General features: G+C 43.2%; 108 protein-coding genes, 1 rRNA gene, 2 pseudogenes and 2 riboswitches (1 of these 113 only partly in view). Of the genes and pseudogenes, 34 read left to right on the top strand and 77 right to left on the bottom strand.

Annotated features, from left to right (window positions below; translation table 11 throughout):
- Together AB1K89_RS06840 and AB1K89_RS06835 are read right to left on the bottom strand one after the other, a co-directional pair.
- A 16S ribosomal RNA gene (locus AB1K89_RS06840) occupies positions 1-80 on the bottom strand; the annotation flags it as partial.
- Positions 81-375: 295 nt separating this feature from the next.
- Complete coding sequence (locus tag AB1K89_RS06835; protein ID WP_413054014.1) at positions 376-1278, bottom strand: DMT family transporter; 903 nt, start codon at positions 1276-1278, stop codon at positions 376-378.
- Between the two features lie 117 nt (positions 1279-1395).
- Between AB1K89_RS06835 and AB1K89_RS06830 the strand changes: the two genes are divergently transcribed.
- The gene (locus AB1K89_RS06830; protein WP_413054013.1) at positions 1396-2118 is read left to right on the top strand and encodes an MgtC/SapB family protein; all 723 of its coding nucleotides are present in this window, start codon (positions 1396-1398) and stop codon (positions 2116-2118) included.
- 15 nt (positions 2119-2133) lie between these two features.
- Positions 2134-3144: a cation diffusion facilitator family transporter gene (locus AB1K89_RS06825; RefSeq protein ID WP_413054012.1), complete on the top strand. Its 1011-nt coding sequence runs from the start codon at positions 2134-2136 to the stop codon at positions 3142-3144.
- Positions 3145-3181: 37 nt separating this feature from the next.
- Here AB1K89_RS06825 and AB1K89_RS06820 read toward each other — a convergent pair whose 3' ends face one another.
- Complete coding sequence (locus AB1K89_RS06820; protein ID WP_413054011.1) at positions 3182-4348, bottom strand: iron-containing alcohol dehydrogenase; 1167 nt, start codon at positions 4346-4348, stop codon at positions 3182-3184.
- A gap of 105 nt (positions 4349-4453) precedes the next feature.
- Here AB1K89_RS06820 and AB1K89_RS06815 point away from each other — a divergent pair, with 105 nt between their 5' ends.
- On the top strand, positions 4454-4690 hold the full coding sequence (locus AB1K89_RS06815; RefSeq protein WP_413054010.1) for a DUF378 domain-containing protein: 237 nt from the start codon (positions 4454-4456) through the stop codon (positions 4688-4690).
- Positions 4691-4859: 169 nt separating this feature from the next.
- On the opposite strand, the gene AB1K89_RS06810 is transcribed toward AB1K89_RS06815, so the two are convergent.
- The 3 genes from AB1K89_RS06810 to pruA (AB1K89_RS06800) all read right to left on the bottom strand — a co-directional run bounded on the left by AB1K89_RS06810 (position 4860) and on the right by pruA (AB1K89_RS06800) (position 8997).
- Entirely contained in the window at positions 4860-6104 is a 1245-nt protein-coding gene (locus AB1K89_RS06810) for a Glu/Leu/Phe/Val family dehydrogenase (protein ID WP_413054009.1), read from the bottom strand.
- 86 nt (positions 6105-6190) lie between these two features.
- Positions 6191-7384: an ornithine--oxo-acid transaminase gene (locus tag AB1K89_RS06805; RefSeq protein WP_413054008.1), complete on the bottom strand. Its 1194-nt coding sequence runs from the start codon at positions 7382-7384 to the stop codon at positions 6191-6193.
- A gap of 68 nt (positions 7385-7452) precedes the next feature.
- Positions 7453-8997: an L-glutamate gamma-semialdehyde dehydrogenase gene (gene pruA / locus AB1K89_RS06800; RefSeq protein ID WP_413054007.1), complete on the bottom strand. Its 1545-nt coding sequence runs from the start codon at positions 8995-8997 to the stop codon at positions 7453-7455.
- Between the two features lie 141 nt (positions 8998-9138).
- On the opposite strand from pruA (AB1K89_RS06800), the gene AB1K89_RS06795 reads away from it, so the two are divergent.
- On the top strand, positions 9139-10452 hold the full coding sequence (locus AB1K89_RS06795) for a sigma 54-interacting transcriptional regulator (protein ID WP_413054006.1): 1314 nt from the start codon (positions 9139-9141) through the stop codon (positions 10450-10452).
- A 155-nt stretch (positions 10453-10607) separates the two neighbouring features.
- On the opposite strand, the gene yugI is transcribed toward AB1K89_RS06795, so the two are convergent.
- From yugI to AB1K89_RS06760, 7 genes are all read right to left on the bottom strand, one after another.
- Positions 10608-10982: a S1 domain-containing post-transcriptional regulator GSP13 gene (yugI, locus tag AB1K89_RS06790; RefSeq protein ID WP_413054005.1), complete on the bottom strand. Its 375-nt coding sequence runs from the start codon at positions 10980-10982 to the stop codon at positions 10608-10610.
- Positions 10983-11102: 120 nt separating this feature from the next.
- Complete coding sequence (locus tag AB1K89_RS06785) at positions 11103-11555, bottom strand: hypothetical protein (protein ID WP_413054004.1); 453 nt, start codon at positions 11553-11555, stop codon at positions 11103-11105.
- Positions 11556-11567: 12 nt separating this feature from the next.
- The gene (locus tag AB1K89_RS06780) at positions 11568-12842 is read right to left on the bottom strand and encodes an RNA polymerase sigma factor (protein ID WP_413054003.1); all 1275 of its coding nucleotides are present in this window, start codon (positions 12840-12842) and stop codon (positions 11568-11570) included.
- Positions 12843-12870: 28 nt separating this feature from the next.
- Positions 12871-14580, bottom strand: a complete 1710-nt coding sequence (locus AB1K89_RS06775) for an RNA polymerase sigma factor (protein ID WP_413054002.1) — start codon at positions 14578-14580, stop codon at positions 12871-12873.
- A gap of 88 nt (positions 14581-14668) precedes the next feature.
- Entirely contained in the window at positions 14669-16852 is a 2184-nt protein-coding gene (locus AB1K89_RS06770; protein ID WP_413054001.1) for a hypothetical protein, read from the bottom strand.
- Positions 16842-17396, bottom strand: coding sequence for an RNA polymerase sigma factor (locus AB1K89_RS06765; protein WP_413054000.1), 555 nt, complete (start codon positions 17394-17396; stop codon positions 16842-16844). The genes AB1K89_RS06770 and AB1K89_RS06765 overlap by 11 nt, the downstream gene beginning before the upstream one ends.
- A gap of 103 nt (positions 17397-17499) precedes the next feature.
- Positions 17500-17760, bottom strand: a complete 261-nt coding sequence (locus tag AB1K89_RS06760) for a DUF1871 family protein (protein WP_252503916.1) — start codon at positions 17758-17760, stop codon at positions 17500-17502.
- Between the two features lie 83 nt (positions 17761-17843).
- Here AB1K89_RS06760 and AB1K89_RS06755 point away from each other — a divergent pair, with 83 nt between their 5' ends.
- Positions 17844-19016 (top strand): MalY/PatB family protein, encoded by a 1173-nt coding sequence (locus tag AB1K89_RS06755; RefSeq protein ID WP_413053999.1) that lies wholly within the window; start codon positions 17844-17846, stop codon positions 19014-19016.
- A gap of 141 nt (positions 19017-19157) precedes the next feature.
- Here AB1K89_RS06755 and AB1K89_RS06750 read toward each other — a convergent pair.
- The 3 genes and pseudogenes from AB1K89_RS06750 to AB1K89_RS06740 all read right to left on the bottom strand — a co-directional run.
- Positions 19158-19475 (bottom strand): annotated as a pseudogene (locus tag AB1K89_RS06750) (DUF6944 family repetitive protein); the annotation flags it as partial.
- Between the two features lie 30 nt (positions 19476-19505).
- Positions 19506-19718, bottom strand: coding sequence for a hypothetical protein (locus AB1K89_RS06745; protein WP_413053998.1), 213 nt, complete (start codon positions 19716-19718; stop codon positions 19506-19508).
- Positions 19719-19741: 23 nt separating this feature from the next.
- On the bottom strand, positions 19742-20521 hold the full coding sequence (locus tag AB1K89_RS06740; protein ID WP_413053997.1) for a peptidylprolyl isomerase: 780 nt from the start codon (positions 20519-20521) through the stop codon (positions 19742-19744).
- 252 nt (positions 20522-20773) lie between these two features.
- On the opposite strand from AB1K89_RS06740, the gene AB1K89_RS06735 reads away from it, so the two are divergent.
- Positions 20774-22006 carry an MFS transporter gene (locus tag AB1K89_RS06735; protein WP_413053996.1) on the top strand — a complete coding sequence of 411 codons (1233 nt, stop codon included), beginning with the start codon at positions 20774-20776 and terminating at the stop codon, positions 22004-22006.
- A 60-nt stretch (positions 22007-22066) separates the two neighbouring features.
- The gene (locus AB1K89_RS06730) at positions 22067-23926 is read left to right on the top strand and encodes a transglycosylase domain-containing protein (RefSeq protein WP_413053995.1); all 1860 of its coding nucleotides are present in this window, start codon (positions 22067-22069) and stop codon (positions 23924-23926) included.
- A gap of 189 nt (positions 23927-24115) precedes the next feature.
- Here the strand turns inward: AB1K89_RS06730 and AB1K89_RS06725 are convergent, their stop codons facing one another.
- Positions 24116-24676, bottom strand: a complete 561-nt coding sequence (locus AB1K89_RS06725) for a DUF5366 family protein (protein WP_413053994.1) — start codon at positions 24674-24676, stop codon at positions 24116-24118.
- Between the two features lie 163 nt (positions 24677-24839).
- Here AB1K89_RS06725 and AB1K89_RS06720 point away from each other — a divergent pair, with 163 nt between their 5' ends.
- From AB1K89_RS06720 to mnhG, 7 genes are read left to right on the top strand one after another with little or no spacing between them, the layout of a single operon-like run.
- On the top strand, positions 24840-27248 hold the full coding sequence (locus AB1K89_RS06720) for a Na+/H+ antiporter subunit A (RefSeq protein ID WP_413053993.1): 2409 nt from the start codon (positions 24840-24842) through the stop codon (positions 27246-27248).
- Positions 27235-27657, top strand: a complete 423-nt coding sequence (locus tag AB1K89_RS06715) for a Na(+)/H(+) antiporter subunit B (protein ID WP_252503923.1) — start codon at positions 27235-27237, stop codon at positions 27655-27657. Before AB1K89_RS06720 ends, AB1K89_RS06715 begins: the two co-directional genes overlap by 14 nt.
- A complete protein-coding gene (locus tag AB1K89_RS06710) occupies positions 27657-27998 on the top strand; it encodes a Na(+)/H(+) antiporter subunit C (RefSeq protein WP_413053992.1) in 342 nt (113 codons plus the stop codon). The genes AB1K89_RS06715 and AB1K89_RS06710 overlap by 1 nt, the downstream gene beginning before the upstream one ends.
- Complete coding sequence (locus tag AB1K89_RS06705) at positions 27991-29472, top strand: Na+/H+ antiporter subunit D (RefSeq protein ID WP_413053991.1); 1482 nt, start codon at positions 27991-27993, stop codon at positions 29470-29472. The genes AB1K89_RS06710 and AB1K89_RS06705 overlap by 8 nt, the downstream gene beginning before the upstream one ends.
- Positions 29473-29478: 6 nt before the next feature.
- Positions 29479-29958 carry a Na+/H+ antiporter subunit E gene (locus tag AB1K89_RS06700; RefSeq protein WP_413053990.1) on the top strand — a complete coding sequence of 160 codons (480 nt, stop codon included), beginning with the start codon at positions 29479-29481 and terminating at the stop codon, positions 29956-29958.
- On the top strand, positions 29955-30236 hold the full coding sequence (locus tag AB1K89_RS06695) for a Na(+)/H(+) antiporter subunit F1 (RefSeq protein ID WP_413053989.1): 282 nt from the start codon (positions 29955-29957) through the stop codon (positions 30234-30236). Before AB1K89_RS06700 ends, AB1K89_RS06695 begins: the two co-directional genes overlap by 4 nt.
- Positions 30220-30597 carry a monovalent cation/H(+) antiporter subunit G gene (gene mnhG / locus AB1K89_RS06690; RefSeq protein WP_413054026.1) on the top strand — a complete coding sequence of 126 codons (378 nt, stop codon included), beginning with the start codon at positions 30220-30222 and terminating at the stop codon, positions 30595-30597. The genes AB1K89_RS06695 and mnhG overlap by 17 nt, the downstream gene beginning before the upstream one ends.
- A 73-nt stretch (positions 30598-30670) precedes the next feature.
- Here mnhG and AB1K89_RS06685 read toward each other — a convergent pair whose 3' ends face one another.
- Both AB1K89_RS06685 and AB1K89_RS06680 read right to left on the bottom strand, forming a co-directional pair.
- Complete coding sequence (locus AB1K89_RS06685) at positions 30671-30901, bottom strand: hypothetical protein (RefSeq protein ID WP_413053988.1); 231 nt, start codon at positions 30899-30901, stop codon at positions 30671-30673.
- A 124-nt stretch (positions 30902-31025) separates the two neighbouring features.
- On the bottom strand, positions 31026-32534 hold the full coding sequence (locus AB1K89_RS06680) for a leucyl aminopeptidase (RefSeq protein WP_413053987.1): 1509 nt from the start codon (positions 32532-32534) through the stop codon (positions 31026-31028).
- A gap of 153 nt (positions 32535-32687) precedes the next feature.
- On the opposite strand from AB1K89_RS06680, the gene AB1K89_RS06675 reads away from it, so the two are divergent.
- Positions 32688-33167 (top strand): divergent PAP2 family protein, encoded by a 480-nt coding sequence (locus AB1K89_RS06675; protein WP_413053986.1) that lies wholly within the window; start codon positions 32688-32690, stop codon positions 33165-33167.
- Positions 33168-33218: 51 nt separating this feature from the next.
- Here the strand turns inward: AB1K89_RS06675 and AB1K89_RS06670 are convergent, their stop codons facing one another.
- From AB1K89_RS06670 to AB1K89_RS06655, 4 genes are all read right to left on the bottom strand, one after another.
- Positions 33219-33545, bottom strand: coding sequence for a YuiB family protein (locus AB1K89_RS06670; RefSeq protein ID WP_256470615.1), 327 nt, complete (start codon positions 33543-33545; stop codon positions 33219-33221).
- Between the two features lie 105 nt (positions 33546-33650).
- On the bottom strand, positions 33651-34148 hold the full coding sequence (locus AB1K89_RS06665) for an NUDIX domain-containing protein (protein WP_413053985.1): 498 nt from the start codon (positions 34146-34148) through the stop codon (positions 33651-33653).
- A 72-nt stretch (positions 34149-34220) separates the two neighbouring features.
- A complete protein-coding gene (locus AB1K89_RS06660) occupies positions 34221-35438 on the bottom strand; it encodes an NAD(P)/FAD-dependent oxidoreductase (RefSeq protein WP_413053984.1) in 1218 nt (405 codons plus the stop codon).
- 282 nt (positions 35439-35720) lie between these two features.
- Positions 35721-36086, bottom strand: coding sequence for a HesB/IscA family protein (locus AB1K89_RS06655; RefSeq protein WP_413053983.1), 366 nt, complete (start codon positions 36084-36086; stop codon positions 35721-35723).
- Between the two features lie 124 nt (positions 36087-36210).
- Between AB1K89_RS06655 and AB1K89_RS06650 the strand changes: the two genes are divergently transcribed.
- Entirely contained in the window at positions 36211-36906 is a 696-nt protein-coding gene (locus tag AB1K89_RS06650) for a DUF2225 domain-containing protein (protein ID WP_413053982.1), read from the top strand.
- Positions 36861-37394, top strand: coding sequence for a hypothetical protein (locus tag AB1K89_RS06645; RefSeq protein ID WP_413053981.1), 534 nt, complete (start codon positions 36861-36863; stop codon positions 37392-37394). Before AB1K89_RS06650 ends, AB1K89_RS06645 begins: the two co-directional genes overlap by 46 nt.
- On the opposite strand, the gene AB1K89_RS06640 is transcribed toward AB1K89_RS06645, so the two are convergent.
- Positions 37311-37547 (bottom strand): NifU family protein, encoded by a 237-nt coding sequence (locus tag AB1K89_RS06640; RefSeq protein ID WP_060210554.1) that lies wholly within the window; start codon positions 37545-37547, stop codon positions 37311-37313. The two genes, AB1K89_RS06645 and AB1K89_RS06640, sit on opposite strands and share 84 nt — an antisense overlap.
- Before the next feature lie 84 nt (positions 37548-37631).
- Between AB1K89_RS06640 and AB1K89_RS06635 the strand changes: the two genes are divergently transcribed.
- Positions 37632-37958 (top strand): YuzD family protein, encoded by a 327-nt coding sequence (locus tag AB1K89_RS06635; protein ID WP_413053980.1) that lies wholly within the window; start codon positions 37632-37634, stop codon positions 37956-37958.
- A gap of 78 nt (positions 37959-38036) precedes the next feature.
- On the opposite strand, the gene AB1K89_RS06630 is transcribed toward AB1K89_RS06635, so the two are convergent.
- Positions 38037-39101: an NAD(P)/FAD-dependent oxidoreductase gene (locus tag AB1K89_RS06630; protein ID WP_413053979.1), complete on the bottom strand. Its 1065-nt coding sequence runs from the start codon at positions 39099-39101 to the stop codon at positions 38037-38039.
- Positions 39102-39239: 138 nt separating this feature from the next.
- Between AB1K89_RS06630 and AB1K89_RS06625 the strand changes: the two genes are divergently transcribed.
- The gene (locus tag AB1K89_RS06625; protein ID WP_413053978.1) at positions 39240-39476 is read left to right on the top strand and encodes a YuzB family protein; all 237 of its coding nucleotides are present in this window, start codon (positions 39240-39242) and stop codon (positions 39474-39476) included.
- 144 nt (positions 39477-39620) lie between these two features.
- Here the strand turns inward: AB1K89_RS06625 and AB1K89_RS06620 are convergent, their stop codons facing one another.
- From AB1K89_RS06620 to AB1K89_RS06570, 11 genes are all read right to left on the bottom strand, one after another.
- Complete coding sequence (locus AB1K89_RS06620; RefSeq protein ID WP_413053977.1) at positions 39621-40394, bottom strand: TIGR01457 family HAD-type hydrolase; 774 nt, start codon at positions 40392-40394, stop codon at positions 39621-39623.
- 2 nt (positions 40395-40396) lie between these two features.
- Positions 40397-40846 carry a DUF86 domain-containing protein gene (locus tag AB1K89_RS06615; protein WP_413053976.1) on the bottom strand — a complete coding sequence of 150 codons (450 nt, stop codon included), beginning with the start codon at positions 40844-40846 and terminating at the stop codon, positions 40397-40399.
- A 106-nt stretch (positions 40847-40952) separates the two neighbouring features.
- Positions 40953-41255 (bottom strand): YutD family protein, encoded by a 303-nt coding sequence (locus AB1K89_RS06610; RefSeq protein WP_413053975.1) that lies wholly within the window; start codon positions 41253-41255, stop codon positions 40953-40955.
- A 16-nt stretch (positions 41256-41271) separates the two neighbouring features.
- Complete coding sequence (lipA, locus tag AB1K89_RS06605; protein WP_413053974.1) at positions 41272-42234, bottom strand: lipoyl synthase; 963 nt, start codon at positions 42232-42234, stop codon at positions 41272-41274.
- Between the two features lie 166 nt (positions 42235-42400).
- Positions 42401-42508, bottom strand: coding sequence for a methionine/alanine import family NSS transporter small subunit (locus tag AB1K89_RS06600; protein WP_252503941.1), 108 nt, complete (start codon positions 42506-42508; stop codon positions 42401-42403).
- Between the two features lie 12 nt (positions 42509-42520).
- Entirely contained in the window at positions 42521-44062 is a 1542-nt protein-coding gene (locus AB1K89_RS06595) for a sodium-dependent transporter (RefSeq protein WP_413053973.1), read from the bottom strand.
- A 278-nt stretch (positions 44063-44340) separates the two neighbouring features.
- Positions 44341-45918, bottom strand: coding sequence for a Na+/H+ antiporter NhaC family protein (locus AB1K89_RS06590; protein WP_413053972.1), 1578 nt, complete (start codon positions 45916-45918; stop codon positions 44341-44343).
- A gap of 138 nt (positions 45919-46056) precedes the next feature.
- A riboswitch (Lysine riboswitch) is annotated at positions 46057-46231 on the bottom strand.
- A 55-nt stretch (positions 46232-46286) separates the two neighbouring features.
- A complete protein-coding gene (yunB, locus tag AB1K89_RS06585; protein ID WP_413053971.1) occupies positions 46287-47102 on the bottom strand; it encodes a sporulation protein YunB in 816 nt (271 codons plus the stop codon).
- 21 nt (positions 47103-47123) lie between these two features.
- Positions 47124-48560: a bifunctional metallophosphatase/5'-nucleotidase gene (locus tag AB1K89_RS06580; protein WP_413053970.1), complete on the bottom strand. Its 1437-nt coding sequence runs from the start codon at positions 48558-48560 to the stop codon at positions 47124-47126.
- Positions 48561-48563: 3 nt separating this feature from the next.
- Complete coding sequence (locus tag AB1K89_RS06575; RefSeq protein WP_413053969.1) at positions 48564-49388, bottom strand: sulfite exporter TauE/SafE family protein; 825 nt, start codon at positions 49386-49388, stop codon at positions 48564-48566.
- 2 nt (positions 49389-49390) lie between these two features.
- Positions 49391-50251 (bottom strand): DUF72 domain-containing protein, encoded by an 861-nt coding sequence (locus AB1K89_RS06570; protein ID WP_413053968.1) that lies wholly within the window; start codon positions 50249-50251, stop codon positions 49391-49393.
- A 125-nt stretch (positions 50252-50376) separates the two neighbouring features.
- Between AB1K89_RS06570 and AB1K89_RS06565 the strand changes: the two genes are divergently transcribed.
- Positions 50377-50871 (top strand): hypothetical protein, encoded by a 495-nt coding sequence (locus tag AB1K89_RS06565; protein WP_413053967.1) that lies wholly within the window; start codon positions 50377-50379, stop codon positions 50869-50871.
- Here the strand turns inward: AB1K89_RS06565 and sufB are convergent.
- From sufB to AB1K89_RS06480, 17 genes are all read right to left on the bottom strand, one after another.
- Positions 50860-52257 carry a Fe-S cluster assembly protein SufB gene (gene sufB / locus AB1K89_RS06560; RefSeq protein ID WP_413053966.1) on the bottom strand — a complete coding sequence of 466 codons (1398 nt, stop codon included), beginning with the start codon at positions 52255-52257 and terminating at the stop codon, positions 50860-50862. The genes AB1K89_RS06565 and sufB overlap by 12 nt on opposite strands.
- Before the next feature lie 80 nt (positions 52258-52337).
- Complete coding sequence (gene sufU / locus AB1K89_RS06555) at positions 52338-52778, bottom strand: Fe-S cluster assembly sulfur transfer protein SufU (protein ID WP_413053965.1); 441 nt, start codon at positions 52776-52778, stop codon at positions 52338-52340.
- Positions 52778-53998, bottom strand: coding sequence for a cysteine desulfurase (locus tag AB1K89_RS06550; RefSeq protein WP_413053964.1), 1221 nt, complete (start codon positions 53996-53998; stop codon positions 52778-52780). Before AB1K89_RS06550 ends, sufU begins: the two co-directional genes overlap by 1 nt.
- Complete coding sequence (gene sufD / locus AB1K89_RS06545; RefSeq protein ID WP_413053963.1) at positions 53998-55302, bottom strand: Fe-S cluster assembly protein SufD; 1305 nt, start codon at positions 55300-55302, stop codon at positions 53998-54000. Before sufD ends, AB1K89_RS06550 begins: the two co-directional genes overlap by 1 nt.
- 18 nt (positions 55303-55320) lie before the next feature.
- A complete protein-coding gene (gene sufC / locus AB1K89_RS06540; protein WP_413053962.1) occupies positions 55321-56100 on the bottom strand; it encodes a Fe-S cluster assembly ATPase SufC in 780 nt (259 codons plus the stop codon).
- Between the two features lie 235 nt (positions 56101-56335).
- The gene (locus tag AB1K89_RS06535) at positions 56336-56482 is read right to left on the bottom strand and encodes a hypothetical protein (RefSeq protein ID WP_413053961.1); all 147 of its coding nucleotides are present in this window, start codon (positions 56480-56482) and stop codon (positions 56336-56338) included.
- 90 nt (positions 56483-56572) lie between these two features.
- Positions 56573-57772 carry a dicarboxylate/amino acid:cation symporter gene (locus tag AB1K89_RS06530; protein ID WP_413053960.1) on the bottom strand — a complete coding sequence of 400 codons (1200 nt, stop codon included), beginning with the start codon at positions 57770-57772 and terminating at the stop codon, positions 56573-56575.
- Between the two features lie 157 nt (positions 57773-57929).
- Positions 57930-58775, bottom strand: coding sequence for a MetQ/NlpA family ABC transporter substrate-binding protein (locus AB1K89_RS06525; RefSeq protein ID WP_413053959.1), 846 nt, complete (start codon positions 58773-58775; stop codon positions 57930-57932).
- A 62-nt stretch (positions 58776-58837) separates the two neighbouring features.
- On the bottom strand, positions 58838-59506 hold the full coding sequence (locus AB1K89_RS06520; RefSeq protein WP_252503955.1) for a methionine ABC transporter permease: 669 nt from the start codon (positions 59504-59506) through the stop codon (positions 58838-58840).
- Entirely contained in the window at positions 59499-60512 is a 1014-nt protein-coding gene (locus AB1K89_RS06515; protein WP_413053958.1) for a methionine ABC transporter ATP-binding protein, read from the bottom strand. Before AB1K89_RS06515 ends, AB1K89_RS06520 begins: the two co-directional genes overlap by 8 nt.
- 96 nt (positions 60513-60608) lie before the next feature.
- Positions 60609-60713: riboswitch (SAM riboswitch) on the bottom strand.
- Positions 60714-60774: 61 nt separating this feature from the next.
- Positions 60775-61083 carry a thioredoxin family protein gene (locus AB1K89_RS06510; protein WP_413053957.1) on the bottom strand — a complete coding sequence of 103 codons (309 nt, stop codon included), beginning with the start codon at positions 61081-61083 and terminating at the stop codon, positions 60775-60777.
- A gap of 12 nt (positions 61084-61095) precedes the next feature.
- Positions 61096-61443 carry a toprim domain-containing protein gene (locus AB1K89_RS06505; protein WP_413053956.1) on the bottom strand — a complete coding sequence of 116 codons (348 nt, stop codon included), beginning with the start codon at positions 61441-61443 and terminating at the stop codon, positions 61096-61098.
- Between the two features lie 120 nt (positions 61444-61563).
- Positions 61564-61947 carry a glycine cleavage system protein GcvH gene (gene gcvH / locus AB1K89_RS06500; protein ID WP_413053955.1) on the bottom strand — a complete coding sequence of 128 codons (384 nt, stop codon included), beginning with the start codon at positions 61945-61947 and terminating at the stop codon, positions 61564-61566.
- An 81-nt stretch (positions 61948-62028) separates the two neighbouring features.
- A complete protein-coding gene (locus AB1K89_RS06495) occupies positions 62029-62388 on the bottom strand; it encodes an arsenate reductase family protein (RefSeq protein WP_413053954.1) in 360 nt (119 codons plus the stop codon).
- 72 nt (positions 62389-62460) lie between these two features.
- A complete protein-coding gene (locus AB1K89_RS06490) occupies positions 62461-64248 on the bottom strand; it encodes an acyl-CoA dehydrogenase FadE (protein ID WP_413053953.1) in 1788 nt (595 codons plus the stop codon).
- A 322-nt stretch (positions 64249-64570) separates the two neighbouring features.
- On the bottom strand, positions 64571-65746 hold the full coding sequence (locus AB1K89_RS06485) for an acetyl-CoA C-acetyltransferase (RefSeq protein WP_413053952.1): 1176 nt from the start codon (positions 65744-65746) through the stop codon (positions 64571-64573).
- A 30-nt stretch (positions 65747-65776) separates the two neighbouring features.
- The gene (locus AB1K89_RS06480) at positions 65777-68161 is read right to left on the bottom strand and encodes a 3-hydroxyacyl-CoA dehydrogenase/enoyl-CoA hydratase family protein (RefSeq protein ID WP_413053951.1); all 2385 of its coding nucleotides are present in this window, start codon (positions 68159-68161) and stop codon (positions 65777-65779) included.
- A 208-nt stretch (positions 68162-68369) separates the two neighbouring features.
- Between AB1K89_RS06480 and AB1K89_RS06475 the strand changes: the two genes are divergently transcribed.
- The 3 genes from AB1K89_RS06475 to AB1K89_RS06465 all read left to right on the top strand — a co-directional run bounded on the left by AB1K89_RS06475 (position 68370) and on the right by AB1K89_RS06465 (position 69797).
- A complete protein-coding gene (locus AB1K89_RS06475) occupies positions 68370-68690 on the top strand; it encodes a thioredoxin family protein (RefSeq protein ID WP_252503963.1) in 321 nt (106 codons plus the stop codon).
- Positions 68691-68798: 108 nt separating this feature from the next.
- Positions 68799-69254 carry an STAS domain-containing protein gene (locus tag AB1K89_RS06470; RefSeq protein ID WP_413053950.1) on the top strand — a complete coding sequence of 152 codons (456 nt, stop codon included), beginning with the start codon at positions 68799-68801 and terminating at the stop codon, positions 69252-69254.
- A gap of 24 nt (positions 69255-69278) precedes the next feature.
- Positions 69279-69797 (top strand): cysteine peptidase family C39 domain-containing protein, encoded by a 519-nt coding sequence (locus AB1K89_RS06465; protein ID WP_413053949.1) that lies wholly within the window; start codon positions 69279-69281, stop codon positions 69795-69797.
- 164 nt (positions 69798-69961) lie between these two features.
- Here the strand turns inward: AB1K89_RS06465 and AB1K89_RS06460 are convergent, their stop codons facing one another.
- Complete coding sequence (locus tag AB1K89_RS06460; protein ID WP_413053948.1) at positions 69962-70852, bottom strand: 5'-3' exonuclease; 891 nt, start codon at positions 70850-70852, stop codon at positions 69962-69964.
- A 347-nt stretch (positions 70853-71199) separates the two neighbouring features.
- On the opposite strand from AB1K89_RS06460, the gene AB1K89_RS06455 reads away from it, so the two are divergent.
- The gene (locus tag AB1K89_RS06455) at positions 71200-71709 is read left to right on the top strand and encodes a hypothetical protein (RefSeq protein WP_413053947.1); all 510 of its coding nucleotides are present in this window, start codon (positions 71200-71202) and stop codon (positions 71707-71709) included.
- Between the two features lie 60 nt (positions 71710-71769).
- Here AB1K89_RS06455 and hutH read toward each other — a convergent pair whose 3' ends face one another.
- The gene (hutH, locus tag AB1K89_RS06450; RefSeq protein WP_413053946.1) at positions 71770-73248 is read right to left on the bottom strand and encodes a histidine ammonia-lyase; all 1479 of its coding nucleotides are present in this window, start codon (positions 73246-73248) and stop codon (positions 71770-71772) included.
- A gap of 218 nt (positions 73249-73466) precedes the next feature.
- On the opposite strand from hutH, the gene AB1K89_RS06445 reads away from it, so the two are divergent.
- A complete protein-coding gene (locus AB1K89_RS06445) occupies positions 73467-74078 on the top strand; it encodes a hypothetical protein (protein ID WP_413053945.1) in 612 nt (203 codons plus the stop codon).
- Between the two features lie 260 nt (positions 74079-74338).
- On the opposite strand, the gene brnQ is transcribed toward AB1K89_RS06445, so the two are convergent.
- Together brnQ and AB1K89_RS06435 are read right to left on the bottom strand one after the other, a co-directional pair.
- Positions 74339-75688: a branched-chain amino acid transport system II carrier protein gene (brnQ, locus tag AB1K89_RS06440; protein ID WP_413053944.1), complete on the bottom strand. Its 1350-nt coding sequence runs from the start codon at positions 75686-75688 to the stop codon at positions 74339-74341.
- A 29-nt stretch (positions 75689-75717) separates the two neighbouring features.
- Positions 75718-76698, bottom strand: coding sequence for a proline racemase family protein (locus tag AB1K89_RS06435; RefSeq protein WP_413053943.1), 981 nt, complete (start codon positions 76696-76698; stop codon positions 75718-75720).
- Between the two features lie 342 nt (positions 76699-77040).
- On the opposite strand from AB1K89_RS06435, the gene AB1K89_RS06430 reads away from it, so the two are divergent.
- Positions 77041-78015 carry a proline dehydrogenase family protein gene (locus tag AB1K89_RS06430; protein WP_413053942.1) on the top strand — a complete coding sequence of 325 codons (975 nt, stop codon included), beginning with the start codon at positions 77041-77043 and terminating at the stop codon, positions 78013-78015.
- Between the two features lie 34 nt (positions 78016-78049).
- On the opposite strand, the gene AB1K89_RS06425 is transcribed toward AB1K89_RS06430, so the two are convergent.
- Positions 78050-79384, bottom strand: coding sequence for an AAA-type ATPase lid domain-containing protein (locus AB1K89_RS06425; protein ID WP_413053941.1), 1335 nt, complete (start codon positions 79382-79384; stop codon positions 78050-78052).
- A gap of 188 nt (positions 79385-79572) precedes the next feature.
- On the opposite strand from AB1K89_RS06425, the gene pruA (AB1K89_RS06420) reads away from it, so the two are divergent.
- Positions 79573-81117, top strand: coding sequence for an L-glutamate gamma-semialdehyde dehydrogenase (pruA, locus tag AB1K89_RS06420; RefSeq protein ID WP_413053940.1), 1545 nt, complete (start codon positions 79573-79575; stop codon positions 81115-81117).
- Positions 81118-81293: 176 nt separating this feature from the next.
- Here pruA (AB1K89_RS06420) and AB1K89_RS06415 read toward each other — a convergent pair whose 3' ends face one another.
- The 15 genes and pseudogenes from AB1K89_RS06415 to AB1K89_RS06345 all read right to left on the bottom strand — a co-directional run bounded on the left by AB1K89_RS06415 (position 81294) and on the right by AB1K89_RS06345 (position 99469).
- Positions 81294-82280, bottom strand: a complete 987-nt coding sequence (locus AB1K89_RS06415; protein WP_413053939.1) for a polysaccharide deacetylase family protein — start codon at positions 82278-82280, stop codon at positions 81294-81296.
- On the bottom strand, positions 82277-83041 hold the full coding sequence (locus AB1K89_RS06410) for a hypothetical protein (RefSeq protein WP_413053938.1): 765 nt from the start codon (positions 83039-83041) through the stop codon (positions 82277-82279). The genes AB1K89_RS06415 and AB1K89_RS06410 overlap by 4 nt, the downstream gene beginning before the upstream one ends.
- Before the next feature lie 21 nt (positions 83042-83062).
- Positions 83063-84736, bottom strand: a complete 1674-nt coding sequence (locus tag AB1K89_RS06405) for a GNAT family N-acetyltransferase (protein ID WP_413053937.1) — start codon at positions 84734-84736, stop codon at positions 83063-83065.
- 42 nt (positions 84737-84778) lie between these two features.
- Positions 84779-86302, bottom strand: coding sequence for a GNAT family N-acetyltransferase (locus AB1K89_RS06400; protein ID WP_413053936.1), 1524 nt, complete (start codon positions 86300-86302; stop codon positions 84779-84781).
- Between the two features lie 173 nt (positions 86303-86475).
- Positions 86476-87942 carry a lipopolysaccharide biosynthesis protein gene (locus tag AB1K89_RS06395; protein ID WP_413053935.1) on the bottom strand — a complete coding sequence of 489 codons (1467 nt, stop codon included), beginning with the start codon at positions 87940-87942 and terminating at the stop codon, positions 86476-86478.
- Between the two features lie 71 nt (positions 87943-88013).
- The gene (locus tag AB1K89_RS06390; RefSeq protein WP_413054025.1) at positions 88014-89120 is read right to left on the bottom strand and encodes an aminotransferase class I/II-fold pyridoxal phosphate-dependent enzyme; all 1107 of its coding nucleotides are present in this window, start codon (positions 89118-89120) and stop codon (positions 88014-88016) included.
- Positions 89121-89186: 66 nt separating this feature from the next.
- A pseudogene (locus AB1K89_RS06385) lies at positions 89187-90950 on the bottom strand (sugar transferase); the annotation flags it as partial.
- A complete protein-coding gene (locus AB1K89_RS06380) occupies positions 90950-92230 on the bottom strand; it encodes a nucleotide sugar dehydrogenase (RefSeq protein ID WP_413053934.1) in 1281 nt (426 codons plus the stop codon). The gene AB1K89_RS06380 and the pseudogene AB1K89_RS06385, both read right to left, overlap by 1 nt.
- An 11-nt stretch (positions 92231-92241) precedes the next feature.
- On the bottom strand, positions 92242-93255 hold the full coding sequence (locus AB1K89_RS06375) for an NAD-dependent epimerase (RefSeq protein WP_413053933.1): 1014 nt from the start codon (positions 93253-93255) through the stop codon (positions 92242-92244).
- Entirely contained in the window at positions 93252-94046 is a 795-nt protein-coding gene (locus AB1K89_RS06370; RefSeq protein ID WP_413053932.1) for an asparagine synthase-related protein, read from the bottom strand. The genes AB1K89_RS06375 and AB1K89_RS06370 overlap by 4 nt, the downstream gene beginning before the upstream one ends.
- Positions 94047-94079: 33 nt before the next feature.
- Positions 94080-95276, bottom strand: coding sequence for a hypothetical protein (locus AB1K89_RS06365; protein ID WP_413053931.1), 1197 nt, complete (start codon positions 95274-95276; stop codon positions 94080-94082).
- An 86-nt stretch (positions 95277-95362) separates the two neighbouring features.
- Positions 95363-97171 (bottom strand): polysaccharide biosynthesis protein, encoded by a 1809-nt coding sequence (locus AB1K89_RS06360; protein WP_413054024.1) that lies wholly within the window; start codon positions 97169-97171, stop codon positions 95363-95365.
- Between the two features lie 38 nt (positions 97172-97209).
- Positions 97210-97977 (bottom strand): tyrosine-protein phosphatase, encoded by a 768-nt coding sequence (locus tag AB1K89_RS06355; protein ID WP_413053930.1) that lies wholly within the window; start codon positions 97975-97977, stop codon positions 97210-97212.
- Positions 97978-98025: 48 nt separating this feature from the next.
- Positions 98026-98730: a CpsD/CapB family tyrosine-protein kinase gene (locus AB1K89_RS06350; protein WP_413053929.1), complete on the bottom strand. Its 705-nt coding sequence runs from the start codon at positions 98728-98730 to the stop codon at positions 98026-98028.
- On the bottom strand, positions 98723-99469 hold the full coding sequence (locus AB1K89_RS06345) for a YveK family protein (RefSeq protein ID WP_413053928.1): 747 nt from the start codon (positions 99467-99469) through the stop codon (positions 98723-98725). Before AB1K89_RS06345 ends, AB1K89_RS06350 begins: the two co-directional genes overlap by 8 nt.
- 620 nt (positions 99470-100089) lie before the next feature.
- On the opposite strand from AB1K89_RS06345, the gene AB1K89_RS06340 reads away from it, so the two are divergent.
- Entirely contained in the window at positions 100090-101061 is a 972-nt protein-coding gene (locus tag AB1K89_RS06340; protein ID WP_413053927.1) for an arsenic resistance protein, read from the top strand.
- A 52-nt stretch (positions 101062-101113) separates the two neighbouring features.
- Here AB1K89_RS06340 and AB1K89_RS06335 read toward each other — a convergent pair whose 3' ends face one another.
- Complete coding sequence (locus AB1K89_RS06335; RefSeq protein WP_413053926.1) at positions 101114-102160, bottom strand: C40 family peptidase; 1047 nt, start codon at positions 102158-102160, stop codon at positions 101114-101116.
- A gap of 292 nt (positions 102161-102452) precedes the next feature.
- On the opposite strand from AB1K89_RS06335, the gene AB1K89_RS06330 reads away from it, so the two are divergent.
- The gene (locus tag AB1K89_RS06330) at positions 102453-103832 is read left to right on the top strand and encodes a M20/M25/M40 family metallo-hydrolase (RefSeq protein WP_413053925.1); all 1380 of its coding nucleotides are present in this window, start codon (positions 102453-102455) and stop codon (positions 103830-103832) included.
- Entirely contained in the window at positions 103829-105235 is a 1407-nt protein-coding gene (locus tag AB1K89_RS06325) for a YfcC family protein (protein WP_413053924.1), read from the top strand. The genes AB1K89_RS06330 and AB1K89_RS06325 overlap by 4 nt, the downstream gene beginning before the upstream one ends.
- 88 nt (positions 105236-105323) lie before the next feature.
- On the opposite strand, the gene AB1K89_RS06320 is transcribed toward AB1K89_RS06325, so the two are convergent.
- Positions 105324-106142, bottom strand: a complete 819-nt coding sequence (locus AB1K89_RS06320; protein ID WP_413053923.1) for a ZIP family metal transporter — start codon at positions 106140-106142, stop codon at positions 105324-105326.
- A 200-nt stretch (positions 106143-106342) separates the two neighbouring features.
- Between AB1K89_RS06320 and AB1K89_RS06315 the strand changes: the two genes are divergently transcribed.
- Positions 106343-106987 carry a hypothetical protein gene (locus tag AB1K89_RS06315; protein ID WP_413053922.1) on the top strand — a complete coding sequence of 215 codons (645 nt, stop codon included), beginning with the start codon at positions 106343-106345 and terminating at the stop codon, positions 106985-106987.
- A gap of 182 nt (positions 106988-107169) precedes the next feature.
- Here AB1K89_RS06315 and AB1K89_RS06310 read toward each other — a convergent pair whose 3' ends face one another.
- A complete protein-coding gene (locus AB1K89_RS06310) occupies positions 107170-107394 on the bottom strand; it encodes a hypothetical protein (RefSeq protein WP_413053921.1) in 225 nt (74 codons plus the stop codon).
- 232 nt (positions 107395-107626) lie between these two features.
- On the opposite strand from AB1K89_RS06310, the gene AB1K89_RS06305 reads away from it, so the two are divergent.
- From AB1K89_RS06305 to AB1K89_RS06295, 3 genes are all read left to right on the top strand, one after another.
- A complete protein-coding gene (locus AB1K89_RS06305) occupies positions 107627-108574 on the top strand; it encodes an agmatinase family protein (protein ID WP_413053920.1) in 948 nt (315 codons plus the stop codon).
- 137 nt (positions 108575-108711) lie between these two features.
- Positions 108712-109329: a helix-turn-helix transcriptional regulator gene (locus tag AB1K89_RS06300; protein ID WP_413053919.1), complete on the top strand. Its 618-nt coding sequence runs from the start codon at positions 108712-108714 to the stop codon at positions 109327-109329.
- 103 nt (positions 109330-109432) lie between these two features.
- Positions 109433-110692 (top strand): Nramp family divalent metal transporter, encoded by a 1260-nt coding sequence (locus AB1K89_RS06295; RefSeq protein ID WP_413053918.1) that lies wholly within the window; start codon positions 109433-109435, stop codon positions 110690-110692.
- A gap of 81 nt (positions 110693-110773) precedes the next feature.
- On the opposite strand, the gene AB1K89_RS06290 is transcribed toward AB1K89_RS06295, so the two are convergent.
- Positions 110774-111628 carry the 3' portion of a Bcr/CflA family multidrug efflux MFS transporter gene (locus AB1K89_RS06290; RefSeq protein ID WP_413053917.1) on the bottom strand. 345 nt of this gene lie beyond the right edge of the window, so 855 of the gene's 1200 nt are visible here — the last part of the coding sequence; its start codon lies off the right edge, out of view; its stop codon occupies positions 110774-110776.

Raw genomic sequence — 111628 nt, 5'->3', positions numbered from 1 at the left:
CTCCCATCAATTCGCTCGACTTGCATGTATTAGGCACGCCGCCAGCGTTCGTCCTGAGCCAGGATCAAACTCTCCATAATAGAGAAATTCGAGTAGCTCGAGTTTCTTGCTGGCATCATTTAAGATGTCAATTTTGAATCCGAAGATTCGTTTTGTCTTTTCACCGACAGGGTCGGTTGCAAGACTTTATTTGTTGACGTTTTGCTGTTCAGTTTTCAAGGTTCATTGTCTGCCGCTTTTTGCGGCGACTTCTTAATCATAACACTTTGTCTCTCTCGAGTCAACAACTTTTTTTAATTTGTTTTCTTCATTTTGTTGAAGTTGTTGTTGCCTCTTAAGGACAAGTAATACTATACCTCATAACTGAATCTGAAATCAAGCCTTTTTTAAAAATAATTTCCCGCGAAGCTTTTTTATATCGACAATGAACAAGAGAATGCCCGCTATGACAACGATTCCGCCTGTTATTTGCGCAGCAGAGAGTTTTTCGTGAAGGATATAGAATGCAAGAACTGACGCGCCTACAGGTTCAAAAAGTATAGCAATGGAAATGACATTTGTACTTACCCACTTCACCGCCCAATTGAATAGCGAGTGCCCCAACAGGTTTGGTATGAGTGCAAGTAAGAAGAACCAGAACCAATTTGATGTTGAATAAGGACCGAATGACTCTCCTTTAATAAGGACATAAAAAAAGAGCGTAACTGTACTGATTGAGTATAGAAGAAACGTATAAGTAATAAGAGACAATCGTTTACGGACTTCTTGTCCGAATAGCAAGTATGCGGTAATTAACGCGCAAGCAGCCAAAGCAAGCATATCTCCGAAAAAGGCGGTTCCGCTTAACTGGAAGTCGCTCCAACTGATAATGACGCTTCCCGCAATTGCAATAACTGCCGATAAAATCGTTTTAACTGAAAGCTTCTCTTTAAAGAAGAAATACGTACCGACAAACGCAAAGATCGGCTGCAATGTAACGAGGACGGTTGAACTTGCGACAGAAGTGTAGTTCAACGACTCAAACCATAGAATGAAATGAAAGGCTAGGAAAACACCGGCAACCGCCGAAAAGATCCAGTCTTTCTTCGTTAACATAAAAACTTCCTTCCTATATTTAGCGAGGAATAACGGAAGCATGAGAATAACAGTGAACAACATACGGTAAAAAGCGATGACGCCGGAATCGGCTGTCGTCAGTTTTACGAATATTGCTGAGAGCGCCACTGATATGACGCCTATGATAATCGGGATATAAGGATGAATTGTAGGCTTTTCCATGATGCACACTTCTCTTTCAAAAGGAATACAGGTTAGTTCGTAACCATTTTAGGCTAAAGACAATATAAAGAGTATAGCACATCTTCATCAAGATGATGATAGTGGGGGGAAATTCAAATGGAGTGGATCATGAATAACTCAATGTATCCCGAAGTATTAATTAAAATTGCAATCGCTTTAGGTTTAAGTTTAATAATCGGGGTAGAAAGGGAAATTAAGAAGAAGCCAATCGGACTGAAGACGAGCGCAGTCATTTCCACCTTCAGTTGTCTATTGACCATCGTCTCAATAGAAGCCGCATATCTAGTCCCAGCCAGGAACGATATTAATGTAACGATGGATCCGTTGCGTCTAGCCGCCCAAATAGTGAGCGGCATCGGTTTCCTCGGTGCGGGTGCCATTTTGAGAAGAGAAAATGATAACATTACCGGCTTAACGACAGCCGCAATGATTTGGGGCGCCGCAAGTATTGGAATTGCGGTTGGTGCCGGGTTTTACATTGAAGCAGCTTTTGCTGTATTAAGCATCCTTTTTGTCATCGAGGTCATCGCGCCCCTCCTTAGCAAGTTTGGGCCGAAAAGAATCCGTTCAAAGGAGGCTGCGTGTATTGTCGTCATTTCGGATAAGAGAAAGATTGATGATTTGATTCAAATCTTGAATTCCGAAAATATGAAAGTCGAAAACTTGCGCATCCGTCAAGTGCATTTTGATGATAAGCCATCAGTGCATGAAGTTGATTTCCGTCTGGATGCGTTGCCAAAAAAAGAAACTACACAATTATACACTGAGCTGACTGAACTACCTTATATTGAATCAGTCGAAATTGAAATCTTTCCTTAATGGAGGTTAAATGAAATGAAAGATATTTTACGCTTGCTTAAGGATGGCAATAAGCCGTCATTACTGGCGGCAATAGTCAACGCCGCCATTGCCATCCTTAAAGCAGTCGCCTATATGTTGACTGGAAACGTAGCAATGTTTGCGGAAACGTTGCACTCCTTGGGAGACGCGGCGAACCAATTTTTTGTGTACATAGGTTCTGCCCTTTCCAAGAAGGCGCCAACCCCTAGTTTTCCAAACGGGTTTGGGAGGGTTGTCAACCTTGTATGTTTAGGTGCTGTGATCATCGTCGGTATCATGTCGTACGAGGCGGTAAAGGAAGGTTGGCATCATGTATTGAATCCAACCGAGACAAAAGGGCTCCTCATCAATTTAAGCGTTCTAGGTCTTGCCACCGCACTGGAATTTTTCGTTTTACTGAAGGCTTCGAAAGAAGTTGCACATGAGTCAGGACAAGCCTATTCAGGGCTGAAAGCATTTAGCTACAGTTTGAAGCACCTAAACAAAGCGAAGCCCGCTACTAAATTGGTCTTTATGGAAGACATGGTTGCAACTATCGGGGGGTTATTGGCTTTTGCCGCGGTCTTGGTTGCCCATTTCACCGGATTCCTTCAGGCGGAAGGTATTGCATCCATGTTGATCGGCTTTATGATGTTCTATGTCGTTGGTAAGGTGTTCCTCGAAAATGCCAGAGGAGCGATTGGCGAAACCGATGAAGAGATGCTGAACCATATTTCGCAAATTATCGCAGAAGATCCCGATATAAAGGACATCCAAAAAGTAGAAGTGATCAAAGAAGGCGAATACCTTCACGTCGAAGTGATCGCTGAAGTGGATCCGACACAAACCGTCGCATATATCGATGATGTCAGGGACAGGCTAATGGCTTTGGTGTTGAAGCAAAAAGGCGTCCGTGAAGCGTTGATTTCATTTGATGAAGATGATGGCATCAAAACTTGGCAAGGAGTAAAAGAACCTACAATATCTGAAGAAGCACGGAAGAAATTGCCGGAAGGAAAAAAGTAGAGGGTGGAATTTTCAATTCCCCCTCTACTTTCTTTCATTATAATGAAGCTTCCAATATGGTTTTGACTTCCTCTTCACTCAGTTGAGCAAATCTGCCGAGCGGCCCATTGATTGCCGCCTTCTTTGCCATAATGTCAATTTTCGAGTCATCGATGCCGTATTCCGCTAGCCTTTCAGGCGCACCGATAGCAGTCCAATACGCTCTCAGTTTGTCAATTCCTTCATTTGCAATATCCTCATCCGATTTTCCTTCGGGATCTACTCCGAATACGTTGACGGCCAACCTTGCATAGCGCGGTGGGTTCAACTTCAGCGTATATCTCATCCAATGCGGGAAAAGAATTGCTAATCCCCCAGCATGCGGAATATCGTAAACTGCAGATACGGCATGTTCAATGTCATGCGTCCCCCAGTCACCACCCGCATTCCCCATGCCTAAAAATCCATTCAATCCCCAAGTTCCGCCTAATAGGATTGTTTCACGCAACTCATAGTTCTGCAAATCATCTACGAGCTTTTCACCCGCTGCCATGATCGCCCGCAATGCCCCTTCGCATAACTCATCCTGTAGCGGAGTATTTGTCGCACTATGGAAGTACTGCTCAAAAATATGCGACATCATATCGACGATGCCGTAAACGGTTTGATCCTTTGGCAAGGATAGCGTATAAGTTGGGTCGAGTATAGAGAATTTAGGATAGTTGAATGGACTTCCCCATCCGTATTTTTCTTCAGTTTCCTCATTTGTAATAACGGACCCTGCATTCATTTCAGAACCAGTCGCCGCTAGCGTCAAAATTGTCCCGAAAGGAATCACGTCTTTGGGAGAGTCTTTCTTAATGACAAAATTCCATGGGTCGCCGTCATATTTTGCAGCTGTCGCAATTAACTTCGTACAGTCAATGACTGAACCACCGCCAACCGCCAGAATGAAATCGATGTCATGCTTTTTACAAAGTGCAGCCCCTCTTCTCGCCGTGCTGATACGCGGGTTCGGCTCGACACCTGCAAGCTCGAACACTTCCTTTTGTTCCTCTTTCAAGATTTCCATCAATTCATCATAAAGACCATTCTTTTTAATGCTTCCCCCTCCATATACTACGAGGATCTTGTTTCCATAAGCCGATAGTTCCTTTGCCAGCTGAGCTATAGAGTTTTTCCCAAAAATCAACTTTGTCGGGTTGTGAAAAATAAATTCCTTCAATTATATGACCTCCTTTTTCTACTGTTCATTATCCAAGAACGAATTAAGCGATGCAAGTATGGAACGTCGCGGATTGGGAATGCTACCAATAGGAGGTGAACCGCTTTGGTTCGAAAACTAGCACTGGCCATTACAATTATCGGTGCTCTGAATTGGGGAGTCGTCGGGCTTTTTAGCTTCGATGTCGTAGCCCAATTTTCAAATGGTCATGAACAACCACTTGCACGCTTCTTTTATAGTATCGTCGGGGTTTCCGGTCTCATTTCGCTAGGGCTGCTATTCGACACATGGCGCGAGAATAATGTGGAACATGTTACTGTCGCAGAGCCGGAAGAAGTGTAAAAAAGCATCTCCCGTTATCCAGGAGATGCTTTGTTATATTGCTTTTGTTATCATCCAGCTTCGGTTGGCAACTGCTCGGGTCATAAGCCAGCTCCGCTACACGGCAAAGAACGCCGTTTCGCAGATCCGTCTTATGCCTGTCGCAGTTAACCGCCAACCTCCGCTTTTGTTATGCCCAGCCACGGAAACGGGATGCTTCCGCTGTTTTGCGGATTCCGATCATGTATGCAGCAAGACGCATATCAATATTTCTTGTTGTCGCAACGTTATATACGTTTTCGAATGCGTCAACCATTTTAGTTGTCATTTTTTCGCGAACTTCGTCTTCTGTCCAGTAATAACCCATGTTGTTCTGAACCCATTCGAAGTAGGATACTGTTACGCCGCCGGCACTTGCAAGGACGTCAGGCACAAGGAGGATTCCTCGCTCCGTAAGTATTTTCGTAGCTTCAGAAGTTGTTGGACCATTTGCTGCTTCCACAACGATAGTCGCTTTAATGTTATTAGCATTTTTCTCTGTAATTTGATTTTCGATTGCAGCTGGAACTAGAATATCACAGTCCAATTCTAGTAGTTCACTATTCGTGATCGTGTTATCGAAAAGTGTTGTTACCGTTCCAAAGCTGTCACGACGATCCAATAGATAGTCGATGTCCAAACCATTCGGATCATGAAGTGCGCCATAAGCATCGGAAATACCGATAACTTTCGCTCCTGCATCATGAAGGAATTTAGATAGGAAACTTCCTGCGTTTCCGAATCCTTGGATGACAACACGTGCACCCTTCATATCAATTCCACGTTTTTTCGCCGCTTCATTAATAATGATTGTGACACCTTCTGCCGTTGCACGGTCGCGCCCTTGTGAGCCGCCGAGTACAATCGGTTTTCCTGTAATGAAACCAGGGGAGTTGAATTCATCAATTCTACTATATTCATCCATCATCCAAGCCATAATTTGGGCATTTGTGAAAACGTCTGGTGCAGGGATATCCTTAGTCGGTCCCATTACCTGACTCAACGCACGTACATATCCACGGCTCAAACGCTCTAGTTCACCCATCGACATTTCTCTCGGGTCGCAGATAATTCCGCCTTTACCGCCGCCATACGGCAGATCGACAATTCCCGCTTTCAATGTCATCCACATTGACAACGCGCGTACTTCATCAGCAGTTACTCCAGGATGGAAGCGAACGCCGCCTTTCGTTGGACCGACAGCATCGTTATGTTGTCCGCGGAAACCAGTGAATACCTTCACTTTTCCATCATCCATGCGGACAGGAATTCTTACTTCCACCATACGGATTGGTTCTTTCAGAAGATCGTACATTCCTTCATCATAGCCTAGTTTGTCAAGAGCATCCTTAATGACAACTTGTGTAGACGTAAACAGATTCAGGTTTTCAGTCATGTAAAAGTTCGCCTCTTTGATTTCATAATGTTTTTTCTACCGCACATATTGTACCATACACCAGATAGATTTTGGGTACTATTATTTTAACTTGCAAAAACTTTATTGATTTTCTCTAAAGCCCAATCCAATTCTTCCTTTGTGATAATTAAAGGCGGTGCGAAACGGATGACTGTGTCATGCGTCTCTTTACAGAGCAACCCAAGTTCTTTCAGCTTTTCGCAATAAGGACGTGCTGCTTCTGTAAGTTCGACACCGATGAACAGACCGCGCCCACGCACTTCTTTAATCGATGGATGGTTGATGTTCTGTAATTGTTCAATGAAGTAATTTCCTAGTTCAAGTGATTTATCTGCAAGTTTCTCATCCTGTAAAACTTCCAAAGAAGCGATTGAGACAGCACACGCCATTGGATTTCCTCCGAATGTGGATCCGTGGGAACCCGGATTGAAAACTCCGAGAATATCTTTATTTGCTACGACGCAAGAAATCGGGAACACGCCGCCGCCTAAAGCTTTACCTAAAATGTACATGTCGGGCTCGAAGCCTTCCCATTCACAAGCAAACATTTTCCCCGTACGGCAAAGACCTGCCTGGATTTCATCCGCAATGAATAGGACGTTATGTTTCTTACAAAGTTCGTAAGCTGCCTTCATATAACCAGCAGGCGGAATGAGAATTCCCGCTTCCCCTTGGATCGGCTCGATGATGAATGCAGCTGTGTTCGGAGTAATCGCTTCTTCCAATGCCTTCAAATCACCGAAGTCAACTAGCTTGATGCCTGGAAGCATCGGCCCAAAACCGCGTTTATATTCTGCTTCCGATGAAAGGGAGACGGCAGTCATCGTCCGACCGTGGAAGTTCCCGTTGCAACCGATAATCTCAGCTTTATTCTCCTCCACGCCTTTGACGTCATAAGCCCAGCGACGAGCTGCTTTAATAGCTGTTTCCACAGCTTCCGCCCCTGTATTCATCGGCAATGTCATGTCTTTGCCGGATAGTTTACATATCAATTCATACCATGGACCAAGTTGGTCGTTGTGGAATGCTCGTGATGTTAATGTCACTTTGTCTGCCTGGTCCTTCAATGCCTTGATGATTCTCGGATGGCGGTGTCCTTGGTTCACAGCTGAATACGCAGATAGCATATCCATATACTTATTCCCCTCAGGATCCTTGACCCAAACACCTTCCGCTTTAGAAATGACAATTGGCAGTGGATGGTAGTTGTTCGCCCCGTATTTATTCGTTTGTGAAATGATCTTTTCAGAAACCGACATGTATTTCCCCTCCCCATTTTTATGTATAGCAGGAAGCAGTTCTCAGAACTGCTTCCTTCATCATTAAATTAGAATGTCTCAGAAGTCGTTTTGCCTTGCATGTGTAGTTGTAAGTAGTCTGGACCGCCTGCTTTGGAATCCGTTCCGGACATGTTGAATCCGCCGAATGGCTGGTAACCTACGATAGCACCTGTGCAGCCGCGGTTGAAGTACAAGTTTCCAACGTGGAAATCTTGACGAGCCTGTTCAATATGCTCACGGTTGTTCGTAATCACAGCGCCTGTTAGGCCATAGTCCGTATTGTTTGCGATTTCGATCGCTTCGTCGAAGTTTTTCGCTTTCGTAATTGCAACGACCGGTCCGAAAATCTCTTCCTGCATAATGCGTGCTTTCGGGTCGACATCCGCAAATACAGTCGGTGCGACGAAGAAGCCTTTCGAGCTGTCCCCTTCTCCACCTGCAACGAGACGTCCTTCTTCTTTACCGATTTCGATATAGCTCATGATCTTATCAAATGAAGCTTGGTCAATAACCGGTCCTGCAAAGTTGGATTGTTTCGTAGGATCTCCGTACGTCAATTCTTTCGTCAATTCTTCAACACGCGCAACGACTTGATCGTATACTTCTTCGTGGATGACAGCGCGTGAACATGCTGAACATTTTTGTCCACTGAATCCGAAAGCGGACTTGACGATAGATTGAGCTGCCAATTCAAGATCTGCATCATTATCTACAACGATCGTATCTTTACCGCCCATTTCAGCAATGACGCGTTTCAACCAAATTTGGCCTTCGTTCACTTTTGCAGCACGCTCGTAAATGCGAGTTCCGATTTCACGTGAACCAGTGAAAGAAACGAAACGTGTTCTTGGATGGTCAACGAGGTAGTCGCCAACTTCCGCTCCTGAACCCGGGATGTAGTTGACTACTCCTGCAGGCATTCCCGCTTCTTCAAGCACTTCCATGAATTTATAAGCAACGACAGTCGTTGTAGATGCAGGTTTCAATAATACTGTATTTCCTGTTACTAATGCAGCTACAGTCGTGCCTGCCATGATCGCCAATGCGAAGTTCCAAGGCGAGATGACTACGCCAACTCCGAGAGGGATGTAATCGAATCGGTTGAATTCGCCAGGACGGCTTTCCACCGGCATGCCGTTTTTCAATGTAAGCATTTGGCGTCCGTAGTATTCCAAGAAGTCGATCGCTTCTGCTGTATCTGCATCCGCTTCGTTCCATGGCTTGCCCGCTTCCTTTGTCAAAAGAGCTGAAAACTCATGTTTGCGACGACGAATAATCGCTGCAGCTTTGAACAATACATCCGCACGGAATTCCGGCTTCACTTTGCTCCAGGTTTTGAAAGTTTCATCCGCGACGTTCATCGCTTTTTCAGCAAGATCTCTGCTCGCTTTGGAAACTCGGCCGATTACTTCCTCTTTATTAGCTGGATTTGTCGAAACAAGTTTATCTTCTGTCATAATACGCTCGCCGCCGATGATCAACGGATAGTCTTGCCCAAGATAGCCCTCGACGGTTTTTAATGCTTGCTCATATGCTTTTCTGTTTTCATCTTGTGTAAAATCTGTAAATGGTTCGTGTTTGTATGGGATCATGTTACTCCTCCTCAGTTAGTTAGACGCAAAATTAATTTGCATTTAATCTATAGTTCCATATATAATAATGCAAGAGATTGTTGCACATTTCAAGTGTTTTTGTTTATTTTGCAAAAAAACATAAACGGACGGTGTTGATTCGTGAATAAAATCGAAAAGAACCTTTTTCCCTTATATGAATTCGCGGTGAATCGAGCCGGCGTCGGTATCCATGCAGTGGATCATTCCGGCAGAACCGTTATATATAACGATAAGATGAAAGCGATAGAAGGGTTGGAACTTGAAGAAGTCGGAGACCGCTCCATTCTGGAGTTATTCAACTTCGATCAGGAAGAGAGCACTTTATTGAAAGTGCTTCAAAGCGGCACAGAACAGTTGAATGTCAAACAGACGTATTGGAATCGGAAAGGGCATGAAATTACGACAATCAATGATACATACCCTGTATTCCATGAAGGTGAGCTCGTAGGCGCAGTTGAAATTGCAAGGGATGTTACTGCACTTGAAAGGTTTGTCCTGCACCCATTACGTAAAAATAGCGATCCGGTCACGTTCAATCAGATTGTCGCTGCTTCGGATGAAATGAAGACAGTCATATCGACAGCCCGCAAAGCATCCAATGCTAAATTGCCTGTGCTCCTCATCGGCGAGTCAGGAACAGGAAAAGATTTAATAGCTGAAAGTATTCATAACGAATCGTCACCTGCCAATGTTCGCTTTCTTACGCTTCATTGTCACCAATCGGATGCGGAGCTGATCGATCGGCTGGACGAAGACTTGAATATGTCGGAACCGTTCACGTTATTCTGTGAGCGTATCGATTTATTATCCATTTCCCTTCAGCAAAAGCTCTTTGTGTTCTTAAAAAAGTCGGCTCAAGCTGACCGACAATTCATCGCAAGCATCGGCGACGACCCTGTCGAATTGATTGCAAAAGGAAGTTTATTGAAGGAACTCTATTATTTCTTCGCTTCTTTTACGATACGAGTGTCTCCATTAAGGAAACGGAAAGAGGATATAGTGTCGTTCGTCAAAACCTATTTTGCAAAACGCAAGGAACGGTTTGGAACTTCCCTCATCGGATTCACGAAGGAAGTAGAGGAACTATTCCTCCGCTACGATTGGCCCGGGAATATGCGGGAGCTTGAATTTTTGCTCGATGAAATCTCTTCCCTTGCCACTACCGAGACGGTGATCACATATGAGATGCTGCCTCTCCACTTCCGACTAAAAAGTGGCGGAATGGGCGATACACCTACACAGGCAGTCGATTTCATTGTAAATCCTGAAAAGGAGCTTATGCCGCTCGACCGGTATTTAAAGGAAGCGGAAGAATATTATTTGCAGAAGGCAATGAAGCTTCATGACGACAATATTACGAAAACTGCTAATGCACTTGGCATGAGCAGGCAAAACCTTCAGTATCGATTGAGGAAATTAAAAAACGGGAGATAGGCTTATGCGGCCTTCTCCCGTTTTTCATGTTTTTCACGTCTAGCTCCGAGTGGCAGACTCTCGGGTCATAAGCCAAAGTTGCTGTGTGGCAAAAACCGCCACTTCGCATCTTCGTCTTATGCCTGTCGAGTCTAACCGCCACTCTCCACTTTTGTTTAGTAACCGGAACGATCGATCCAGTCTTTCAGTTTGTCTTTTAAAGAATTGAAGCCTTCCGCATCGTGCTCTTTTACTTTATCTTGCAGCGATTTGCGGGGGCGGCCTGTTTTTTGGTGGTTGTTCGGCGCTTCTTGGAGTGCACGGATGGAAAGGCTAATTTTGCCCGCGTCATAATCGACCTCCAACACTTTCACTTTCACTTCTTCGCCAACAGCTAGATAGTCATTGATGTCCCTAACGAAACCATATGTGATCTCCGAAATATGGACGAGACCTTGCGTCTCTTCATCAAGTGCGACAAATGCTCCATATGGCTGGATGCCCGTCACCTTGCCGGTCAACTCTTCCCCCACTTCATATTTTTTACCCATGTGAAACAGCTCCCAATCTTTTTGGTATCGAATCTGCCTATACGGCCATCCGCAATTATACCATAGAGAGCCCTTTCTAATCAAAGAATGTGACAGGTAAATTGTAAAGATTCAATTATTTTATCTCGCACTAATTTCGTTCATTTTCTTTTTAAGCTCACTCCAAACACCATACTCAATCAACTGTTCATAATAAGAAGAGGTGGTCCAGTTAGAGTCTTCCATTTCATTAATAAGTTGCCGTATAATTTGACCCGATGGTGAACTTTTTCCAGTTGATACAAGTTGCTTCCACCTATCCCTTATTTCATTCCTGACAACTCCCGATTCATCGAAAATCCCCTTTTCATTATTAAACCCCGTAGCAGTAAGGAACATCAAAATATAATGAGAGTTGAAAAGATCAATCAGCTGATCAGTTTCCTTTATTTTCGGTAACGCATCTTCCAGAACAAGCAGAGCTTTCACATGCTCTTCAAATGTCCCTGTATAGATAATATGTAAATCACCTGTCAACAAGGTTATATATATTTGCATGTCTGGATGGAGGTTCCTGCGTAATACGTCTTCCAATTCAGGAGATCCTTATTTCGTAGTTAAAGGGGAAATATCTTTTATACTTGTTAAGGAATAATATTGAGTAGTCATTCCATCAATCGCATTTTGCAGCTCGATCGGGAATGATGACTTTTGCTCCAACAGTTTATCGATATCTACCAAACCATCGTTAACTAGATCCGAGGTCAGAATCATTTCTGCATTCTCACTCACAATCTTATAATAAGCATTTCCAAGGAAATCATTTTTCTTGTACAATTCATCCAAAAAAGCCAAGCTTTGCTCACGTTCCTTGGTTAGTGGATCTTTTTGTAGCTGTTCCACCATCTCTGAAGGCAATCGTAATTCGAATACCAAATTGTCGTATTTTTGCTTCGCTTCTATTCTATTGAGTCTTCCGCCATCATTCATTTGCCCATTCAATTCACGGATTGCCCTTCGATACTTGTATTTCGTATCATAACCGTATGTTCCAGGCGATACATTATGTGAATAGCCTTGGAAAACGAAGGAGTAGCCTCCATATGCTTTTTCAGGTTCAGACAATCCAATTAATTCGAACCGGCTATCCATCTCTTGTTGAAAGGAAATGTTCAGTTTCTCAATGAAACGCTCATCAGATGATTTCTGATAAGCATCACTTCTAATAACTAAAATGAATAGAAGGGCTATTATCATAACCGTTCCTGCACCCCAGAGGAGAAAAGGCTTTCTCCGTTTCACTATAGTTTTTGGTTCCCCCACAGGTGGGACGCCTTTACTTCTCAGACTAAAAATGTTCGACTCCTTAAAATAAGTTGGCAGTCTTTGATAAGACATATTCAAAAACTCGAGTTTCTTCTCTAAATTTGGCTCATCCAGTAAAAGTAGCGCCTCTTGTAACGATCGTTCCACTTGCTGGTCAGTCATGCAGACTATAGCTGCAATGTCGGATACGGATTTATTTTGGAATTTGGCGAGGATAAATGGGTTCTTTACCTCTTGCGGCAACCTGATTATTTTGCGATGCAGTTCATTATCTTCATCGAACGGAAACAAACCTTCCGAAGAGTTTTCAGGTAGTAGAACATCCAACTCTTGAATAGCAGTTTTTAATAGGTTCATTTCCTCCAACTGTTCCTCTGGGAGTTGGTCAATCTTTCTAAAAAATTCTCTAAAGATATTCTCAGTCACTTTCCCTGCTTCTTTTGGTGTAACCCCATATTGGATAGCGAAGCGTTCAATCTCCCGGATGTGCAGGTCCATCCATTCTTTATACGCCTCTCGCTCCCCGTTAATCACTCTGTTTTTTAAACTCCCCATTCTCATCCCTACTTCCCTTTGATAATGCTTAATTATTACCTTCTCTCGCTTGTTTGATTTTTGTATCCAACTTTTCTGACAAACTTTTTTCTACTTCATATTCCATTAATGCCATCCAATTTTGCTCTTCCAATTTCTTGACCATCTCTCGCATTATTTGAACGACTATATTATCCTCGTCCCTTGACGCAATACGCTTCCAACGCTCTCTAATTTCGGGCTTTATCGACAGATTTTGATCGTAGATGCCTCCTTGCTCATAAACGCCCGTTACGGTAAAGAATAACCACATATATCCACTGTCCAGATAATGATGTAATTCATCACTTTTCTTTGTCTTCGGCAACTCCTGTTCAATATAAGAAAGTGCGTCCATTTTCTCCTCAATCGTACCGCCATAGCTGACTCGAGCACTCTCCCCTGATAACATATACACATATATTTTCATATCCGGATGTAAATTTTGTTGGAGCATTTCCAGCACTTCTGGCGTACCGTATTGAGGGAATAGCGGGGCAACATCCTTTAATCCCGTCAAATAAAACGATTGAGTCGCCATGCCATCGATTGCCTTTTGAAGTTCAATTGGATAATTAGACTTTTTAGCAAGGAAACTTTCCAAGTCCACAATCCCGTCTTCATTCAATTCGGATGACCAGATGACCTCCTCATTGACAGCTAACACCTCAATATAGAAGGTCATCAAGTAATTAATTTTCATATACAGTTCATCCAAAAACCTGATGCTCTCTTCCCGGTTTTCTGTTTTCGGGTTATCTAGTAAGTCCTCCATCATTTCCGAAGGCAACCTTAATTGTTGAATTAATGTTTCATACTTTTGAGTTGCTGCTTTCCTATCGATTTTCGTATCTTTCGCTATTTGCTCCTCAAGCTTTACAATGAACCTGTGAAATGCCTCTTTAGGCTCGTTTGCATAAATTTCAAGAAAACGGTACCCTTCATTTTCATCCGGTTGAGTTAATCCAATTAACGCAAACCGGTCATCCAATTCCTGTTGAAAAGAAGTTTTCAGGTTCCCGATAAATTTCTCCGAAGAGGACCTTTGGTAGGCATCGCTTCTAATGACTGAAATGAACAAAAGGGCGATGAGAATAACCCCCCCTATACTCCAAAGGATAATAGGCTTTCTTTTAACTACCTTTGTTCTATCTTCTTGAACTGGAGGCGTTTCTTGATGATCCTGTTTAAAAATATTCGATTCTTCAAAGGTCGGCATTAATCTTTCGTATGATATATTCAAAAACTTGAGTTTCTTTTCCAAATTGGACTCATCAATTGTCATCAGTGCCTCTTCGATCGAATGGGCTGCCTGTTGTTCGGTTTGGTCCATTATGGTGGCAATTTCCGATATGGATTTATGATGGAATTGAGCAAGAATGAAAGGAACTTTCACCTCATACGGCAAACTGATTATTTTGCGATGCAATTCGTTATCCTCTTCAAATGGAAATAAAGCTTCAGGAGAGTCAGCAAGCGTCAACCCAGTCAACTCGTGGAGAACACTTTTAATAAGGTTCCTTTCCTCCAACTGTTCTTGTGTTAGTTCACCAAGACTGTGGAATATGTCCCTAAAAACAGTTTCTGTAACCTTCCCCGCTTCTTTTGGCGAAAGTCCGCATTGAATAGCAAAGCTCTCTATCTTCCGGATATGCATGTCCATCCATTCCTTGAAAGCTTCTTGGTCCCCTAGAAGAATTCTTTTCTCTAAAACTTCCAATCAAATCCCCACTTCCCGTTGCAAAACAAAATCTACTTTAACTATACCAAATAGACAGAAAAAAGACCGCCGAATTTGGCAGTCTTTGTTATTTTTCAAACGGATTGAACTTAACTCTCCAGCCGTCTTCCGTCCAGTACATATGAAATTTCCTTTCAGACGGAAGATCAGGATAGAGCTCTGTGTCGACTGTAAGCGTTGCGATGCCTGGCCAGTTTCCGTTTTTGTCTTGCTCTAGGCCTTGGAAGGAAACTTTCTTATACATTTTGTCATCATAGGGTAGGAAGTATTTTTCCGGATTTTGCAAATAGGTTTCCTTGTCGACCACTTCTGAACCTCCACCTTGGTAAAACAGTTCATATTGCATTTCATAAAAGCCTTTATCGCCGGCATAGAAATACATGGCAAGTATATCCAATGGTTGGACCCATCTTAAATAACCCGCAGTATCATCAACACTGACTATTCCCTCATAGTAGAAAGCACTCATACTCATTAGTTCTTCCTGAAAATCCAATTCTGGACTCAGATGATGGGAGGGAAGCACTTTAATATTCTTGGTTCCGACTTCCCAAATGCCTTCCTCGTTAAAGGTCATCGGGACTTCCCCAACTGACCCCGGAAATGTTACTGAGCTATAGAATGTATGCTGATCTCGATAGACTGCTTGCCCGTCAAACCGTACTTCGCCGGGTTTGTGGAAGTATGAAAGACCTTTCCTCCAGTTTTCCACGTACATTTCCAGTGTATATTCTAAACCTGTTTCATCATACTTCAAATGGTTTTCATTCGTTAAATAATACATAGTTTCGGGATCATCCAATTCATTCGCAAGATCAAACATGGCAAGCACATGAACGGGTGATACCCCTTTCAGCAAGGATTTATCATATGTCTTCTTAAAATCCTCGTACAAGTCTTGAACTTCACTCTTAAATGAAGCATCTGGCAACTGGATGGTGACGTCCCGGAAATCCGGTCTTTCCCCATACATATACTCCTCAAGCACTCCTCCCCTGTACAGGACAAGCGCTTTCTCCAACTCATAATTGTCTAAAGCATCCCAGCTCGCCGATTTCCTCCAGCCCGACGCCTCCATTTCTTTGATAATCGGGTCCAGGATGTAACGCATTGGGGTTGCCTGCCCACCTCCAGCCATATTTCTCCACGCCTCTTGGTATTCGGGAAGCAATACGCCATCCGCATCAAAGATCTTTGTTTGATCGCTTCCTTTTAGGAGTTGGTTGAACAATCTGCTATAGTACCTTTTTAAGATCGGATATAAAGTGGAATCCTGTTCCACATTCATGAGGGTATACTCCATATCCCGCATCATTGAGCTCGATTGAAGCGGCGGATGATCAAGAATGCCTCCAAACATATACGGCTCATAAATGAGCATTTCTCGATATCCAAACGTATGTGTATGAAGATTTGAATTAAGCTCTTGATGCAAGTGTGACTCATAATACCGCGGGCCGATTTCACCCAAATACTTGTCTGTTTCCAAACGGAAAGATTGCTCCCTCATTGTGTTGATCATGTTTTGCAGCTGTTCTGGGAAACTCTTGCTCGTAAGCATGATTATTTCCACCTTGTCAACAGATGGGCTGACTTCAAATTCTTTAATGGCATCATAATTTTGGGAATTGATCGTTCCGTAAACGAAGAGCAGGTTTTTCACCTTCTCGCGGTATGTTGCAATAAAATCGATGCTTCCTGCTTCATTGTCGGTTAACGGATTTCGCTTCAAATCTTCAATCATCTCAGAGGGTAATTTTAATTCTTCAATCGCTTGAGTATATTGATTTAATAGGATCTCTTTTGCGTTTTCATATTGTTTAACATTCTTTACATAACTTTCAATTGAAAGCAATGCCATTGTAGTCGACCCTACATACTGCTCGAAATGCTCTTCATCCATTTTGAGCATTTCCCTGCGCTTTTCCTTTTCCACTTCGTACTTTGCTTTCAATTCCTCAATATAGTCGTCCAGCTCCGCTGAGTCGACGATATTCTCCTCAGTTTTCTGTTTCTGATCAAAAATATACCCAGTTCCAATGAGCCCGAGAATGAATATACTTGCAAAGCCCATGGCCCAAATGGTGAACGTCTGTCTGATTCCACCTTTTGAAGGTTTTTGCTCCTTCGGTTGTGGAGCTTTCTCCTGATCAATCATCCGAAAAACTTCATCCTGATCAAATGAGGAAGGCACATGTTCATACGACTTTTTCAAAAACTCCATCCGCTTTTCAAAATTGTCATTGGCCATGTGTTACCCCTCCGTTCATGTCCATCTCTTTTTTCAAGCCGTCCTTCGCTCTGAAAATCCGGGTTTTCACTGTTGCCAACGTTATATTCATGACATCCGCGATTTGCTGGTACGTCAAATCTTGAAAATAAAATAGGATCAGCGGAATTCTATATTTCTCCTCCAGCCGAATGATCGCTTCATGCAATGCCCGATCTTCTTCAAACAGCAGAACTTTCGCTTCGGATGATTGATGGTGCACCAAGTCACCTTCCGCTTTCATTCGCTCCTCCTTTGCAGTCTCCCTGCCCTCTTTTCGATAATAGTCGCGCGCCGTATTAAGCGTAATTTTATATAACCAAGTCGTGAATCTTTGCTGGTTGAATTGCGGCAGAAACCTGTATAGCTTTATGAACACTTCCTGTGTCACATCCGGTATATCATCAAGCCGCACGCCGCATTGGTATGAGAACTTCTCGACTGTTCGAAAGTGCATTTGCATCAGTTGCGAAAATGCTTCCCTTTCCCCATTTTGCGCACGTGTGATCAAATCAGATTCTTCCATTGTACCCCCCACTCTCCATCCCCTCTGATGATGATACGACAGTTATCCCATTATTGTTTCAAATTAAAAAACCGCATCTACATTTTCGTAGATGCGGACATTATTACACTATACATTTTGCTTCATATTTTATCGCCAATAACTTATACGCTATTTGCATGCACTTCTCTAGTGGAATCCAAAGCTCATAAGAATGCTCATAGATCTCACGGATACGTTTCGCAAGGTCGGTCGGGTGATCAAGAACTTGGAGTTCCGCAACAACATCGGCAATTTCAAGTTCATATGCTTTTCTGCCGACATTGAAGGGATCCCAATCTTCAAGCAGCAAGATTGCTTTTTTATTCATCTCAATAGTTTGCACGACAAGTCACCTTATTTTTTTCTTTTCTTTCATTTATGATAGCATAGTAATTGAAAAGAAAAAAGGAAATGAGGGATATTGGCATGAAAGAATTCGAACTAGTCATTGATCGAAAAAATACCCGTTCGGTGAAATGGGGCAATATGGAAGCCGTTTACGGAGTGGAAGACGCTTCGGAAGTTTTACCGATGTGGATAGCAGATATGGATTTCAAGGCACCGCAACCCGTCATCGCAGCCATGCAGGAACGGTTGGACCATGGTGTTTTCGGATATTCTTACATATGCACCAAATGTAAAGACGCTGTCCGGACATGGCTTTCAAAGAGACACGGATGGGAGACCGAAAATGATTGGATGCTTTTCCATCACGGCGTTGTTCCTGCAATTGCTACGGTTGTCGAGACATTCACAAATGTCGGCGATAATATTTTAATCACCCCGCCTGTCTATCATCCGTTCACCATTGTACCGAGCAATCAAAAACGTAACATTGTTGAGTGTAAACTGCGTGAAGAGAACGGCAACTACTCAATTGATTTCGAGGCTTTCGAGAAATCTTTGCAGCAAGACGTTAAATTATTCATCTTATGCCATCCACATAACCCCGGGGGCATTGTTTGGACAGAGGACGAGTTGCGAAACATCCTCCGTCTATGTAAGAAATATGATGTGCTGATCCTTTCTGATGAAATTCACGCGGACCTTGTACTCCCTGGGTTCAAGCATATTCCACTTGCTAAACTTGCCGAAGAAGAAGGCGGACAAGTCATCACGTGTATCGCTCCGACAAAGACATTTAACTTGGCAGGTGTACAGGCTGCAGTGATGATTACAGAAGACGAGGATCTCAAGCAGGCGCTCCAACAAAATGCAATGGCCCATGGTCAAATGGAATTGAATGCATTTGCCACTTCAGCCCTTATTTCTGCATTCACGGAGTGTGAAGAGTGGCTCGATAATTTGCTTCAAATTATTTCATCCAATATGGATTATGTCATCAGCACATTAACAGAGGCAGTTCCAGGAATTCAAATTCAAAAACCGCAAGCAACGTACTTATTATGGATTGATTACCGCGGAACAGGGCTATCTGAAAAAGAGATGATGGACAGATTATTGAATAAAGGAAAGTTGGCGCTGGAGCCTGGTACGAAGTATGGTGAAGCCGGCAAAGGATTCCTCCGCATGAATGTCGCTACTCCACGTTCGATTGTTGAAGATGGAGTAAAGAGATTCATTATGGCAATGGAATAAATTGATGTAAGGACGGATTCCAAGTGGATTCCGTCCTTTTTTAACGGTATTCTCTTTGGACGGGGAACGAGCGTCTTTGTGCGCAGAACCATTCGCTTTGAGCGCGGAACCATTCGCTTTGAGCGCGGAATCACTCGCTTTGAGCGCGGAACCATTCGCTTTGAGCGCAGAACCGACCGCTTTGAGCGCCGAACCACTCGCTTTGAGCACGGAACCGACCGCTTTGAGCGCCGAACCACTCGCTTTGAGCACGGAACCGACCGCTTTGAGCGCCGAACCGACCGCTTTGAGCGCGGAACCGCTCGCTTTGAGCGCAGAACCGCTCGCTTTGAGCGCAGAACCGCCTGCTTTGAGCGCAGAACCGACCGCTTTGAGCGCAGAACCGACCGCTTTGAGCGCAGAACCGACCGCTTTGAGCGCAGAACCGACCGCTTTGAGCGCGTCCCATAAAAAAGGCATGATCCTGTAAATCGGATCATGCCTTTTGCATTAAAATTCTTGTTTTTCTCTTGCCTCGCGGCGTTCGCGTAGTATTCGTTCTTCCAGCTCGCGAGTTTCCTCTTCCTGTTTTTTTGAAATCCGCTGGATCCACCTATAGGTGATCACAAGAAGAATCATAAAAATGACAAAAGAGATTGCTGCTGGAATATATTCTGATTTATCTTCCGGGAAGTAAAGGAACGGCATTAGTAGAACGTTCATTTACGTACACTTCCTAACGTGTCTTATTTCTGGATGATTTCAATCGATTCGATTGAAATTTCTTCAGCCGGCTTATCTGATCGGCCTGTCTTAGCAGATGCGATCTTATCTACAACATCCATTCCTTCGATCACTTGACCGAATACAGTATGCTTCTGATCTAGATGAGGTGTACCGCCATTCGCTTCGTACGCTTTGGCGATTTCTTCAGGCCAGCCGCCTTTAGTCAATTGCTCTGCTGACGCAGGAGGATTTGAAGCTTGTACGATGAAGAATTGGCTTCCGTTCGTGTTTGGACCGGCATTTGCCATCGACAATGCCCCTCTTAAGTTGAAAAGATCCATCGTGAATTCATCTTCGAATGAATTACCGTAGATGCTTTCCCCGCCCATACCTGTACCTGTCGGGTCGCCGCCTTGAATCATGAAGTCCTTAATGACACGGTGGAAAATAATTCCGTCATAATAGCCGTTCTCTGCATGTGTCAAAAAGTTCTCGACTGTTTTTGGCGCTTGTTCTGGGAATAGTTTAATTTTAATCGGACCCATTGTCGTATTCATGACGACAAGAGCTTCGTTCGCTGCAACTTCATTCGATAATTGTGGATACATAGTCGTGGCCTCCTCATTGGTCGCTTTATCTGATGATTCATCATCAGTTTTTTGGTCTTTCTCTTCGTCTTCGCTTTGCGCATTCGACGATCCATTCGTTGCCGTTTCCTGCCCCTTTTGTTCACTTTGACCACAAGCGGCAAGCAACAATAGTAAAAAGATTGAAAGCAATGTTAGCGACATTTTTTTCATAATCATTCACCCTGAAACAGTTTACCATAACCTAAAATGTTTTTCGATTGATAAGCACGAAATTTCCTTCGGGTCCCGAACTGTTCTATAATAAGCAAAAGCGCAGGGCGCCCGGAGTCTAGACGTGATGAGTCATACATTACGTTTACTTCCCTCAGACAAAGGGAAATCCTATTCCTGATATACATTTGCCAATAAACATATCGCCGATATGAACGAAGATCGGCGTATTAATGAAAGCGGGTCACTTACATGAATGTACAAAAACGGAATTTCATCATCATTTGGTTCTCAAACTTTCTAGTTGCCGGAACGATGACGATGATTATGCCATTCTTGTCTTTATATATCGAAACGTTCGGGGATCATTCGGATGCATACGTTCAAAAATGGGCTGGATTGATTTTCGGAGCGACGTTCATCACCGCTTTAATCATGGCGCCTGTTTGGGGACGCATTGCCGATAAATACGGGTTTAAACCGATATTGCTCATTAATGGCTTTGGAATCGCAATATCAGTATTCATGATGGGGTTCGTCCATTCTGTTGAAGCATTCTTCATCCTCAGGCTTTTCAACGGAATCGTTACAGGATTCATACCAACATCGCTCGCATTTGTTTCATCTCAAACCGAAAAGGAAGAAGCCGGCAGAAAACTTGGGACATTGCAAATGGGGAGTGTGACGGGAACGCTTTTCGGACCTGCATTAGGCGGATTGATGGCCGATGCGTTCGGATTTCAATATACGTTCGTCGTCACTTCATTATCAGTCGTCGTAGCAGCCCTGATTGTTTTATTCGGGATTAAGGAACAAAAGAAAGTGAAAAACAAGAAGGCGGTTCATTACTCGCGGAAAGTGATCCTAAGTGGACTGCTCCACCATCGTCTCATGTTGAATATTATGCTCGTCACAGCATTAATCCAAATCGGCAACTTCAGCATTCAGCCCCTTCTGTCACTTTACGTGGCGGAGCTGACTGATTCAAATGACGTCGCCTTCCTGGCAGGGCTTACGTTCAGTGCCGCGGGAATCGGAAACCTCCTGTTCGCGAGGAAATGGGGGAAATTGGGAGATGACATCGGTTACGAGAAAGTGCTCGGCGCATTGCTCATCCTTTCCTTCATCTTCATTATTCCGCAAGCATTCGTTTCGTCCATCTGGCAATTGATGATTTGCCGGCTACTATTCGGTATTGCGATAGGCGGCATGATTCCGATCACCACTGCTCTCGTACGACGTGAAGCACCGGTCGATATGCAAGGAGAAGTGATGGGCTACAATACGAGCTTCCGATTCCTCGGCAATATTATCGGCCCGATGTTTGGAGGAATCATCAGTGGCTACATCGGCATTTCGTCCGTTTTCCTCTTGACCGGCGTCCTATTCCTTATCGGGTTCGGATTCCTTTATCTTGCAAAACGTAAGCCCGTACAAGATTTTGAAGATTTCTTGGAGCAGGAAAACAGACAAGCAAACGTTTAACTTTAGCACATTTCCAAAACGGAAATGTGCTATTATTTTTTCATAGGAAGGGGCGGCGATTTGAAGAAGTTTACAATCTATTTAGTAACGATAATGATGATCCCCCTGCTTATCGTCATACAGCAAGCTGCAGCCAAAGAATGGTCGGAAGCACAGGTGTTAAAGGAAAAGATCGGAGATACGATCGAACTGGCGGAATCATCCATCATGCTTCCCATCTCTATGACTGACCGAAACGGAAGGATTTTTGCGGAGGAATATGTGGAATGGAGACAACCACTTTCTTTGGAGTCCATTCCCGATTTTGTCCAGCAACTATTCCTAGTCAGTGAGGACCAAGGATTTTTTGAACATAAAGGCTATGATGTTGCGGCGATTGTTCGCGCCTTCGCCGTCAATGCAAGAAACGATGACATGAGTCAGGGAGGATCGACAATCACCCAGCAAGTCGTAAGGATGCGTTTTCTGACAACCGAAAAGACATACGAACGTAAATTCAAAGAGCTGCTTTACGCAGCGGAACTGGAAAAACAGTCGACGAAAGATGATATTCTCGAAATGTATTTGAATGAAATGTTTTTCGGCAATCAAGTGTATGGAATCGGAGCGGCCGCCACTTATTACTTCAATCGGCCTCTCGATGAATTGAATCCTGCCGAAATGGCGTTCATCGCTGCCATCCCGAACAACCCATCCAGATACGATCCACTCCGCCATTTTGATAAAACAAAAAAGCGGCAAGAGCTTCTCTTATCCGTCCTATCTATAAACGGGGTCATAACGGAGCAGGAAGCGGAAATGTGGAAACAGGAAAAAATAACGTTGGACGTGAAGTCAAAGGCCAATGAATTTAATATGTACAGCTCGTACGTATTGGCGGAGCTTGAAGAATTAATTGGCCATACGGAAGGGTTCAACGCGTCGATCGAAGGGGCAGCAACTCCAAGTGAGAGACAAACGCAAATCAATGCATTGAAAAAAAGGACGGCAGAAGTGATCGCTGGAGGAATCCGAATTGAGACAGCGCTTGACACTAGGAAGCAAAAACACGATGAAGCTTCCCTTTCTTCCTTATTGAGGTCGAAAAATTTACAAGCGGGGGCAGCTGTCATCGATAATTCAACGAAAGAAATCGTAAGCATCTACGGAGGCAAAGGTTTTCGCAAAGGGGATTTCAACAGAGCCTACCAAGCTGTAAGGCAACCCGGCTCGGCCATTAAACCATTGTTGGTCTACGCTCCGTATCTTGAAAGCGGTCCTTACAACGAAAGGACGCCGATCGACAGCAGTAATATTTGCATCGGTTCGTACTGCCCGACGAATATTGGAGGGCATTCGTATGGGATGGCGACCGTGAAGGAAGCGTTCCGTCATAGTCATAACACAGCGGCGGTGCGGTTGTTCCGCAAAGTGGGGATTAAAGAGGCTTTTGCACACTTGAATGTTTTCCGATTTAAAAATATAACGGATGAGGACTTCACGTACCCTGCTGCTCTCGGAGGATTCCATAGAGGCGTGACGCCACTTGAACTCGCTTCGGCCTATTCCAGTTTCGTAGATGGCATGTACTCCACACCTCACGCAATCAAGGCCGTAAAGGACCGTGAAGGGAACACACTCTACGAATGGAAAAATGAACCGGTGAAAGCATGGTCGGCAACAACCGTTTCGACGATCCAAAACCTGATGGAAGATGTCGTATTGAATGGGACAGGTAGAGGAATTCGTTATACAACAACATATACAGGTGCAAAAACGGGTACGACAGACCGTTACAAAGACTTATGGGTTGCGGGAATGAACGACCGGTACACAACAGCCGTTTGGATCGGCTACGACAAACCCGCCTCCATCCAGCACCTAAGCAACCAAAAAATTCACCTGCGCGCTTTTAATGAATTACTATTTATCCCGGAATGAGGTGCATTTGATGCATAATACTTTTAAGAAACTGCACTGCATTCCAAGATGACACCGTTGATTGAAGCGAAAGGCGGCGACTCCTGCGGGAACAGCACGAGCTGAAAGCCCCGCAGGTACGCAGTGCCGAGGAGATTGAAGCCGTGCCCGCGGAAAGCGTCCGCCTGTAGCGGAAATCAACATTATGAGTTATACCACCGGCAGACTCGCAAGTACTCCATTATAAAGCTTCAACACTATGTAAATAATACCGGACAAAAAGATTCCCCATACGAGAATCTCAAAAAACAACAAGCCGACCATGCTTGGCATCGTCATGAACTTGCTCAACTTGAACATCGTAAAGACAAAGTAGACAAACGTCGTCAACAAAAAGATCGCCAACAGAATCTTCACCGACTGTATCCCACCTACCGAAGCGAGCGCTCCGAAAAAATAGATGAGATTGCCGCTCTTCGCCTCACTATACGACTCCCCCACCGCATCAATTGAAAAAAACAACATCGCCGTTTCATGAATCGTTTCCGCAATGAGCTTCAACGCCGAAAAAAACATAAAGAAGGCAAGCGAATAAATGACGAGAAGAAAAAGGCGCAGCTGCGTTTCCGTCAAAAACTCCAGCATACCTGCATAAAGACCGATCTGGCCGAAAAAAACGATCGACGCACCTACCAAATAAACACCGAACGTCAAACTGAAAAGTGTTATGGTCAAAAACGGCAAATAGCCGAAAAGATATGGATTCCTCATTTGACACCCCGAACGCAAATATTTTATCTTTCCCTATAATATAGGAAGCGAAACCAAATTCGCAACGATTGTCCAATTGTACCCTATGCAATCCATTACCATTTACGTTATACTTTAAAACAATGTTAAGTATAATGATTCACTCATTGGAAGGAGGATTACTTTGGAATTTGTATTACTGATTTTCCTGCCGATTGTGGCGGCCCTATTCATACCGTTACTTTTCCGAAAGATTAAAGGTATACATACTGGTTGGTTCGTACTTGCCGTCCCCGTTCTTTTATTCATTTATTATACATCGTTCGTTAAGACGACGATGGACGGTGGACATGCCTTATCTGAGCTGCAATGGATTCCTTCGCTCGGCATCTCATTCGTATCCTATTTGGATGGATTGAGTGTTTTATTCTCCCTGCTTATTACGGGGATCGGAGCGCTCGTTGTGCTGTATTCGATCTTTTACCTTGATAAGAACAAGGAGAAGCTAGGCAACTTCTACGTCTATCTTCTTCTTTTTATGAGCGCGATGCTTGGGGTTGTCCAATCGGATAATGTCATTTCGCTCTATCTGTTTTGGGAGCTGACATCAATTTCATCATTCTTATTGATCGGTTATTGGTTCACCCGTGACCGTTCAAGATTCGGTGCTTTGAAGTCGATGATGGTGACTGTTTTCGGTGGACTGATGATGCTTGGGGGATTCATTCTTCTCGGTATTATGGGAGGCACGTTCTCCATTCGGGAACTGATTGCTAAATCATCCTCTTTTGTGGGACATGAATTTTTCACTTTGGCACTTGTGCTCATTTTGCTTGGGGCGTTCACGAAATCCGCCCAGTTCCCATTTTACATTTGGTTGCCGGATGCAATGGAAGCGCCTACACCTGTCAGCGCATACTTGCACTCAGCAACAATGGTGAAGGCGGGACTTTATCTTGTAGCACGTTTCACTCCAATTTTCGCAGCATCCGAAGTATGGATCTGGCTCGTAACGGGGATCGGATTGCTTACTTTGTTCTGGGGCTCACTCTTTGCAGTAAAGCAAACGGATCTGAAGGCCATACTCGCCTTCTCGACTGTCAGTCAGCTCGGCTTGATCATGTCGCTTCTCGGAGCTGGAGCTATCACGTTTCATGTAAATGAAGCGTTGTTCTCCTTTGCAATGTTCGCTGCCATTTTCCATTTGATCAACCATGCGACGTTCAAAGGAAGCTTGTTCATGATTGCAGGAATTGTCGACCATGAAACGGGTACAAGAGATATCCGGAAGCTCGGCGGTCTGATGAGCATCATGCCTGTCAGTTTCACTGTCGCATTCATCGGATCGATGTCCATGGCTGGCTTGCCGCCATTCAATGGATTCCTGAGTAAAGAAATGTTTTTACAATCAATGCTTGCAATTCGCCACTTTGAATACTTCAATTTTGCCACATGGGGAGTCGTCTTCCCTGTCGTAGCGTGGATTGCTAGTGTATTCACTTTCATTTATAGCTTTTATTTTGTGTTCAAGACATTCGCTGGAAAACAGAAAGTTGGAAAGTTGCCGCAGGAACCTCATGAAGCGCCCGTCGGGATGCTTATATCCCCGGTAATTCTTGCTTCGTTAGTTGTTGCCATCTTCTTCATACCGAATGTCGTAGGGAAATGGCTCGTTAAGCCTGCTGTCATGGCAATCCAGCCATACCAATATTCCCATCCTTCGGAAGTGGAGGTCCATGTTTCCGCATGGCACGGCTTCGCGTCTGTCGAACTGTGGATGACAATTGGAATCATCATTATCGGTGCCCTTCTATACTTGTCGCTGTCTAAATGGCAGAAGTTTTATGGAATCCAGCCTGATTCCATTTCCTTGAATGCAATGTATGACGCAACAATGACGTTCAGTGAAAAAGGGATGAACCGACTATCTCGTCTGTATATGACAGGACTCATCCGTACGTATCTGTTGTACATATTCGCTTTCTTGTCGGTTACAACGATTGCGATGCTCTTCTTACAAGATGCATTTGTCGTGGATATGTCCAGTTTTTCAAAAATAAGTGTGTACGGTTTGATCAATGCCGTCATCTTGTTGTTAGCAATCGCTTTCGTACTGCTATCCAAAACGAGGCTTGGGGCGATTATATCGCTTGGGTCAGTAGGCTATTCGGTCGCTCTATTTTTCGTCATTTTCAAAGCGCCAGATTTGGCACTTACACAATTGGTCATTGAAACTGTATCGGTTGCGCTGTTCTTATTGGCCTTTCAACATTTGCCAAAGCTATCCGATCATGGAGAAACGAAAAGCAATAAGCTAGTGAACGGCATCATTGCTCTTGGGGTCGGCGTGACTGTGACGTTGGTTGCTTTGTCTTCCCACTCACAGAAACTTGTCGCATCCATCTCCCAATATTACAAAGATACTGTCGAAACAGAGGCCGGCGGAGGAAATATCGTTAACGTCATCCTCGTAGATTACCGTGGATTCGATACATTATTCGAAATTGCCGTCTTGGCAATTGCCGGAATTGGCGTTCTCGGGATGATTAAACTTCGACTGGCGAGAAAGGAGAGTTCAGATGAAAACAAATGACGTCATTTTACAGACGACGACAAAAGTTGTATTTTTCATCATTTTCCTTTTTTCCATCCATATTTTCTTTGCTGGGCATTATACACCCGGTGGAGGCTTCGTCGGCGGCTTGCTGACGACGGGGGCGATTGTCCTCCTATTGCTAGCTTTTGATTTGAAAACCGTGCAGAAAGCATTGCCATTCAACTTCACGATCATGACTGCAATCGGGTTGCTATTGGCGCTCGGGACTGCTGCTGGTGCAATCTTTTTCAATGTCCCATTCTTCACACATGCTTTCGACGACTTTACTCTGCCATTATTCGGAGTGACTTCCCTTCATACGGCGATGGTGTTTGACGCTGGTGTTTTCCTCGTCGTCGTCGGCTCGGCTATTACAATCATCCAGTCAATTGGAGGGGATTCGTAATGGAATTAGTAATGGCTATATTAATCGGTGTCTTGTTCACCGCCGCAGTCTATTTGATCCTATCAAGAAGTCTATTGAAAATTATCATCGGCACGGGTTTATTGAGCCATGGCGCCCATCTGCTCATCCTTACGATGGGTGGGCTTGGAGGTTTGGCACCCCCCGTCATCTCGGAAGGTGTGACGGACTTTGCAGACCCGTTGCCGCAAGCGCTCATTTTAACAGCGATTGTCATCAGCTTCGGTGTCACGGCCTTCATGCTCGTGATGGCTTACCGTGCTTACGCTGTCCATAAAACCGATGACATGAATCAAATGAAAGGAAATGACGAACATGATTAACTTACCTTTATTACCGATCATCCTCCCTTTCCTTTTCGCGATTCTGTTGCTGTTCTTTAAAGAAAATATCCGGATTCAACGGGCGCTGTCATTGGTCGGTGTCATCATCAGCCTGATCGCCTCGTTCTACTTGCTTGTGACCGTCAAGTCGGAAGGGGTACTAGCTGTCACGCTCGGTAGTTGGCCCGCCCCGTTCGGGATATCGATGGTATCGGATATGTTCTCCGCATTGCTTGTCACGACAACTCTGTTAATAACATTGTTCGTTGTTGTCTACAGCTTCACCGCAATCGGGGAAGAACGGGAAAGATACTTCTACTACCCTGCCATCCTCTTCATGGTGACAGGCGTGAACGGTGCTTTCACGACTGGCGATATTTTCAATATGTTCGTCTTCTTTGAAGTGTTGCTGATCGCCTCTTATTTACTGATTGTCCTAGGCGGAGAAAAAAAGCAATTGAGTGAATCGATCAAGTACATACTTGTCAATGTCGTTTCTTCAGCATTATTCGTTATTACAGTTGCTTATCTTTATTCAGTCGTCGGTACGTTGAACATGGCTGATATTTCGGTGAAAATTGCAGAGGTCGGCCAGCCTGGAATCATTACGGTGATCGCTGTTCTCATGCTGATCGTATTCGGGGTCAAAGGGGCGATTTTCCCGCTCTACTTCTGGCTTCCTGGATCGTACGCTGCACCGCCTATCCCAGTACTCGCCCTGTTCGGTGCGTTGCTGACGAAAGTCGGTGTCTACGCAATCATGAGGACATATACATTGTTTTTCGTACACAATGTCGGCGTCACACATGAAATTTTGATGGTTGTATCCGTCCTGACGGTCATCGTCGGCTGTGTCGGCGCATTGGCGTACTTCGACTTGAAGCAGATCATCATTTACAACATCGTCATTGCGGTCGGAGTCATCCTCTTTGGAGCGGCTCAAATGAATGAGGCAGGCATTTCCGGCGCCATTTTCTACTTGGTGCATGACATGCTCATCAAGGGGGCCTTGTTCCTTTTAATCGGGATCATTATTTATGTGACCGGAACGTCGAATTTGCGGAAGATGGGCGGCTTAATGAAAACCCATGCCCCGCTCGGATGGTTCTACTTGATTGCCGCCTTCGGATTGGCAGGCATCCCGCCATTGAGTGGCTTCATCGGTAAATTGCTCATCGCACAAGGTGCATTCCAGGCAGGCAACATTTGGGGAAGTATCATCATCCTCGCTTCCAGCCTAATCGTGCTGCTCTCTGTCATCCGGATCTTCATTTATGCGTTCTGGGGAGAGCCTGTAGAACTGCCTAAAACGAAACGGAAGCCATATGCACGCATGATGCTTCCAACAATCGTACTAGTCGTTCTATCAGTCTTTTACGGGGTCGGCACAGAATGGATAATTCCTTACGTGACAGACGCCACGGACGTATTACTACAACCATCCATCTATATTGATGCGGTGCTAAAGGAGTAGATGTCGATGGCATTTCAAATATTATTGAACTTTTTCATCGCCGTCATCTGGATGTTCATGAATTCCTCTTTGACCGCGACAACTTTCATCATCGGTTATTTGATCGGTTTAATCCTAATCATCATGACTAGACGATTTTTCAATTCAAGGCTCTATGTTTGGCGACTATGGGCGGCCATTAAATTGACGCTCCTATTCTTTAAAGAATTGACGCTATCAAACATTTCTGTTTTGATGCTCGTCATACGTCCTAAATTGAAGCTCCAGCCAATGATATTCGCATTGCCGACGGAGCTTGAGCATGACTGGGAAATTACACTCTTATCGAGCCTGATCACGTTGACACCAGGGACAATTGTGCTTCATGTATCAGATGATCAACGGACATTATACATCCACGCCATTGATGTTGATGATGTGGATGAAGCGATCGATTCGATAAAAAATTCCTTTGAAAAGGCGATAATGGAGGTGAGCCGAGCATGATGACGTTCATATGGGTGTCCCTGATCCTCGTTGTGTTGTCGATGATCGGCATCATGTTCCGTGTATTCCGCGGACCATCCGTGCCCGATCGGCTCATCGCACTTGACGGTATAGGTGTATTGCTCATTTCGGCAATCGCGCTTATTTCGATTCTTTTCGACACAGCATTTTTCATCGATGTCATTTTGCTGATTGCAATCATGTCGTTCATCGGTACCGTGTCATTCTCCAAGTTCATTGAGAGAGGAGAGATCATTGAACGTGACCGTAATCGCTAATATTTTAATTGTAACGACCATTGTCGTCGGCCTCATTTTCACGATTGTGACGATGATCGGTATTTTACGATTGCCCGACGTCTACACGCGTGCTCATGCCGCATCGAAAAGCGCCACACTTGGCGTCCTGAGTATATTGCTTGGCGTGTTCTTTCATTTCTGGTTGAAGGAAGGCCATTTCAGTATCTCACTGCTTCTAGGAATCGTATTCCTCTTCATCACCTCTCCAATCGGCGGCCATTTGATGGGTCGGGCCGCTTATATGTCAGGGGTCAAGCCGACTGAATTGACTGTCGGAGATGATTTGAAGGATGCCGTCAAAGAGGCGAAAGAGAAGAACTTGCAACGATTAAAAGACTAAACAACAGCTAGACTAAAAAACAGCTAGACTAAAAAACACACTCGGTTTCCGTAGAGGAATCCGAGTGTGTTTTTTAATACGGAAAGCCGTATGGTGGAAAACCATAAAACGGAGAGTATCCAAATGGATAGTAATTGTATTGAAATCCAAATGGATAAGGATTATAAGATGGAAACAACGCACTGCCAAGGAGGCCGCCTACCAAACCTCCTAAAAATGGCCCTCCAAATCCAAAACCGAATCCAGGCCCGAAATGTCTAAACCCCCTGTTAAAACCGCCGTACCCATGATGAAATCGTGGCATACATATCCCCCTTTCTCACTTATCCTATTCGTGACGGGCTAAGTGAGGAGGGACGGATGCCCATGAGTCGTATCAATAACACCTGGCATCCAAATTATAACGACATGCTCAAGAATCCATTTGGTTACGTCAGATCGGCATCCGCCATACGTTCCACAATCGTAGCAAGTGTGCGGACCATGACACCCGTCGCGCCTTTCGGTCCGAGATCATGGGCTGCAGACGCATCAGATGTACCTGCGATGTCCAGATGGATCCATGGAGTGTCTTCCGCGAATTCGCCGACAAATCCTCCTCCGAAGATCATATGGCCGTCTCGGCCCGGAGAGTTGTTCAAATCGGCAACATCACTTTTTCGTATACGCTTCTTATCGTTTTCCGTCAGCGGCAATCTCCATACAAATTCGCCTGTTTCCAAAGATGCCTGCATGAACTCCTCAAAGAATTGTTCATCATTCGTCAATGCCCCGGTCTTGTCATTGCCTAATGCGACGATGACGCCCCCTGTAAGCGTGGCAACGTCGATTAGGTAATTGGCGCCGGATTGCTTGGCGTACGTGACCGCGTCAGCAAGAACGAGTCTTCCTTCCGCGTCCGTGTTCAACACTTCAATCGTCTTCCCGCTTAGTGATGTTATAACATCATCCGGCTTGAACGCTTCGCCTGAAACCATATTGTCCGTCGCTCCGATGACCGCGATAACGTTTTTGGCAGGTCGCAGCTCGCCAATGATATTCATCGCACCAAGCACGGCTGCCGCTCCGCCCATGTCGCCTTTCATGCCAACCATTCCTTCACGCGGTTTTAATGAGTAGCCGCCTGTATCGTACGTCACTCCCTTGCCTACGAGACCGACGACATCTTCCCATTGTTCTGTTCCGGCATATTTCATTACGATGAGACGAGGCTCCTCGACAGATCCTTTGTTGACAGCCAAGATGGCGCCCATTCCTAGTTCTTCCATCTCTTTTTTGCCTAGTATTTCAATTTCAAAATCATATTTTTCCGCAAGCTCTTTTGCGTAGTCAGCCAGTTTCGTTGCAGTCAGTATGTTTGGCGGTGTATTGACGAGCGTACGTGCCTCATTCACCGCGTTTGCATATGTACTGCCCACTTCGAATGCAGCCTTCAATTCATCTTCATCCGCCGATGTCAAAAATGTCGCCGTTTCCAAATCGACATCTTTCTCGTTCGAATTTGTCTTATACCCTTCGAATTGGTATGAGCCCATGCCAATTCCTTCCGCTGCGGCAAAGACGACATCTTCACACGTCAATTCCTCATTCGTAAAAGGAGCTGTCCAAATGGCTACTGACGATGCTCTTGATGATTTCAATTTTTTTCCTAAAGCTGCAAAGGATTGACGCAAACGTTCCACCGTCAGTTTTTTAGTTGCGCCTAGACCGATAAAAACGACACGCTCATATCCACGCGCTTCCAAAGCTGGCATCTTGACGATTTTTTTGAAGTCAGTCTTAACGTCTCCGGATTTGATCCAATCCTTGAGACGCGGACTGAATGAGTCGGCGAATGTCTTCCAACCTTCAACATTTTCCGGATGTTCCGGCACGCCAACGACGAGCACTTCCGAATTCAGATTGCCGAAATCGGGTTCGATAAATGATGCTTTCATTTGACTACCTCCCACTTTTCATACATCCTCTATTATATACCAATAGGCTGTCGAACCAAAAAGAATCATTCAAAAAAATCGGACTTTCGATAGTCAATGACAACCGATATGGTATACTATTTGTAGATTTTTCATTAGAAAAGGAGTGGAATCATGTCCTTATTGCAAAACACTCCGCTCCTCGCGGCATTATTTGCGATCTTATTCGCCCAATTCGTGAAAATTCCGATCCACTTTTTATTGACAAGGAAATTGGACTGGAAATTGATGACGTCCACTGGCGGCATGCCGAGCTCCCATTCAGCCGCAGTGTCTGCATTGACGACAGCCATCGCTTATGAAGTCGGCCTCGGCTCTCCGTTATTCGCCGTGTCTGCCATTTTTGCAGTCATCGTCATGTTCGATGCAACCGGCATCCGTTATCAGGCAGGCCAGCAGGCATTAATCATTAATCAAATGAGAGTGGATTTTCAAACTTTCGTGACAGAGGTGAAAGGCTGGCCACAGAAAGACGGACAGCAAAAGATCATGGAGCTGAAAACCCTTCTTGGCCATAAGCCTAGCGAAGTCTTTGCAGGTTCAATGACGGGCATTTTCATTTCCGTCATCACGTATTCATTTTTCGTGTCATAAACAAAGAAAAAGGTGCTCCCTTGTAGGGGCACCTTTTTCTTTGCGTATCCATTAGAACATTTGATATCCTTGCTTCCTGAGCAGCTTAATGACAAACCCTGAAATGATGGCGCCAACTAACCCGCTTGCTAGAATGATAATATCGGCTGCATGAAGGGACATGATTTTTTCGCCGAGCAACCCGAAAGAATGGCCCGGTTTTGTGAAATACTCATATACTTTCACTTCATCGATAATCATTATGACGACTATCGGATAGACGATAGCCATTAACCACGTCATACGGAGTAGCATATTCAACAAGAAGCCTATTCCGAAAAACATGACCATGAAAATAATTATGGATAAAACGACATGCGTTAATGAAATTGTTCCCAAATTGTCTACCTCCGCTTTCCATTCATCATTTTACAGGAACGGTTGCACGCTTTCAATAAAACGATGGCAATTCAATGATTTGTCGAAATTTGAACACTACTTCTATCATTTTTTATAAAATAGCTTATATGATGTATACCCGAACCAGTCTCCCGGATCCATCTGTTCCATTTCCAACACGCCTGATTCAATTGCCCTTTCCGCAATCTCTTTAATCATTGCGGATACATTAGGTAGATCCTTCAATTCGAATGGAGTTTTCCAGGCGACTTCCGATATTTCCTTCTCTTGAGGAGTTAAGAGTTGATCTTCATTCAGAGGGCTCAATAGAAAAATCGCCAAATTATCGCTAATATCCCCATTCAAGATGCCGGTACGGAATCCGACCATCCCTTCCAATTTGCAATCAAGCCCTGTCTCTTCCTTCACCTCACGAATAGCAGCTTGGTCCGCTGTTTCATCCCCTTCCACAAACCCCGCAGGCAACGACCACATCCCTTTCAGTCCGCTATATGTCTTTTTGACGACGAGCCATTGACCTTTACTGTTCATGACAATGCCGGACGCCCCGAGCCATACATTTCCGCGCTTCTTCTGCGCCATAGATATCCTCCCCTCCTAAAAAAACACCCGCCACTGAATAGGCGGGTGTGATATAAATTATAATTTCGGATCTTATTTAAGTAAGTTGAATTTACCTTTTTTAATCGTCAGGCCTAATCCACCGATCATGTAAAGGGAGCGGTTGTCTACCATCTTTTTCATGAATGATGCTTTTTTACCCATCAATTTCTTGCCGAAAGCAACACCGATTGCATCGTCGTCACCTAGGGAAGCGATGGCACCTTTAATATCCGGCTTGAACTCGGATGTCGGGTTGCCTTTGATCAATGCGATCAAGTTATTCGCACACATATCACCTTGCTGCATCGCAATTTGCGCTGTCGGAGGGTATGGACGGTTTGTCTCTTCATTGATCATCAATGCGCAGTCACCAACGATGAATACGTCATCATGGCCAGGAGCACGAAGATCCTTCTCAACTTTGACACGTGCACGCATGTTTTCAATGCCAGTTTGTTCGATCAAGCGGTTGCCTCGAACTCCAGCAGCCCATACGACAGTGCCGGCTTTGATGAATTCAAACTCATCTTCGCCTTTTTTAATGTTGACGCCTTCAGGAGTTGCTTCTACCACCGGCGTACCGATTGAGAATTCAATTCCTTTCGCTTTCAATTGTCTTACAGCATAGTCGACCAATTCAGGGTCGAATCCTGGTAAAACCATAGGTGCCGCTTCTACACAAATGACCCGTACTTTCTCTTGTGGGACATCGAACTCTTTGCAAAGCTCAGGTACACGGTTTCCAAGTTCCCCTAGGAATTCAATTCCTGTGAAGCCAGCTCCGCCGACGATGATTGTCAAACGGCTATCATCTTTTTCATCTTCAAGAGACCATGTTGCAAATTGATATTCAATATGTTCACGGATTTGACGCGCAGCATTGACGTTCGCAATTGACAATGCATATTTGTCCAATCCGGGGATGCCAAACGTTTCACCTTCAAAGCCTAACGCAATGACAAGGTAGTCGTAAGTATGCGTACCGACGTTAGTAGTGACGACTTTTCCTTGAATATCGATTGCTTGAACTTCAGCTTGAACGAATTGCACTTTTCCTTCGTTGATGACACTTTTAATATCATAGCGAACTTGTTCAGGCGATAATGTTCCCGCAGCCGCTTCATGTAACCAAGTCGACTCGTAATGATATTCATTTTTGTTAATTAGTACGATATCAGCCTCGTCAGCGCCGATGGATTTTTGCAAGTTGACGACTGTGGATAAACCGCCGTAACCCGCACCTAATACTAAGATTGTCGGTCTTTTCACGAAAATCGTAACCACCTTTATTTTTATTATGTGCCGGGTCCGTTGAAAATCGGTTCATACAACGATTTGCTCAGTCCTGGCATTTGCCTTAATTCGACAAACTTCTACTATTCAATAGTAGCCGTTTTGGTAAGCCTTTTCAACATCATAATGATAAAAATCATTAATTTGAATATAACAATAAAACCCTCTCCATCCAGATGAACCCGAAAAGCTCCTTTGGATGCGGGAGGGATTGTGTTTAGTTATGCCTGACGCGGTCGCATCCAGGATGTTGTAAGCTTAATCACAAGATTCCGGTGAGCCGACTTTCTTAGCCGTCCTGAATGAAGTTCCGCAGCCGCACGAAGCGATGGCGTTCGGGTTTTCAATCGTGAAACCCCCACCCATCAAGGACTCTTTGTAATCGACCTTGGTCCCTTCAAGGATTGCCGCATCCTCTTTCGAAACGACAATTTGAATGCCATGCTGGGATAAAAGATGATCATCCTCAGATTTTTCCTGCTCGAATCCTAAGCCATATGTTAATCCGCTGCAACCCCCGCCGTTTACTGCAACGCGAAGGAATGAACCTTCCTCACCGTTATGGGTCATCATTTCCTTTACATGAAATGCCGCAGCTTCAGTAATTTCAACGTATTGTTTCATTTACATCCACCTTCCCGCTTTTCCTCTATCATATCAGTGATTTTACCGATTACGCAATGATATTAACTCAATCTAAATGATGTTGATGTATAATAGAAAGAATTGTACGAAAGGATGATGATGATTGGAAGTTAGTCCGACGTATGTTAAGAAAATGGAATGCTTAAACTGCATCGAGAAATTTACGACAACAAAGATCCGTTCACGCTTCGTTCGTGTTACGAAGCATGAAAGCGATTTTAAACCGATATATGCGGATGCTAGTGTTAATCCGATTTTATATAACGTGGCTGTTTGCCCAAATTGTGGATTTGCCTTCACCGATGAGTTTTCCAGTTATTTTGCACCCAGTGTGAAAGAGGAAATTGCACAAAAGATCACTTCCCTTTGGAGCGGCAGGTCGTTCGGGGATGAACGTACAATCGACGAGGCGATTGAAGCTTATAAACTCGCTTACGTCAGTGCGAGTGTGAAGAAAGAGAAATCGTTGACGATGGCAGGCATTATGCTACGGATTGCTTGGTTGTATGATGATAAGGAAGACATTGAGTCTAGTAAACGGTTCAGGACAGTCTCACGAAATTTGTATACAGAGGCGTATACTTCGGGGTATCATGCCGGGACGCAAATGTCCGAGACGAGGGTTTTGTATCTGATGGCCGAACTATCTTTTCAAATCGGTGATATGGATGAGGCGATCCGGAACTTTTCACGGGTCATCGAAAGTCAAAGGACGGCGACCGATCCTCACATTATCGAGATGGCTAAAGAAAGATGGCAGGAGATCAGGGAGAAGCGCGAGAAAAATGCTCACTCATAAATGAGGTGTATGGCTTTGAGCGCGGAACGCCTTGCTTTGGGCGCGGAACACCTCACTTTGGGCGCGGGACGCCTTGCTTTGGGCGCGAATGCCTCGCTTTGGGCGCGGAACGCCTTGCTTTGGGCGCGGAACACCTCACTTTGGGCGCGGAACGACTTGCTTTGGGCGCGGAGCACCTCACTTTGGGCGCGGAATGGCTCGCTTTGGGCGCGGAACGCCTTGCTTTGGGCGCGGAATGCCTCACTTTGGGCGCGGAATGCCTCACTTTGGGCGCGGAATGCCTTGCTTTGGGCGCGATATGCCTCACTTTGGGCGCGGAGCGACTCGCTTTGGACGCGCGCGTTAATAAATTGAAAACAAAAGGGACTGTCGCAGAAATTTCTTCTGGACAGTCCCTTTTTCAATTAGAATACTTGCTCGACTTCGACGACGCCAGGTACTTCTTCAAGCAAAGCTCGTTCAATACCTGCCTTCAAAGTGATTGTTGAACTTGGGCATGTGCCGCAAGCACCTAGGAGACGAAGCTTAACAACTCCCTCTTCAATATCTACGAGTTCACAGTCTCCGCCATCCCGAAGCAGGAATGGGCGCAATTTATTTAAAACTTCTTGTACGGGTTCCATCATCGCTGTATCTGTCATTGTATTATTTCTCTCCTTTCATTATACTTATTATAAACTGGATTGAAGAAAAAATCCAATAGAGAATCGGAAGGGGTCATAATCGTGGAGAAAAACAAAGTAAAAATCGAAATTTACGGAGCGGATATTATATGCGCGAGCTGTGTGAATGCACCTTCTTCAAAAGATACATACGAGTGGCTGGAGGCAGCAATTGGCAGGAAGTATCCTGATCAGCCATTTCATATTGAATACATCGATATTGAATCGGACATCGCGGATCCGAAACAGAAAGGCATTGCGGAGCAAGTGAGGAATGATGAGTATTTCTATCCGCTTGTCATTATCGAGGATGAAGTGATCGGCGAAGGCTATATTCAGTTGAAACCGGTGTTCAATGAGTTGGAGAAGTATGGATTTACTCCCGCTTAATGTTTTTATTGATAATGAAGCAAGTTAACTGAGAACCAAAAAAACCTTTTCCGCGTGTTGTGGAAAAGGTTTTTACTATTATCCATTATGCCATTTGTACATCCATAACACACCCGACTTCAACAGTCTTGCAATGCGTCCTGTAACGGTACGGTCTGCAAGGTAGGCGAAGCCTTGTTTCTTTCCTAGTGAGCCCATGAAGCCTTTGAGCTTGATTTCCGGCATCTCTTCTGGCAAAGGTTCATTGTTCCATACGTGGCGTAGCACACGGACGATTTGCTCCGCTTGCTCTTCCGCAAGCTGGGCGCTCGGCGCGTGAGGCAGGTCTGCGATGTCACCGACGACATACGCATCTTCGTATCCTGGAATTTGGTGATATTGGTTCAGCACGATGCGTCCCCTGTTCATTTCCACATCCAGTTCACGTGCAATTGAAACCGGCTGGATTCCGGCAGTCCATACGACGGCGTCGACATGGATTTGGTCCTCGTGATTGTAGAGGACATTCTCTTCGACTTTCGTTATGTTCGAGTTTGAAATGACTTCTACTTCATGTTTGTCGAACCAATCTTTGACGTAATTGCTGAGTCGTTCCGGGAAGTCTTTGAGGATGCGTGGTCCCCTGTCGAATAATTTGATTTTCAAATCCGGCCGGCTTTCCCTCAACTCACTCGCCAGTTCGATTCCGCTCAATCCAGCACCGACTATGCCGACTGTCGCACCGCCGCCAAGACCTTGAAGCAGCTTGTAAGTAGCGCGAGATTGGCCGATTGTCTGGATGCTGCTCGTGTATTCCGCCGCTCCCGGAACGTCATGGTAGTTATCCTCGCATCCGAGTCCGATGACAAGCTCATCGTAAGAGATCTCTTCACCATTTTTGAGGGCGATTGCTTTGTCTTCCAATTTGATTCTTGCGATTTCCCCTTCAACAACCTTTAGCTTTTCATGGGATGGTAAGGCGACACGGATGTCCGAGTCTGGTGCCGTTCCCGCTGCCAATGCATAAAATTCTGTTTTAAGACTATGGAAAGGTGTTCTATCAATCAATGTGATTTCCAGATCAGCGGGCAATTCTTTATTGAGTAGACGAAGCAAAATTCGCATATTACCATAGCCTGCACCTAATAACACTAGTTTTCTCATAGTTTTCTCCTTTGCCAATCGTTTTCCGATTTATTCCCATCATGATTATAACAGTTTGTGACATGTTTCACAATAAGACATCCTATTTGACGACAGATGAAAATAAGAGTAGCATGCCAAGTAGGTGAGGTGATCGTCGTGAATCCGATCGTAGAATTCTGTATGAGCAATCTTGCTAACGGTTCACAGAAGACATTGGAAGCGTTGGAAAGGGATCCAAATATAGATGTGTTGGAATATGGCTGTCTCAGTTATTGCACGAAATGTGCTGAAGGATTATATGCACTCGTCAATGGTGAAGTCGTCGAAGCAGACACACCAGAAGAATTGACAGAGCGGATTTTTCAATTCATAGAAGAAAATCCTTTATTCTAATTTCAAAAGCGGAGAGTGGCGTTTAGTCTCGACAGGCGCTGGAGGACTTGAAAAAAAGGCACTTTTTGCCTTTTCTTTCAAGACCGAAGCGACCCGAGAGGCTGCCACCCAGAGCTAGACGAAGACAAGAAAGAACCGTAATTTTCATTGCGGTTCTTTTTTATTCCAATCTGCAAGGCTTTTGTAAAGATATGTCGGTAACTCCAACTGCGCCTTCACCGTCTCCAAACTTGTGACGCCGCCCTCTACATAGATCGTATCGATGCCGAAGCGGATTCCTGCCTGGATGTCGGTTTCGTAATTGTCACCAATCATGACCATTTCGTCTTTCCTATACCCTTTTTGTTGAATGAAATGCAGCATATGCGGCTCCGGTTTTCCAATAACGATAGCAGTGCGATCCGTCGTCGATTCCAAAAGCTTCACAAACGAGCCATTCCCCGGGACGAGCCCTCTTTCTGTCGGGAATGCTCGATCGCCATTCGTCGCAATAAAAACCGCCCCAGCGCGTATCGCCAAACTGGCGGCAGCGAGTTTTTCATATGTAATGCTGCGGTCGATTCCAATGACGACGACGTCCGGGCTTTGTGAAGTCAGCTCAAACCCTTCCGAAACGAGTGCTTGTTCTAGCCCTTCTTCGCCAATCATCATGATGGATGCACCGTCGAAATGCGCTTTGCAATATTTTGCGGAGGCAATGGCCGATGTCATGATCTGTTCCGGTGTTGTCTCAATTCCCATCCGCTGGAGTTTCGTTTGAAATTGGTTTGCCGTCCGAGAAGAATTATTCGTTATATAATAAGGTTCAATGCCGCTTCGCTGAAGTTCTTCAATTAAGATAGCAGCTTCCGGAATCACTTCATTTCCCCGGTAGACAGTCCCATCCAAGTCAAAGCAAACCGCTTTGTAGTTGTCCATCTTTATTGCTCCAGCGGGCTGAAGGCGGAAACAGGACCGAGTTCATTCTCCAAATAATGCCTTACCTTATCCGGAAATGCTTTAATTTCTTCCTTTGTTTCAAGTAAAACCGCTTCAATCTCTTCATTGTCCACTTCAACAAATTCCCGGACGATCATCTTTCGGAGTCCGATCACTTTTTTCAACGGGTCACTCATTTCAGCCGTAATCACTTTCTCATCTTCCATGATGTCGATAATATCGTCATAGCTTCCAGGATCACGCATAATGAAGCCGTCGATCATGGAATTGCCTACATCGATGATTGACTCGACGAGCGTATGTGCAATCCTTTCGAGTGCTAGCGATTGGACTTTGCTCTCATTCCATTTTTGATGCCCTTCAAATAAAGCGAGAAGGCTTTCCATATAAGCAAGTGTTTCATTGATTTTTTGACGGTCGATAAAGTACAAAGTTGTTCCCTCCCGGTAGTCTAAACTCCACTCCATCATATCATAATGGGCACACGAATAAACCGCCTTGTACACAGCATCCTATGTACGAAGCGGTTCATCCATCCTATTCCTGTTCGACCGGCTGCACCTTCACCCTTCCGACTTTTTGAAGGACAAAGTAGGCACATCCGAAATTACAGTATTCATAAAGATAATCCTGTAATGTGCTTATTTTCGTTTCATATGTCGCCTTGGAATTACGATCCTCGTAAAAACCTTTCAGCCGGAGCTGACCGTAACCCCAATCGCCTAAAATATAGTCGTATTTAGATAGCACATCGCTAAACCTTGCGACCAATGCTTCCTCGTTGAAACCATCCCGGTAATCCGTAATAATTTCGTATTCGTAGTTATTTATTGTTACCAAACTTATCACCGCCATTTCAGCTATGCACCGTTGTTGATTCTAACAGGGCGTCTCCGATCCGCTGTTTTTCTTTTGCTGCGGCATTGACCTGTTCGTCCGCATGATAGCTTGAACGTACCAATGGACCCGCTTCACAATGTGAAAATCCTTTAGACATTGCAATTTTACGAAGCTCTCCAAATTCTTGAGGCGTGTAATATTTTTGGACTTTCAAATGTTTTTTCGTAGGCTGTAAATATTGGCCGATCGTCATGATATCGACTTTATGGGCACGTAGGTCATCCATCGTTTCAATAATTTCCTCCATTGTCTCGCCAAGCCCAAGCATTAAGGAAGATTTCGTCGGGATTTCAGGATACATTTCCTTTGCACGGAGAAGAAGCTCCAACGAACGGTCATATGTCGCCCGTGCTCGGACTCTCGGCGTCAACCTGCGGACCGTTTCGATATTATGATTTAGTATATCCGGCTTCGCGTCCATTAAGCGCGCTAGATTATCATAATCCCCTCCCATGTCGGAAGGCAACACTTCAACAGTCGTAAACGGGTTTTTGCGACGAATGGCACGGATCGTTTCAGCAAATACAGCCGATCCGCCGTCCTTCAAGTCATCTCTCGCAACCGCTGTAACTACAACGTGCTTCAAGTTCATGAGGGAAACGGAATCCGCAACACGTTCCGGTTCAGCCAAATCAAGTTCGTTCGGCAATCCGGTTTTCACTGCACAGAAACGGCAAGCGCGTGTACAAATAGCACCTAGAATCATGAATGTAGCCGTACGGCGTTCGCCCCAGCATTCATGGATGTTTGGACAACGTGCTTCTTCACATACGGTATGTAAGTTTTTTTCGCGCATTAATTTTTTTAAGTCCGTATAGTTTTCGTTCGTGTTCAATTTAATTTTAAGCCAATCGGGCTTTCGAACATGTTCTGTCTTTTTCCCTATTTCTGGTCTACATGACACGATAACCGACTCCATTCCTAGTTGCTTGTTTTGCAGTATATCACTTCTGTCAATGTAACATATATTCTGACTTCCAACAACTATCGATAACATAGAAAATTCAATGGTAATACTAGGAAAATAGGAAGAAAGCGCCATATAAAAGGCGCTTTCTTCATTGGTCATTTCAATTCATACAGAATCAGGCTCTGCCTTTGGATTTGGATACTGCCCAAAATATACTTCCCGCAAGTCCTCCCCAAATGACGAGGATTCCGAGAATCATCATGAAAATAGCTCCACCGCTCATAGCGAATCCTCCTTATCGATTATCGTAGTCTGTTGAGTCCAATGCTTTCTTGTTCCATTTCAGTGCCGTAAATATGATTGCCATGATGATGGCGAATAATGCAACCATCCAGCCGCTTGACATGATGAACGCATCCGGATATCCTTCGTAGTTTCCAATCACGTTTCCTTCCGCGTCTGTATGCAATTTCATAATGTTTTTGCGCACCAAGTCTATCATCATATACCCAAGGACTAGTGGTGTTATGACACTTAAACAAACTTTCCACCACATGCCGACGCGTATATCCGAGATTTCATTCGCATGCGATTCGAAAACGCGAAGCTTTTTGAAGACCCATGCGATTAGAATGACCTCGACCAAACCGATTGCTGCTACACCGAACTGGTTGATGAAGTAATCGGCGACATCGAGGAAATACAAACCGCCGCGTGTAGCGAACAGCAATGAGATAATTGCTGCAAGCCCTACACCGAAAAGGACGGACTTTGTACGCGAGATATTGAATTTCTCCGAAACCCCTGCGATATACGTCTCACAGATCGAGATGAGCGATGTAAGACCTGCCAAGACGAGAGACAGGAAGAACAAGGCTCCAAAAAGTCCATTCATCCCAGGCATCTCATTAATGATTTTCGGGAATACGACAAACGCGAGTCCAACGCCAGCGGAAGCAACTTCTGCAACCGAAGTGTTCGCTTGTGTCGCCATGAAGCCAAGCGCGGCAAACACTCCGATTCCCGCAAGTAATTCGAATCCTGAATTCGCAAATCCAGTAATGAATGCGTTATTTGTAATATCCGACTTCTTCGGCAAGTAACTTGAGTATGTAATCATGATGGCAAAAGCTATGGAAAGACTGAAGAAGATGTGTCCATATGCCGCTACCCATACTTGAGAATTTGCCAGTTTGCTTAAGTCCGGTTTGAAGAATGCATCTAGACCGAGTGCCGCCCCGTCAAGAGTGACTGCCCGGATGACGACAAGAAGGAACACGACGACAAGCGTCGGAATGAAAATCCTGTTCGCCAACTCGATTCCTCGTTTAACTCCTGCCAAAAGAATAATGAAGGCGATTGCCCAAACGAGGATGAGCGGAACAAGCACTCCTGGCACAAGCCCGCCGACTTCCCCAGGATTATCCGCCAAGTTAAGTACGCTTCCGAATAGGAATCCTCCAGTATCATCCCCCCATGCCATATTGAAGGAATAGATCGTGTACTTCATTGCCCAAGCGATGATGACTGCATAATATGTTGAGATGACGAACGAGACGAATATGCCCCACCATCCCAACCACTCAGCCCCTTTTCCTTTCATACGAAAGAATGATAGAGGAGCTGAACCGCGATACTTATGACCTATCGTAAATTCCATGATCAAGATTGGAATACCTGCGGTCAGAAGTGCAAATAAGTAAGGTATAAAAAATGCCCCACCGCCGTTTTCATACGCAACGTATGGAAAACGCCAGATGTTACCTAGACCGACAGCAGATCCGACAGCCGCTAAAATAAAGCCGGCGCGGGTCCCCCATTGTGAACGCTGTTCCATTACAATTCCCCTTTCCTTTGATTATGTTAAAAGTTTAACATTTTCAGATTATTATATAATCTTAAAATAAGTATATCCGTCTTAGTATCTATTGTCAAAATGTTTTTTTATTGAAAAAATACCCATTTCGTATTATGACTTTTCCCCTTTATCGTCTTCTGAATGGGTACCGGTAGTGGAAATTTATGATTGGGAACATCGATATATGTCCGGTTGAAACTCAAACCAAAAAATGCCACATCCGCCGAGTGACCGGCGGTTGTGACAGTTTATATCAGTTAGAAGGAAGTTGCTTTCACTTCTGCTCTATTCCGTTTTGATGTCCATACAGTAAACAAACCAGCGATTAGGACGATAACTGCTGCAAGTCCGATCCAAACCGATCCTGTGAGCCCAAGGACTAAGTAGCCGATTACAGCAATGCCTGCTGAAATCAAAGCATATGGGAGCTGTGTAGATACGTGATCCATATGGTTGGATCCTGCGCCCGTCGAAGATAGAATCGTCGTATCAGAAATCGGTGAACAGTGATCTCCAAAAACAGCCCCTGCCAATACAGCAGATAATGCCGGAAGAAGCAGTTCTGGCTCCGCATTGATCATAATCGTTCCGGCAATCGGAAGAAGGATGCCGAAAGAGCCCCACGAAGTCCCTGTCGAAAATGCCATTAATCCGGCGAGCACAAACATGATGGCCGGCAGGAAGTTGACAGGCACATTTGACTGTTCCACAACACTTGATAAGAAAGGCCCTGTTTCCAATACGCCAATTAAATGCGTCAATCCCCATGCAAAAATTAAGATGAGAATTGCTGGCATCATAGCGCCGACACCACTTATAAACGCTTTGCCTACAAGGCTGTAGGAAGCTGTCTCGTTTTTCCCCATTTGTGATAGGTAAAGGACTGCTGCTAATACTGTTCCCGCAAGACCACCGACCATCAATGACAATGGAACGTCGGTGTTTTCAAAAATAGTCCAAATGCTTGCCGATCCGCCGATGCGATAGCCTGTCCAAATCATCATCCCTAATGTAACGATGACTAAAGTAATGATCGGTGCAATCAAATCAATGACACGTCCATAGGAATGGACAGGAAAATCCTCTTTCAATTGACCCGGAATCTCTTTGTTCGGGTCGAAAAGTTCTCCTTTTTCTTGGGCGCGTGTTTCATGTCTTTTCATTTCAAAGTAATCGATATTTGTCCAAGCAAAGAAAAACACCATTGCCAATGTAGCGATAACGTAAAAATTCATCGGTGCCATCATGAGAAATGCGGATAATGGCGAGTAGCTGATTGCAGCAGACGTGCCAAAGATAAGAGCCAATTGGCCGATGAGAAATGCTCCCCAGCTGGAAATCGGCGAGATAACACAAATCGGAGCGGATGTGGAATCGATGAAGTATGCCAATTTCGCCCTTGAAATGCGATGCTGATCCGTAATCGGTCGTGCAATTTGCCCGACAGCCAATGAATTGAAATAATCATCTACGAAAATAAGGATTCCAAGGAGCACTGTCAGCAACTTCGCTCCGCGTCTCGTTTTAATGCGCTTGACGGCCCATTCCGCAAACGCCCTGCTTCCGCCGGACAAACTGACAAATGCGGTAATGACTCCTAATAATAAAATGAAAACCATGATGAAAATATTATACGTATTCAATTCCCCTTCAGACCAGAAAGAGACGATCATTGCAGTCCAAAGATTTTGCAACGTATCGACCGGTGAAAAGCTTGCGACCAATAATGCCGCTGTCACAATCCCCGATCCAAGTGATAATAATACCCTTTTTGTCGCCAACACCATAACAATTGCCACGATTGGCGGCAAAATTGAAACCCAAGTGCCTATCATAAAAATTTCCTCCAATTTTTCGGAACGGTAGGTTTTTAGAATGAAAAAAACCGACACCCTCTACACTAGAATGTGTAGTAGGTGTCGGCTTATTCTACGGTTCGTTTGTAAGATAATCTAAGATGTTTTATCTAACGTACGATCTGTAGCTCATCATGCGATTCGCATGACAGTGTCATTCCTATTCGGAATAACCCCAGCATGAATGGATAGGCAACCCAGTACATGCTTCGGCAAAACTTCCTTTCACGGGCGGTCATCGATGCCAATCTCGCGTCCATTACTAATAAGCCTTGCAGCCTCTACCTAATCGGTGTTCCTCTTGTGCTACTAGCGTAACAGGTAATCACCCTTTTTTCAAGAGCTTATTATTTTCCGCCACCAATGATCGGATACGGCACTTCTATTTGAGGGGGGTTCTCCCCTCCCCGGTTATATATTTGAGGAATAGGACTTTGAATCAAACCGATCGCAACAGGTATCTTCTGTTCCACGACACTTTTCCGCGTCGCCAAAGGAACGATGATCTGGACGTTGACCGTAACCAATATATTCACTTCGACCATTGCGTTGTTAATGCCGAACTCTGTAATACCTGTATCGACAGTAGTCTGTGCTTCCCCAATGACATGGAACCGAATCGGAATTTTAGGGCCAAAGTTCCCGATCATAGGGATGCCCGTCGCTTGCCCCATCGGCACGAAGAAGACGACTCCTCCGTCAGCCTCCATTGCCTCAGGATCATATTCGATATTTTCACTGAGAGGCAGCATTTCCAAATTTCCGCTCTCAGCCATTTTTAGATGCGCCTCTACAAGGCTATGTATCTCCGCCCTCGTTTTATTAATGATCTCAGCATTCAATGTATTTGTCACCATTCCAGGTGAATCATTCGGTACATTTTCGATGATTTCACTCACATCATAGATATCAGTAGATCTTGATTTAATTGCCTGTGTAATGACATGCGCTGCAATCCTCTCCGTTTCAACTTCCGCGTATTGCAGATAAATCGGAGTGAGTTTTGAGTTTACAAAATAAAGAAACAGGGCGATTGTCACAAGAAACGCTGGAAAAAGAAGCGGCAATAAGCGGCGCTTCCTGCGAGGCCTGCCATTATTACTGGAACGGCGATACCGATTCCATTTTTTATAATTTCGAGACGGCTGCCCGTAAAATCTCAAAACGACCCCTCCTGCCTAATATTATGCAGGACCGGGGTCGTTCATTCTTGTTCGTGAAGTGCTTTCAGTATCATCCTTATTGACTCTGCCATCTCTTTTCATCCCGTACCAAACGAATACATCCCGAATCAGTTCGGGCATATGATACTCTTTCTTCGCCTCTTTCAAAACGGGGAAAAAGAAGCCGAATGTGAACATGTCTAGTGTTGCCAGTTTGAAGGTTTTTCCGGCAACGACTTTCCGATTGCCCGCATACAGTTCTCCGGCGCTTTTTCTGAAGAGCCTTTCAAAGATCATTTTACCCATGAAATTTCCACGAAAGCCAAGCCCTTTGATTTCCGTTTCCGGCCACGATTCGTTGCCAGCGAGCTTATAAATTTCCAGCAACTCCGCCCCGTCCAGCGTGATTGTACATGGATTGATCGGATGCGGAAGCAAGGAGTGTACCATGCGTTTCGTCACCCAGCCTTTTTCGAGGCTTCCTAAGAAGATCCCTGCGTTGAACATAGCACAATCCGCACCTGTATAATCAATCAATGCCCTTCCGAAAAATGAGGACATCGGACTTTCCACGAAGAGCTGTTGTTTTAACGGACTTGTGTTATAGAAGACTTTTTCCTCCAGCGCTTCCTTCCCTGCTTGAATGAGATTATTTACATCCTGGATATCTTCTTCATGGCTTTCCAGCTCGTTCACATGGACAACTTCCGCTCTTTTTTCGACGACATTCTTACTGTCCAGATCGATGTGGATTTCAACATGTCCTACATATTCACCAAACTTGCCTGTGGCGGCTAGTAAAGTGTCATTCACCATTTCTCCTTCCGGGAATAAATGATGGGTATGCGCACCTAAAATGACATCGAACAGCTCACATTCTGCAGCAAGAAGCCTGTCTTCATTCACACCTAAATGCGAAAGGCAAATAATGATATCCGTTTTATGCTGAATCTCCATGGCCACTTTTTTCAGTACATGCCTCGGCTCTTCGATACGCCATCCTAATTTCGCATAAAAGTCCGTGTACATTGCCGTCGCGCCGATAACTCCGATTTTTACACCTAGAGCCGTTTCGTATATTTTATAAGGCTCCAGCCATTTCGGAAATGAGTCATCCGTCTCCGTTAAATTGCAAAGGACGACGTCGAATTCCGCTCCTTTGTAGAGGGTATTCAATGCTTTTTTGGACATCGTAATGCCTTCATTATTGCCGATTGTCACCGCATCATATCCAGCACTGTTCAGCAATGCGACATTTCCCTTGCCGTTAGTTCCTTCTGTGAATGGGTGCGACCTGTCAACATGGTCTCCGATGTCAAAAATGAAGCAAGCCTCTTCTTCGGAATTGTGCTGCTGTCTCTTTGATTGGAGATGCCTACTGATCTTCGGCCAACTGTCAAAATGGCTATGGATATCATTCGTATGATATAAATGGATTGTTTCGATACCGTGTTTCATAGCTCAACCCCAAATCCCCTCGATAATTGACCTTACTCCGAATAATAACAGCATAATCCGCAACACGAGGACCAATGTTTCCGAATTCATCTTCTTATTAAGCATCGTCCCGATCATGCCTCCGATATAGGCGCCCGGAATGACCGGAAGTGCATAAAGCCAAGGCACATGCCCTAACGAGATATGCGCGGCGGAGTTTACGATAGCTGACAAGAACACGATGAACATTGATGTACCGACTGCAATATGCGGCGGAAACAGGAACAGAAGAATTAGCGCCGGCACTATCATCGTTCCACCTCCGATGCCGAATAGGCCGGATGCAAATCCGATGATGAATGTCAATATGAGCGCGAACCAAATCGGATACCCATACACATGTGTCTCTCCATGTGAATCGATAAACGTCCTCGGTTTGCCGCGCTCTACAAACCAATGGATCGGTTTTAAATATTTACGCGCTAGCAATAGGATAGATAGGACAATGAGCAAGATGCCAAAGTATAAATTAAATGATGGCAAATCCATTCCTTTATTTACAAATGCACCAATCATCAACCCTGGTATGGAGCCCGCGAAAAAAATCCATCCCGTCCGGAAGTCGACCGTCTTCCCTTTCATATGCGAAATGGTGGAAGATAGACCGTTAAAGATCATCATGATGACTGAAATTCCGACGACGCTTTGCGGCGTGATGCCGGGAATCCAACCAAAATTAATGCCGACTAATAGTGTCAGCGGAACAAGTATCGTTCCGCCTCCGAGCCCGACAATCGACCCCATTACGCCGGATATTGCACCGATAATTGCCAATAACAGAAACGCCATTCTTATTCCTCCTCAAAAAAGTCAAGCTGCTTAGGTGCGAGTGCCTGGAAGTCAATGCCCATCATTTTTTGAAAGCGTTTTGCGTTCTCAGCTGCATGGCCACCAGAATTATTGTTAAAAATGACAAACACGTTCTCCGTTTCGCTCTCCAATTTTCGGACCGCTTCACGAATTTCCTCCAATTCACTGTCCGCGTAATTATAGAGATATCGGACTTTACGCCACGCTTCACTATCACCCGTTGTATTTTGCCAGCCATTCACATTCCTGCCATGAAGGCGGAAAAACACTTTATCGTTGCGTGTTGTTTCGGCAACGAGAGGAACGCTGCCAACGCCAGCTTGCGGCTCATCACATACAGTATGAATGAAATTCATTTCCTCAAGAAATGAAAGAGTCCTTTCCTGCATGCTTGGAGCGTACCATGATTGGTGGCGAAACTCTATCGCCACGTCGTACCCTTCTAACTGACTCCGAATGTATCTAATCTGTTCTACATTTTCTCTTTTGCAATCAAACCATGGTGGAAATTGAACGAGAATCATAGCAATCTTTCCGGCGTCCCGCATCGGATCGATAGAAAGCTTGAATTGCTGGAACATTTCTTCAGGAGTTGAATATGGAAGCTTTCCTCGTTGATGTCCCGTCATTCCTTGATTGGCCTTTACGATGAACTGGAAATCGTCAGGTGTTTCATCGATCCATTTTCGGATATTACGTTCCGGTTGGATGGCGTAAAAGGATGCATCTAGCTCAACGATTGGAAAGTGAGAGCTGTAATCGATCAATTTTTCATTTTTCTTGGAGGTTGGGGAATAGACATCTGGATGGTCTCCCCATCCTGTCAATCCGACTTGAATCATAGTATCCCTCTTTTCCGTTCGTAGATGAATATTGTCATCATATCATATGTCCACAGGGTGATTCCGCCATTTTGCACCATAGTTTTGAGGACTAAGCTTGGCGTCTAGACACGGAGCACTTTAATTTGGGCGCGGGACGCCTCACTTTGGGCGCGGGACACCTCGCTTTGGGCGCGGGACACCTCACTTTGGGCGCGGGACACCTCACTTTGGGCGCAGGACGCCTCACTTTGGGCGCGGGACACCTCACTTTGGGCGCGGGACACCTCGCTTTGGGCGCGGGACGCCTCGCTTTGGGCGCGGGACACCTCGCTTTGGGCGCAGGACGCCTCACTTTGGGCGCGGGACACCTCGCTTTGGGCGCGGGACGCCTCACTTTGGGCGCGGGACACCTTGCTTTGGGCGCGGGACGCCTCACTTTGGGCGCGGGACACCTCGCTTTGGGCGCAGGACGCCTCACTTTGGGCGCGGGACACCTTGCTTTGGGCGCGGGACACCTCGCTTTGGGCGCGGGACGCCTCGCTTTGGGCGCGGGACGCCTCGCTTTGGGCGCGATTGCAGAAAATGAAAAAACCGCCTGCAATGAGGCGGTTTTTCGTAGTCTTTTATTAACCGATTGAACCTTCCATCTCAAAACGGATGAGGCGGTTCATTTCTACTGCGTATTCCATCGGCAATTCTTTTGTGAATGGCTCGATGAAGCCCATAACGATCATTTCAGTCGCTTCGAGCTCAGGAATTCCGCGGCTCATTAAGTAGAAGAGCTGCTCTTCTGATACCTTGGAAACTTTCGCTTCGTGCTCCAGTGAAATGTTGTCGTTAAAGATTTCGTTGTATGGAATCGTATCGGACGTCGATAATTTATCCATGATGAGCGTGTCACATTCGATGTTTGCACGCGCACCGTCTGCACGGCGGCCGAAGTGGACAACTCCACGGTATGTTACTTTACCGCCATGTTGGGAAATCGATTTTGAAACGATCGTGGATGACGTGTTCGGCGCCAAGTGCATCATTTTTGCTCCTGCATCTTGGTGCTGCCCTTTACCAGCCAAAGCGATGGACAATGTCATACCACGTGCACCTTCACCTTTAAGGATACATGCAGGGTATTTCATCGTAAGCTTCGAACCGATGTTGCCGTCGATCCATTCCATAGTTGCGTTTTCTTCACACACTGCACGCTTCGTAACTAGGTTGTAAACGTTGTTTGCCCAGTTTTGAATTGTTGTGTAACGGCAGTACGCATCTTTTTTAATGATGATTTCAACGACCGCACTATGAAGTGAGTTCGTCGTGTAAACAGGTGCTGTACATCCTTCAACATAGTGGACGCTTGCGCCTTCATCTACAACGATCAAAGTACGCTCGAACTGACCCATGTTTTCCGAGTTGATACGGAAATACGCTTGAAGTGGCGTTTCCACTTTGATGCCAGGTGGTACATAGATGAATGAACCACCAGACCAAACAGCAGAGTTCAAAGCCGAGAACTTATTGTCTGTGTTCGGAATGACTGTTCCCCAATACTTTCTGAACAGCTCTTCGTTTTCACGCAAAGCCGAGTCTGTATCTTTAAAGACGATTCCTAGATCTTCAAGTTCTGATTTCATGTTGTGGTAAACAACTTCAGATTCGTACTGTGCAGATACACCCGCAAGGTATTTTTGCTCAGCTTCAGGGATCCCTAGTTTATCAAATGTACGCTTGATTTCTTCCGGAACTTCATCCCACGAACGCTCTGTCGCTTCGGAAGGTTTTACGTAATATGTGATTTCGTCGAAGTTAAGCGAATTCAAATCTCCGCCCCATTGAGGCATCGGTTTGCTGTAGAAGATCTCAAGGGATTTCAGACGATAGTCCAGCATCCATTGTGGCTCTTCTTTCATTCTCGAAATTTCTTCAACAATTTCACGTGTCAACCCACGCTCCGAACGGAAAACAGATACGTCCTTATCTGCGAAACCATATTTGTAATCGCCAATATCAGGCATTTTCTTAGCCATCATTATTCCTCCGTTCTAACATTTGTCTTACATTGCCCCAGTTGCCCGGCTGTACAACTTTTCGCCGGGAACCGTTTTGTTTATTGCTCGGATTCTTGACCGATTCCCTTTTCCATCGCCTTCCATGCGAGCGTTGCACATTTGATGCGCGCAGGGAATTTGGCAACGCCGGATAGGGCTTCGATATCACCGAAATCAATGGAATCATCAATTTCTTTTCCGAGCATCATGTCAGAAAACAAATGGGCATACTTAACTGCCGTGTCCACGTCTTTGTTTTTGATAATTTGTGTCATCATCGATGCGGATGCCATGGAGATCGAGCAGCCTTCCCCTTCGAACTTGGCATCCCGTACGATGCCGTCCTCCACTTTAAGAGTCAAATGAATGACATCTCCGCACGTCGGATTATTCATGTCGATTGTGACGTTATTCTCTTCCAGTACACCTTTGTTCCGTGGATTTTTATAATGATCCATGATGACTGAACGATATAGCTGGTCTAAATTGTTTGTTGGCATTATTGGAAATACTCCTTTGCAATACGGAGTCCTTCTACGAGACGGTCAACATCTTCTTCCGTGTTGTACAGATAGAAGCTTGCGCGGGCTGTCGCTGAACATTCTAGCCATTTCATAAGCGGCTGCGCACAATGATGACCTGCCCGCACTGCGATTCCGTTCATATCTAGTACCGTGGCAAGATCATGTGGATGGACATTATCCAAATTGAACGTCACGATGCCGGCACGCTTTTCCGGATCAAGAGGTCCATAAATCGTCAAACCATCAATTGAGGACATTTTCTCCATAGCATAACCTGCAAGCTCGTGTTCATGCCGTTCAATTTGATCTAATCCGATCTCTTCCAAGAAATCGATGGCAGCGCCCAATCCGATGGCGCCTGCAATGATCGGCGTTCCTCCTTCGAATTTCCACGGAAGCTCTTTCCATGTAGATTCGTAAAGACCAACGAAATCGATCATTTCACCACCGAATTCAACCGGCTCCATTTCATTCAATAATTCTTTCTTTCCATAAAGGACACCAATCCCCGTAGGGCCACACATCTTATGGCCTGAAAAAGCGAGAAAATCGCAATCCAAGTTTTGGACATCCAATTTCATGTGAGGAGCGGCCTGCGCACCATCGACGACCATCACAGCGCCATGGGCATGCGCAATCTCTGTAACTTCCTTAATAGGATTCATCGTGCCAAGTACGTTGGATACGTACATCATCGAAACGATTTTCGTACGATCGGTGACTGTTTGACGAACTTTATCAAGGGAGAGAGTGCCATCCTCTTCCAAAACGACATACTTCAGGATTGCACCTTTTTCCTTCGCCAATTGCTGCCACGGAATAATATTGGCATGGTGTTCCATATGGGTGATGACGATTTCATCGCCTTCGCCGACATTCGCGCGACCATAGCTTTGAGCTACCATATTAAGGGCTGTAGTCGTTCCACGATTAAAGATGATTTCCTCAGTGGATTTCGCATTGATGAACTTGCGGACTTTTTCACGCGCCCCTTCATAATGATCCGTAGCTCGATTGCCTAATGTATGGACGCCACGGTGGACGTTCGCGTTGTCGTACAAATAGTAGTCACTGATTGCCTCAATGACTTGCCGCGGCTTTTGGGAAGTCGCGGCACTGTCTAAATATACGAGCGGATGCCCGTTGATCTCCTGGTCAAGTATCGGGAAATGTTTGCGGATGTCTTTGCTGAGCATTAGCGCACTTTCCTTTCAATAACCTCCGTCAATTGCTTCTTGACACCTTCGATTGGCAATTTGCTTACTACAGGTGCAAGGAAACCATGGATGACTAGGCGTTCTGCTTCCTGTTGCGAAATTCCACGGCTCATCAAGTAGAACAATTGAAGCGGATCTACACGGCCTACGGATGCAGCGTGACCGGCAGTAACATCATCTTCATCGATCAATAGGATCGGGTTCGCATCTCCACGGGCTTTTTCACTTAGCATCAAAATCCGTGATTCTTGGACCGCGTTCGATCTTGTAGCACCTTTGGCAATTCTGCCGATGCCGTTGAAGATGGAAGAAGCGGACTCCTTCATAACGCCATGCTTAAGGATGAATGCATCTGTATCAAGTCCCCAATGGACGATTTCAGATGTGAAGTTCTGCCTTTGGCTTCCTCGGCCGACAACGACTGTCTTCATATCACTTGAAGAGCCGTTTCCGACGAGGTGCGTAATGTTTTCAGAGATTGTATCACTGTCGTTCATCAATCCTAATGCCCATTCGATTCGGCTGTTCACTCCTGCAACTCCACGGCGGTTGACGTAAGTCGTGAATCCTTTTGCAAGGACGTCCACTGCACCATAGATGATTTTCGCGTTATCGCCCGCGAAAACTTCCGCAATGATATTCGCCTGTCCTGTAGCCTCTTCGACTGTGGACAAATAGTTCTCCACGTATGTCAAGGAGCTGTTCGCTTCAGCTACGACGATAACATGATTGAAGAGAGATGCTTGTGCGTCATCGTGTAAAAATAGAACTTGAAGCGGTTCTGCGACTTCGACATTTTTCGGCACATAGACGAATACGCCGCCATTTATAAGTGCTGCGTGCAATGCTGTTAGTTTATGTTCATCCACTTTCACGCCATCCGTCATGAAATACTTTTTCATTAGATCGGCATGTTCGCGTGAGGCAGTGAAGATATCCGTCAAGATGACACCTTTCGCTTTCAACTCATCAGAAAGTGAAATGAATGCAGGTGTATTATTATGTTGAACATAAACGTTCTGTTGATCTGCGCCGACCAATTCTTTCGCTTCGGCAGGCAAGTCTGCAAGTGTTGCGTAGGTAGAGCTTTCCACTGCATGTACAGGGAAATCTACAAAGTTCCACTTGTCAATTTTTGTTTTATCTGGTGTTGGCATCGGAAGCTGTTCCACTTTCGCTAACGCATCTGCGCGGAATTCTGCCATCCAATCGGCTTCATTCATGTTTGCGGAAAAAGAGCGGACGTCCTGTTCGGTCAATGCCATTGTTGTTTTAACCGTCATTTTGAATCGTCCCCTTTCTTATGCTTCTTGTCCAACTGTTTCGTCTTCGATTCCTAATTCTTCTTTAATCCAATCATAACCGCTCGCTTCAAGCTGTTTCGCAAGCTCTGCTCCGCCGGATTTTACAACTTTGCCTTGCATCATGACATGGACAAAGTCAGGCGTGATGTAGTTGAGGAGGCGTTGGTAGTGAGTGATGATCAGGCATCCGAATCCTTCTCCGCGCATTTCGTTGATTCCGTTGGAAACGACTTTCAATGCATCGATGTCGAGTCCGGAGTCGATTTCGTCGAGCACCGCAAATTTCGGCTTAATCATCATCATCTGAAGGATTTCGTTGCGCTTTTTCTCTCCGCCTGAGAATCCTTCGTTAAGATAACGTGTTGCCATATCTTGATCCATTTCAAGGACTTCCATTTTGCTGTCCAATTCACGGATAAATTTCATAAGGGATATTTCATCGCCTTCTTCACGGCGCGCATTGATTGCTGAGCGCATGAAGTCCGCGTTCGTTACTCCGTTAATTTCACTCGGGTATTGCATCGCAAGGAAAAGTCCTGCCTTCGCGCGCTCATCCACTTCCATCTCAAGGACATCTTCGCCGTCAAGCAAGACAGTTCCGGAAGTGACCTCATATTTTGGGTGGCCCATGATTGCAGATGCAAGTGTCGATTTACCGGTTCCGTTAGGTCCCATGATCGCATGGATCTCACCTGTATTGATTGTTAGGTTGACGCCTTTCAATATTTCCTTACCTTCAATTTCGACGTGAAGGTCTTTGATTTCCAAAGTTGCCATTCCAATACCTCCAATATGATAAAGATGAACGGGGTAAGCCATTCTCTATTTAGTATCATTCTAATTTTAGCTCATTCGGCACGTTGTTGCAAATCATTAAGAATTATTATCGTTTTATGGGGAAAATACGATTATTTCAACGTTTTGCTATATTATTTGCAAGGTAGCCCATTTTCAATTATCCGGCGCTTATTGAGAATCAATGAATATAGTTTTCTTCATTGCCAACAAGCTTTCATAGATAGAACCCGAGATAGAACCCGGATTTTCGCTGCAGGCGGACGCTTTCCGCGGGCACGGCTTCAGCCGCTTCCCTCGCTTCGCTCAGTCCAGGGTCTTCAGCTCGTGCTGGTCCCGCTGGAGTCGCCGCCTTACGCTTCAATCCTAAAATAAATCCTCTTACATTTAACCACAAATAAAAAAGTAGAAGATAGGAAAAACAAGTTCCCTCTTCTACTTTACAAATTAAATATTACTCCGCTTCTACGCCTTTTACTTTTGGAGTTAGGCGGTCTACGATTATGGCTAGTGCACCGTCGCCGGTTACGTTGGTAGCCGTGCCGAAGCTGTCTTGGGCCATGTAGAGCGCGATCATCAATGCGACCATTGATTCATCGAATCCGAGCATTGTGCCGAGTAGGCCAACTGCTGCCATTACGGCTCCTCCTGGAACTCCAGGCGCTGCAATCATTGTTACGCCTAGCATGAGGATGAAAGGCAGATAGCTTGAGAAGCTGAATGACATGCCATTCATGAGCAGGACTCCGATTGAGCAGGATACGAGAGTGATCGTACTGCCGGACAGGTGGATCGTTGCGAATAACGGAACCGTGAAATCTGTTACTTTCTCGGAAGCTCCTGTCTTCTTAGCTTGTCTTAAAGTCACCGGAATCGTAGCAGCCGATGATTGCGTTCCGATTGCTGTCATATAGGCAGGTGCCATCGTTTTCATAAGGAAGAATGGATTCTTCTTAGAAAGCGTTCCGGCAACCGTATATTGAATGACCAACATGACGATATGGAGCGCGATTACCATAACGAATACGAGTGAGAAGACCGACAACACTTTCGCCACTTGCCCGCTGTATGTCATGTTAAGGAATATGCCGAAAATATGGAAAGGTAATAACGGGATGATGACGAACGTTATGACTTTTTCAATTAGGGTATGTAACTCTTCAAAGAACGATAGCATCGTTTTGCTGTTGATCGATGCCATGCCAATACCGAATATGAAAGCGAGCAATAGTGCCGACATGACGCCCATGACAGGAGTCATTTCAAGTTCAAAAAATGTGACAGCCGGGGACTGCCCTGCGTTTTCAACAGATTTAGAGCCGATGTTGCCTACGAAATTAGGCAAAATCGATGTTGCAGCAAAATATGCCAAGATTCCTGCTGCAATCGTAGAAGCATATGCAAGCACAGTAGCCAACCCCAACAATTTTCCAGACCCACTACCAAGTTTCGCTATCCCAGGTGCTATGAATGCAATAATAATAAACGGTACTACAAAGTTTAGAAAACCGCCAAAGATCATGTTGAACGTCGCGAATAACCTGGTGAACCAGTGCGCAAAACCTTCATGTATTTCTGGGAGCAACAGACCTATGCCCACCGCAAGCCCTATAGCGATAATGATTCGCCATATGAGGCCTAACTTCCTTTTCATAAAATGTCCTCCTCAAATGTACAAATGTTTATTAAAACAATAAAACCACTTTACCATAGCAAAGAAAAAATGGGAACACCTTTATGAATTTTTATACTTTATCAGGATAATAAAAAACCGCCTACCTCCGAAAACGGAAGCAGACGGCTTTACTCAATTATTTAACAGGAACGACAGAGCCATTCCATTCATTCAATATGAATTCTTGGATCTCTTCGGATGTCAACACTTCTACAAGCGCTTTGATTGCATCGCTGTTTTCATCACCAGAACGAACCGTAATGACGTTTACGTAGGGTGAATCCGTTTTTTCAATGGCGATTGAATCTTCAAGTGGGTTCAAGCCCGCATCGATTGCATAGTTAGAGTTGATCAAAACAGCATCGCCTTCATTATTATTGTAAAGAGTTGGAAGTAATGCTGCTTCGTAATCCGGCTCAAACTGTAGGTTTTTCGGATTGTCCACAATATCTGAGAGTTCCGCTTTCACTTTATCAACACCCTCAGCAAGTGTGATCAAGCCATTTTCTTCAAGCATTTCAAGAACACGACCATGATCCGAAACCGAGTTGCTCATAAGGACCGTTGCACCGTCAGGCAATTCATCTAATGATTTATATTTCTTCGAATAGACACCCATCGGTTCGATATGGATTCCTCCCGCATTGACAAAGTCGTAGCCGAAATCAGCCATTTGACTTTCCAAGTAAGGGATGGTCTGGAAATAGTTCGCATCCAATAGACCTGATTCTAAGTCTTTGTTCGGTAATATATAGTCCTGGTATGTTTCAATTTCCAAGTCGATGCCTTTTTCCTGCAACAACGGCTTCACTTTTTCCAAAATGACGGCATGTGGTGTATTGGAAGCACCGACTACGAGTTTCGTCTGTTCACCAGAAGCATTCTTGCTGCCCTTCGCCCCATCTTCCTTATCTTTCGTTCCGCATGCTGCCAATGCAAGCACAAGAACCGTCAATAATAATGCCGATAATACCTTTTTCATAAACCCTCTCTCCATTCATAGCTGATTTTTATAATTAACAGGAGACTTTGCAACCCTGTAAATTAACGTTTGTCCAATTTCTTCACTGCGAAATCTCCGATAATCTGTATCGCAAATACAATAATTAAGATAATGACCGTTGCGACAATCATGACATCGGTGCGGCTTCGCTGGAATCCTTCGTAATACGCGAGGTTCCCGAGCCCACCAGCACCAATTACACCTGCCATTGCAGTATAGCCTACGAGCGCAATCGCTGTTACCGTAATACCAGAAATGAGGGCGGGCATCGATTCGGGCAATAAAACTTTAAAGATGATCGTACTTGTTTTTGCACCCATCGATCTTGCGGCCTCGATGACGCCTCTGTCGATTTCACGCAAGCCAATCATAACCATTCGCGCGTAAAACGGTGCAGCTCCGATGACAAGGGCCGGGATTGCAGCTTCCGGACCACGGATCGTTCCAACGATCAACGTTGTAAACGGGATTAATAGAATGATTAATATTATGAAGGGAATAGAACGGAAAATATTGACGAATGCTCCCGTTACACCATATATCAGTTTGTTTGTCCAAAGTTGGCCGGGACTCGATAAGAATAGAAGAACACCTAGAACGAGCCCAAAAATGAATGTATATAAAGTAGAAAGCCCGGTCATATATAATGTTTCAATGGTAGCTACCCACATCTTTTCCCAATCTACATGGGGAAATAAATTTTCAATCATTGCCGATCACCTCTGTCTGTACGCCTAGTTCATGGAGATAGGCAATTGCCTGATCAATATCATTTTCATTGCCGAGAAGCTGTAAAATGAGCGAACCGTAAGCGCCGCCTTTCGTGTGGGAAATATTCCCTTGAACGATATTTACGTCAATGTCATATTTCCGGATCAAGCTCGCAAGCACCGGGTGCTCTGTCCTTTCCCCGACAAAGACGAGTTTGATGAGCGTGCCGCCTGGTATGTGGGCAAGTACCTCTTCGGTTCCTTCCGGTTCCGTCACTTGGGATACGAACCGTTTTGTAATCGGGGCTTGCGGTGATTGGAACACTTCAAGCACAGGACCGAGTTCTACAACTTTCCCTGCCTCCATAACTGCCACACGATGGCAAATTTTCCGGATGACATGCATTTCATGTGTGATCAGTACGATTGTCAAACCTAACCGTTCATTGATATTTGTCAACAGATCAAGGATGGCATCTGTCGTTTCCGGATCGAGCGCTGATGTCGCTTCGTCGCATAGCAACACTTCTGGATCGTTCGCTAACGCCCGAGCAATTCCGACACGTTGCTTTTGACCGCCTGATAGCTCTGATGGATAGGCATTTTCTCTTCCGCTCAGTCCGACGAGCTCGATCAGTTCCGCCACTTTCCGTTCACGCTCCGCTTTCTTCACGCCCGCGATTTCAAGTGGAAAAGCAATATTCTGCTTAACGGTACGGGACCAGAGCAAATTGAAATGTTGGAAGATCATGCTGATCTTTTGGCGGGCTTCCCGTAGCTCTTTGCCTGTAAATGCCGATATTTCACGGTTACCAATTTTGATTGTTCCTGTCGTTGGTGTCTCAAGACCATTCAATAGGCGAATCAATGTACTTTTTCCGGCACCACTATAGCCGATGATACCGAAGATTTCCCCCTCGTCGATACTGAGGGACACATTATCTACCGCCAAGATTTCAGCGTTGGTCGTACCAAAACTTTTTTTGACGTCTTTCAATTGGATCATCATTATCACCTCTACACTATCTTGTCCAAAATAATAGCCTTTCTGCAGATAAGCAGAAAGGCTAAAACGTTATATCGAAATAAACGTCAATCCGATCTCTCATCTCTCAAAGCAAACGCTTTGTGTGACTTGGCACCATTTCACTTTCGTGACGGTTGCCGGGCTTCATAGGGCACTTCCCTCCACCTCTCTCTATAAGAGCGACATATTCAGTTAATGTTAAGTTAATAGATATACTTATATCATGATTATCTGAAGTATGTCAACCTATTTTCTCAAGAAGGTGCGGAATGGAGTGAAATGCGTAAACTTTATGAATCACTTCTCCATCCTTCTGAATTAATAAACAAGGGACGCTTTCGATTTCATAATCGACAGCGAGATCTTCTACATAATTCAAGTCAGCCTTCCCGATAGGCAGCTCCGGCTTCATGGCAGCAATGACTTCCACCATTTTAGAAGCTACCGCACAAGTTCCGCACAACGGAGTATATAAATAAAATATCGATTGACGAGCATCTTCTTTGCTCATTTCCCACTGTTCACGTGTCCAGTTTTCGATATTCGTCACAATTCATCACCTTCATAGTAAAAATTCGGGATGCACATCAAAATTTTCGGAGAGGAGGATAGCTGCAAGCACACGGTATGGAGTCGTTTCAACTTGGCGATATGCCCGTTCGGTATAGAGATGGATGGCTTCAGGATAATCCCTCTTGAATAAAGTCCGGATCTTCTCTCCGGATTCATCGGCATCCATAAAAACGTACATCTCACAATCCTCATAAGGCATAAGCATCTCTTCGATGCGGTACGGACTGACTGTCCCATTCGTACAAATGATTTCAACCGGTTCCGAAAGCACCTTTTGCAACCTTTTCCGGTCCGATCCACCTTCGACGATTATGACTTTTTGATATTCTACTTGCACATTCCCACACCTCCGTAAAAAAGACCTTACCTTGGAAGTTTACCCACATACCGAGAGATTATCGTTTCCTATCCATTGAAAAAAGCGCCGGAGTCAAAGATCCAGGCGCCACTTAATTATTTATTCGCCGACAGTCATTTTGTCATAGTCTTCAGCTGACATAAGTGCATCGAGTTCTGATGCGTCTGATGCTTCTACAACGATCATCCAAGCACCTTCAAACGGAGATTCGTTCACTAGCTCAGGGCTGTCTTCCAATTCTTCGTTCACTTCGACAACTTTACCGCTGATTGGAGCATACAATTCAGATACAGTTTTCACCGATTCAACACTGCCGAATGGCTCGCCAGTCTTCACTTCATCTCCAACTTGTGGTAATTCGACGAAAACGATATCGCCAAGTTCGGATTGTGCAAAATGAGTAATACCAATACGATACTTTCCACTTTCATCCTTTACCCATTCGTGTTCTTCTGAATAACGCAAGTCTTTAGGTGTGTTCATCCCGTACCCCTCCATAAGTATACATTTAGTCACTTCAGTATTAATTTTGACATATTCCGATGGTAAAGACAAGAAAGTATATTAAGCTCCCCACACTTCTTCAAACTGGTCTTCCTTGAAGCCGACAGTCACTTTCGAGCCATCTGTTACAAGCGGTCGTTTCATAAGCATGCCGTCTGTAGCTAGCAACGCCACTTTTTCGTCATCCGTCATTCCTGGAAGCTTGTCCTTCAAGTTCAATTCACGGTATTTCATCCCGCTCACATTGAAGAATTTTTTAATATCAAGTCCGGAGTTACTAATCATTTGTTGAAGTTCCTCTTTCGTCGGTGGATTTTCAACGATGTGGACGTCTTCGAACTCCAACCCATTGTTCTCCAACCACTTTTTCGCCTTCCTGCAAGTCCCACATTTTGGATATCCATAGTAAGTCATCGCCATTTTGCAACACCTCCATTTTCTCCAAGTATAACAGAGAAACCGCCCAGGATAAAAACCAGGGCGGTGTGCCTATTAGACTACGTATTTTTCGGCGTCGATTAATTTGGCGGATGCTTCGCGTTTTTTCGCGATGATGTTGTATGGATTTGAACGCGTCAATTTGCGTAATGCAGAGAGCATCATGCGTTGGTTATCCCCTTCGACAGATGCAAGAAGTGTTTCCTTCGCATCCTTTTCAATTGCCTCGAAAGCTTCTTGACAGAAGATTTCCGTGTAAAGGATCTTTTGCTTCTCCTTCTCTTCCCCGTTTTTAGCAATCGCTTTCTCCGTACGGAGCAAAGCGGATTCCATTGCAAAGATGTTATTTGCGATATCGGCGATGTTCACAAGAACTTCCTGCTCTGCTTCAAGCTTTGTGCCGAAACGTTGAGCGGCCATTCCCGCTGCAAGCAAACCGATTTTCTTCGCATTTTTCACAAGTACTTTTTCTTGTGCTAGCGCTTCGTCTCCGATTTCTTCCGGCATCATCATGAGCAGCTCTTCCTGTAAGCTTTGTGCCTGTTCAAGCAAAGGCAATTCGCCTTTCATCGCTTTTTTCAAGAACGTGCCTGGCACGATCAGACGGTTGATTTCATTTGTTCCTTCGAAGATACGGTTAATGCGGGAATCGCGGTAAGCGCGCTCCACTTCATACTCTTGCATGAAACCGTAACCGCCATGCAATTGAACAGCTTCGTCGACTACGTAATCAAGCACTTCGGAACCGACAACTTTGTTGATCGAGCATTCGATTGCATATTCTGCAATGGAAGCCGCAACCGCTTTGCCGTCTTTTTGCTCTTCTGGAGTCATTTGGCTGTTGCGTTCTTCAAAGTAACCTACTGTACGGTAGATCAAGCTTTCCGTCGCATAAATCTTCGAAGCCATCGTCGCAAGTTTTTCTTTTGTCAGGTTGAATGAAGAGATCGGTGTTTTGAACTGTTGGCGCTGATTCGCATACGTAACCGCCAATTCAAAAGCACGTTTGGAACCTCCGACTGTACCTACACCCAATTTATAGCGTCCGATGTTTAAGATGTTAAATGCGATGACATGCCCTCTGCCGATTTCACCTAGCAGATTTTCTACCGGTACTTGAGCATCTTCAAGAATGAGTGTGCGTGTAGAAGACGATTTGATGCCCATCTTCTTCTCTTCCGCTCCGACAGATACGCCCGGGAATTCCCTTTCAACGATGAATGCCGTGAATTTATCGCCATCCACTTTCGCATAAACGACGAATACGTCTGCGAATCCTGCGTTCGTGATCCATTGCTTTTCGCCGTTCAACACATAGTGAGTGCCTGCTTCGTTCAGCTTCGCAGTTGTCTTAGCGCCGAGTGCATCCGATCCGGAGCCTGGTTCAGTCAATGCGTAAGCGGAAATTTTATCCCCCGATACGGAGTTCGGCAAGTACTTTTTCTTCTGTTCTTCATTACCGAAAAGGACGATCGGCAATGTCCCGATTCCGACGTGTGCGCCGTGAGTGATGGAGAAGCCGCCCGCAACGGACATTTTTTCTGCGATCAACGCGGATGAAATCTTATCGAGGCCGAGACCGTCGTATTCTTCAGGTACGTCCGCGCCGAGGAGGCCAAGATCCCCTGCAGATTTTAGTAGTTTGACAGAGTGCTCGAATTCATGGTTTTCCAAGTTTTCTACAACTGGAAGGACTTCGTTTTTCACATAGTCCTCTGTCGTTTTTGCGATCATTTTTTGCTCATCTGAAAAATCTTCCGGTGTAAATACACGTGATGCGTCGATATCCTCGATGAGGAATGCCCCTCCGCGGATGAAATCTTTTGTTGTTGTTTCAGTCATTATAATTCCTCCCTTAAAATGTTAATAAAATTTCCTATATTACGGATTTCCGCTACAGGCGGACGCTTTCCGCCGGCATGGCTTCAGTCTCCTCACTACGCTTCGCTTCGTTGCGGGGTCTTCAGCTCATGCTATTCCGGCAGGAGCCGCCGCCCTTCGCTTCAATCCTAAGTGACTACTTTATAATCCTCAAAGTCCTCCGCAAACACGCATAAATCACTGGAATCACGCATAAATGGATTCAAAGACGCATAATCCGCTGGAAAGACTCATAACTCCACGCAAATACGCATAAAAGCCCTAATTGCTCATAAAACACGTCTTACAACAGTTCAAATACCCCAGCTGCGCCCATTCCGCCGCCGATGCACATTGTGACGACGCCGAATTGCTTGCCTTGGCGTCTAAGTTCATTCATCAACCGAAGTGTCAGGACAGATCCAGTTGCGCCGAGCGGGTGGCCTAGGGCGATAGCTCCACCGTTGACATTCACTTTATCCATATCCAAGCCTAAGTGGCGGATTACTTGCAGTGACTGGGATGCGAATGCTTCGTTCAATTCCCATAAGTCGATGTCTTCGATTGAAAGTCCTGCAAGCTTCAATGCTTTCGGAACAGCTTCAATCGGGCCGATGCCCATCACTTCCGGGGGCACGCCTCCAACGGCGAATGAACGGAATTTCGCAATTGGCTTCAAGCCTTTCCCTTCAGCGATTTCACGGTCCATCAAGAGGACGGATGCAGCGCCATCGGACGTTTGAGATGCATTTCCGGCAGTGACGGATCCTTTCACCGAGAATGCCGGGCGTAATTTCGCCAACACTTCCATCGTTGTGCCGGTCCGCACACCTTCATCCATTTCAAATCGGACTGTTTTTTCCTGATATTTGCCTTTTTCATCGACAAAGCGCTTCACTACTTCCACAGGGACGATTTCATCTACTAACTTCCCTTCAGCAATCGCTGCTGCCGCTTTTTCATGGGAACGAACTGCAAATGCATCTTGGTCTTCCCGGCTGACGCCGTATTTCACTGCCACTTGCTCGGCTGTATGACCCATTCCCATATAGTACTGGGGTGCCGTTTCAGCCAATTTGAAGTTCGGCCTGATCGTATTTCCCATCATCGGTACCATGCTCATCGATTCAACGCCGCCAGCGATGATCGCTTCGGACTGGCCGAGCATGATCCGCTCCGCCCCATAAGCGATCGATTGGAGGCCGGACGAACAGAACCGGTTGACCGTAATCGCCGGCGTTGTATCAGGCAATCCTGCAAGCGCCCCGATATTGCGGGCGACGTTCATGCCTTGCTCCGCTTCCGGCATTGCACATCCAATAATTAAGTCATCTATTGGTCCATCGTATCCATTTGCCCGTTTCAAAGTTTCTTTAATTGTCAATGCTCCCAGATCATCCGGGCGCACAGTTGCCAGAGAGCCACGGCCCGCTTTTCCGACCGGCGTCCTTGCACCTGCTACAATTACTGCTTCACGCATTCGACTTCCTCCTTTTGCTATCTATGCAGATCAGTTGCGCAGCGGCTTCCCTTTCAGAAGCATATGCTGCATCCGCTGTTGCGATTTCGGTTCTTGGACTAGACTCAAAAATGCTTCCCGTTCAAGGTCCAACATGTATTGTTCATCGACAAGAGTTCCATAAGGCACTTTTCCGCCTGACAAAACAAATGCGAGCTTTTTCGCTATTTTCAAATCGTGTTCACTAATATAGCCTGACAGGTACATACCTTCTGCGCCGAGTAGCAATGTTGCATATCCAGAATCTCCTGTCACCGGAATCTTCTCTTTCTTTGGCGGTGTATAGCCAGCTTCATACAATGCCAATGCAGCCTGCTTAGCGTCATAAATCAAGTGATCCGGGTTGACGCTTATGCCGTCCGCGAAGTCGAGGAAGTTGTTCTCCTTCGCCTCTTCAGCAGATGTCGACACTTTTGCCATCGCAATCGTTTCGAACACTTTATTCGCAACGTATTGGTAATCGACGTGCACGCCGTTCGGCAAACCTTTCAGATGCTTCGTATACAAGTTGACGTTGCCAGCCCCACCAGGAATCAAGCCGACACCGACTTCGACCAGTCCGATATACGTTTCCATCGAAGCTTGGATATGTGCAGCCGGCAAGCAAACTTCCGCCCCGCCGCCGAGCGTCATTTGGAATGGCGCCGCAACGACCGGCTTCCGGCAATACTTAATTTTCATCATCGCATTTTGGAATGAACGGATTGTGTAATCAAGTTCAAAAATATTGTCATCCTGCGCTTCCATCAAGATCATGGCAAGATTCGCACCGACACAGAAGTTCTTCCCTTGGTTCCCGATAACAAGGCCTTTATAATTCTTTTCCACTTCATCAATCGCAAAGTTGATCATTTGGATAATGTCCAAACCGATTGCATTTGATTGGGAATGGAATTCCAAAAGGCCGATGCCGTCTCCAAGATCAATTAAGCTTGCTCCGGAATTTTTCTTGATGACACCGTGCTTTTTCTTGTACAGCTTCAAATCGATCGCTTTTTCATTGACAGTGACCGGCTTGTAGCCTTCTCCGTCATAGAAATAGACGTCTCCGTCTTCTTCTTTGTAGAACGTTTCGAACCCGTTCTCGAGCATTTGTTGCACGAATGCAGGGATCTCTTCATTTTCCTCTTTCATCTTCTCAACCGATTTGGCAACACCGATTGCATCCCAAATTTCGAAAGGTCCTTGCTGCCAGCCGAAGCCCCATTTCATCGCGTTGTCGATTGCGACGATATCGTCTGCAATTTCACCCGTCAACTCAGCAGAATAACGCAGTGTCGGCGAAAGGATGCTCCAAAGGATTTCTCCTGTGCGGTCATTTGCGTACACGAGTGTTTTCACTTTATTCGCCAGGCCTTTTTGCTGCTTCGCCATTTCAATTGAAGGCGTTTTCAATTTCTTCGTCGGGCCATATTCGAATGTTACAGGATCAAGTTCAAGGATCTCTTTACCTTCCTTCAAGTAGAATCCTTGTTTCGACTTAGCACCTAACCATCCATTGTCGACCATTTTCTTCATGAAAGCCGGAAGTTCGAACACTTTTTGCTCTTCGCCTTCCGTCTTGTCATACGCGTTTTTCGCAACGTGCATGAATGTGTCCAGTCCGACGACATCCAATGTACGGAAAGTGGCTGATTTCGGCCGACCGATCAATGTTCCTGTCACTGAGTCGACTTCTCCGATCGAATAGCCCCTCTTCTCCATTTCGCGAAGCGTTATGAGAAGACCGTAAGTTCCAATCCGATTTGCAATGAAATTCGGCGTGTCTTTCGCAACGACAACACCCTTCCCTAAACGATCCTCTCCAAACTTCAACATAAATGAGAGAACTTCCGGATCCGTCTTTTTCGTCGGGATTACCTCAAGTAGCTTCAAATAACGCGGTGGATTAAAGAAGTGCGTGCCAAGGAAATGCTTTTGGAAGTCTTCTGAACGCCCTTCAGCCATCGCCTCAATGCTGATCCCCGATGTATTGGAGCTGACAATTGTACCCGGTTTCCGGACTGCATCTATTTTTTCATACAAACTTTTTTTAATGTCCAAGTTCTCGACGATGACTTCGATGATCCAGTCAACATCTTTTAATTTTTCCAAGTCGTCCTCAAAATTGCCGACTTCAATAAGTGATAAATTCTGTTTAGAAGCCAATGGCGCCGGCTTCTGCTTCAAAAGCTTCTCCACAGCTGTCGCCGCAAACTTATTGCGGACTTGCGGGTGCTCTACTGTTAGGCCCTTTGCTTCTTCCTGTTCTGTCAGCTTGTTTGGAACGATGTCCAGCAGAAGGACAGGAATGCCGATATTGGCGAGATGGGCTGCAATGCCAGATCCCATTACACCTGAACCTAATACTGCCGCTTTCTTAATTTGATATGCCACGTTGCAATGCCTCCTTTTTTCTTTTGAATGAACACTCATTCATTTTACGAGTAAAAAAAATAGAAACAGTCTCTATATCTATTAGTCTAAATCATTCTCTTCTTTTTCGCAATATTGAAATGTATTTTTCCCTTTTTTCGTTTTGGGCATTTTATTACCTTGATTGAGGAAAAGAAGGTAAACTACTTAGTAAAGGAGTGTGTTCAAGATGAAATCAATCACAACAGTAGAAGAATTCAACAAGGTCATCAACAGCGACAACAAATCGCTTATCAAATTCCAGGCGGGATGGTGCCCTGATTGCACACGCATGGATATGTTCATCGATCCGATCGTAAAAGAATATGATATGTATACATGGTATGACGTGGATCGTGATGTGTTGCCTGAAATTGCGGAGAAATATGAAGTAATGGGAATCCCAAGCTTGCTTATTTTCCAAAATGGAGAAAAGAAGGCGCACTTACATAGCGCTAATGCAAAAACACCAGATCAGGTGACAGACTTTCTTGAAACTGTGAAATCATAACGTAAACTAGTGGAGGGGGCAACCGATGAGGCCTCCTCCACTTTTATTCTGCCTCTTTTCGTACTGTTATCGTATAATGAAAGAAAAACACATATGCTGAGGTGCCAAATGGATTACGTTAAAGAGATAGAGAAATATAAAGAAAGAATTGCCTTTCTGGAGAAAACGATTAAAAATTTATCCGTTCCGATCATCTCGACGCTTGTCGATGATACTATTCTCGTGCCGATTGTAGGCTATACGGGGTCTGAACGGTTTGAGCTGATCCGCACAGTTGTATTGGAGTATCTAGACAAACACCGGAGCGTAAATTGTGTCGTTTTCGATTTTACTGCAGCTGATTTGAATGCAAAGGAAATACATGAATATGACTCACTCGCACTTGAACTGAAAACGTTGAACACTACGTTGAAGCTGATGGATGTCCGTCCGATTTCAGTCGGCTTCAATCCGTTGATTGTCAGAAAGATCATTGCAGCTGGCGTCCAAATGGAATTTGAATCGTATGTCAATTTCAGGACGGCACTTAAAACCCTCCTGAAAGAAAAAAAGATTACGTTGTAATTTTGTTAGCGGAGGGTTGTGCGAATGAAAAATGTGGAAGGTTTTCAAGGCAAATCACAGTACGATGATGAAATCGACAAGCATTTCCAGCCTTCCGCATGCGGCCCGGTCACTGCTTTCACGATTCTCCGACATCATCTGCACGATTCGGGTATGCAAGTGAATGATCTTTATCGTATGCTCGGAGGGACTCGAATCGGCTTGTTCAAATGGCGCTTCATCCGCAATCTACGTAAAGTGCTCGGTTCGGGATGGCAAGTTGAAGAGTGTCAGATCGAGGATGTGAAGGAAGAAATCAATGAAGGTCGGCCTGTTGCGGCGAAGTTTGATAAATGGTTTACGTTCCATTGGTTCGGCGATTTTGCTTTTGATTATCATTGGGTACCGGTCATCGGTTACAAAGAATCCGAAAGCGGACTCATTTTACTCGTCCACGATAATGGAGGAAGGAACCGGGATAGCCGTATCCGTGAAATTGCCTATGAACCTAACCGGTCCATCCTCTCATTCATAAAAATCACAAAAACCACTGCCGACAAGTAAGCAGTGGTTTTTTCATATATTCAAATCCGCATAAATCCCTCTAAATGCGCATATTTCCTCGAAAAAGTCCATAAACGATTCTACATACGCATAAACTCTCCCGAATACGCATAAACGCTTTCAAAAGCTCATAAAATGGATAACTCACGCATAACCGCCCGCAATTAAGCAATCAACTCTGGAAATAATGAATTCAGCTGTCTGACGATCATGGAATACCCTTTTTCCTCTAACTGTCCTCTCGCTTCATTATAATCCGGAAGGCTCAATTGTTCGAGAGGTTCATTGAATTCAAGCTCGCAATGAATTTGCGCGAGTTTTTTGGAAAGGAGCAGCATCTCCATATCCGTTTCGATTTTCTTCCTCATTCCTGGGGCAAGATCCTCAATTGACTCGATGACGCTTTCGACCGTCCCGTATTCTTTCACGAGTTTCAACGCTGTTTTCGGACCGATTCCTTTTACGCCGGGATAGCCATCGCTCGTATCTCCCGTAAACGCCTTCACTTCAACGAATCGCTCTGGCGCAATCTCGTATTCTTCAACAAACCGTTCTTCTGAATAAATATCGTATACGTTATATCCTTTTTTCATGAAAGCGATGCGCACACCTGGACGCAGCAACTGTAAAAGATCCTTGTCGCCGGTCACAATCGTAATGTCCGCCTTGCCCTCCCATTCACAGACGAGCGAGCCGATCAAATCGTCGGCCTCCATTCCAGGGATACCGTAATTCTTCCATCCGATCAGCTCGGACACTTCCCGCGTCATATCAAATTGCGGCACTAATTCGGGTGCAGGAGCCGGGCGGTTCGCTTTATACCCGTCGAAAAGGTCATTCCTGAACGTATGCGCGCCCATATCCCAACAGACCGCCATATGGGTAGGGTTGAAAATGGAAGCTGCAGTCAATGCATGGCGGGCAAATCCTTGAACGCCATTTGTCGGAACTCCTTCATCGTTCGGGAAGAAATGCCCCATCGCCGACGTTGCAAAAAACGATCTGAATAATAGGGCCATGCCGTCAACTAGCAAAATATGTGGTTTATTTTCCATTAAATAGTCCTCCTCATTACTTTCTCACTTACACGTACTCTCTCCAATACTCCAATGATAACAAACTTTACATCTTGATTGAAGATAACCTGTTGATTTGATTGATTGGGAAGTATTTCTGAGGAGCATTTTGTTTTGGGCGCGGGAACGTTCACTTTGGATGTGAGAAGCCTCGCTTTGGGCGAAGGGGCCTCAACTTTGGACGTAGGAGCCTCGACTTTGGGCGTGGGAGCCTCAACTTTGGGCGTGGGAGCCTCATCTTTGGGCGCGGGAGCACCGACTTTGGGCGCGGGAACATCGACTTTGGGCGCGGGAGCCTCATCTTTGGGCGCGGGAACCTCGACTTTTTGGGCGCGGGAACCTCGACTTTGGGCGCGGGAACCTCGACTTTGGGCGCAGGAACCTCGACTTTGGGCGCAGGAACCTCGACTTTGGGCGCGGGAACCCCGACTTTGGGCGCGGGAACATCGACTTCGGGCGCGGGAACCCCGACTTTGGGCGCAGGAACATCGACTTCGGGCGCGGGAACATCGACTTTGGGCGCGGGAGCTTCGGCTTTGGGCGCGGGAACCCCGACTTTGGGCGCAGGAACATCGACTTTGGGCGCGGGAACATCGACTTTGGGCGCGGGAGCTTCGGCTTTGGGCGCGGGAACATCGACTTTGGGCGCGGAAGCCCAGACTTTGAGCGCGGAAGCATCGACTTTGAGCGCGGGATGCCTCGCTTTGGGCGCGGAAGCACCGACTTTGGGCGCGGGAACCCCGACTTTGGGCGCGGGAACCTCGACTTTGGGCGCGGGAACCCCGACTTTGGGCGCGGGAACGCTCGCTTTGGACGTCGGCCATGTTTTTGAATGAAAAAGAGGCAGCCGCAGAATTTCAGTCTTTCAACTGGCTTGCCGCGCCCCCCTCTATTCATTATCTATTCAAGTAGTTTGCAATCTTCTCAATATCCGGTCCGAAAATCCGGTCTTCCGTAATAGGCGCAACGACTTGAAGAAGTCCTTCCAATTTCTCGTGCGTCTTCGGTGCCATTTTTTCGACGCCTCGGAACATGCAGCCGGTCATCGCGCATAACGCTTCGATGGCAATGACATTTCTAGCATTCTTAATAATTTGCTGTGCATGCCTTGAACCGATCGTCCCCATCGACACATGATCCTCTTGGTTGCCGGAGGACGGAATAGAGTCGACGGACGCGGGATGCGCCAATGTTTTATTTTCCGAAACGAGGCTTGCTGCGGAGTATTGCAAGATCATTGCTCCTGATTGCAGTCCCGGTTGTGGGCTAAGGAATGGCGGCAGTCCTTCATTCAATTGCGGATTGACGAGCCGCTCGATGCGTCGCTCGGAAATATTCGCAAGTTCGGCGATACCGATTTTCAAAAAATCCATTGCGAAGGCGATCGGCTGCCCATGGAAATTCCCTCCGGATACAACAACATCCCCGTCTTCGAAAATAAGCGGATTGTCCGTCGCTGCATTCATCTCAATCTCCAGTTTTTCCTTTACGTAAGAAAGTACTTGCCAGCTTGCTCCATGGACTTGCGGGATGCAACGGATCGAATAGGCGTCTTGAACGCGCTTCTTCCCTTGTGTTGTCGTCAATTGGCTATCCTCCAGCCAATTCAACATTCTCGCAGCGACATCGACTTGCTCCTTGTAACCGCGCGCTTCGTGAATTGCTGGATGAAAAGCATCCGTAATTCCATGCAAAGCTTCCATTGTCATTGAGGCAATCCACTCACTGCTGTACGCAAGCTTTTCCGCCTCCAAATAATTGACAACACCTTGGGCGGTCATCGCCTGCGTGCCGTTAATCAACGCCAGCCCTTCCTTCGCTTCAAGGACAATCGGCTCCATCCCGAATTCCCTCCAAACTTGCTCCGCAGGAATATGCCCGCCATCACGCCAAACGAATCCTTCCCCTAACAGCACTAATGCCAAATGGGAAAGCGGTGCAAGGTCACCCGATGCGCCAAGTGATCCTTGCTGTGGGATGACCGGGTGAATTCCGTTATTCACCATGAACGCAAATCGTTCTAACACTTCAACCCGGATGCCCGAAAAGCCTTTGAGGAGCGCATTCAACCGTAGGACGACCATAGCACGCGAAACAGTTGCAGAAAAAGGTTCTCCTACTCCGCATGCATGCGAACGGATCAAGTGCAATTGCAATGCCTTCGTATCCTTTTCGTCAATTTTCACGTCGCTGAATTTGCCAAATCCGGTATTGATGCCATACACGGTCTTGTCATTCTCGACGATCCGATCAACCGCTTCCCTACTCTTTTGCACGCATTCCAATGCACCGGCATTCAACACGACCTGTTTCCCTCTATATAAAATCCCTTCCATCTGCTCGAGTGTAAGAGAATTTCCCGTCAATTCAATCATCCAAACCACCCTTTCGGCTATAGAAAATCGTTTTCTTACTGTCCATCGTACACGAGACTGATGGAATTTTGGTGATTTTTACGAAAATTTGTTCTATAGTAATGCGATGTTGTTTTAGTGTGATGATGCAGTGAAAAAAGTTTCCCTAACCCAAGAGTCCAACCCATTTCTCTCTTTGTTACATAAGATAGGAGGAATCGCGTGAAGGGAGAGACATGATGACGAATAATTACGACGATGAACAGTGGTACCCGCAGTTGCCGGAAGGATATACAGGGGAGGATCATGGAATGCAACAAGGGATGGACGGGTGGATGCCCGGCGTAGGCATGCCGAGCTACGGGATGAATGACTACATGACAGGCATGGCTATGCCTGATTTCGACATGAACTATGGAGGTTACACAGCTCAGAGGCCTGGATCTCCAGGATTTCCAGGTGGAGGATTTCCAGGTGGTGGATTCCCGGGCCAAGGACCGGGGTTCCCAGGCGGAGGTTTTCCAGGTGGAGGATTCCCTGGGGGTGGGTTTCCGGGTGGCGGATTCCCAGGGCAAGGCGGCCAACAAGTGCCAACTTCCCCTCCGCCGAACTACACACCGTCCTATCCAGGTGGTAATCAACCACAGCTATTCGCAGTAGACCCGGGTGCCATTAGAGGGTGCTTGTTTAGGTATACGTTTGTATGGACATCGAGACGGAACGGATTCTGGTACTTCCCTACATTCGTTGGCCGCACTTCTGTTGCAGGATACCGATGGAGACCAAACCGACGCAGATGGGAATTTTTCGGAATCGACTTGAACCGAATTGAGCAGTTTACTTGTTTTTGAGTAAGTAAAAATAGACCGACTCCATTGAGCCGGTCTGGATTGTAGACAAAAAGCGTTTTCTATTCATGATGAATATTCGTTTAATAAAAGCCGTCTTTCGTCGAACTTTCCGACGAAAAACGGCTTTTTTTCATTCTTTCCCTAATTGGATCGCATTCTTAATATCTTTCAATGAACGGGAAGGTCCCTACAATGGTACATCAATTAAAAATAACCACATCCAAAGCCTCGACAGCAAATTCCTTTCAATTATCTAAAAATCATTCGGATACACTACTCTTTTGCTGTACAACACTTTTATTATTGAAGAAATATCCAATAATTGCACCGATAAGACCTGTGATTAACCAGCCTGCATCTGAAGTAAATAATGGGATGAAGGCAAATGTTGCATCAATTTCCTCTACCATTACATTCGCATCTTGCAATGCATCTAAAATTGCGACAAATGTTGTCCCTATCATCGCACCGATATAAACGCTTTGCGCACCACCGAATAATTTCTCTGTGAAAATTAAGATAACTAACGTTATCGCTATTGGATATAAAAGCATTAATACTGGTGATGTCATTGATAATATTTTTGTTAAGCCGAAGTTTGTAAATACAACACCAAGTAATGCAAAAACAATTAACCATTTTTTATATGAAATGCTTGGCATAATTCGGCTGAAATATTCTGCAGGTGCAGCCAAACATGCAACGTTTGTTGTAATACCTGTTAAGAAAATAACAATCCCAATTAAATAAAGACCAAGTGGTCCAAATAAAGCTATCGATGCTAAAGCAATTAGCTCACCACCATTTGACACATAGCCAACAGTGTCAACGCTTGATACCCCAATCCAAGCCATCGATACTTGCAAAGCGATTAATCCAATAACAGTAATAACACCTGCTTGGAAGAATACTTTCGAAACTTCCTGTTGCGATTTTAAATTTAATGCTTCAATCGATTTAATAAAGATTCCACCGAACACAAAGGCAGCTAGTACGTCCATTGTAAAATAGCCTTGCGTGAAACCTTTTAAGAAAGCATCTATTGTCGTTTCATAGTCGCCCCCTGCTACAGGTGGATTGGTAGAACCCAATGGTGTAATAATTGATTTTCCGACAATTAGAACTAAAATGACCATAAAAATAGGCGTTGCGATTTTTCCTAACCGGTCGATAAATTTAGATGTTTCCCAAGATAAATAAATTGTCATAGCAAAAAAGATAACTGAAAAAATCGCTAAATATGTACCATGGTTCCCACCACTCGGTAACAATTGACGTAACCCAATTTCATATACAACCGATGTTGTACGTGGAAGTACATAGAAAGGACCTAATGCAAGGAATATTAAAATACAGAAAACAACTGAGAATTTTGTTGAAACGCGATTCGCTAATTTTTCTACCGTCCCGCCCCCTTTATTTAAAGCAACAATTGCTAAAAGAACTAAACCTACCCCTGTAATTAAGAAGCCAGCCATCGCAATTGGCGTATTACTTCCTGCTTGCTGCCCTACGATTGGTGCAAAAATAACATTTCCTGCGCCTAAAAACATTGCAAATAACATAAAGCCAATCGCTAAAATCTGAACTATAGAGACTTTATTCAACATACACACTACCCCTTTTGTATTTATATTATTTAAACAACAAAGCCCTCTGGATAAATATCTTTATTTTGAAGTACGAATTTATGCTCCCCAGTGATCCAAGCTGCACCACGGATAGCTGGAATGATTGCTTCATATTCTCCTACATTCGTTCTGCCTAAAATTTTGCCTGTGAATTGCGAACCGATAATACTTTCTTGAATAATAGTATCTCCTTCATTCAATGAAAGCGTTGCCATTTTTGCACAAGTGCCTGTCCCACAAGGAGAACGGTCAATTTGCTCATTTCCAAAAACAACTACATTTTTATAGTGGCTATCTGTTATTTTTTCTGTAATCTCTACTAAGTCAACAGATTTGATATCGTCAATTAACGGATGTTGAATGTCAATGTTCTTATTAACGTAATCTCTAATATTCTTAGCGTATTTCAATATCTCTTGCTTATTTTGCAAGTCAACAGAAATCTTTAATTCACTTGCATTTACTATAGCAAAAAAACTTCCTCCAAAAGCAATATCGAGCTGAACTGTACCCAATTCATCCAATTCAATTTTTAAATCCTTATGCAGAACAAAAGCTGGTACATTTTTGAATTCAACTGATTCTACGTCATCTCCATCATAATAAATCGAGCATTCGACAATACCCGATGGCGTATCAACTAATACTTTATCTTTCTTTTCAATAAGACCTGCATTAATGCACATTGTGACTGTGCCAATAGTTCCGTGTCCACACATGTTCAAGTAATCGCCACTATCCATGAAAATAACACCAATATCGCATTGTTGATTGACAGGCTCCACTAAAATAGCGCCAAACATATCTTTGTGTCCGCGAGGTTCATTCATTAGTAACTTCCGTAAATGGTCATGATTTTCCTTTACGAAGTTTTTCTTTTCCATCATTGTTTTACCAACGATTTCTGGAAACCCATCCACAACAATGCGTGTTGCTTCTCCTACAGTATGTGTATCAATTGTTTTGATTTCGTATTTATAATTGTTCATATAATTACCTCCTAAAAAGCTCCGAAATACTTTTTTAAAATAATTTAAAACACTATTTGACTATGTAAATCATATGCTACAAGCCGTTTAAAACTATCAACCCCTCCTTTTCGTATTTTCGATTTACTATACATCACACAACATATAGCAAAAACTCTCGTTTGAAAAGTTTTTTTCGAAAAAAATTTTTTTTTAACCGTTTTCAAATACTCGAAAAATCAATAAACACAATGTCTCACAACAATAAAGATCTTTCTAAAAAATTTTTCAGCCGTTTTCTTTTTTTTTTTAAGTGTTATAATCGCCAAGAAATTAAAATTAGTCATTTTAGGAGGATGTTGTATGGCATTACGTGATTTTTTTATTTACTTGTCAGAGAACCAAATGCTGAACAGCGCTGCTCAAAAATATGGTTTACGGATGGGCGCACAAAGCGTTGTAGCAGGCACAACAATTCCAGAGGTCGTTCAAACAATTAAAGAATTAAACAAAGCAAACATCTCTTGTACTGTAGACAATCTTGGGGAATTTGTTTCCGAGAGATCCGAAGCAACAGCAGCGAAAGAAAATATTTTAGCTGTTATCCAAGCGATTCATGACGAGCAATTGGATGCGCATATTTCATTGAAACCTTCACAGTTAGGTCAAGATATCGATTTTGACTTCTGCTATGAAAACTTAAAAGAAATCGTAGCGCTTGCACATGAGTACGGTATTTTTGTAAACTTCGACATGGAAAACTATGCGCGTCTTCACAGCTCATTCGACTTACTAGATAAGCTGCACGTAGAGTACGATAATGTGGGGACAGTGATTCAAGCTTACTTCTTTGAAGCAGAAGAAAAACTTGAGAAATACAAAAACTTTCGTCTTCGTATCGTAAAAGGTGCTTACAAGGAAGATGAAAGTGTGGCTTATCAATCAAAAGATGATATTGACCGCAATTATTTAAAACTAATTGAGCAACATTTGCTTAACGGCAAATTCACATCGATCGCCACACATGACCATAATGTGATTAATCACGTAAAGCAATTTGTTAAACAACACGATATCCCGAATGATAAATTTGAAATCCAAATGTTATATGGCTTCCGCAAAGATTTACAATATGACTTGGTAAAAGAAGGCTATAATTTCTGTACATATTTACCATTCGGTAATGATTGGTACGGGTACTTCATGCGTCGTCTAGCAGAGCGTCCACAAAACTTAGCACTTGTCACAAAACAAGTGTTTAACAAAAAGACAAATACAACAATCGGTTTAGGCGTTGCAGCCTTCGCTCTTGGCCGTCTATCTAAAAAAGGCAAGTAATCCACCCCATAAACTTAAAGAAAAAGCGAAAACATTATGAATCAATGTTTTCGCTTTTTTTATTGAGTTTGAAGTTTTTCACACGATATTGCAAACTTTGTCGTCGTATGCCTAATGCAACCGCAGTTTTAGTAATGTTTCCTTGATGGAAATCCAATGCCTTGGAAATATAATACTCCTCTACCTCTTTCATGTAGGCGTCGAGTGGCCGAATATCATTTGGGTCTTTAATAATAAACAAATCCACGTTATCTTCAACTCCATTATCATGGATATGTTGGATTTTCCATTTAAAATGAGTTGGCAACATATGAAAATCAATTGCGGTTTCATTCGTCAACAGGGAGGAAATTTCATCAAGTAACACTTCTAATTCCTTTAAATTCCCATGCCAATCATACTTCAAAAAGATATCTTTGACTTCTTCCGACAATCCTTGAATGGATGAGCCGTAATTATCACGATGTCGCTGAAAGTAATCATCAATGAACGGCATGATATCTTCTTTTCTCTCACGTAATGGCGGTACATAAATTGTAATACCTGAAAACAAGCGATATAAATTTCTAGACAATGCTTTCTCTTGAATTAGATCAATAGGATCTTTGCCTACACTTGCAATCAACATATGTCGATGGTGCGGGTAGTTGTTAAACAATTCCACGATTTTCTCTTGCGCTGCTATGGATAAATACTCAATCCGTTCTGCATAAAACGTAATAGTTTCCTTACCGGCAATGTATTTTTCAAATTGCTTTAAAATCGTCTCCTCATCTCTCCGGCAAATTAAGGCAATAAACATATCATTTTGCGTCTTTAAATCATGATGAATGCCTTCCGCAATCATATCAATTCCTGTACCCGACTCCCCAATTAACACAACTGGCATCCTGCTTAGGGCGACAATTTTTGCTTTTTCAATCACATCTCGCATCACATCTGAAACGGCTGTAATAATATCAAAAGTCAGTGGTGCACCATATCTTCTTAACGGCTGATACATCATATATTCAAGTTGCGTAATATCTCGGGCAAATTCTACAGCCCCTACTAGAGCGCCCTCGTAGTGCAGTGGATAAATATTGCTAATATACGTGACTTCTTGGTTTTTTTTATTCCAAAACGTCTTTTTCACATTGAGCAAGGGGGTTTCAGAGCTTAACACTTTGTAAATATCACTTTTCTCATTTTCAAAATCAATAATTTCAAGTGCGCGTCTCTCTTCGAACTCAGCTTCGCTCACACCTTCTAATTCCCGCATTTTTTTATTATAGATCAGCAACTTTCCGTTAGTGTCTACAACGCAAATACCCATATCACCTTTCTCAATAATGTATTTATAAATATTTAATAAAATATGATTTTCCATTTCCTGCTCGTCCTCCTGTATACTCCTATCCCCTATTTTACCATTATGTTATGAATGTGAGGCTGTTAAATAAAAAAATTTGAAAATTAATGTTGATTAATGCTAAATTATATTGCATGATAGAATTAATAAAATTTTAAAAGGTGCATAATTATTTGGCACCTCTTACTTACAGGAGGAAATGACAGATGATTCCATACAAACATGAGCCATTTACAGATTTCTCAAAACAAGAAAATAAAGATGCATATGTAGCAGGCTTACAAACAGTAGAAGGCTACTTAGGGCAAGACTACCCATTAATCATCGGCGGCGAGCGCATCACAACAGAAGATAAAATTGTTTCGTACAATCCAGCAAAAAAAACAGAAGTGATCGGTCGTGTATCGAAAGCTTCACGTGAGCTTGTTGAAAAAGCTATGCAAGTCGCAGACGAAACATTCAAAACATGGAAGAAAGTGGACCCGGCTATCCGTGCAGACGTATTATTTAAGGCAGCAGCAATTATCCGACGTCGTAAATTCGAATTCTCCGCTTTACTAACAAAAGAAGCAGGGAAACCTTGGAACGAAGCAGATGCCGATACAGCAGAAGCGATTGACTTCTTAGAGTACTACGGTCGTCAAATGCTACGTATCAAAGATGGACAACCTGTGGAAAGCCGTCCAGGGGAATTCAACCGTTATGACTACATTCCATTAGGCGTGGGGATCGTAATTTCACCTTGGAACTTCCCATTCGCGATTATGGCAGGCACAACTGTCGCCGCTTTAGTGACTGGGAACACGGTATTACTAAAACCAGCTTCTACAACACCAGTAGTCGCGTATAAATTTATTGAAGTATTAGAAGAAGCAGGCTTACCAGCAGGCGCAGTCAACTATGTACCAGGCTCTGGTACAGAAATTGGGGACTACTTAGTCGACCACCCACGCACTCGTTTCATCAGCTTCACAGGTTCGCGTGATGTTGGTATACGTATTAACCAACGTGCCTCTATGGTAAACGAAGGGCAAATTTGGTTGAAACGTGTTATCGCTGAAATGGGTGGAAAAGATACGATTGTGGTTGATAAAGATGCAGACCTTGAATTAGCGGCACAATCAATTGTCAAATCAGCATTCGGCTTCTCTGGTCAAAAATGTTCAGCATGTTCACGCGCCGTTATCGTGGAAGATGTGTATGAGCAAGTGGTAAACCGTGTGGTGGAATTAACAAAAGAATTAACAATCGGTGACCCTACAGACCCGACAAATTTCATGGCAACAGTAATTGATCAAGCAGCATTCAACAAAATTACGGAGTACATTGAAATCGGAAAAGGCGAAGGTCGTCTTGTAGCAGGTGGCACAGCAGATGATTCTGTAGGTTACTTCGTACATCCGACTGTATTTGCAGACGTAGATCCTTCTGCACGTATTATGAAGGAAGAAATCTTTGGTCCTGTTGTGGCGATGACAAAAGCAAAGGATTTTGACGAAGCGATTGAAATTGCGAACGATACGGAATACGGCTTAACAGGTGCGGTCATCACAAATAACCGCTTCAATCAAGAAAAAGCGCGTGAAGACTTCCACGTAGGGAACCTGTACTTCAATCGTGGCTGTACAGGAGCAATCGTTGGCTACCAACCATTTGGCGGGTTCAACATGTCAGGAACAGATTCCAAAGCAGGCGGTCCAGACTACCTACAATTACACATGCAAGCAAAAACAACTTCTGAACTGTTCTAAATCATAGAAACTTATAAGTGAGAGATATTCATAATTATAATAGAAGGAACCCAAAACGACTTGAATGCTTAATGATAGGAAAGATAGTGCTATTTCCTTTAATTTTGGTGTTGATCCTAATTCTCTCCATACTAAACCTCCATCCAGTTCAATCTCGGATGGAGGTTTTTTTCCATTCATCTATTCACCTTCCATACTAAGTCCGAGGCTTCCGCCATACTGAGGCTCTCGAAGCCGTATTCACTCCTCAAATTTGACACCAATTGTAGAATCTCAGTCAAAAACCGAATGTTTTCATCGATGTTTTTACCAAAGTTATGCGGATGCCACCAAAGATGAAACACTTCACCATTTTTAGCTGCATGCGTTATGCTTTTTTTAATTCTTCTTAAACGCAAAGGTTCCAATATTTTTAACTTGGCAATGTAAGGCCGTAAAAATCGGCTTGAAGGCAAGTTTACGACCGGTTCTGTCTCAACTTCAGAAAGCGGATACGTATTATGACCGGTAACATTCAAATAACTATCCAATAATCTAAGCGCTCTTTTCAAGATCCCTTCGCTATGGTAACGACTTGCCCGATAAGGCCAACTTCGTTCATTTCCTCTAAAACACTGAATCCCGTACTTTTTACAAACTTGCAAATACCTTAGATTTGTTTGGTTTCTCGGGAAAACTAGCGACTTAATCACATGACTGTTTGAATTAGCAATTTTTAAAGCAGCTTGTAAATCGGCTTCAAAACTTTTTTCGTTTTGCCCTTTTTCTAAACAATAATAGTGTGAAAATGTATGGGTCGCAATTTCTTGGTTCGGATATTTTTCAATTTGCTTTATTAAAGACTTCGCATAATGAAACGGATCTTTCCGCTCATTTTCGCCAACATTATTTAGTTTTTTATACGGGGAAAAATTACTGTTTTCATAGTTTGGCTGGAGTGAAGGGAGGCTATCTAACAACTCTATTTTATTTTCACAATAGAGCATTCCAACGGTTGCCCAAGTAGCATGAATATCGAAGCGTTGAAATAATTCAAGCATTTGCGGTATTGCTTCTCGAACACCTAATAGATTTTCTTTGTATTCTTCTAGTGAAACAGTATCATGTACGCCCCAATTCAACTCAAAATCAAGCGAGATGATGAATGCGCCTTGTTTGCTCATACTAATCCCTTCAATAGTTTCAGTTTCAAATCTCGAACCTTCATTATGATGTTCCCAATCATCGATTGTGGTTCATATCCTGAGTAAACTTGAACGATTTTTCCACCGAAACCTAATTTGAATTTCCGGATATTTTCATCGTCTGTTAAACCACCCATATCGTATACTAGTTGCCCCTTTTCTTTATACCACAGCATTGTCTTCCATATCAGAAGTCGATTTGCCTGGCTCATAATTTTCTTTAACTCTCGATCATCTACAATTCGGAAATGGGTTGCGGAATACAAATTCAATGCAACAATACCATCTGTCATATAAATACGGTAGGAAAGAATATTTTTATCTTTATCTTGCATGTACGTAAGCATAAGCGCATTTTGCTCACGAAGTAGCTTCATTGACTGCATGTGGTATGAATTAAAAGTATGTGTGCCTTTATCTTTCGCAAAACGATTATAAAATTCTTGAAAGTCCATCAATTCCTGATCTGTTGGATTATCTACTATTACATGTGTAAATCCTCTATCCAGTGCACTTTTAATCTGCCGTCGAGTTGCTTTATTCATTTCCATCAGTAATTCATTTTCATCTTTCCGTAAATCGAATTGTATAGTATCAAATCTCCTAAGCGAACTTTTCGGAATCAAAGAATGTGTGTATCCAATTAGGTGGGCTTGCACATCGCCTTTTCGGATATCCTCTGTCGCTAAATAATAAGTTTTGATCTTTATGTTCATTAATTTTCTTTCAATCGCAATCATAAGCTACTTGCCCCCAACTTTTCACTCTGTAACACGGTATTTACTAACACCAAAATACGTTCTTTTAACGATTTGTTTGCTAAACGTAAATCCTAGTTCCTTCAATGCAGCAGTATCTTTTTTAGAATTTCCCTTTATCGTTACATAGATTGTTTTCGCTTTACAGTGTTGCTGTACGAATGTGCATATGTCTCTCAAGGTAATGTTATTCCAATTCTCGATATATACACATTTTCCCCGTAAGTCCTCATGATAGGCTATATGATCGATCCGTAGCATTTTTTCGTTTATCCAAAATATATTTTCGAATGACAGAATGCCCGCTGGATAAACCCCTTTGTATCCGCCGTATATTTTTCTACAAATTTCCTTCATGTGATTATTAGCAATATCAAAGCTGTTTATTGCATCGTTAATCGATAATTCGATAAAGCTCTTGGAACCGGATAAATTCAAAATCTCTTTTTCATCCAATTTATAAACAATGTATCGTTTTCTTTCGAATACATACTCTTTAACACGAGTCATAAATGCCATTATTTCTTCCTTAATAGCTTTTGACTCCGTATGACGCAATAAATTCCTAAAAATAAACAGCAGCTTCCCAATCGTATTTCGAATAAACAGAACGAAACGGTAATTTCTCTTCATTCTCTCAATCAATGATTCCCTGAGCGTTATAAATCTTCGTATACCATTGGCTTTAATAGTATTAGATGAGAAAATCATTTTTCTTGTGTAATCTTCGTCTGTATTCCACTCGAATTTATAAGGTTCATAACCAATGCTAAAATCAAATATATCAATATTATCTGTTTTACTTTGCAAAATCTTTTCCTTTTCAAGTATTCTACCCGGGCCGAATACTTCAAAGTCAAGATCATAGGCCAACACATATACAAGTAATCTCCCACGACATCTAAACCCGTATTGAAAAGCGATCATCTTGTCATTAATATATAAAGCATCGATTTCCGTTTGCATTGTTCCATTCCGAACACCCGCTAGACTCAGGTAAAATGCTTTTTCCTTGTCTTTCGAAAAACCGCTTGTGTCCCTCTTTTTCTTCCACAATTTGTCACGGAGTTGAAAGACTGCATCCATTTCTTCAGGTCCAATCCTTGAAAGCTTCACATCTCCATTCTTCCGTAACCGTTTTTCTCTTCTGTCAAGGCCGTGAAGTCTTTTTCGTTTATTCATGTATTCTACAATTGTTACATCTTTAAATTTAATATACGGTGTAACAACCCGATGACTAGAAAAGACAAATTTTCGTTTCTGTAAATAATCTTCTAAACTACTCGGTGTTTTCCCACTTTCAAGTAACCCATGCAAGTAAAACACAACATTCCTTCTTACTTTCATCATTTCATCAAATACGAATTCGATAACATCATCTAATAAATGATTATATACAACGAAATCCATATAATTTGCTTGACCAAAAGCCACAAAAGTATACGTATGACAAAACCATCGTCTTGTGTGAATAAAAGGAATAAATCCAATCGGCCTATCATCTTGATTGACGAGCATAATTTCCATATCGTATTCGTCGCCTACATGCTTCAACCATTCATAAACCCAGACAAATTCAATAAACGGATTTGTATTCTGATTTCCCTCCAAAATGAGCGACCAATCATCACGGTACTGTTCAAGTTGATCCAATGATGTAATCCGTGTAAGCTCCATAATTTCCCCCTTTCATTAGTATGATTTGGTCGAAACGTTTCTTCACTCAAAAATTTCATACTTTTCATTACCAAAAATAGTTCTTTTATAGATCTTTTTGCAAATGGAAAAACCTTTCGTTTCAAGTACACTTAACTCATTTTCAGAACCGTCTTTTACAGTTACAAACACTGTTTTCGCTTTGCTTTTCTTCTTGACAAAGGAGCATGCAGCCTCCAAGTTCCCCTCATGCCAATTCTTGAAATGAATGGCTTTTCTCTCTAGTCGTTCACTATAGGAAATAGGGCCGATTCGGAGAACTTTATCATTCAGCCATATTATATTTTCGATTGCGAGACTACCATCCGGGTAGTACCCCTTATAACCCCGATACATTTTCTCGCAGATTTCCTTTAGGTGTTCTTGTGAAATAGCTGGACTATTCATCGCTTCATTGAGCGTCAATCCGATAAAGTCTTGGGCGTTTGCTACTACAGGAAGATCGTTCTTCTCCATTCGATAAACAATATACCGCTCTTTTTCATATAAGTATTTTTTTAGACGAGTCAAAAATGCTTTTATTTCTCCCCTTGCACCATTTGACTCTGTGGTATTGAAGAGATTACGGAGTACAAAAAGAAACTTACCCATGGTGATACGGATAAAAAGGACAAATTCATAGTTTTTCTTCAGACGTTCGATTAATGATTCCTTCATTGAAAATAAGGATCGCTTAATTTTCGCAGTCATTGTAGAAGATGAGAAAATCATTTTTCTTGTGTAATCTACATTTGTATTCAATGCAAATTTGTATGGTTCATAACCGATACTTAAATCAAATACCGTAATCTCATCTTTTTTGCATTGCAAAATTTTTTCCCTTTCGAGTATTCTTCCCGGAGCAAATTGTTCAAAGTTATCATCAAAGCCTAACGTATACGAAAGGACTCTTCCCCGACATTTAAATCCGTAATGGAAAGCAATCATCGTGTCATTAATGTACAGTGCATCGAGTTGCGTCTGCATCGGGCCTTCCTGAATACCGGCAAGACTTCGATAAAACTCTTTATCTTTGTCATTCGTAAATCCGCTCGTGTCTCTCTTTTTCTTCCATCGTTTGTCATGGAGGTGAAAGACCATTTCCATTTCTTCTTGCCCGCTCCGCGAAAACTTTACCTCTCCATTCTCCCGTAACCGCTTTTCTCTTTTATTTGGCCGGTAAAGCCTTCTCCTTTTATCCGCGTATTTTTCAAGCTCAATATCTATTAAATTGAGGTAAGGGGTGATTACTCGATGGAGAGAAAAAACGATTTTTCGTTGCTGTAAATAATTCTCCACTATCCTTGGTGTCTTACTGCTTTCAAGTAATCCATACAAGTAAAACACAACATTCTTTTTTGCTTTTAATATCTCATCAAATACGAATTCGATGACATCCTCTGCCAAATGATTGAATACAACGAAATCCATATAACTTGCATGACCCAAAGCCATAAAAGTATAGGTATGGCTCAACCAACTTCTTTTGTGGGTAAAAGGAAAAAATCCGATAGGCCTATCATCTTGTTTGACGAGCATAATCTCCATATTGTATTCATCACCAAAATGCTTCCACCATTCATAAACCCAGACAAATTCAATAAACGGATTTGTATTCTGGTTTTCCTCCAGTATAAGCGACCAATCATCCCGGTATTGATCAAGTTGACTAAGTGATGTTATCCGTGTAAGCTCCATAAACTCCTCCCTCAATAAATTTTTCATGCTTTCTTCTTCTTCAACATTGGCAATACCATTTGAAACAGCGTCTCTAACTCTTGAATTCTCAATAATTTGCTACCCGTTATATAAATGGCAATACCAAGCGTTATTTGACCAACAAGCTGCAGGAGATGATTTTCATCTACGATTCTCCCAACCTGAAATACGACACCCCCCATAATAAAAGAGAGTAGAAAACTAGGCAGCAGATCTTTTGTTTGCTCTTTGGATGAATATTCGATTTCTCTCGCTGAAAAGTACGAGTTTATAAAAAAAGAAATAAATGAATGAATCACTATCGTCCATATTAAGCCGATGATGCCAAACCCAAACAATAAAGAAAATACAATCAAAATCACCAATAAACTCTTGTTAATGATTTCTAATAGCAATATTAAGTCCGATCTTCCCTTTACTTTAAGAGCATTTAGATTTAATGCGTGAACCGGATAAAACATACCCGCAAAGCATAATAATTGAAAATAGATAACGGAAGGGATCCATTTCTCTCCGAATAATACGATAAACAGCGGCTTTGCAACTGCTGCTAACCCAACCATTAATGGAAAGTTAATAAATGCCGAGGTCTTAATAACGGACTTAAATCCATATTTTAGACGTTCTTTTTCTTGTTGAATGCTGCTAAGGACTGGATAGGTGACACGCTGTACGGTCGAAACGATGGCAAATGAAGCGAGGTCTGTGATTTTAACAGCGTTTGAATAATAACCAAGCTGATTCGTAGAATACATCCTTCCAATAATAACGAAGTAAATATAATAAAAAAACGAATCAATAAGTCCTGAGAGTAATAATTTATATCCAAAACTATAAAACTTTTTAAATGATTGAACTTTAAATATCAAAGAAGGAATCCATTTATTAAAGTACCAAAGTAATCCCGTCTGAACGGATTGCAGAGCGATCATGTTAAGAACGAGACTCCAAACGCCAAATCCTGACATCGCCAAGAATATTGTGAGGCTCCCAGAAATAGTTACAGAGATGAGACTTATCTTTGTTAATGTTTTAAAATCAACTTTCTTCACAAGCATCGCTTTTTGAATAATTCCTAATGAATTGATGATCAGTACTAAGCAAATCACCCGAATGATTTCTGTCAGCTGCGGTTCTCCGAAAAATACACTGATCATATTCGCCGTACTAAATAATATTCCGTATATGGCTAGCGAAACAAATAAGTTGAAATAAAAAACTGTTGAATAGTCTTCTTGAGTCGTATGCTGATCTCGTATTAACGCTTGGGAAAATCCACTATCTACAATTGCGTTGGAAACGGATATAAATACTAAAATCATTCCAATAATCCCAAAATGCTCGGGAAGCAGTAACCTTGCAAGAATAATCTGTACGATAAATTGTATGCCATGGTTCGCCATTAAATCCGTGAAACTCCAAAAAACCCCTGTGATTGTTTTACTTTTTAACGACTTCGGAGTCGACATTTTTTCACCTGTTTTTTATATTGGTAATACCGTTAGAGATGCGACAAAGTCACATCTCTATTATTTTTTTATCAACTTAATCTATCGCTAATTACTTGAATGACTCTTTCCTGCTCCTTCAGAGTCATATTCGAACCGGAAGGAAGACATATCCCTCTCGCAAACAAACGTTCACTAACGATGTCATCATCCGCGTGCGGATAAAACTTACACCCTTTAAACAACGGCTGCATATGAAGCGGCTTCCAAACCGGTCTCGCTTCAATATTCTCTGCTTCAAAGGCATCCATCAGCTCATTTGGCGTAACGCCTACTATTTCAGGATTCAATTCCATTGCGGTCAACCAACGATTCGAATAAGTCCCTGCCAGCTCTGGCATGAACGAAATGCCATCAATCCCTCCAAGTGCTTTTTCATAACGGGCAAATACAGCTCTTCTTGCTTTTACGCGGTCATCGAGCACCTCTAACTGCGCTCGGCCGATTCCTGCAAGAATATTGCTCATACGATAGTTATAGCCAACAGATTGATGCTGGTAATGCCTAGCTTTCTCTCTCGCTTGGGTTGCTAAAAAACGGGCACGCTCCACTTTTCCAACGTCATCGGATACGAGCATCCCGCCACCTGATGTTGTAATGATTTTGTTGCCATTAAATGAATAGATGCCAAACTTACCAAACGTACCGCTATTCTTTCCCTTATAATATGAGCCAAGTGATTCCGCAGCATCTTCAATTACGGGAACTCTATATGAATTACAAATTGCCATCAGTTCATCCATCTTCGCGCTTTGTCCATACAAGTTAACGATCACAACTGCTTTTGGAAGCTTTCCTTTTTCTTGCGCCTCCTCCATTGCACGTGTTAATGCAACAGGTGACATATTCCACGTCTCATATTCTGAATCTATGAAAACGGGCTCACCGCCCAAATATAAAATTGGGTTCGCACTTGCAACGAACGTCAAACTTGAACAGAAGACGATATCTCCCTGTCTAACATCCAACAACTCCAAAGCGATGTGGATTGCAGCAGTCCCGGACGACATAGCAGCAGCTCCGGTTGCTCCATTATACTTGGCAACTTCTTTCTCAAATTCATCTACATTCTTTCCGAGTGGTGCGATCCAATTTGTTTCAAAAGCTTCATCTATATATTTTTGCTCATTCCCACTCATATGCGGTGTTGAAAGAAAGATCCTTTTCGGCTTCAAATCATAGCTCCCTTCACCCACTATCGTTTTTAGGATATAGTTGATATCCTTCTTAAGACTATAATTCCGAACATACTCCTTGTTCAGTTTCACTTTATCAGGAAAAAGGACATGATCATTATGCCACTGAGGATCATCTACGTTTGCTAGTATCTGTTCTTCATTTTTATATTTAATGGAAGCAGGTCCAGTAATGCCGGGTCGTATCGTTAAAATGATTCGATCTTCCCCGGTTAACTTATCCGCATAACCGGGGACATCCGGTCGTGGGCCTACAAAACTCATATCGCCTATCAATACATTCAATAGTTGAGGCAGCTCATCTATTTTCGTTTTCCTGAAAAAACGACCACATGTAGTGATTCTTGCATCACGGCTTGTCGTTATAGTGGAACTGTTATTCTTCATATCTTTCATTGTTTTTATTTTCATCACTTTGATAAGCTTGCCATTTTTACCTACGCGCTCTTGGATAAATAAACCATTACTTTTTGTATCTATAGAAGCAATTATGAAAGCAATTAGCATAATCCACCCTGTCATTACGATTCCTATTATGGAAAACAGGAGATCAAAAGATCGCTTACCAATCCTTTCAATAAAAGTAAGATTGTTTTTCATTCCTCGCTTCCTTGGTCTATTGTTCATCGACCTATCCGCTCTGAATTCGTTAAATATTTTCATCTGTCTTTCTAAAACCACTTTCTCATTGAACTCTTCCATAAATAGTCTTCGTGAGTTTTCTCCAAACCGCTTCAGTTTGGACTCATCTTTCAAGGTTTTAATAATTGTTTCCGCTAATGAAATACTATCTTTATCGTTGCACAAGTACCCATTCACATCAGGAAAGACTTCTTCTCTACATCCGCGAACATCCGTCGCCACAATCGGTTTACCCATAGCCATCGCTTCAATGATGGAACGTGGGAGCCCTTCACGGTACGAAGGCAATACAAACAAATCAGCCGCACATAATAGTTCGGGTATATCCTCTCTCATTCCTAAAAGTTGAATTCTTTCTTTTGTTTCAATGGGCATTGATTGGATAAGCTGTTCGACATTCATCCCATCCCGATCCCCAGTAACTGAATCCCCGACGATCAGTAATGTTGCGTCCTTTAATTCGTCCAGAACCAAATGAAATGCTTCAATGAGTTCAACGATGCCTTTTTCTCTTACTAATCTCCCGACAAACATAATCACTTTTTCATTCGTGATACTTAATGACTCTCTACTCTTCACTCTGTTGTATAATTCCGGGTTGAATCGATCACCCGAGACACCATTGCTAATATGAATGAGGTTTTCCGGCTTTTGAAAGCCTTTTGCTAAGGCCAATTCATAGTCTTCTTTGCTTTGAAAGAAAAGTTTATCGGTGAAATATTTCGCCCAAATCTTTTCAAGCAAATAAATTATCTTATAGGGTATTGGTTTCATATTTTCGTGGAAGTAAAATCCGTGGGCAGTATAAACGCTTAAGGGTACGTTAGCCAATCGTGCCGACACTCTCGCAACGAGACTGGCAACTGGGGTATGTGAGTGGACGATGTCGAATTTTTCTTTTCTGATCAGTTTCACCAATGCGACCATGCTTTTCAAGTGGCTAAAGACATTCAAATTTCGTTGAAATGGTATATGGTGGACGACATACCCATCCTTTTCAATTTCATATCCTGTCTCATCTTTATAGCAAGCTATATGGACGTCGTATTTCTGTTCAATCATTTCATTTACAAGTGGCAGCAAAAACTTTTTAACTGTAAAGCTTACGTTGGTGATTTGTAGAACTTTCATTATAATCTCCATAAATGAATCTGATCTGGCTTGCTCGCCTTGTCTAGCGCACTCTTAATATCCATAACAATTCCTTTACCATGTTTTAATAACCGATCGAACTGGGACCATCCTCCATTGACATACTCCATATGAGACACCGCTAAGACAACGGCATCCGCAGGCGGTAGTTTGTCGTAAGGTATCAATGTCAGTTGATATTCAGAAAATGCCTCCTTACAATCTGCATGCGGATCGGCTACTTGCACTTCCACTCCAAATTCCTGCAGCTCCCGAATGATATCTATCACTTTAGAGTTTCGAAGGTCTGGGACATTCTCTTTAAATGTCAATCCGAGAACAGTTACCTTTGCACCTTGTACGGGCAGATTGAGCTTGATCATTTTTTTTACTAATGCCCTTGCAATATAACGACCGATACTATCATTTATTCGGCGACCGGCAAGGATCACTTCTGGAAAGTGACCGACCGTCTGTGCTTTATGGGTTAAATAGTATGGATCTACACCGATACAGTGACCGCCAACTAACCCGGGTGAGAATTTAAGGAAATTCCATTTCGTACTTGCTGCTTCCAATACTTCTATCGTATCAATCCCAAGGCTGTCAAAAATTAAGGCTAATTCATTCATCAGTGCAATATTGACATCTCTTTGTGTGTTTTCAATTACTTTTGCGGCTTCTGCAACACGAATTGAGCTGGCTTTATAAACACCTGCTTCGACAACATCGCTATATACTTGCGCAATAATTTCCAACACTTCGGGCGTTTGACCGGATACGACTTTTGTGATTTTCGTAAAGGTACGTTCTTTATCTCCAGGATTAATACGTTCTGGAGAGTAACCGACGAAAAAATCAATGCCAGCCTTCAATCCTGAATGCTTTTCTAATACAGGTATGCACTCTTCCTCTGTAACGCCTGGGTAAACGGTTGACTCGAAAACAACTATTGCTCCCTTTTGAAGACTTTTTCCGACTGTTTCGGAAGCACGTAGTAAAGGTGATAAATCTGGTTGGTTATGTGCATCAATCGGTGTAGGGACGGACACGATCATAAAGTCTGACTCCTTCAGCCTTTCACTGTTAGACGTAAATTCAATTTTCGCTTCCGTTAAATCATCCACCTCTACTTCATTTGTATAGTCAACGCCGATCTGTAATGTGGAAATTCGATGTTCATTAATATCAAAGCCGATTACCGGATGTTTTTTTCCAAAAGCAACCGCCACAGGTAACCCTACATATCCTAAGCCGATAACAGCTATTTTTCTATTCATCACAGACCCTTTCACAACTTTATTTGATAATACGCCAAATACCAGTCGACAAATTTGTCGACACCATCTTTAATGGAGGTTTTCGGTTTGAAACTGATTTCCTGAAATAAGTCATCGACATTTGCATAAGTGGCCGGAACATCCCCCTCCTGCAATGGCATGAAGTTTTTAACCGCTACTTTTCCTAGTTTTTCTTCAATCGCAGAAATGAAGTCCATCAAGTTCACAGGGCTATTATTTCCGATGTTGTATACTTTGTAAGGGGCATAGCTTGTGCCAGGATCCGGATTTTCCCCGGACCAATCCGAATTAGGCGTTGCAGGTTTATGGAGAAGACGGGAAATGGACTCTACAATGTCATCCACATACGTGAAGTCGCGCATCATTTTTCCATTGTTAAATATATCGATCGGCTTACCTTCAATAATGTTTTTCGTAAACTTGAAGAGAGCCATATCCGGGCGCCCCCATGGTCCGTATACCGTAAAGAAACGAAGACCGGTCGTCGGTAAATTGTAAAGGCTGCTATACGTATGTGCCATCAGTTCATTCGCTTTCTTTGTCGCCGCATATAAACTTAGAGGGTGATCGACCGTATCATGCACGGAGAATGGTAAAGTTGTATTGGCACCGTAAACTGAGCTGGATGATGCATATATTAACTGCTTCACCTTATGTTGACGACACATTTCCAACACATTGATGAAGCCGACAACATTTGAATCGATATATACATAAGGATTTTCTATGCTGTATCTCACGCCCGCTTGCGCAGCTAAATTCACTACGATATCGATTTCATTTTCGCTGAATGCTGTTTGAACTTTCTTTCGGTCTACCAAATCAGCATGATAAAACTTGAAACGTTTATGAGGAATGAGTTTTCCTAAACGTGCTTCCTTTAACGAGGTTTCGTAATAATCGTTCATGTCGTCGAAACCTATGACTTCATGACCCATTGACAACAGCTTTTCTGATAAATGATAGCCAATAAAACCGGAGGACCCCGTAACTAAGATTTTCATTTTCTTCCTCCCTCAACTTTTCCAAGGAAGTTTTCATGCCATTTGTGTAAAACAATTAGACTCCATATAAGATTCGCGTGATTTTTTTTACTCTTCATATGTTCGTCAATGATTGTTTCAACGGTATCAAAATGAACGAGATTTGCTTTCTCCACTTTTTCTTTCGTCAAAGAGGAAACGACCAACTCTTTTAGTTCGGTCTTGAACCATTCAGCTAATGGGATCTCAAATCCCCTCTTTTTGGCAAATAGTATGTCATTGGGGAGTAAGTCTGAATACGTCTCTTTCAAAATGATTTTCCCTTTAGCGCCACGCATTTTAAAGTTCAAAGGGACCTTATATGCTAATTCCAATACTCTATGGTCGAGAAATGGCGTTTTGATTTCTAACCCATTTATTTTGCTCATCCAGTCGGTCTTTACTAACATGTCATTAGGTAAAACGAATTTGAAGGCTGTATACATCATCCGATTCACAGACTCATTCGTATTTAAATTATGAAAGTATTGATACAGTTGCTGATCTACATTAAACGTGCTTATTGGTTTATTTTTGACTAACCGAGAAATTTGGTTTTGGTTGTAATATGCTTTAAGGATTACTTCCGAATCCGAATCTGTTTTAAATAGATGGTTTCTAGTCAGTAATTTCTTTTTCAGCTTCTGAGCATTGTATAGTTTTCCGCTAAAGGCTATCTCTTTAAAATTCTCACTATAAGAATAAGATTGTTTGTACGTCTCCTCATGAAAATGTAATTCAGTGCTTACTTTATTTAAAACACCATTTAACACACACAATAAACCCATCCTTTCCTTACATTAAACTCAGCCACTTTTCTTCAAAGTACTGGATGAATTCAATTCCTGCTTATGATTACTTAGCAATAGAAAAAATAATACAAACCAAGTAATCGGTTGCCTCATTACGTTATGAAAATTAGAATAAATGAATACTTGTAGTAATAAAATAAGGTAATATACATTTTGTCTAGAATTAATGATCACCCATAAGAAAAGTAATAAGATGATTAGTAATCCAAAAAGACCTAACATGGAGAGTAAATCAATTACTGTATTATGAGATTCGTGTCCTTCGAATGGAGAGAACAGCCCTGAATGTGATGTAGTTCCATTACCAATTAACGGTGATTTCGTGAATGCTTTTATTCCGTTTTCCCATAATGTATACCTAATATCTGATTGATTTCTTACTTCATTAAACGAATTGGAAACATCTTTTATAATTTCCAGGACTACTTTAAGCATGCTTACAAGAAATGAAAGTGCAAATAGATTAATAATTATTCTCAAATGCTTTTTTAATTTTATTTTTTTCATAAACATAAAGTAACTATATATAAAAAATGATATGATCCAAGTGACAAGGAGTGCATCACTTTCTATTCTTAAACCGACCCAGACGGCAGCCACTACATTTAGTATGCCTAAATGAGTCGGTATTTTTTTTCTGCTCACTAAATATAAAGAGATAATTGGTAGGAGTAGGGTCAAGAATGCTAATTGGTTGGGATTAAGTGAAAGTCCACTAAATCTTGTGGAGTAGAAATAAAAGAAGTCTATATAGAAGAAGTTACGGATGACCACTATATACAATAAGCAACAATAAATATATGCTTGCGAAAAAATATAAAAATATAGAGCAGTTCTCGTCAATATGTTTTGATAGTCCGGTAAATGTACTACTAGTATGATTAATAAGATTGGAAGTGAGAATGCAATTGCATCCCGAAAGTCCATTATTCCAATTGTTCCTCTCCATACTCCGAATAAATTTGAAACGAAAGCCAACAGTATAAATGAATATAATAGAGAAACAAGTTTAATACTTTTTTCACTTATATATATTTTTTGGTTGTACGCAAGTTGGAAAATCAACAGTAGTGCCGTGAATGCTAATAACAGTTCTCCTATTCCAATAGGTCCAAGAAACCTTACCTTCGTAAAGGTTGTAAAGCTTAAAGCAATACCAAGAAGGACGGCAATCATTTTGTTCGAATTCATTATTATCTCCCTCGTGTAGTCGAATGATAATAATCTGCACTTATTGAATCCCATATGCTGCCCCATTCAATAATTGGATATTTCTATTATGCTTCAGACGTTTTACGGTTAGCTAAGTCAATCAACGTCTTCTTCATCTCATCAGCCGGAATTTCCAAGAGTTTTTCAAGCACGAAGTCCAGTTCCTTCTTGCTCATTGGTGCTGACTTTCCTACATAAATCTTAGGGAAAATTTGATCGGTTTGAATTTCATCTTCATTCAATAGCTCTTCAAAAAGTTTTTCGCCTGGACGGATTCCAGTGAAAATGATATCGATTTCATCTTCACGATACCCCGACAGTTTAATTAAGTTTTTCGCCAGGTCGACTATTTTTACCGGTTCGCCCATGTCGAGTACAAACACCGCCCCCTCCATAGCGAGCGTACCAGCCTGAATGACAAGTTGAGAAGCTTCGGGTATTGTCATAAAATATCTTGTCATCTCAGGGTCTGTGACAGTAATTGGGCCGCCTTGCTTAATTTGCTCTCTAAATAGCGGGACTACACTTCCGCGAGACCCTAACACATTCCCAAAACGCACCGCAGCAAACTTCGTTTTACTTTCTTTTGCAAGGTTCTGCACAATCATCTCAGCGAATCGTTTCGACGCACCCATGACATTCACAGGGTTAACTGCTTTGTCGGTCGAGACCATGACAAAATACGAGACGTCAAATGCGTCTGCCGCTTCAGCGATATTTTTCGTGCCGAATATGTTGTTTTTGACCGCTTCTAGTGGATTTTCTTCCATTAAAGGAACATGTTTATATGCTGCTGCATGATAGATGACATCCGGCTTAAGCTCACTGACTACTCCAAAAACCCTCATTCGGTCTTTAATATCAGCAATCACTGGAATGATATTTGTAGGCACTTCCATACTCTTTCGTAATTCCATATCTATGTTGTAGATTGAGTTTTCACCATGGCCTAAAAGTATGATGTTCTTAGGCTTAAATTTACTCACTTGCCGACAAATTTCCGATCCTATTGACCCTCCCGCGCCGGTGACGAGGATTGTTTTATTTGCAAGCTTTTCTTCGATTGCTTTCAAGTCGAGCTCGACTTCTTCTCTACCGAGGAGATCTTCTATTTTCACGTCGCGCATGTCAGTGACGGAAACTTTTCCAGTCATCAAGTCCTCGATGCGCGGTATTGTCATTGTCTTCACGCCGGTTTCAATACAGATTTTCAACAGATCCAACATAGCCTGTTTTGCAAGGGAAGGAATAGCTATGATGATCTTTTCAATTTCATATTCTTTTACTAGCTTTGGAATATCCCTTGTACCGCTTATGACTTTCAAGCCATAAATCTCCAACCCACTTTTCGAACGGTTATCGTCAACGAAGAGTACGGGTTTCATTCCTGATTCGGGGTTCTGAAGGACTTGGCGAGCTATCATTGTCCCTGCCTGGCCTGCTCCTACAATCATTATGCGTGTTGTCTCGATGTTCTTTTGTCGGTTGACCGTGTCACGCATGAGTCGAAAAGAAAATCTCGATCCGCCGATTAAAAGAATATGTATCATCCATGTGAGAAAGAGTGCTCTAACGGATACTTCATGCATAAGGACAAATTGGACGATCGTGACAACTGTAATGGTCATTGTTACCGCCTTCAAAATCGAATACAACTCCCCAGTGGATGCATAGGACCAGTCTTTCCTATAGAGCCCATACTTCCATGCGAAGAAGTGATGTCCAATTTGAATTGTGACGACACTTATGAAAAGCATTTTGTTTGTGAAGACATTGATGAACGGATGCAAGATGAAATACCCGACATAAATTGAAAATAAGACGATTAGGGAATCGACAATTGCCAATATACTCATTCTCATTCTCATTCTGATTAACACGAGAGCCCCACCCCTAAGTTCTTAACTAGATTCTAGCTGATTGGTTTCCACCATTTTTTTATTACCGGAATTTCCGGCTCTAGAATGATAAACGATTCGTCTTTTAAAATACGTTTGTTGTTCTCTAGTAGAATGTCAATACTATCGTGTTTCTTCTTTTTTTCCAGATAGCTGAGTCCTGCATTGAACAATAATGGTCTCGTTTTTGTATCATGAACATCCGATCCATATGTATGAATCAGATTCGCTTCGACGAGTTGAATTGAAAGTTTTTGAACACTTTTCCCGAAATGACCTGATAGGCTCCCTGCATTCACCTGTGCAAACGCACCATGCCGAATTAATCGTTCGAGTCGCGCGGGTTTCTCAGCAATGGCTCTGTTCCGTTCGGGGTGTGCAATAATTGGCGAGACTCCGTTTTCAAGCATCGATTGTATGACACTTACTGTGTAAAGCGGAATCGATTGTGACGGCAGTTCAAGTAATAGATAACGTGATTCTGCTAGTGTCATCACTTCACGCTTCATTATTTTTTCTATGACTTGGGGATGGAGCCGCACTTCCTGTCCTGTGTGGAGATTGACTGGATACCCCCCTGCCCGCAAGCAATCAGTAAGAAGTCGAATTTGACCTTGGATTTCTTCTATCGGGACATGGTAATGAGGACTGAATGCATGTGGTGTTGCAATCATGTCCGTGATTCCATCCTTCGCTGCTTTTTCCACAATACGTATTGTACCTTCTATTGTTTTCGGTCCATCGTCTACACCAAATAAGATGTGGCAGTGTATGTCAATCATTTGTCTCCCCCCTCCTAGCCATAAAAGAGTAAAAATTGACGCTTCCGATTATTCTTTTGCACCCTCGTAGTTGTAATAGTAATCTCCTTTTTCAATTTTATAATTGTTCAAAATGACTCCTAAAACATTAGCCTTAGAGTTTTCCAACAACCCCTTCGCCCTTATCACACTGTTTTTCTCGGTTGTTCCAGAACTGACGACTAAAATTGTTCCATCACATTTATTAGAAAGAATTTGGGCGTCAGCAACTAAAAGAATTGGAGGTGCGTCGATGATAATCACGTCATACTTCGCTTTCATTTCAGTGATCAGATCATCCATCGCTTTTGAACTAAGGAGTTCAGCGGGGTTTATCGGCATCTTCCCACAAGTAACAAGTTCTAGCCCTTTAATCTGGGTTCTTTTCACCACCTCGTCCAAACCTCTTTGTCTTGTTAATAAATAGGATAGACCAGGGGATGTTGTCGATTTGAACGTATAATGCACCGTAGGTTTTCTCATATCCGCATCAACTAGAAGTACTCTCTTCCCAGCTTGCGCAAAAACAATGGCGACGTTTGCTGCCAATGTCGACTTACCTTCCCCAGAAGAAGACGAAGTGAAAAGAAGAGTCTTTAATTTTTTGTCCGGACTCAAAAAATTAATATTCTCTCGAATCATCCGGAACTGTTCTAAAGTGATGGACTTAGGAGCATCTCTCGTAACAAGTTTACGTGACGCTGTTCGTCCGTCTTTCTTTTTCTTCTTAAACATCCTGCCTTCCCCTTCCCCATATCCGACCGAATAACCCTTTGATTTTATTAACTTCCACTTCTGTAATCGGACTTACAATCCCAATAACGGGAAATCCTAATAATTCTTCAATGTCCCGCTCTGTTTTCACGGTCATATCTAAGTAATTAATGAGGAACGCTATTCCGACTCCTATCATCAATCCACTGACAGCCGCGATTGTCATATTTAGTAACGGATTTGGCTTAGCAGGTAATGGATTCTCGAGATAGACAGCCGGCGAGAGGATGTAAACATTATTAACGTTCATTAGTATTTGGATTTCCTCTTGGAGAACTTCTACAATTGTATTGGCTATATCTACCGATTTATAATGTTCCGGATCGTTAACACTTATTTTAATAACTTGGGAGTCTTGTGTAGTTTCGACCTTTATCTTTTTTTCAAGTAAAGCCGGTGTTGTATCCAAGTCCAGATTTTCAATGACCTTCGAAAGAATTGCGGGGCTTTTGATAATGACGGTATATGTATTAATGAGTTGAATATTCGTCTGAATATCCTGCGCATTAACTTGGATTTGTTCCGTCTGTTTCTGATTGATGAGGATTTGTGTTGACGCTTGGTAAATAGGTGTCAAGAAAAAGTAGCTTATAATTCCAGTTAGTATCACTGCGAATAGGGCCGTACTAATAATGAATACGGATCGCCTTTTTAATACTCTAAACAAATCATGTAGACTGATCGTTTCTTCAACAGGCATAATACTCCCCTTTACAGCGGATTGTCATAAGTCTCCTGAATCCCTCGGTGCTTCAAGGCCGTCTTTCCATTCATTCTTCATGTTATTCACCCCATATGTAATTTGACACAGCGCTCTTCGAAGACATGTAAGAACAGTTCCCTATAGATTTATCCCAACACCGAAAAAGCGGTTCTAAATTAAATGTTGGGGTGATCTGCACGTCACCCCAACATTTAGGTTTTGCGAAGAATAATGTTGATTTGCGCTACAGGCGGACGCTTTCCGCCGGCATGGCTTCAGCCAATCGAACAACGAAGAGTTCGATTGGCCGTATTTCTGCGTCTTTTGCAGAAATTAAGGCAGCCATCTCATGCTCGTAACGCTTCGCTTTTGCTCAGTCCAGGGTCTTCAGCTCATGCTATTCCGGCAGGAGTCGCCGCCTTTCGCTCCAATCAACGAATCTCTTTTAAATCAAAGTCGTAGTAAATTAAATTACTAACCTAAATAAAACCCGATTTTTTCATTATAAAACCGAAAAAGCATGAACGGTGAAATGATCCGTCCATGCTTGTTAGCATGCTATTATAGTGTGAGTACGGAATACTCATCGAGAGAAGATCGCTTTACTGGAGGATGAAATGATTACGAGAGAAAAATTGGAAGAAAAACAAATTAGTTTATATGCATTTGTTCTTTTGATTGCAGCCGGGTTCGGATTATTCGTGCCGGATTTCGCAGGACGATTGGATGTGACGATTTCTGTCGTCATAGCTATATTAATGTATAGTATGTTTTCTCAAATTCCTTTCGCTTCCTTGAGAAACCCCTTTTCAAATCGCCGTTTTATCGGAGCTTTACTGACGGTTAACTACATAGCTGTGCCTATTGTCGTTTGGCTGCTGTCAAAGTTATTGCCAGATTATCCACCATTGCTGCTCGGGGTTTATTTAGTATTGTTAACCCCCTGCATTGACTATGTTATCGTGTTCACTTCTTTAGGTCGTGGCAATGAAAAGCTATTACTGATGGCAACACCTATTTTGTTCGTTACGCAAATGCTCCTATTGCCTTTGTATTTGTGGTTGTTTATGGGAAGGGATACGCTTGGAATAGTGGAAGCCAGGCCGTTTATCGAAGCGTTTATTGGACTTATCGTCATTCCGCTAGGGGTTGCTATTCTAATTCAGTTATACGTAACGAAAGCGCGAACCGGAGCAAGCATCATCGAGCTCTCAGCATGGCTTCCAGTTCCGTTCATGGCTCTTACCTTATTTGTTATTGCAGCTTCTCAAATAGGAAAATTATCTGCATCCATCGATTTACTACTAAAAGTGATCCCTGTCTATATTGCTTTTATGATCATCATGCCTGTCATCTCCCGGTTCGTCGCGAAGCTATTCGTCCTTGAAATCAATACAGGCCGCGCACTAATTTTTAGTGGATCAATACGTAACTCGCTCGTCGTCCTTCCTCTCGCATTGGCTTTGCCCGATAGTGTGAGTACGTTAGTTGTAGCCATCATTGTCACTCAAACAATTGTGGAACTGGTCGGTTCACTTATTTATATACGTGTAGTACCTAATTTGCTTTTACGTGACAAAACGACCTGAAAAAGACACCCATCTTTTGAAAAGATGGGTGTCTTAGTTATGATTGATAACTTTATTTAACTGAAATCGCACTGTAAATGGCAGCAGAGAAATCGGCACGTGTCGCTTCCTTGCCAATATTAAATTCCGATGTTTGAAAGACTGTTGTTTGATCTAACGTCTTTAAAGCATGGATTACATCTGCAGCCCAGTGACTTGATGGTACGTCAGTATATTTGTTTGCAACCTGTACTTCACCATTTATTTTTCCTTGAAGATCAAATGCTCTATCTACAATTGCGGCAAGATGCGCGCGAGTAAGTTTGTCGTTAATGCCGAATTCACCAGTTTCATACCCTTGGAAAATTCCCGCTTCATTCAAAGCCGCAATGTCAGCTGCGTATTGGTGATTTGGTTTAACGTCCGTAAATGTTACTTGAGTCGATGCTTCTAACTTAAGTTTACGGTTTATCATTGCAGCTGCTTGTCCACGTGTAATTGACTTTTCAGGTCTGAATGTGGAATCTTCATAACCGTTTATTACGCCAATTTCGTATAATGCGATGATTGCCTCATAAGCAGGGTGTTTAACCGATAAATCTTTAAACACATCACTCATTTGTTCATCCTGTTTTACCTGCACAGGGTCAAAAGCAACTTTAATATTTGTTGTAACACGTTTTGCACCGGCATATTTTGGAGCCCAATAAGGGTCTGTTTTCAAATTAGCTTTCAGCACACCTCTGCTCTTAGCTGAGATGAATTCGTTATTCCCTAAATAGATTCCCGTGTGCGAAATGCCTTTTTTATATGTATTCGCAAAAAACACTAGATCCCCAGGCTTCAGATTTTCTTTGCTTATTGATGTTCCGACTCTAAACTGATCTTCCGATGTTCTTGGTAAACTGATGTTAAAATTGTTAAAGACATATTGTATGTATCCGGAACAATCAAAACCGCCTGGCGTTGTACCTCCAAATTTATAAGGAGTGCCATAAAATTTTTCGGCAAAGGTTGCAATCTCATCCGGTGTTGCAGCACTTACTTTAGTTGATGATATAAAAGGTATAGAACTAATTAGAAACACTGCTAGCAATGTTTGAATCAATCGTTTTCTCATTTTCCACCCCAACTGCTCTTTTTTATCTATTGTTGTATTTTACTCTGCTAACTTTAGCATAAAAAATATTAATTCCGCTTTACAATAACATTACATTAACATTACCATTATTAGATTTTTTAATAATTAAATATAGAGAAAATTGAGCCTCTAACTGTTTTTGCACATAAAAAAATGCCTAGAATGACCTTAAGGCATTTGTTGATTTCTATACTTTAACGCTTTAGGATGATATAGTATCTTCATCTAAAAAACATGTTATGTAAATATATATAGAAAGCAGGTTTTCACTATGCCCCTAAATAATCTCCAAGAAATCATTGAAAAAAACCGAGAAGCCTATATAGAAAAGCTGTTTACCCTTTTACGGCAAAAAAGTATTAGCACTCAAAATGATGGAATTACCGAATGTGCACAATTGCTCAAGGAGATGATGGGGGAGCTTGGGATTACGGCAAAAATCATGAAAACAGAAGGCCATCCTGTTGTTTTCGGGGAAATGATGAAGGATGAAAACTTCTTCACGTTGCTCATTTATGGCCACTATGATGTTCAACCCCCGGAGCCACTTGATGAATGGTTGTCCCCTCCTTTTGAACCTACGATCCGTGATGGAAAAATCTTTTGCCGAGGCGCTGGGGATAACAAAGGGCAGCTTATGGCCCAACTTCTTGGCGTGAAGACCTATTTAAGTTGTTTCGAAGACTTACCTATTAATATAAAATTTTTGTTTGAGGGAGAAGAAGAAAACGGGAGTCCTCATTTAGCTTCCTTTGTGAAAAAGAATCGGGAACTGTTGAAAGCAGATCTTGTCTATACAGCTGACGGTTCTTCACATAACAGTGGCGCTCCGCTCATTTTATTGGGAGCGAGAGGATCGCTCGACCTTGAACTAATAGCAAAAGAAGCTGAATGGGATAATCATTCGGGGAATACAGGGAATATTGTTCCTAACCCTGCTTGGAAGCTCATCAATTTGTTAAAAACAATGTGTAATGATGAGGGACAAGTGTTAATAGAAGGATTTTATGATCATATCCTCCCACCTTCTGCGCGCGAGAAAGAATTGATTCAAAAATTGCCTTTTGACGCGGAAGATATTGGACAAAAGATTGGGTACCCTCATTTGCAAATGGACGGCGAAACGTATTATCACAAATTGACAATGGAGCCAACGTTTAATATAAACGGGTTACAAAGCGGCTATACAGGAGAAGGCATGAAGACGATTATTCCGGCAACTGCTACCGTGAAGATGGATGTTCGTCTCGTCATCGATCAAGACCCGATAGATATTTTCAACAAAATCTGTCAGCATGTCCAAAAACATGACCCTGATATTGAAGTGAAATTTATCTCGGCTATGGAACCGTCAAGAACTTCTGCGGATCTCGACATTGTAGGAGTTGTCACAAACGCTGTTCGTCTTGCGTACAAACAAGAACCACTCATTCAACCGAGCCTTGGCAGTTCACTTCCTGATTATGTATGGACGAAAATATTAGAAGTCCCATCGATTATTATGCCATATGCAAATTTCGACCAAAGAAACCATTCTCCAAATGAAAATATCGCAATCGCTAATTTTTTGAATGGAATTCGTTGTACTTGCCATGTAATCCATGCACTTGGTGAATATGCAGAAAATCTTAGAAAAGGGGTTTCTAAGTGAACACGGAAAAGAAATCATTAAAAACTTTTTTTAAAGTACCCCATGTCTTCGCCTTAATGTTTATCATTGTTTTAGTCGCGGCAGTTCTCACGTACATTATCCCGGCCGGCGAATTTGATCGTGTGGAAGACCCGTTAAGTGGAAGGATGGTCGTACAAGAAGGCTCGTTCCATGATGTCCAGAAGGCTCCCGTTAGCATTCTTGAAATTCCAAGTTTGATTATAAAAGGATTGAATGAATCCAGTGGAATCATTTTATTCATATTTGTCGTCGGCGGTTCGTTTCGAATTATTACATCAACCGGAGCTTTTGATGCGGTTATTGGATCCATCACGACTAAATTGGGTAAGCGAGAAATCCTTATTATCCCCTTGTTGTTAACGCTGTTTTCGATTTTCGGTGCGACAGTCGGCATGTCAATTGAAGCATTAGGATTAGTACCGCTCGTCGTTGCCCTTGCCCGATCTTTGAAATATGACGCTTTAACCGGTATGGCTATAGTACTCGTCGGTGTCTTTTGCGGATTTATTGCCGGATTAATGAATCCATTTACGGTCGGCGTTGCGCAACAAATTGCGGGACTCCCGATCTATTCGGGCATGTGGTTACGAGCAATACTCTTAGTCGTCCTTTTAGTTGTTGCGAGTATCTATATCGTTCGTTATGCAAAATTAGTGAAGTTGGATCCTGCAAAAAGCTTGGTCTTCGAACTGGAGCAAAATGCAAAAGTAGAGGGCTCTGAACTCGTACAGTCCTCCAAATTTCACATCAAACACTTTTTAGTCATACTTATATTCATTTCCGGGATTGGTACACTCATATGGGGTGTCTCGACAAGAGGTTGGTATATTGAACAAATGGCTGCCCTATTCTTGGCAATGGGGATACTTTCAGGGTTATTTGCAAGATTTGGTTCGACTCGGATCGCTGAAGAATTTGTGGAAGGCGCTAAAGCCGTCACACTCGGTGCTCTGATTGTTGGAATCGCCCGGGCCATTCCAGTCGTATTGGAAGAGGGCAACATCATTGACTCACTCGTATATGGTCTATCCAATATCATCATGTTTATGCCGGATTCCATTAAGGTGATTAGTATATACATTGTTCAAAACGTCATTAACTTTTTCATAAATTCAGGTTCCGGCCAAGCAGCGGTTACAATGCCAATTATGATTCCTTTAGGTGACTTAATCGGGATTACAAGGCAAACAACCGTTCTCTCATTTCATTTAGGTGACGGATTTACGAACTTAATTTTCCCGACGGGCTCAACGATGATGGCCTATCTCGCAACAACCGGTATCTCATATGAAAAATGGGTTAAATTCATTTGGCCATTAGTTCTGATCTTCATCATTATTGGTGGCGTTTTCGTTGTGTTTGCGCATATGATTCACTATTAATATTGGATAAATGACCAAAAATATATCTCAATGGAAACAGGCTACTTCATAATAAATGAAGTAGCCTGTTTCCTTTATCCATGGTCCCTTATCCAAATGCAACATCAAGAATCATCATTACTGTAAATCCTACCATTAAGCACATCGAAGCTAAATTTTTATTGCCATTTTCCTGTGAGCCTGGAACGACTTCTTCCACGACGACAAAAATCATAGCGCCAGCTGCAAAGCTTAATGCAAATGGAAGAAGGGGTTGCATCGTCGTGACCGCAAGAACACCGATCACAGCTGAAATTGGTTCAACCGCTCCTGAAAACTGTCCATAGAAGAAACTTTTCCGGCGAGACATTCCGTCTCTCCGCAATGGCATCGAAACAGCCGTCCCCTCAGGAAGGTTTTGGATTCCGATCCCAACAGCCAAAGCAATCGCGGCAGCTATTGTAGCCGATGGCATACCGGCTGCCACTGCCCCAAAGGCGACACCAACTGCAAGACCTTCAGGTATATTGTGCAATGTAATCGCAAATACAAGTAACGTACTTCGTCGCTTACTTTCAGGATTGATGCCCTCCGCATCTTTCATCGGGGAGCTAGGGTGCAAATGAGGAATGACCTTATTTGCTACCCACAGAAAAATACCTCCTAATAAAAACCCGACGGCTGCTGGAAACCAGGATGGAAACGAACTATTTTGCTCGGCCATTTCAATGGCTGGTGAAAGGAGCGACCAAAAACTTGCCGCAATCATAACGCCGCCCGCAAACCCCAACATCCCATCCATCAACTTCTGATTGACTTTCTTCGTTGTAAAGACCAAGGCAGCCCCGACAGCAGTCATCCCCCATGTGAACAAGGTGGCGATCAATGCTTGGTAGACTGGACTCAGTCCTAAAAAATAATCCATCATATTTATTCTCCTTACTCATTATGATCGTGATAATAGTGCTATTATATGCCGAATGTTTCCCTTGTGCAACATTTTTATTTTAAGTAATATATTTTCCTAATTGAAAATAATATTCTTCAAAAAACATTCCATGGTATGATTGAGAAATTGATGTGTGTATAGGAACACAAATACATAATGTTCTCAAGGAGTGAAGAGCTATGGATAAAAAAGAACGACAACTTTTTAATTACTATTACAGTAAGTTTGCGGAGAGGAATTTCGATGAAAAAGATGTGATGAGCTTTTTACTTTTTATAAAGGAAAATGCGCAAGATAATAAAGTGATAAAGGAACTTGGAGATTTTATTGTCCAAAGGGAAAATTATTCAGGGTATGTAAAAGCATTTTTCGATGATTGCCAAGACATTATTAACAACCTCGGTAAAGGAAAAAAGAAAAAGATCGAGATTATGTTTTCCTTCAAAGAAATTCGAAATGGCTTCAACGCATTATTCGTTGACCAAGGTTTGGAAAAACTGCCTCACGAAGTAATTAATGATTTCATTTTGTGCATTATTTCATTGTTACAGCACGTAACATTAGTATCCGGAAGCTCAAATAAGAAAGTCGGCCACTTAAGTTTCGCAGCATCGAGCAAAGAGCTATTCTTAATGGGCAATATGAAAGTCTTACATAAAGGGCGTTTCATACCTGTTACATTCCCGGTTTTATCAGTAAGAAACATGTATGAAAAAGTAAAACCACAAGATCAAAATGACACCCCTTACCTATTTGATAATGAGATCATCGAGGTGATCAATAGCGAAGGGCAAATGTTAATTACCTTTCCAACAATGTCCTAACCGGTGCCCATAATAGGTGCCTGTGCAAGACACTATTCAGACAATACAATACAATTGCATAAAGAGAAAACAGGAAGCCCGCCATTTCGATATTCGGCGGGCTTCCTGTTGCATTTTTATAAACTTTGATGAATTGTCATAATTGTACCTTGCACAGGCACCGGAACAATTCTGAATTTGTGTTATTCGTTTTGGTTTCTTGTTTTGGAGCCTTTTTTATCGTTATCGACGGTACTTTCCCCTGCTTTATTGTCCATCGCTTTGTCAGAAGAACTAGAACCTGATACACCAGCAGCAGTAGAACCAAATGGATCAAGAGCTGATGCCATCGTATCCCCAGTAAAAGCACCTACACTTGTTTCGCCGGTATCGTGATCGTCACGTTTTCGTTTGTTACTATTAGCCATTTATTTCACTCCCTCGTATGTTATAGGCAAGTGCTATTGTTTAACAGCACTGGCCCTGCAACTTACTTTGTCCCTTCATGACAAATCTATGTGCCCCAGTCTCACTGGTGATTACCTTTCCTCACACACTTTTAATTTATTTAAAAAACGTTTGACTTTATTTCAAAAAACCAGTACGATTCAATCAAGAAGTTGACAAAATTTCAAAACACATCGAAAGGGATTGACTTACATGACTGAAATTCTTTACGGTAACACACCTACCTTTTTAGGAGCGGAAAATATCTCTGCTACTAAATCATTTGAAAATATAGATGCAGTAGTATACGGAATTCCATGGGAAGGAGCCGTTACATGGGGCGATTACACAGGTTGTGAACTCGGGCCGAAAGTGATGCGCTTAACTTCTGCTCGTTATAGCGGTTATTTACCGGAACTTGATCATATTGATGTGTTCGAACATATGAAGATCGGAGATATCGGCGACATCGATGTCGTACCCGCGGATGTAGATGAAACAATGAATCGTATTACAAAATTTTCGAGTGAACTATGGAAAAGTAAAAAATTCCTAATTGGCTTAGGCGGCGATCATGGTGTTACTTTCCCAATCGTGAAAGCGCTTGCTGAAACAGGTAAAAAAGTCGGCATCATTCATCTTGACGCTCACTACGACAACCTCCCTTCTCATAATGGCGATCAATATGCACGGTGCAGCCCGTTTGCCCGTCTATACGAGCAAGAAGGCGTGCGCAACGAGAGCATTATTCATACAGGGATTCACGGGCCAAGAAATATGCCGGAAGCTGGACGTAATGCGAAGGAAGCCGGCGCTGTTACCGTAACGATTAACGATATTCGTAATGCGAAAGACTTAAAGGCATTTGCTGGGGAACTCTATGCAATGGCTAGTAAAGATGTAGACTGTGTCTACTTAAGCATTTGCAGTGACGTGCTAGACTTTGCGTTTAACCCTGGTGGTCCAGTTGACGGCAACGGTCTCACTTCATATGAGCTACTTACGCTTGTCTACGAAATTTGTAAGCAAGGAGTTATCGGGATGGATTTCGTGGAAATTTATCCACAACAAGATCCGAACCAAAACTCAGCACACTTCGTTTCAACAGTTGTGTTATATGCACTCGCTGGTGAAATTGCACACAAACAACAAAACTCGTAATTCACTTTCCCGTAATTTTCATAAGTCTTCAACCCTTCCTGTGGGTTGAAGACTTCTATGCAAAGTGCGATTAAAGCGCTTACATAAGAAACTAAAAAATGGTGATAAAAATGGTTAGTACAAACGAAGAAAATAACATGATATTGAAACGCTACGAACCGATTGCTGATATGATCTATGCGACTTTTGGCAGCAATTGCGAAGTCGTCATTCATGATTTACGCAACGTTCAATCTTCCCTTGTTTATATTCAAGGAAACGTAACAGGTCGAGCATTAGGTGCCCCTACAACCGAAGTGATTTTGAAACAATTACGCCAACAAGGCAATGAAGTGAAAGACAAGCTTGGATTTACGACAAGAACAACCGACGGGAAAATGGTGAAAACCTCTCTTTCTTTCATTCGAAACGATGAAGGCGAAGTCATTGGTTATTTGGGCATCAACTTCGATATTACTGCGTTTTCGATGGTTAACCAAGTCATTAAAGAATTCACTGCCGTACACGACTCAGAGGAAAATGGAGTTCATCTAGATGAATCGTATGCGAAAAACATTGATGAGGTCTTTCATCACTTAATCAGTTCGGTGACGCTTGAAATCGGTGTTCCTATCCCGGAGATGTCTCGAAATGAGCGCATTCGATTTGTCCAAAAGTTAGAAGAGAGAGGCGCTTTCCTGATTCAAGGCTCTGCAGACCGTATCGCTAAGGTGCTCGGTGTTTCAAAACAAACAATCTATAACTATCTAGAATGAATTAATTGGAAAACATAGCTATATTCATGATGAAATCATAATTGGTTTCATCCGCTTATAATAGTCAAAATATTACAAACGTTAGAATGAGAGGTGCACTACAATGACGAATGTTGAAATAGAGAACATCCAAGTTGCGGAGAAAAAATCATTACTAGATAAAATTAAAGTGATCGGCCCAGGCGCCATTATTACTGCTTCTTTTATTGGCCCTGGAACCGTCACAACTGCCACTCGAGCAGGTGCTTCGTATGGCTATGCGATCCTTTGGGCGGTCGTCTTTTCGATCGTCGCGACAATCGTGTTGCAAGAAATGACAGCACGTCTCGGCATCATTACGCGAAAAGGTTTAGGTGAAGCCGTTCGTGATCAATTTTCCAATCCGATATTAAAATATGGTTCCATGTGGCTCGTAATGATTGCAATTAGTGTCGGGTGTGCGGCTTATATGGCCGGTGATTTGCTCGGAACATCACTTGGCATTTCAACGCTGACGGGCATTTCGCCAAATGTGCTTGGTCCAATTGTAGGCATCGTTATTTTATTCCTTGGATTAAGCGGTAGTTATAAATTGATTGAACGCGTCATGGTCGCATTGATTGTCATTATGAGTTTGACGTTCATTACGACAATGTTCGTCGCAAAGCCGAATCTTAGCGAAGTGTTCCAAGGGGCTTTCATTCCAACAATCCCAAGCGGTTCCATCATTATGATCATTGCGTTGATCGGGACGACTGTTGTGCCCTATAATTTATTTTTACATTCGTCAATGGTACAACAACGTTGGAACAAGCCATCTGACCTGAGAGAAGCGCGTATTGATACGATCGTCTCCATCAGTATCGGTGGACTGATTACAGCGGCGATTTTAATTACCGCTGGTGCGATGATTCAAGGTCTTGAAGTTTCAAGCGCTGCAGACCTATCTCTTCAATTGGAACCCATTTTTGGCCAATGGGCGAAAATGTTTATGAGTCTAGGACTGTTTGCAGCTGGATTCTCTTCAGCACTCGCTTCCCCGCTTGGCGCGGCCATGACGGTAAGCAGTGTTTTGAAATGGGAAAACGGCATGAAGGATAAGCGTTTCAAGGCTGTCTTCACAACAGTTATGGTTATCGGTATCGTTTGTTCAGGTCTTGGCTTTAATCCGCTTGACGTCTTATTGTTTGCACAAGCGTTGAATGGTATTTTACTCCCGGTGATCGTCATTACGCTTCTTGTCATAATGAATAACAAAAAGCGTCTCGGTGAATTTGGAAACTCCGTGAAGGCAAATATTATCGGCGGAATTGTCGCTGCCGTTTGTACGTTCCTTGGTATATATAGCTTAATTGATGCCATTAAAGCTTTTATTGGTGCATAATTGATACGCTTGCAAGGCAATTAAGGAGAGAGAAAAAGCACAAACCATGAATCGGTTTGTGCTTTTTCGACTGATAAATTGTTACGCTTCCACGCTCTTCCTTCGTGCAAGTCCGTAATAAGATAGACATGCAATGATAGAAGTACCAAAGATAATGGCACCCATCGGAATTGCAGTTGCCTCTCCTGCGATGCCGACGAGAGGTGCAGTGATTGAACCTAACACAAAAGGCAATAATCCAAGTAGCGCGGAGGCACTTCCTGCAATATGCCCTTGTGATTCCATCGCCAATGAAAAAGAGGATGTAGAAATGATGCCAATCGACGCAACGAAAAAGAAGATCGGCACAACGATTGTTAGAAGCGGTCCGTGCATAAGCACCGCAATCAGTAATAACGCGCCTGAAGTGACGGAAATGAATAAGCCTGTCTGTAAAAATCGCTGTTCAGACACAATGCCGGTTAAGCGTCCAACAACTTGCGAACCGATGATGAGCCCAATTCCATTCATGCCGAATAACACACTAAACAGTTGCGGAGAAACACCGTAAATCGTTTGATACACAAATGGTGTCCCCGCAACGTAAGCGAATATACCAGCCATGATAAACCCTTGTGCGAGTGCGTAGCCCATAAAACTACGATCTTTCAGTAAGGATTGGAAGTTTTTTAATGTCTGGGAGAGATTGCTGGGGACTCGCATATCGTGCGATAATGATTCATCCATCTTCCAAATGACAATGACTGCCAACAAAAGACCAATAAAACTTAATGTGATAAATATGCCTTTCCAATCCGAAAACGCGAGAATCACCCCTCCTAGAAGAGGTGCGAGAATCGGCGCCAAGTTATTGATCAGCATGAGGAGTGCGAAGAACTTCGTTAATTCCCTACCAGTGTATACGTCCCGGACTACTGCCCTGGAGATGACAATTCC

It is taken from the genome of Sporosarcina pasadenensis (assembly GCF_047228845.1).
In the GTDB taxonomy this organism is placed as follows: domain Bacteria; phylum Bacillota; class Bacilli; order Bacillales_A; family Planococcaceae; genus Sporosarcina.
Note: the sequence above shows the minus strand (reverse complement) of the source record. Positions and strands in the feature narration are given on the sequence as shown.

Excerpts from the sequence above, each read along its gene's own strand:
- AB1K89_RS06765 (WP_413054000.1), bottom strand. The coding sequence starts at position 17,396 with ATGGAAGAATCTGATTTGATCACACGTGCGCAAAATGGGGAAAGGGAA.
- AB1K89_RS06400 (WP_413053936.1), bottom strand. The coding sequence starts at position 86,302 with ATGGAGATTATGCTCGTCAAACAAGATGATAGGCCTATCGGATTTTTT.
- AB1K89_RS06305 (WP_413053920.1), top strand. The coding sequence starts at position 107,627 with ATGACTGAAATTCTTTACGGTAACACACCTACCTTTTTAGGAGCGGAA.
- AB1K89_RS06355 (WP_413053930.1), bottom strand. The coding sequence starts at position 97,977 with ATGATTGACATACACTGCCACATCTTATTTGGTGTAGACGATGGACCG.
- AB1K89_RS06595 (WP_413053973.1), bottom strand. The coding sequence starts at position 44,062 with ATGGAACAGCGTTCACAATGGGGGACCCGCGCCGGCTTTATTTTAGCG.
- AB1K89_RS06295 (WP_413053918.1), top strand. The coding sequence starts at position 109,433 with ATGACGAATGTTGAAATAGAGAACATCCAAGTTGCGGAGAAAAAATCA.
- pruA (WP_413054007.1), bottom strand. The coding sequence starts at position 8,997 with ATGATCCCATACAAACACGAACCATTTACAGATTTTACACAAGATGAA.
- AB1K89_RS06340 (WP_413053927.1), top strand. The coding sequence starts at position 100,090 with ATGATTACGAGAGAAAAATTGGAAGAAAAACAAATTAGTTTATATGCA.
- AB1K89_RS06835 (WP_413054014.1), bottom strand. The coding sequence starts at position 1,278 with ATGGAAAAGCCTACAATTCATCCTTATATCCCGATTATCATAGGCGTC.
- AB1K89_RS06520 (WP_252503955.1), bottom strand. The coding sequence starts at position 59,506 with ATGATTGAAAATTTATTTCCCCATGTAGATTGGGAAAAGATGTGGGTA.
- AB1K89_RS06830 (WP_413054013.1), top strand. The coding sequence starts at position 1,396 with ATGGAGTGGATCATGAATAACTCAATGTATCCCGAAGTATTAATTAAA.
- AB1K89_RS06460 (WP_413053948.1), bottom strand. The coding sequence starts at position 70,852 with ATGGAAAATAAACCACATATTTTGCTAGTTGACGGCATGGCCCTATTA.
- brnQ (WP_413053944.1), bottom strand. The coding sequence starts at position 75,688 with ATGTTGAATAAAGTCTCTATAGTTCAGATTTTAGCGATTGGCTTTATG.
- AB1K89_RS06330 (WP_413053925.1), top strand. The coding sequence starts at position 102,453 with ATGCCCCTAAATAATCTCCAAGAAATCATTGAAAAAAACCGAGAAGCC.
- AB1K89_RS06780 (WP_413054003.1), bottom strand. The coding sequence starts at position 12,842 with ATGGGGAGTTTAAAAAACAGAGTGATTAACGGGGAGCGAGAGGCGTAT.
- AB1K89_RS06715 (WP_252503923.1), top strand. The coding sequence starts at position 27,235 with ATGAAAACAAATGACGTCATTTTACAGACGACGACAAAAGTTGTATTT.
- AB1K89_RS06405 (WP_413053937.1), bottom strand. The coding sequence starts at position 84,736 with ATGGAGCTTACACGGATTACATCATTGGATCAACTTGAACAGTACCGT.
- AB1K89_RS06700 (WP_413053990.1), top strand. The coding sequence starts at position 29,479 with ATGGCATTTCAAATATTATTGAACTTTTTCATCGCCGTCATCTGGATG.
- AB1K89_RS06685 (WP_413053988.1), bottom strand. The coding sequence starts at position 30,901 with ATGCCACGATTTCATCATGGGTACGGCGGTTTTAACAGGGGGTTTAGA.
- AB1K89_RS06445 (WP_413053945.1), top strand. The coding sequence starts at position 73,467 with ATGACGAATAATTACGACGATGAACAGTGGTACCCGCAGTTGCCGGAA.
- AB1K89_RS06410 (WP_413053938.1), bottom strand. The coding sequence starts at position 83,041 with ATGATTGCGATTGAAAGAAAATTAATGAACATAAAGATCAAAACTTAT.
- gcvH (WP_413053955.1), bottom strand. The coding sequence starts at position 61,947 with ATGAACACACCTAAAGACTTGCGTTATTCAGAAGAACACGAATGGGTA.
- AB1K89_RS06550 (WP_413053964.1), bottom strand. The coding sequence starts at position 53,998 with ATGCTCAGCAAAGACATCCGCAAACATTTCCCGATACTTGACCAGGAG.
- AB1K89_RS06350 (WP_413053929.1), bottom strand. The coding sequence starts at position 98,730 with ATGTTTAAGAAGAAAAAGAAAGACGGACGAACAGCGTCACGTAAACTT.
- AB1K89_RS06630 (WP_413053979.1), bottom strand. The coding sequence starts at position 39,101 with ATGAGAAAACTAGTGTTATTAGGTGCAGGCTATGGTAATATGCGAATT.
- AB1K89_RS06315 (WP_413053922.1), top strand. The coding sequence starts at position 106,343 with ATGGATAAAAAAGAACGACAACTTTTTAATTACTATTACAGTAAGTTT.
- AB1K89_RS06485 (WP_413053952.1), bottom strand. The coding sequence starts at position 65,746 with ATGCGTGAAGCAGTAATTGTAGCAGGTGCAAGGACGCCGGTCGGAAAA.
- AB1K89_RS06725 (WP_413053994.1), bottom strand. The coding sequence starts at position 24,676 with ATGAGGAATCCATATCTTTTCGGCTATTTGCCGTTTTTGACCATAACA.
- AB1K89_RS06680 (WP_413053987.1), bottom strand. The coding sequence starts at position 32,534 with ATGAAAGCATCATTTATCGAACCCGATTTCGGCAATCTGAATTCGGAA.
- AB1K89_RS06310 (WP_413053921.1), bottom strand. The coding sequence starts at position 107,394 with ATGGCTAATAGTAACAAACGAAAACGTGACGATCACGATACCGGCGAA.
- AB1K89_RS06430 (WP_413053942.1), top strand. The coding sequence starts at position 77,041 with ATGGCATTACGTGATTTTTTTATTTACTTGTCAGAGAACCAAATGCTG.
- AB1K89_RS06590 (WP_413053972.1), bottom strand. The coding sequence starts at position 45,918 with ATGATAGGCACTTGGGTTTCAATTTTGCCGCCAATCGTGGCAATTGTT.
- sufB (WP_413053966.1), bottom strand. The coding sequence starts at position 52,257 with ATGGCTAAGAAAATGCCTGATATTGGCGATTACAAATATGGTTTCGCA.
- pruA (WP_413053940.1), top strand. The coding sequence starts at position 79,573 with ATGATTCCATACAAACATGAGCCATTTACAGATTTCTCAAAACAAGAA.
- AB1K89_RS06645 (WP_413053981.1), top strand. The coding sequence starts at position 36,861 with ATGGCAGGAGATCAGGGAGAAGCGCGAGAAAAATGCTCACTCATAAAT.
- AB1K89_RS06375 (WP_413053933.1), bottom strand. The coding sequence starts at position 93,255 with ATGAAAATCTTAGTTACGGGGTCCTCCGGTTTTATTGGCTATCATTTA.
- AB1K89_RS06380 (WP_413053934.1), bottom strand. The coding sequence starts at position 92,230 with ATGAATAGAAAAATAGCTGTTATCGGCTTAGGATATGTAGGGTTACCT.
- AB1K89_RS06770 (WP_413054001.1), bottom strand. The coding sequence starts at position 16,852 with ATGGCCAATGACAATTTTGAAAAGCGGATGGAGTTTTTGAAAAAGTCG.
- AB1K89_RS06465 (WP_413053949.1), top strand. The coding sequence starts at position 69,279 with ATGAAAAATGTGGAAGGTTTTCAAGGCAAATCACAGTACGATGATGAA.
- AB1K89_RS06825 (WP_413054012.1), top strand. The coding sequence starts at position 2,134 with ATGAAAGATATTTTACGCTTGCTTAAGGATGGCAATAAGCCGTCATTA.
- AB1K89_RS06495 (WP_413053954.1), bottom strand. The coding sequence starts at position 62,388 with ATGGCGATGACTTACTATGGATATCCAAAATGTGGGACTTGCAGGAAG.
- AB1K89_RS06710 (WP_413053992.1), top strand. The coding sequence starts at position 27,657 with ATGGAATTAGTAATGGCTATATTAATCGGTGTCTTGTTCACCGCCGCA.
- AB1K89_RS06515 (WP_413053958.1), bottom strand. The coding sequence starts at position 60,512 with ATGATCCAATTGAAAGACGTCAAAAAAAGTTTTGGTACGACCAACGCT.
- AB1K89_RS06470 (WP_413053950.1), top strand. The coding sequence starts at position 68,799 with ATGGATTACGTTAAAGAGATAGAGAAATATAAAGAAAGAATTGCCTTT.
- AB1K89_RS06345 (WP_413053928.1), bottom strand. The coding sequence starts at position 99,469 with ATGCCTGTTGAAGAAACGATCAGTCTACATGATTTGTTTAGAGTATTA.
- AB1K89_RS06600 (WP_252503941.1), bottom strand. The coding sequence starts at position 42,508 with ATGAGCGGTGGAGCTATTTTCATGATGATTCTCGGAATCCTCGTCATT.
- lipA (WP_413053974.1), bottom strand. The coding sequence starts at position 42,234 with ATGGAGTCGGTTATCGTGTCATGTAGACCAGAAATAGGGAAAAAGACA.
- AB1K89_RS06745 (WP_413053998.1), bottom strand. The coding sequence starts at position 19,718 with ATGAACGTTCTACTAATGCCGTTCCTTTACTTCCCGGAAGATAAATCA.
- AB1K89_RS06365 (WP_413053931.1), bottom strand. The coding sequence starts at position 95,276 with ATGAATTCGAACAAAATGATTGCCGTCCTTCTTGGTATTGCTTTAAGC.
- yugI (WP_413054005.1), bottom strand. The coding sequence starts at position 10,982 with ATGGGTAAAAAATATGAAGTGGGGGAAGAGTTGACCGGCAAGGTGACG.
- AB1K89_RS06425 (WP_413053941.1), bottom strand. The coding sequence starts at position 79,384 with ATGGAAAATCATATTTTATTAAATATTTATAAATACATTATTGAGAAA.
- AB1K89_RS06665 (WP_413053985.1), bottom strand. The coding sequence starts at position 34,148 with ATGGCGCAGAAGAAGCGCGGAAATGTATGGCTCGGGGCGTCCGGCATT.
- sufC (WP_413053962.1), bottom strand. The coding sequence starts at position 56,100 with ATGGCAACTTTGGAAATCAAAGACCTTCACGTCGAAATTGAAGGTAAG.
- AB1K89_RS06570 (WP_413053968.1), bottom strand. The coding sequence starts at position 50,251 with ATGATTCAAGTCGGATTGACAGGATGGGGAGACCATCCAGATGTCTAT.
- AB1K89_RS06490 (WP_413053953.1), bottom strand. The coding sequence starts at position 64,248 with ATGACTGAAACAACAACAAAAGATTTCATCCGCGGAGGGGCATTCCTC.
- sufU (WP_413053965.1), bottom strand. The coding sequence starts at position 52,778 with ATGCCAACAAACAATTTAGACCAGCTATATCGTTCAGTCATCATGGAT.
- AB1K89_RS06580 (WP_413053970.1), bottom strand. The coding sequence starts at position 48,560 with ATGAAACACGGTATCGAAACAATCCATTTATATCATACGAATGATATC.
- AB1K89_RS06705 (WP_413053991.1), top strand. The coding sequence starts at position 27,991 with ATGATTAACTTACCTTTATTACCGATCATCCTCCCTTTCCTTTTCGCG.
- AB1K89_RS06755 (WP_413053999.1), top strand. The coding sequence starts at position 17,844 with ATGAAAGAATTCGAACTAGTCATTGATCGAAAAAATACCCGTTCGGTG.
- AB1K89_RS06695 (WP_413053989.1), top strand. The coding sequence starts at position 29,955 with ATGATGACGTTCATATGGGTGTCCCTGATCCTCGTTGTGTTGTCGATG.
- AB1K89_RS06475 (WP_252503963.1), top strand. The coding sequence starts at position 68,370 with ATGAAATCAATCACAACAGTAGAAGAATTCAACAAGGTCATCAACAGC.
- AB1K89_RS06620 (WP_413053977.1), bottom strand. The coding sequence starts at position 40,394 with ATGGACAACTACAAAGCGGTTTGCTTTGACTTGGATGGGACTGTCTAC.
- AB1K89_RS06435 (WP_413053943.1), bottom strand. The coding sequence starts at position 76,698 with ATGAACAATTATAAATACGAAATCAAAACAATTGATACACATACTGTA.
- AB1K89_RS06530 (WP_413053960.1), bottom strand. The coding sequence starts at position 57,772 with ATGAAAAGGAAGTTAGGCCTCATATGGCGAATCATTATCGCTATAGGG.
- AB1K89_RS06335 (WP_413053926.1), bottom strand. The coding sequence starts at position 102,160 with ATGAGAAAACGATTGATTCAAACATTGCTAGCAGTGTTTCTAATTAGT.
- AB1K89_RS06525 (WP_413053959.1), bottom strand. The coding sequence starts at position 58,775 with ATGAAAAAGGTATTATCGGCATTATTATTGACGGTTCTTGTGCTTGCA.
- AB1K89_RS06675 (WP_413053986.1), top strand. The coding sequence starts at position 32,688 with ATGTCCTTATTGCAAAACACTCCGCTCCTCGCGGCATTATTTGCGATC.
- sufD (WP_413053963.1), bottom strand. The coding sequence starts at position 55,302 with ATGACGGTTAAAACAACAATGGCATTGACCGAACAGGACGTCCGCTCT.
- AB1K89_RS06390 (WP_413054025.1), bottom strand. The coding sequence starts at position 89,120 with ATGAGTGGGAATGAGCAAAAATATATAGATGAAGCTTTTGAAACAAAT.
- AB1K89_RS06320 (WP_413053923.1), bottom strand. The coding sequence starts at position 106,142 with ATGATGGATTATTTTTTAGGACTGAGTCCAGTCTACCAAGCATTGATC.
- AB1K89_RS06640 (WP_060210554.1), bottom strand. The coding sequence starts at position 37,547 with ATGACAGATACAGCGATGATGGAACCCGTACAAGAAGTTTTAAATAAA.
- AB1K89_RS06805 (WP_413054008.1), bottom strand. The coding sequence starts at position 7,384 with ATGTCGGTTTCTGAAAAGATCATTTCACAAACGAATAAATACGGGGCG.
- AB1K89_RS06300 (WP_413053919.1), top strand. The coding sequence starts at position 108,712 with ATGATATTGAAACGCTACGAACCGATTGCTGATATGATCTATGCGACT.
- AB1K89_RS06575 (WP_413053969.1), bottom strand. The coding sequence starts at position 49,388 with ATGGCGTTTCTGTTATTGGCAATTATCGGTGCAATATCCGGCGTAATG.
- AB1K89_RS06735 (WP_413053996.1), top strand. The coding sequence starts at position 20,774 with ATGAATGTACAAAAACGGAATTTCATCATCATTTGGTTCTCAAACTTT.
- AB1K89_RS06810 (WP_413054009.1), bottom strand. The coding sequence starts at position 6,104 with ATGACTGAAAACCTGAATCTGTTTACGTCTACACAAGTTGTCATTAAG.
- AB1K89_RS06740 (WP_413053997.1), bottom strand. The coding sequence starts at position 20,521 with ATGAAAAAAATGTCGCTAACATTGCTTTCAATCTTTTTACTATTGTTG.
- AB1K89_RS06395 (WP_413053935.1), bottom strand. The coding sequence starts at position 87,942 with ATGTCGACTCCGAAGTCGTTAAAAAGTAAAACAATCACAGGGGTTTTT.
- AB1K89_RS06415 (WP_413053939.1), bottom strand. The coding sequence starts at position 82,280 with ATGAGCAAACAAGGCGCATTCATCATCTCGCTTGATTTTGAGTTGAAT.
- hutH (WP_413053946.1), bottom strand. The coding sequence starts at position 73,248 with ATGATTGAATTGACGGGAAATTCTCTTACACTCGAGCAGATGGAAGGG.
- AB1K89_RS06655 (WP_413053983.1), bottom strand. The coding sequence starts at position 36,086 with ATGAAACAATACGTTGAAATTACTGAAGCTGCGGCATTTCATGTAAAG.